This is a genomic window from Azospirillum sp. B21, from assembly GCF_008364825.1.
GTDB lineage: Bacteria > Pseudomonadota > Alphaproteobacteria > Azospirillales > Azospirillaceae > Azospirillum.
This window is the reverse complement of record NZ_VTTO01000004.1, coordinates 408,510-492,444: the sequence shown is the minus strand read 5'-3', so window position 1 is coordinate 492,444 and position 83,935 is coordinate 408,510. Positions and strand designations below refer to the sequence as shown.

At 68.0% G+C, this 83,935-nt stretch carries 85 protein-coding genes and 1 other RNA gene (1 of these 86 running past the window's edge); 37 read left to right on the top strand and 49 right to left on the bottom strand.

Features of this window, described 5'->3' with window-relative positions; translation table 11 throughout:
- The first annotated feature begins 166 nt into the window (after nucleotides 1-166).
- The 5 genes from ffs (at nucleotide 167) to FZ983_RS13480 (ending at nucleotide 5,712) form a co-directional block, all read left to right on the top strand.
- Nucleotides 167-264, top strand: an RNA gene (gene ffs / locus FZ983_RS13500) — signal recognition particle sRNA small type.
- Between the two features lie 104 nt (nucleotides 265-368).
- Nucleotides 369-2,267 carry a DNA polymerase III subunit gamma/tau gene (locus FZ983_RS13495; RefSeq protein WP_149224031.1) on the top strand — a complete coding sequence of 633 codons (1,899 nt, stop codon included), beginning with the start codon at nucleotides 369-371 and terminating at the stop codon, nucleotides 2,265-2,267.
- 3 nt (nucleotides 2,268-2,270) lie between these two features.
- A complete protein-coding gene (locus FZ983_RS13490) occupies nucleotides 2,271-2,594 on the top strand; it encodes a YbaB/EbfC family nucleoid-associated protein (protein ID WP_085090301.1) in 324 nt (107 codons plus the stop codon).
- 59 nt (nucleotides 2,595-2,653) lie between these two features.
- Complete coding sequence (recR, locus tag FZ983_RS13485) at nucleotides 2,654-3,247, top strand: recombination mediator RecR (RefSeq protein WP_149224030.1); 594 nt, start codon at nucleotides 2,654-2,656, stop codon at nucleotides 3,245-3,247.
- Nucleotides 3,248-3,552: 305 nt separating this feature from the next.
- Entirely contained in the window at nucleotides 3,553-5,712 is a 2,160-nt protein-coding gene (locus tag FZ983_RS13480; protein WP_149224029.1) for an NAD(P)/FAD-dependent oxidoreductase, read from the top strand.
- 3 nt (nucleotides 5,713-5,715) lie between these two features.
- Here the strand turns inward: FZ983_RS13480 and gluQRS are convergent, their stop codons facing one another.
- Together gluQRS and FZ983_RS34060 are read right to left on the bottom strand one after the other, a co-directional pair.
- The gene (gluQRS, locus tag FZ983_RS13475) at nucleotides 5,716-6,576 is read right to left on the bottom strand and encodes a tRNA glutamyl-Q(34) synthetase GluQRS (protein ID WP_149224028.1); all 861 of its coding nucleotides are present in this window, start codon (nucleotides 6,574-6,576) and stop codon (nucleotides 5,716-5,718) included.
- A gap of 60 nt (nucleotides 6,577-6,636) precedes the next feature.
- The gene (locus tag FZ983_RS34060) at nucleotides 6,637-6,804 is read right to left on the bottom strand and encodes a hypothetical protein (RefSeq protein ID WP_014248815.1); all 168 of its coding nucleotides are present in this window, start codon (nucleotides 6,802-6,804) and stop codon (nucleotides 6,637-6,639) included.
- Nucleotides 6,805-7,214: 410 nt separating this feature from the next.
- Between FZ983_RS34060 and FZ983_RS13470 the strand changes: the two genes are divergently transcribed.
- On the top strand, nucleotides 7,215-7,778 hold the full coding sequence (locus FZ983_RS13470) for an HNH endonuclease (RefSeq protein ID WP_044550074.1): 564 nt from the start codon (nucleotides 7,215-7,217) through the stop codon (nucleotides 7,776-7,778).
- A gap of 51 nt (nucleotides 7,779-7,829) precedes the next feature.
- Here FZ983_RS13470 and FZ983_RS13465 read toward each other — a convergent pair whose 3' ends face one another.
- Nucleotides 7,830-8,582, bottom strand: a complete 753-nt coding sequence (locus FZ983_RS13465; RefSeq protein WP_149224027.1) for a class I SAM-dependent methyltransferase — start codon at nucleotides 8,580-8,582, stop codon at nucleotides 7,830-7,832.
- A 184-nt stretch (nucleotides 8,583-8,766) separates the two neighbouring features.
- On the opposite strand from FZ983_RS13465, the gene FZ983_RS13460 reads away from it, so the two are divergent.
- Nucleotides 8,767-9,723, top strand: coding sequence for an acetyl-CoA carboxylase carboxyltransferase subunit alpha (locus FZ983_RS13460; RefSeq protein WP_149224026.1), 957 nt, complete (start codon nucleotides 8,767-8,769; stop codon nucleotides 9,721-9,723).
- Between the two features lie 151 nt (nucleotides 9,724-9,874).
- Here the strand turns inward: FZ983_RS13460 and FZ983_RS13455 are convergent, their stop codons facing one another.
- Nucleotides 9,875-11,335: a DNA polymerase Y family protein gene (locus tag FZ983_RS13455; RefSeq protein ID WP_247883740.1), complete on the bottom strand. Its 1,461-nt coding sequence runs from the start codon at nucleotides 11,333-11,335 to the stop codon at nucleotides 9,875-9,877.
- Between the two features lie 341 nt (nucleotides 11,336-11,676).
- Here FZ983_RS13455 and FZ983_RS13445 point away from each other — a divergent pair, with 341 nt between their 5' ends.
- The 7 genes from FZ983_RS13445 (at nucleotide 11,677) to htpG (ending at nucleotide 19,460) form a co-directional block, all read left to right on the top strand.
- On the top strand, nucleotides 11,677-12,240 hold the full coding sequence (locus tag FZ983_RS13445; protein ID WP_149224024.1) for a hypothetical protein: 564 nt from the start codon (nucleotides 11,677-11,679) through the stop codon (nucleotides 12,238-12,240).
- Nucleotides 12,241-12,348: 108 nt separating this feature from the next.
- A complete protein-coding gene (locus FZ983_RS13440) occupies nucleotides 12,349-12,843 on the top strand; it encodes a HupE/UreJ family protein (RefSeq protein ID WP_149224023.1) in 495 nt (164 codons plus the stop codon).
- 95 nt (nucleotides 12,844-12,938) lie between these two features.
- Nucleotides 12,939-14,183 (top strand): TAXI family TRAP transporter solute-binding subunit, encoded by a 1,245-nt coding sequence (locus tag FZ983_RS13435; RefSeq protein WP_149224022.1) that lies wholly within the window; start codon nucleotides 12,939-12,941, stop codon nucleotides 14,181-14,183.
- Between the two features lie 117 nt (nucleotides 14,184-14,300).
- Nucleotides 14,301-14,762 (top strand): GNAT family N-acetyltransferase, encoded by a 462-nt coding sequence (locus FZ983_RS13430; protein ID WP_149224021.1) that lies wholly within the window; start codon nucleotides 14,301-14,303, stop codon nucleotides 14,760-14,762.
- A gap of 134 nt (nucleotides 14,763-14,896) precedes the next feature.
- Complete coding sequence (locus FZ983_RS13425; protein ID WP_149224020.1) at nucleotides 14,897-15,565, top strand: glutathione S-transferase family protein; 669 nt, start codon at nucleotides 14,897-14,899, stop codon at nucleotides 15,563-15,565.
- Between the two features lie 95 nt (nucleotides 15,566-15,660).
- On the top strand, nucleotides 15,661-17,313 hold the full coding sequence (locus FZ983_RS13420) for a hypothetical protein (protein ID WP_149224019.1): 1,653 nt from the start codon (nucleotides 15,661-15,663) through the stop codon (nucleotides 17,311-17,313).
- A 266-nt stretch (nucleotides 17,314-17,579) separates the two neighbouring features.
- The gene (gene htpG, locus FZ983_RS13415) at nucleotides 17,580-19,460 is read left to right on the top strand and encodes a molecular chaperone HtpG (RefSeq protein ID WP_149224018.1); all 1,881 of its coding nucleotides are present in this window, start codon (nucleotides 17,580-17,582) and stop codon (nucleotides 19,458-19,460) included.
- Between the two features lie 68 nt (nucleotides 19,461-19,528).
- On the opposite strand, the gene FZ983_RS13410 is transcribed toward htpG, so the two are convergent.
- The gene (locus tag FZ983_RS13410; RefSeq protein WP_149224017.1) at nucleotides 19,529-20,737 is read right to left on the bottom strand and encodes an ATP-binding protein; all 1,209 of its coding nucleotides are present in this window, start codon (nucleotides 20,735-20,737) and stop codon (nucleotides 19,529-19,531) included.
- Nucleotides 20,738-21,119: 382 nt separating this feature from the next.
- Between FZ983_RS13410 and FZ983_RS13405 the strand changes: the two genes are divergently transcribed.
- The 4 genes from FZ983_RS13405 to FZ983_RS13390 all read left to right on the top strand — a co-directional run bounded on the left by FZ983_RS13405 (nucleotide 21,120) and on the right by FZ983_RS13390 (nucleotide 23,452).
- The gene (locus FZ983_RS13405; RefSeq protein ID WP_044550826.1) at nucleotides 21,120-21,551 is read left to right on the top strand and encodes a Fur family transcriptional regulator; all 432 of its coding nucleotides are present in this window, start codon (nucleotides 21,120-21,122) and stop codon (nucleotides 21,549-21,551) included.
- A 196-nt stretch (nucleotides 21,552-21,747) separates the two neighbouring features.
- The gene (locus FZ983_RS13400) at nucleotides 21,748-22,146 is read left to right on the top strand and encodes a hypothetical protein (protein ID WP_149224016.1); all 399 of its coding nucleotides are present in this window, start codon (nucleotides 21,748-21,750) and stop codon (nucleotides 22,144-22,146) included.
- A gap of 92 nt (nucleotides 22,147-22,238) precedes the next feature.
- On the top strand, nucleotides 22,239-23,000 hold the full coding sequence (locus FZ983_RS13395; RefSeq protein ID WP_149224015.1) for an HAD family hydrolase: 762 nt from the start codon (nucleotides 22,239-22,241) through the stop codon (nucleotides 22,998-23,000).
- A 77-nt stretch (nucleotides 23,001-23,077) separates the two neighbouring features.
- Nucleotides 23,078-23,452, top strand: coding sequence for a response regulator (locus FZ983_RS13390; RefSeq protein ID WP_149224014.1), 375 nt, complete (start codon nucleotides 23,078-23,080; stop codon nucleotides 23,450-23,452).
- 28 nt (nucleotides 23,453-23,480) lie between these two features.
- Here the strand turns inward: FZ983_RS13390 and sigJ are convergent, their stop codons facing one another.
- The 8 genes from sigJ to FZ983_RS13350 form a co-directional block, all read right to left on the bottom strand.
- A complete protein-coding gene (gene sigJ, locus FZ983_RS13385; RefSeq protein WP_149224013.1) occupies nucleotides 23,481-24,380 on the bottom strand; it encodes an RNA polymerase sigma factor SigJ in 900 nt (299 codons plus the stop codon).
- Nucleotides 24,377-24,829 (bottom strand): carboxymuconolactone decarboxylase family protein, encoded by a 453-nt coding sequence (locus FZ983_RS13380; RefSeq protein WP_149224012.1) that lies wholly within the window; start codon nucleotides 24,827-24,829, stop codon nucleotides 24,377-24,379. The genes sigJ and FZ983_RS13380 overlap by 4 nt, the downstream gene beginning before the upstream one ends.
- A 105-nt stretch (nucleotides 24,830-24,934) precedes the next feature.
- Nucleotides 24,935-25,192 (bottom strand): hypothetical protein, encoded by a 258-nt coding sequence (locus tag FZ983_RS13375; RefSeq protein ID WP_149224011.1) that lies wholly within the window; start codon nucleotides 25,190-25,192, stop codon nucleotides 24,935-24,937.
- A gap of 42 nt (nucleotides 25,193-25,234) precedes the next feature.
- Nucleotides 25,235-25,699: a DsrE family protein gene (locus FZ983_RS13370; protein WP_149224010.1), complete on the bottom strand. Its 465-nt coding sequence runs from the start codon at nucleotides 25,697-25,699 to the stop codon at nucleotides 25,235-25,237.
- Between the two features lie 34 nt (nucleotides 25,700-25,733).
- On the bottom strand, nucleotides 25,734-26,522 hold the full coding sequence (gene moeB, locus FZ983_RS13365; protein ID WP_188092318.1) for a molybdopterin-synthase adenylyltransferase MoeB: 789 nt from the start codon (nucleotides 26,520-26,522) through the stop codon (nucleotides 25,734-25,736).
- Nucleotides 26,523-26,614: 92 nt separating this feature from the next.
- On the bottom strand, nucleotides 26,615-27,406 hold the full coding sequence (locus FZ983_RS13360) for a hypothetical protein (protein WP_149224009.1): 792 nt from the start codon (nucleotides 27,404-27,406) through the stop codon (nucleotides 26,615-26,617).
- A 152-nt stretch (nucleotides 27,407-27,558) separates the two neighbouring features.
- Complete coding sequence (gene cysK, locus FZ983_RS13355) at nucleotides 27,559-28,518, bottom strand: cysteine synthase A (RefSeq protein WP_149224008.1); 960 nt, start codon at nucleotides 28,516-28,518, stop codon at nucleotides 27,559-27,561.
- A 165-nt stretch (nucleotides 28,519-28,683) separates the two neighbouring features.
- Entirely contained in the window at nucleotides 28,684-29,139 is a 456-nt protein-coding gene (locus tag FZ983_RS13350; protein WP_111067213.1) for an Rrf2 family transcriptional regulator, read from the bottom strand.
- Between the two features lie 358 nt (nucleotides 29,140-29,497).
- Between FZ983_RS13350 and FZ983_RS13345 the strand changes: the two genes are divergently transcribed.
- From FZ983_RS13345 to FZ983_RS13320, 6 genes are all read left to right on the top strand, one after another.
- On the top strand, nucleotides 29,498-31,426 hold the full coding sequence (locus FZ983_RS13345; RefSeq protein ID WP_149224007.1) for a hypothetical protein: 1,929 nt from the start codon (nucleotides 29,498-29,500) through the stop codon (nucleotides 31,424-31,426).
- 51 nt (nucleotides 31,427-31,477) lie between these two features.
- A complete protein-coding gene (gene trxB / locus FZ983_RS13340) occupies nucleotides 31,478-32,482 on the top strand; it encodes a thioredoxin-disulfide reductase (RefSeq protein WP_149224006.1) in 1,005 nt (334 codons plus the stop codon).
- Between the two features lie 283 nt (nucleotides 32,483-32,765).
- Complete coding sequence (locus FZ983_RS13335) at nucleotides 32,766-33,776, top strand: ABC transporter permease (protein ID WP_149224005.1); 1,011 nt, start codon at nucleotides 32,766-32,768, stop codon at nucleotides 33,774-33,776.
- Entirely contained in the window at nucleotides 33,773-34,693 is a 921-nt protein-coding gene (gene nikC, locus FZ983_RS13330; protein WP_149224004.1) for a nickel transporter permease, read from the top strand. Before FZ983_RS13335 ends, nikC begins: the two co-directional genes overlap by 4 nt.
- 2 nt (nucleotides 34,694-34,695) lie before the next feature.
- Nucleotides 34,696-35,556 (top strand): ABC transporter ATP-binding protein, encoded by an 861-nt coding sequence (locus FZ983_RS13325; protein WP_149224003.1) that lies wholly within the window; start codon nucleotides 34,696-34,698, stop codon nucleotides 35,554-35,556.
- Between the two features lies 1 nt (nucleotide 35,557).
- The gene (locus FZ983_RS13320; protein ID WP_149224002.1) at nucleotides 35,558-36,337 is read left to right on the top strand and encodes an ABC transporter ATP-binding protein; all 780 of its coding nucleotides are present in this window, start codon (nucleotides 35,558-35,560) and stop codon (nucleotides 36,335-36,337) included.
- A gap of 29 nt (nucleotides 36,338-36,366) precedes the next feature.
- Here the strand turns inward: FZ983_RS13320 and FZ983_RS13315 are convergent, their stop codons facing one another.
- The gene (locus FZ983_RS13315) at nucleotides 36,367-38,235 is read right to left on the bottom strand and encodes a GGDEF domain-containing protein (RefSeq protein WP_149224001.1); all 1,869 of its coding nucleotides are present in this window, start codon (nucleotides 38,233-38,235) and stop codon (nucleotides 36,367-36,369) included.
- Nucleotides 38,236-38,845: 610 nt separating this feature from the next.
- On the opposite strand from FZ983_RS13315, the gene FZ983_RS13310 reads away from it, so the two are divergent.
- Nucleotides 38,846-40,399: an ATP-binding protein gene (locus FZ983_RS13310; RefSeq protein WP_149224000.1), complete on the top strand. Its 1,554-nt coding sequence runs from the start codon at nucleotides 38,846-38,848 to the stop codon at nucleotides 40,397-40,399.
- A gap of 21 nt (nucleotides 40,400-40,420) precedes the next feature.
- Here the strand turns inward: FZ983_RS13310 and FZ983_RS13305 are convergent, their stop codons facing one another.
- Nucleotides 40,421-40,939 carry a substrate-binding domain-containing protein gene (locus FZ983_RS13305; RefSeq protein WP_149223999.1) on the bottom strand — a complete coding sequence of 173 codons (519 nt, stop codon included), beginning with the start codon at nucleotides 40,937-40,939 and terminating at the stop codon, nucleotides 40,421-40,423.
- 181 nt (nucleotides 40,940-41,120) lie between these two features.
- On the opposite strand from FZ983_RS13305, the gene FZ983_RS13300 reads away from it, so the two are divergent.
- Nucleotides 41,121-42,014 (top strand): LysR substrate-binding domain-containing protein, encoded by an 894-nt coding sequence (locus FZ983_RS13300; RefSeq protein WP_149223998.1) that lies wholly within the window; start codon nucleotides 41,121-41,123, stop codon nucleotides 42,012-42,014.
- A 22-nt stretch (nucleotides 42,015-42,036) separates the two neighbouring features.
- Here the strand turns inward: FZ983_RS13300 and FZ983_RS13295 are convergent, their stop codons facing one another.
- Nucleotides 42,037-43,047 (bottom strand): zinc-binding alcohol dehydrogenase family protein, encoded by a 1,011-nt coding sequence (locus FZ983_RS13295; protein WP_149224053.1) that lies wholly within the window; start codon nucleotides 43,045-43,047, stop codon nucleotides 42,037-42,039.
- A 249-nt stretch (nucleotides 43,048-43,296) separates the two neighbouring features.
- On the opposite strand from FZ983_RS13295, the gene FZ983_RS13290 reads away from it, so the two are divergent.
- Complete coding sequence (locus tag FZ983_RS13290; protein ID WP_149223997.1) at nucleotides 43,297-43,680, top strand: hypothetical protein; 384 nt, start codon at nucleotides 43,297-43,299, stop codon at nucleotides 43,678-43,680.
- Nucleotides 43,681-43,687: 7 nt separating this feature from the next.
- Here FZ983_RS13290 and FZ983_RS13285 read toward each other — a convergent pair whose 3' ends face one another.
- The 6 genes from FZ983_RS13285 to groES form a co-directional block, all read right to left on the bottom strand.
- The gene (locus FZ983_RS13285) at nucleotides 43,688-44,839 is read right to left on the bottom strand and encodes a hypothetical protein (protein ID WP_149223996.1); all 1,152 of its coding nucleotides are present in this window, start codon (nucleotides 44,837-44,839) and stop codon (nucleotides 43,688-43,690) included.
- Nucleotides 44,840-44,994: 155 nt separating this feature from the next.
- Entirely contained in the window at nucleotides 44,995-45,699 is a 705-nt protein-coding gene (locus FZ983_RS13280) for a LuxR C-terminal-related transcriptional regulator (RefSeq protein WP_149223995.1), read from the bottom strand.
- A 397-nt stretch (nucleotides 45,700-46,096) separates the two neighbouring features.
- Nucleotides 46,097-47,014, bottom strand: a complete 918-nt coding sequence (locus FZ983_RS13275; protein ID WP_149223994.1) for a DMT family transporter — start codon at nucleotides 47,012-47,014, stop codon at nucleotides 46,097-46,099.
- Nucleotides 47,015-47,028: 14 nt separating this feature from the next.
- Nucleotides 47,029-47,361: a hypothetical protein gene (locus FZ983_RS13270; protein WP_149223993.1), complete on the bottom strand. Its 333-nt coding sequence runs from the start codon at nucleotides 47,359-47,361 to the stop codon at nucleotides 47,029-47,031.
- Between the two features lie 264 nt (nucleotides 47,362-47,625).
- A complete protein-coding gene (gene groL, locus FZ983_RS13265) occupies nucleotides 47,626-49,269 on the bottom strand; it encodes a chaperonin GroEL (protein ID WP_149223992.1) in 1,644 nt (547 codons plus the stop codon).
- Between the two features lie 48 nt (nucleotides 49,270-49,317).
- Nucleotides 49,318-49,608: a co-chaperone GroES gene (groES, locus tag FZ983_RS13260; protein ID WP_014248860.1), complete on the bottom strand. Its 291-nt coding sequence runs from the start codon at nucleotides 49,606-49,608 to the stop codon at nucleotides 49,318-49,320.
- A gap of 358 nt (nucleotides 49,609-49,966) precedes the next feature.
- Here groES and FZ983_RS13255 point away from each other — a divergent pair, with 358 nt between their 5' ends.
- The 4 genes from FZ983_RS13255 (at nucleotide 49,967) to FZ983_RS13240 (ending at nucleotide 52,455) form a co-directional block, all read left to right on the top strand.
- Nucleotides 49,967-50,230: an usg protein gene (locus FZ983_RS13255; protein WP_149223991.1), complete on the top strand. Its 264-nt coding sequence runs from the start codon at nucleotides 49,967-49,969 to the stop codon at nucleotides 50,228-50,230.
- 131 nt (nucleotides 50,231-50,361) lie between these two features.
- On the top strand, nucleotides 50,362-50,649 hold the full coding sequence (locus FZ983_RS13250; protein ID WP_149223990.1) for a hypothetical protein: 288 nt from the start codon (nucleotides 50,362-50,364) through the stop codon (nucleotides 50,647-50,649).
- Nucleotides 50,650-50,785: 136 nt separating this feature from the next.
- Nucleotides 50,786-51,280 carry a lysozyme gene (locus tag FZ983_RS13245; protein WP_149223989.1) on the top strand — a complete coding sequence of 165 codons (495 nt, stop codon included), beginning with the start codon at nucleotides 50,786-50,788 and terminating at the stop codon, nucleotides 51,278-51,280.
- 101 nt (nucleotides 51,281-51,381) lie between these two features.
- A complete protein-coding gene (locus FZ983_RS13240) occupies nucleotides 51,382-52,455 on the top strand; it encodes a COX15/CtaA family protein (RefSeq protein ID WP_149223988.1) in 1,074 nt (357 codons plus the stop codon).
- 228 nt (nucleotides 52,456-52,683) lie between these two features.
- Here the strand turns inward: FZ983_RS13240 and FZ983_RS13235 are convergent, their stop codons facing one another.
- The 8 genes from FZ983_RS13235 to ccoN all read right to left on the bottom strand — a co-directional run bounded on the left by FZ983_RS13235 (nucleotide 52,684) and on the right by ccoN (nucleotide 60,313).
- Nucleotides 52,684-53,346 (bottom strand): cyclic nucleotide-binding domain-containing protein, encoded by a 663-nt coding sequence (locus FZ983_RS13235; protein WP_247883739.1) that lies wholly within the window; start codon nucleotides 53,344-53,346, stop codon nucleotides 52,684-52,686.
- A gap of 182 nt (nucleotides 53,347-53,528) precedes the next feature.
- Nucleotides 53,529-53,729 (bottom strand): cbb3-type cytochrome oxidase assembly protein CcoS, encoded by a 201-nt coding sequence (ccoS, locus tag FZ983_RS34690; RefSeq protein ID WP_149223986.1) that lies wholly within the window; start codon nucleotides 53,727-53,729, stop codon nucleotides 53,529-53,531.
- Nucleotides 53,635-56,163: a heavy metal translocating P-type ATPase metal-binding domain-containing protein gene (locus FZ983_RS13225; RefSeq protein WP_149223985.1), complete on the bottom strand. Its 2,529-nt coding sequence runs from the start codon at nucleotides 56,161-56,163 to the stop codon at nucleotides 53,635-53,637. The genes ccoS and FZ983_RS13225 overlap by 95 nt, the downstream gene beginning before the upstream one ends.
- Before the next feature lie 58 nt (nucleotides 56,164-56,221).
- Nucleotides 56,222-56,752, bottom strand: a complete 531-nt coding sequence (locus tag FZ983_RS13220; protein WP_149223984.1) for a FixH family protein — start codon at nucleotides 56,750-56,752, stop codon at nucleotides 56,222-56,224.
- Nucleotides 56,753-56,983: 231 nt separating this feature from the next.
- Nucleotides 56,984-57,874 carry a cytochrome-c oxidase, cbb3-type subunit III gene (gene ccoP / locus FZ983_RS13215; RefSeq protein WP_149223983.1) on the bottom strand — a complete coding sequence of 297 codons (891 nt, stop codon included), beginning with the start codon at nucleotides 57,872-57,874 and terminating at the stop codon, nucleotides 56,984-56,986.
- A gap of 3 nt (nucleotides 57,875-57,877) precedes the next feature.
- The gene (locus tag FZ983_RS13210) at nucleotides 57,878-58,039 is read right to left on the bottom strand and encodes a cbb3-type cytochrome c oxidase subunit 3 (RefSeq protein ID WP_012972963.1); all 162 of its coding nucleotides are present in this window, start codon (nucleotides 58,037-58,039) and stop codon (nucleotides 57,878-57,880) included.
- Between the two features lie 15 nt (nucleotides 58,040-58,054).
- Nucleotides 58,055-58,795 (bottom strand): cytochrome-c oxidase, cbb3-type subunit II, encoded by a 741-nt coding sequence (gene ccoO / locus FZ983_RS13205; RefSeq protein WP_149223982.1) that lies wholly within the window; start codon nucleotides 58,793-58,795, stop codon nucleotides 58,055-58,057.
- A gap of 21 nt (nucleotides 58,796-58,816) precedes the next feature.
- Nucleotides 58,817-60,313, bottom strand: coding sequence for a cytochrome-c oxidase, cbb3-type subunit I (ccoN, locus tag FZ983_RS13200; protein ID WP_149223981.1), 1,497 nt, complete (start codon nucleotides 60,311-60,313; stop codon nucleotides 58,817-58,819).
- Nucleotides 60,314-60,559: 246 nt separating this feature from the next.
- On the opposite strand from ccoN, the gene FZ983_RS13195 reads away from it, so the two are divergent.
- Nucleotides 60,560-61,108, top strand: a complete 549-nt coding sequence (locus FZ983_RS13195) for a hypothetical protein (protein ID WP_149223980.1) — start codon at nucleotides 60,560-60,562, stop codon at nucleotides 61,106-61,108.
- Nucleotides 61,109-61,189: 81 nt separating this feature from the next.
- On the top strand, nucleotides 61,190-62,401 hold the full coding sequence (locus FZ983_RS13190; RefSeq protein WP_149223979.1) for a class I SAM-dependent rRNA methyltransferase: 1,212 nt from the start codon (nucleotides 61,190-61,192) through the stop codon (nucleotides 62,399-62,401).
- 79 nt (nucleotides 62,402-62,480) lie between these two features.
- Here the strand turns inward: FZ983_RS13190 and FZ983_RS13185 are convergent, their stop codons facing one another.
- Both FZ983_RS13185 and FZ983_RS13180 read right to left on the bottom strand, forming a co-directional pair.
- Complete coding sequence (locus tag FZ983_RS13185; RefSeq protein WP_149223978.1) at nucleotides 62,481-63,827, bottom strand: methyltransferase; 1,347 nt, start codon at nucleotides 63,825-63,827, stop codon at nucleotides 62,481-62,483.
- 36 nt (nucleotides 63,828-63,863) lie between these two features.
- Complete coding sequence (locus FZ983_RS13180) at nucleotides 63,864-64,286, bottom strand: thioesterase family protein (protein WP_149223977.1); 423 nt, start codon at nucleotides 64,284-64,286, stop codon at nucleotides 63,864-63,866.
- Nucleotides 64,287-64,465: 179 nt separating this feature from the next.
- Here FZ983_RS13180 and FZ983_RS13175 point away from each other — a divergent pair, with 179 nt between their 5' ends.
- Nucleotides 64,466-64,711, top strand: coding sequence for a hypothetical protein (locus tag FZ983_RS13175; protein ID WP_014248877.1), 246 nt, complete (start codon nucleotides 64,466-64,468; stop codon nucleotides 64,709-64,711).
- A 3-nt stretch (nucleotides 64,712-64,714) separates the two neighbouring features.
- On the opposite strand, the gene FZ983_RS13170 is transcribed toward FZ983_RS13175, so the two are convergent.
- The 11 genes from FZ983_RS13170 to FZ983_RS13120 all read right to left on the bottom strand — a co-directional run bounded on the left by FZ983_RS13170 (nucleotide 64,715) and on the right by FZ983_RS13120 (nucleotide 75,569).
- Nucleotides 64,715-65,542 (bottom strand): ABC transporter permease, encoded by an 828-nt coding sequence (locus tag FZ983_RS13170; RefSeq protein WP_149223976.1) that lies wholly within the window; start codon nucleotides 65,540-65,542, stop codon nucleotides 64,715-64,717.
- A gap of 10 nt (nucleotides 65,543-65,552) precedes the next feature.
- Nucleotides 65,553-66,437 (bottom strand): ABC transporter permease, encoded by an 885-nt coding sequence (locus FZ983_RS13165; protein WP_149223975.1) that lies wholly within the window; start codon nucleotides 66,435-66,437, stop codon nucleotides 65,553-65,555.
- 120 nt (nucleotides 66,438-66,557) lie between these two features.
- Nucleotides 66,558-67,334, bottom strand: a complete 777-nt coding sequence (locus tag FZ983_RS13160; protein ID WP_149223974.1) for an Hpt domain-containing protein — start codon at nucleotides 67,332-67,334, stop codon at nucleotides 66,558-66,560.
- A 130-nt stretch (nucleotides 67,335-67,464) separates the two neighbouring features.
- Nucleotides 67,465-68,022 carry a hypothetical protein gene (locus FZ983_RS13155; protein WP_149223973.1) on the bottom strand — a complete coding sequence of 186 codons (558 nt, stop codon included), beginning with the start codon at nucleotides 68,020-68,022 and terminating at the stop codon, nucleotides 67,465-67,467.
- A 180-nt stretch (nucleotides 68,023-68,202) separates the two neighbouring features.
- Entirely contained in the window at nucleotides 68,203-69,417 is a 1,215-nt protein-coding gene (gene hemA / locus FZ983_RS13150; protein ID WP_149223972.1) for a 5-aminolevulinate synthase, read from the bottom strand.
- Nucleotides 69,418-69,904: 487 nt separating this feature from the next.
- Nucleotides 69,905-70,555 (bottom strand): uracil phosphoribosyltransferase, encoded by a 651-nt coding sequence (gene upp, locus FZ983_RS13145; protein ID WP_149223971.1) that lies wholly within the window; start codon nucleotides 70,553-70,555, stop codon nucleotides 69,905-69,907.
- Between the two features lie 96 nt (nucleotides 70,556-70,651).
- Nucleotides 70,652-71,560 carry a diguanylate cyclase gene (locus FZ983_RS13140; protein WP_149223970.1) on the bottom strand — a complete coding sequence of 303 codons (909 nt, stop codon included), beginning with the start codon at nucleotides 71,558-71,560 and terminating at the stop codon, nucleotides 70,652-70,654.
- A 95-nt stretch (nucleotides 71,561-71,655) separates the two neighbouring features.
- Nucleotides 71,656-72,300: a phosphoribosylanthranilate isomerase gene (locus tag FZ983_RS13135; protein WP_149223969.1), complete on the bottom strand. Its 645-nt coding sequence runs from the start codon at nucleotides 72,298-72,300 to the stop codon at nucleotides 71,656-71,658.
- Nucleotides 72,297-73,022: an orotidine-5'-phosphate decarboxylase gene (gene pyrF / locus FZ983_RS13130; RefSeq protein WP_149223968.1), complete on the bottom strand. Its 726-nt coding sequence runs from the start codon at nucleotides 73,020-73,022 to the stop codon at nucleotides 72,297-72,299. The genes FZ983_RS13135 and pyrF overlap by 4 nt, the downstream gene beginning before the upstream one ends.
- A 73-nt stretch (nucleotides 73,023-73,095) precedes the next feature.
- On the bottom strand, nucleotides 73,096-73,665 hold the full coding sequence (locus tag FZ983_RS13125; protein ID WP_149223967.1) for a biliverdin-producing heme oxygenase: 570 nt from the start codon (nucleotides 73,663-73,665) through the stop codon (nucleotides 73,096-73,098).
- A gap of 23 nt (nucleotides 73,666-73,688) precedes the next feature.
- Nucleotides 73,689-75,569 carry an ABC transporter ATP-binding protein/permease gene (locus tag FZ983_RS13120; protein WP_149223966.1) on the bottom strand — a complete coding sequence of 627 codons (1,881 nt, stop codon included), beginning with the start codon at nucleotides 75,567-75,569 and terminating at the stop codon, nucleotides 73,689-73,691.
- A 275-nt stretch (nucleotides 75,570-75,844) separates the two neighbouring features.
- Between FZ983_RS13120 and FZ983_RS13115 the strand changes: the two genes are divergently transcribed.
- A complete protein-coding gene (locus FZ983_RS13115; RefSeq protein ID WP_149223965.1) occupies nucleotides 75,845-78,367 on the top strand; it encodes a methyl-accepting chemotaxis protein in 2,523 nt (840 codons plus the stop codon).
- Between the two features lie 114 nt (nucleotides 78,368-78,481).
- A complete protein-coding gene (locus FZ983_RS13110; RefSeq protein ID WP_149223964.1) occupies nucleotides 78,482-78,673 on the top strand; it encodes a hypothetical protein in 192 nt (63 codons plus the stop codon).
- Nucleotides 78,674-78,722: 49 nt separating this feature from the next.
- Here FZ983_RS13110 and FZ983_RS13105 read toward each other — a convergent pair whose 3' ends face one another.
- The 3 genes from FZ983_RS13105 to FZ983_RS13095 form a co-directional block, all read right to left on the bottom strand.
- Nucleotides 78,723-79,301: a protein-tyrosine-phosphatase gene (locus FZ983_RS13105; RefSeq protein ID WP_149223963.1), complete on the bottom strand. Its 579-nt coding sequence runs from the start codon at nucleotides 79,299-79,301 to the stop codon at nucleotides 78,723-78,725.
- Nucleotides 79,302-79,429: 128 nt separating this feature from the next.
- Nucleotides 79,430-79,675 carry a hypothetical protein gene (locus tag FZ983_RS13100; protein WP_149223962.1) on the bottom strand — a complete coding sequence of 82 codons (246 nt, stop codon included), beginning with the start codon at nucleotides 79,673-79,675 and terminating at the stop codon, nucleotides 79,430-79,432.
- Complete coding sequence (locus FZ983_RS13095; protein WP_247883738.1) at nucleotides 79,638-80,294, bottom strand: tRNA-uridine aminocarboxypropyltransferase; 657 nt, start codon at nucleotides 80,292-80,294, stop codon at nucleotides 79,638-79,640. The genes FZ983_RS13100 and FZ983_RS13095 overlap by 38 nt, the downstream gene beginning before the upstream one ends.
- A 433-nt stretch (nucleotides 80,295-80,727) precedes the next feature.
- On the opposite strand from FZ983_RS13095, the gene FZ983_RS13090 reads away from it, so the two are divergent.
- Nucleotides 80,728-80,910, top strand: coding sequence for a hypothetical protein (locus tag FZ983_RS13090; protein WP_014248898.1), 183 nt, complete (start codon nucleotides 80,728-80,730; stop codon nucleotides 80,908-80,910).
- A gap of 20 nt (nucleotides 80,911-80,930) precedes the next feature.
- Here FZ983_RS13090 and FZ983_RS13085 read toward each other — a convergent pair whose 3' ends face one another.
- The 3 genes from FZ983_RS13085 to hemN form a co-directional block, all read right to left on the bottom strand.
- Nucleotides 80,931-81,794, bottom strand: coding sequence for a hypothetical protein (locus FZ983_RS13085; protein WP_149223961.1), 864 nt, complete (start codon nucleotides 81,792-81,794; stop codon nucleotides 80,931-80,933).
- Nucleotides 81,795-81,930: 136 nt separating this feature from the next.
- Nucleotides 81,931-82,371, bottom strand: a complete 441-nt coding sequence (locus tag FZ983_RS13080) for an SH3 domain-containing protein (protein ID WP_247883737.1) — start codon at nucleotides 82,369-82,371, stop codon at nucleotides 81,931-81,933.
- Between the two features lie 379 nt (nucleotides 82,372-82,750).
- Nucleotides 82,751-83,935, bottom strand: partial view of an oxygen-independent coproporphyrinogen III oxidase gene (gene hemN / locus FZ983_RS13075; protein WP_149223959.1) — the 3' portion only. It continues 231 nt past the right edge of the window; the window shows 1,185 of its 1,416 coding nt (coding positions 232-1,416); its start codon lies beyond the right edge, outside the window — the gene reads right to left on this strand; the stop codon is at nucleotides 82,751-82,753.

Sequence of the window (83,935 nt, the reverse complement as noted above, 5' to 3'; positions counted from 1 at the left end):
CCTAACCTATTGCCCTGTAAGAGCTTTTTCCCCACTGCATGTCTGAATGAAGGACTTGACAGCGGACATTTTTCATGTCCGGACTGAGCGCAACCGTTGCAGCCAGGAAAACGCCGACGCTCGAATAGGCTTGCATCCGCCGGCGCAAATGCCCATAACAGCGACGGGAGACTGGCGTCGGACGAGTCCCTCGCCAACCCGGTCAGGTCCGGAAGGAAGCAGCCGCAACGAGTTACGGCTCGGGTCGTTCGTCCAGTCTCCCACCCTCTTCAAAAATTGCCAGCACGAAACAGACGGCGACAGCGCGGCGCCGGGACGCTATCCTGCGGCCCGAAATTCCCCTCCCGTCGTTTCGACAGGCCAGCCGCGTGACCGATACCACAGTCGACACTCCCGCTTCCGCACCCGCCACGGCTCCTGCCACCGGGCAGGCCTATCGGGTGCTCGCGCGCAAATACCGGCCGAAGACCTTCGACGAGCTGATCGGGCAGGACGCGCTGGTCCGCACCCTGACCAACGCCATCCAGTCCGGCCGCATCGCCCAGGCCTTCATGCTGACCGGCGTACGCGGCGTCGGCAAGACCACCACCGCCCGCATCATCGCCCGCGCGCTGAACTGCACCGGCCCCGACGGCAAGGGCGGGCCGACGGTCAGCCCCTGCGGCGTCTGCGACAATTGCCGCGCCATCGCGGAAGACCGCCACGTCGACGTGATGGAGATGGACGCCGCCAGCCACACCGGCGTCGACGACATCCGCGAGATCATCGACGGCGTGCGCTACTCGCCCGTCTCGGCCCGCTACAAGCTCTACATCATCGACGAGGTCCACATGCTGTCGAAGAGCGCGTTCAACGCGCTCCTGAAGACGCTTGAGGAACCGCCGAGCCATGTGAAGTTCGTCTTCGCCACCACCGAGATCCGCAAGGTGCCGGTCACGGTGCTGTCGCGCTGCCAGCGCTTCGACCTGCGCCGCGTTGACGCCCAGGTGCTGAAGGAGCATTTCACCCGCGTCACCGCCATGGAAGGCGCCGACATCGAGGGGGATGCCGCGGCCCTGATCGCGCGCGCGGCCGACGGGTCGGTGCGCGACGGGCTGTCGCTGCTCGATCAGGCCATCGCGCTCGCCGCCGGCACCGTCACGGCGCAGCAGGTGCGCGACATGCTGGGTCTGGCCGACCGCACCCGCGTGATCGACCTGTTCGAGGCCGCGGTTTCCGCCCGTCCCGCCGAGGCGATGGACATCCTGGCCGACCTGCACCGCGTCGGCGCCGATCCGGTGGTGATCCTGCAGGACCTGCTGGACCTCGTCCACAATCTGACCCGGCTGAAGGTGGTGCCCGACAGCGCCAACGACCCCTCCCTGCCGGAGGCGGAGCGCACGCGCGGCGCCACTCTGTCGGGCAAGCTCGGCATGCCGGCGCTGACCCGCGCCTGGCAGCTTCTGTTGAAGGGGCTGAACGAGGTACAGGCCGCCCCGGTGCCGCAGCAGGCGCTGGAGATGGTGATCGTCCGCCTGTCCTACGCCGCCGATTTGCCGACGCCGGGCGAGCTGATCCGCCAGTTCCAGGCCCAGCAGGCCAACGGCGGAGCCAACGGTGGAGGGGGCGCGCCGATGGGCCGCGGTCCCGGCGGTGGCGGCATGGGCGCTGGCGGGCCGGTCGCGGTCGCAAGCCAACCCTCTTCCGTGGCCACCCACGCCGTCGCCCGCTCCATTGGCTCGGCCCAGCCGCAGAGTGCCCCGGTAGCCCAAGCTGCCCCCGCCGCCGCTCCCGCCGGCGAGGAGCTGTCGCCGATGCCGCACGACTTCCGTGCGCTGGTGCAACTGTTCTCCGACCGGCGCGAGGGCGCGCTTTACGGCTATCTGATGGAGACGGTGCAACTGGTCCGCATGGAGCCAGGCCGGCTGGAGCTGAAGCTCCGCCCCGCCGCTCCGCCGACCCTCCCGGCCAAGGTCGGGCAGTTCCTGACCGAATGGACCGGCCACCGCTGGATCGTCGCCCTGTCCGAAGGCCACGCCCAGCCGACGTTGGCCGAGCAGGGCCAGGCCGAAAAGCGCCGCGCGCTGTCGGAGGCGGAAACCAACCCGGTGGTGCGCGCCGTGCTCGACGCCTTTACCGGTGCCAAGATCATCGACATCCGCGACCTCGCCGAAGTTGCCGCGGCGGAGAGTGCGGCGGTTGCGGATGACGGCGAGACACCCGATTTCATGGTTCAGCAGCAGGACGACGGGGTCTACTACCCCCTCGACGACGAAGGAGAGTACTGACCGATGAAGAATATCGGCAACATGATGAAGCAGGCCCAGCAGATGCAGGCCAAGATGCAGGAAATGCAGGCGAGCCTGGAGCAGGTCGAAGTGACCGGCCAGAGCGCCGCCGGCATGGTCGTCGTGACCGTCAACGGCAAGAGCGAGATGAAGAAGGTCAAGCTCGACAAGTCGGTGGTCGATCCCGAGGACGTCGAGGTGCTGGAGGACCTGATCGTCGCCGCCTTCAACGACGCCAAGAAGAAGGTCGAACAGCACGTCGCTGAGGAGACCTCGAAGATGATGGGCGGCCTGAAGCTGCCGCCGGGCATGAAGCTGCCGTTCTGATCCTACAGTACCTGTGAAAATCCCCTCTCCCTGGAGGGGAGAGGCGGATTTGCACATCCATGATCGGACCTGAAATCGAACGCCTGATCCAGTTGCTGTCCAAGCTGCCGGGGCTCGGTCCCCGGTCGGCGCGTCGGGCGGCGCTGCATCTGATGAAGCGGCGTGACAGCCTGCTGGTGCCCCTGTCGGAAGCGATGGCGGCGGCCGGCGAATCGATCCGCGCCTGCTCCATCTGCGGCAACCTGGACAGCCGCGATCCCTGCACCGTCTGCTCCGACCCCACCCGCGACCGCTCGGTCATCTGCGTGGTGGAGGATGCCGGCGATTTGTGGGCACTGGAACGCACCCGCGCCTTCCGCGGCACCTACCATGTGCTGGGCGGCCTGCTGTCGGCCCTGCAGGGTGTCGGACCCGACGACCTGAACATCGCCGGCCTCGCCGAACGCGCCAAGGACCCGGCGGTGCGCGAAGTCATCCTGGCGCTGAACGCCACCGTCGACGGCCAGACCACCGCCCATGTGGTGACCGACCGCCTGACCGACTCCGACGTGTCGGTCTCGCGTCTGGCGCACGGCGTCCCGGTCGGCGGCGAGTTGGACTATCTCGACGACGGCACGCTGACCGCGGCGTTGAAGGCACGGCGGCCGTTGTAAGTGGCTGCTGCGCTGCCCCCACCCCAACCCTCCCCCGCTGGGCGGGGGAGGGGGTTAAGTACTGTTGCGGGAGAGTGGCGGCAATCCCTCCCCCGCCCAGCGGGGGAGGTTAGGTGGGGGTCTAACGTCGCCACACACGTACACCCTGCCTGAAACGTACGCCCCCGCACTTCACGCATCGTGAACCGCCGCACACCGCAGTTCACGAAGCCGCCCCTGCGTCCGGCGTACCCTCGCTGGCACGTACACCCGCCTCCCGCCGATGGTCCTTCGCAACACCCACCACCCGCGAAGGCACCATCCCGATGCGCAAGCTCCCCATCGCGTTCCGCATTCTGCTGGGCTTCTCTCCCTGGCTGCTGTTCGGCGCCGTCCTGCCGCTGGCCGGGCTGCTGCCGGCCTCCCTTGCGGCGCTGGCGGCCAGCCTTGCCCTCTGCGTCCTCGACAGGCTGCGCGGCTCCCTCAAGGCGCCCGAGTTGGTGGCGGCCGCCTTCTTCGCCATCCTGCCCGTCTGCGGTCCGCTGGGCTGGGACTGGCCGGTCCACAATCTCGGCCTCTCCATCCATCTGGCGCTGGCGGCCATGGCCTTCGGCAGCATCGCCGCCGGCAACCCCTTTACCCTGCAATATGCCCGCGACGACTGGCCGCGCGAGTATTGGCACCTGCCGCAGTTCGTCGCCGTCAACCGGCTGATGACGACGGTCTGGGGCGTGCTGTTCCTGATCGGCGGTCTCGGCTTCGCCGCCCTGCCCGGCTGGGAGGCCGCTTTCTCCATCGGCAGCAGCGCACTGGGCATTGTCGCCAACCGGCTGCTGCCGGATTGGATCGTCGGGCGGGCAATGCGCCGCCGACTGGCGGAGGCCGATCCGCACCCCTGGCCGGCTCCCGCGATCCTGAACCGCACGCGTACCGTCCCGAATGAGCGTGACGTGGTGGTGGTCGGTTCCGGCATCGGCGGCCTGACGGCGGCGGCGCTGCTGGCGCGGGCCGGCGCGCGGGTGACGGTGCTGGAGGCGCATGACCGCCCCGGCGGCTTCTGCACCAGTTGGACGGTCAAGGCGCGCAACCGCAGAGAACCGGGCGCCGAGCCCTTCCGCTACGTCTTCGATGCCGGCGTCCACGACATCAGCGGCGCCCATCCCGGCGGTCCGGTCGACCATCTGCTGCGCTCGCTGGGGGTCGCGGACCGGGTGGACTGGCAACCGGTGAACCGCGGCGTCGCGCTGGACGGCAAGTTGCGTCTACTGGCCGACGATGCCGATGGGCTGGCAACCCAGATCGCCGCCGACCACCCGCCCAGCGCCGCCGGAGCCGCCGCCTTCCTGGCGGAGATGCGGGCGGTCTATGACGACATGTATCGCGGCTGCGCCGAACGCGGCCTGCCCAACATCCCGCAATCGGTGGCGGCGATGCGGCGCTATGTGACGGAGAGCCCGCACGCCATGCGCTGGATGGCCCGGCCGTTCCATGAGATGCTGGACCATTACATCCCCGACCGCGCCGGCCAACGCCTGCTGACCGTGCTGACCGGCTATCTCAGCGACCGGGCGGAGTTGCTGACCGTCGGCCAGATGGCGCCGATCTTCGGCTATTGGTTCTCCGGCGGCTTCTATCCGGCCGGCGGGTCGCAGGCGCTGGCCGACGCACTGGCCCAGTCGATCCGCGCCGACGGCGGTGAGGTCCGGCTGCGCACCCCCGTCACCCGCATCCTGATCGAGAACGGCCGCGCCACCGGGGTGGAGACCGCAGATGGCCGCGTCTTCCGCGCTCCCGCCGTGATCTCCAACGCCGACGTGCGGCGGACCATGCTGGAACTGGTGGGGAGGGAACATCTGCCGGCTGCCTATGCCGCCCGCTGCGCGGCGATGCGTCCGTCCGCCTCGGCCTTCATGGTCACGCTTGGGCTGGACATCGTCCCCGACCTGCCGGCGATGACCTTCCTGCCGCGGGATGAGGCCGGCTTCGGCATGGCCATCGCCGTCCCGTCCACCCACGACCGCAGCCTCGCACCCGAAGGGCATGCAGCGGTGGCGCTGCTGCGGCTGGCCCCGGCCGATGCCGGCTGGAACCGCGCCGATCCGTCCTACAAGGCGCGCAAGCGCGCGGAGGGCGACGCGATGGTCGCCGCGGCTTCCCGCCTGATCCCCGATCTGGAACGGCACATCACCACCCGGCAGGAGGCCAGCGCCGCCACATTCGCCCGCTATGCCCACACCAGCGCCGGTAGCATCTACGGCATCGCTCCCGACCAACGACGCCTGACCCGCCGCAGTCCGATCCCCGGCCTGTGCCTGACCGGCGCCGGCGTGTTCCCCGGTCCCGGCGTGGAGGCCTGCGTCATCTCCGGTCGCCTGGCCGCCGAAGCCCTGCTGGGCAAGGAGAGCCTGACGCCCGAGGCACTACGCAACGCCGCCGGGCGGAGCGCCGCCTGCGCGTCTACCCTGCCGGTGGCGCAGATGGGGTGAGCCCTATCCCGCAAACCCGGCCCCGGCAAACCCTGCCAGCGCCCGAACCTCGACCGGGCTGCGGCCTTCGTCGCGGAGCGAGCGCAGGGTCTGGGCGCGGTCGCGCTTGGCCAGCCGCTCGCCCGCCGCGTTCCGCAGCAGGCCGTGATGATGGTAGTCGGGCGGATCGTAGCCCAGCAAGGCCTGCAGCAGGCGGTGCAGATGGGTGGCGAAGAACAGATCCTCGCCGCGGGTGACCAGCGTCACGCCCTGCAGATGGTCGTCCACGGTGACGCTGAGATGGTAGCTGGTCGGCGTGTCCTTACGGGCCAGCACCACATCGCCCAACAGTTCCGGAGTCGCCTCCTGCCAGCCCTTGGCGCGGTCGTGCCAGCGCAGCGGTCCGGTCAGCCGGCAGGCGGCGGCCACGTCCAGCCGCAGCGCCCAGGCATCGCCACGGGCGATCCGCTCCGTCCGCTCCTCGGGCGAGCGGTGGCGGCAGGTGCCGGGATAAAGGGGACCGTCGGGGCCGTGCGGCGCTGCACCGGCCCGCGCGATCTCGGCGGCGATGTCCTTGCGGGTGCAGAAACAGGGATAAAGCACGCCCAGCGACTCGAGCCGGGCGAGTGCCGCGCGGAAATCGTCGAAATGATCGGACTGGCGCCGGACCGGGCCGTCCCAGTCGAGGCCGAGCCAAGCCAGATCCTCGATCAGGTCGCGCTCGTATTCGGGGCGGCAGCGGTTGGGATCGATGTCCTCGATCCGCAACAGGAAGCGGCCGGCGGCGCTGCGGGCGGTGGTCCAGCCGAACAGCGCGGAATGGGCATGCCCCAGATGCAGGTGCCCGGTGGGGCTCGGGGCGAAGCGGGTGACGAGATCGCTCATTCCCGCTTTATAGCGGATCGCGCGCCGGACAGGGCGCGGGATGTAACGATCCGGTTGGTCTCAGATGTAGGGATTGTCGCGGATCGGTTCGACCGGGATCTCTTCGCCTTCCAGATACAGCGCCAGACGGCGGCGCAGCTCGCGGTCGAAAGCGTCGATGCGGATCTGGCGCTCACGCTCCTCGCGTTCACGGCGCTTCTGGGCGAGGTCGATGATGACGGCGGTCATGGCGGACTTTCCTCGGAGTCGCTTCCGGCCGGCTCGGGCCGGCAGGATTGGCTTGGATCAACGAGCCCCACCATGGCTCCGGTATGGTTAACGAGGGGTAAGCGTGCAAGGGAAGCGCGAGTCTTTTTTCCCGATGTCACAGCCGCCGCGCGTGGTGCCGGATGAGCGGTTCCCGCCCCTGCCGGTAATGCCCTCAGCGCGAAAAAGGTTACACAACGGTGAAGAAATTCGGCTCTACCGGGTCAAGATGTTGAGTCCGGGCCGCCGATCCACTATGTATCTGGTTGTCCCGGAAGACGATCCCGCAGTTGGGCCGGCCGCCGGGGCGGAGTAGACACGCCCCCGCGCACGAAGCCGCAGCTGTGACGCGTGCCGGGATCCAGACACGGTTCCAGACAAGGGAGTGGCCATTGGCTCCACCACCCGATCACTGTCCGGCTCTGGTGCTGAACGCGGATTTCCGCCCGCTCAGTTACTTCCCCTTGTCGCTATGGTCCTGGCAGGAAGCGGTCAAGGCGGTCTTTCTGGAACGGGTCAACATCGTATCGCACTATGACCGGGTCGTCAGATCCCCAAGTTTCGAAGTCCGGTTGCCCAGCGTCATCTCTCTGAAAGAGTTCATTCCGGCAACGCGCCGCCCGGCCTTCACCCGCTTCAACGTCTTCCTGCGCGACCGCTTCACCTGCCAGTATTGCGGCCGCCCCTTCCCCACCCACGATCTGACCTTCGACCATGTGATTCCGCGATCCCGCGGCGGTCGGACGACGTGGGAAAACGTCATCACCTCCTGTTCCGCCTGCAACCTGGCGAAGGGCGACCGCCTTCCCCATGTCTGCGGCATGATCCCGCTCAGTCCGCCTTTCCAGCCCACCGCCTACGAGCTGCAAGAGAACGGACGCGCCTTCCCGCCAAACTTCCTTCACGAGAGTTGGCGGGATTTTCTTTATTGGGATTCGGAACTGGACCCGATGTAGGACCGCGATACACGATACGGGCGGGGGTGGGGGCAGTGCCTTGCCTCCACTCTACTTCACCCGCCCCAGCCTGACCGTCAGCGGCCAGCGGATCCGCCGCTCGCGTTCCGGCTCGCCCCACAGCGGCGCGATCTCCTCCGCGAACGCCTCCAGCGGGTTGCGGCCGAACGCCCGGGTCGCCGCCTTCACACCCGACCAGGTGTTCATGTAGCCGAGCAGCCGGGGCAGCGACCACGCCGCCTCCATCGCCAGCGGCGGCGCCGGCACTGTCGCGAACGGAAAATCCAGGTCGCGGTAGCCGTTCACCACCTTCCAGCGGTCGGCCGGCCAGTGGGGTCCCAGCATGCCGTTGTGAAAACGCTCCACCACCGCATCCAGAACCGGATCATCCAACTTCTGCAGCGCGTAGCAGACCAGCGCCACCGCCGCCCCCGGCTTCGCCACCCGCCGCACTTCGGCATAGAAGCGGTCGAGATCGAACCAATGCGCCGCCTGCGCCGCGACGATCAGGTCGCAGCAGCCGTCTGGCAGGCCGCTGTCTTCCGCCGGGGCGACGGCATAGCGGAGATTGGGATGCGGTTCGGCCTGGGCGATCTGCTCCGCGCTGGCGTCGGTGGCGTGGACCGTTTGGAAGCGGGCGGCGAGCGCGACTGAGAACTGCCCGTTGCCGCAACCGACGTCCCAGGCCAGGGCACGCGACGGGGCCGCATCAGCCAGCGCGGCCGCCAGTCCATCCGGGTATGTCGGCCGGAAGGCGCGGTAATCGCCGGCATGGCCGGAGAAATGGTCCTTGAAGGAGGTCATCGGTCTGGAGTCGCCCCGGAATGATTAGGGTTGGAATTCCGCGGCGGATGAGGATAAACCCTGTGGGTTCGTCGCGGAACCCTTCCCAGGCCGTCCCGCATCTTTCCGCTGTGGCGCAGGCGCGCCGGGCGTGCTAACCAAGCGCGCGTTTTTTCGTGCGCCCCGCCAACCACCCGTGTCCGGCATGCAGACCTTCCTGGAATTCGAAAAGCCGATCGCCGAGCTTGAAGGCAAGATCGAGGAGTTGCGGCACCTGACCAACGCCGGCGACATCAACATCGCCGACGAGGTCGCAAAGCTGCAGGCCAAGGTCGACAAGCTCCTGCGGCAGACCTACGCCAAGCTCACGCCCGCGCAGAAGGTTCAGGTGGCCCGCCACCCCAATCGTCCGCATTGCCTGGACTATGTGCACGGCCTGATCGAGGACTTCACGCCGCTGGCCGGCGACCGCCATTTCGCCGAGGACCGCGCGGTCATCGGCGGGCTGGGTCGCTTCCGCGGCCGCTCGGTGGTGGTGATCGGCCAGGAAAAGGGCAACGACACCGAATCGCGCGTCCGCCACAATTTCGGCATGGCGAAGCCGGAAGGCTACCGCAAGGCCCAGCGCCTGATGGATCTGGCCGACCGCTTCAAGCTGCCGGTCGTCTCGCTGGTCGACACCGCCGGCGCCTTCCCCGGCGTCCAGGCGGAGGAGCGCGGCCAGGCCGAGGCCATCGCCAAGAGCATCGAGCGCTGCCTGCGGCTGAACGTGCCGATGGTGTCCTCGGTCATCGGCGAGGGCGGGTCGGGCGGCGCCATCGCGATTGCCACCGCCGACCGCGTGCTGATGCTGGAACACGCCATCTATTCGGTGATCTCGCCGGAAGGCTGCGCGTCGATCCTGTGGCGCAGCTCCGACATGGCGGGCGAGGCGGCCATCGCGCTGCGCCTGATCAGCCAGGACCTGAAGGAACTGGGCGTCATTGACCGCGTGGTGAGCGAGCCGATCGGCGGCGCCCACCGCGACCCGGCCGAGACCATCAAGAAGCTCGGCGACTGCATCGAGGAGTCGCTGGGCGAACTTGACGGCCTCGACGGCGTCACCCTGCGCGCCAAGCGCCGCGAGAAGTTCCTGGAGATGGGGCAGAAGGGGCTGGGGTAAGTCCTGGCCCATATGCCCCCTCATGCCCGATGCCCCCTCCCCATCCCTCCCCCGCCTTCGGCGGTGGAGGGGGCAGGAGCTTTGCAAAAGTACAGCGGCAGTCCCCTCTCCCGCGACAGCGGGGTAGGGTTAGGGAGGGGGCAAAAGCACCTCACCCCAGAAACCCGTGCAGGAACCAGCGCGGCCACTCCCCCGGCCGGTACAGTCCGGCGCGGAACAGCCAGAAGCGGCGGCCGGCGCCATCCTCCACGCGGTAGTAATCGCGCACGGCCAACCCCAGCGATCCCTCCGGACGCCACCATTCGTACTCGATCCGCTCCGGCCCTTCGGCCCGGCTCACGCGGTGGCGCAGGCCGCGCCAGACGAACTGCAGCGGCGGGTCGTCGGGCAGCGGGGCGGTGGCCTCGATCGGTTCGGGCGGGGTCAGCAGGCGCAGGGGCCGCGGCCGGCCGGCCGGCCAGGGCTTCGGCAGCGGCAAGGCCTCCACCGGCGGCAACGGCGCCACGCAGCGCTCCGGCAGCCAGCTTTCCCGCGGCACCAGCCGCAGCACCGCCCGCTCCCCCAGCCGCAGAGCCAGCCGGTCGACCAGTTCCGCCAATCCGCCGTCAATCCCCTCGCCGTCGATGCCGGTCTGGATGGCGGTGAGCGGCCCCGTCTCCGTCGCGGACAGCACCAGCGTCTCCAGCCCCGGACCGGGTTCGATCCGCTCCAGCAGCGGGGCGGCAAGCCGGGCCAGTGCCGCCGGATCGCGGGTCGGGCGGCTGGTGCCGAGCGTCAGGCTCTGCGGTTCGTCATCCACCCGCTGGTCGGTGCGGTGGGCGTCCAGCCGCAGCCGGCGCACCCCCTGCCCCGTCGCCTCCAGCCCCTTGCACAGCCGGCCTAACAGATGGCGGAGCGCCCCGGCGATCGATTCGGGCGTGGCGATCGGTTCGGCGAAGGTCAGGCGCTCGCGATGCTCCGGCACCGGCCGGCCCGGGGAGATCGGCTCGTCCAGTCGGCCGAAGGCCTGATCGTATCGTTGCAGCAACCTGGCCCCGAACCGCGCCGCCAATCCGGCCCGCGGCATGGCATGCAGGTCGCCGATCCGGCGCAATCCCAGCGCATGCAGCCCCTCCACCGTCTCCGCGGGCAGGCGCAGGGCGGCCAGCGGCAGCCCGTCCAGCCGCTCCTGCCGCCGATCCTCCGGGCTGCCGAACCGCACCAGCCCCCAGGCGGCGGCCGGGGTGTCGGCGATGGCGGCACGGGCACTGAAGCCGGCGGCGCGCAGCCGTCCGGTCAGGTCGGCGGCCAGCGCCGTCTCGCCCTCGCATAGATGGTTGGCGAACAGATGGGCGCAGCCGGTGATGTCGATCACCACCCCGTCCGGCTCGTCCGCCGCGGTCCAGGGGCTGTAGCGCCGCGCCCAGTCGGCGATGCGGCCGAGCAGGGCCGAATCGGCCTCCGGTGTCGCCTCCGCCACCTCCAGCGCAGGCTCCAGGGCACGGGCGTCGCTGAGGGTATGGCCGGGGCCGATGCCGGCCGATGCCGCCGCCCGGTTGACCCCGACCACCATCCGGCGCTGGCGCTCCGTCCGCAGCAGGGCGAAGGGGCGGGCCCGCGACTCGGGCGGCATGGTCCGCTCCCGCGCGTCCGTCGGAAGGCGTGGCAGCCACAGGGCGAGGATGCGGCGCCTTCCTCCCCAATGACCCAATCCCCTCTCCCCCCCGGGGAGAGGGTTAGGGTGAGGGGGAGGCGCGGCGGGACCTTTGGGATAGCCACGCCGCGCATCCCCCTCACCCCGACCCTCTCCCCGGGGGGGAGAGGGGGATAGGTCTGGGTGGTGAGGGAAGCGCGTCATACGGGAACCAACAATCAGAACAAAGAAAGAACACTTTAGCGACAGCTTGGCTGCGAGGGGAGTCCCTCCTTTAGGGTCATCTTGCCGAAACGTTCGGCAATGCCGACATTCCGTTCATGACCCCACATCTCCCGCCTCTCGTCGTCCGCCGTCTGGCACCGCTGGCTTTTCTGCTGGCCGCAGGCGCCTGTGCACCGTCGGAGTTGCGCGACGATACCCCCGGCCGCGCCCAGGCCTTCCCGCCGGTCTACAACCAGACATTCGTCCCGGGAGGCGGGGAACGGCGGACCTGGAGCCAGATCCAGGCGGAGCAGTCGCGTGACGACCCGCGGCCCGGCACCACCGCCCGGCCGCGGCAGGCAGAGGAGCCGCAGCCCCGCGCCAACTCCAGAGACACCGACTCGAGAGACACCGACCGGCCGCCTCCCAAACGTCCCCGCGGCAGTTCGTCGCCCCCACCCGACCCGGCCGCCCTGCCGCAGCCGCCGCGCCCGATCCCGGTGCCGCCCCCGCCCTCGTCGCAGAGCGCCACCGACGCCTTCAAGCGCGACCTGATCCGGCCGGAGGTGGACCGCATGCGCACCGACGACGCCATGGGGCGGCTCGACCCGCTGGGCCAGCGCGATCTGATGAAGCGCGAGAACGACCTGCGCCAATGGGGCGACCCGCTGGCACGCTAATCTTCCGGCAGCACCTTCCCTGCAACCTCCGCCTTGGCGGCTTGACCCCGCACCCGCTCTGCCGCCATACCGGCCCCGTGATTCGGAACGGATGGAGGATGCGGGCGCATGACGACGGTGACGGGGGCCTTCGGCAACGGGCTGACCACGCCGGTGTGGGTGCTGCAGCATCTGCTGGGCATCCTCGGCATCGGCATGTGGGCGGGACAGGCCGGCGGCACTGCGGTCTGGCAGGTGCCGGCCGCCGCCGTGACTGCGGCGCTGGCGGCGGGCTTCGCCGCGCAGATGGGGCTGCGGCTGCCCTATGCCGGGCCGGGGCTGGCGGCGTCGCTGGTCGTGATCGGATCGCTGGTGGCGCTGGGGGTACGGGCGCCGGCCGTGCTGGCGGTTCTGGTCGCCGCGGTCGCCGCGGTGTTCCACGGCCACGCCCACCAGGGGCCGCCGCTCTACTGGGCCGGCTTCGCCGCCGGACTGATGCTGGTGGCCTGCGGCGGGCTCGGCCTGTCGATCGCGGTGACGCAGGCCGAGTCGGACCGGGCGGTGCGCGTGTGTGGCGGTGCGGTAGCAGTCGCGGGCGTTCTCGACCTCGTCGGCGTGATTTGACCGGTTGGCCTTGAAATGAGGGGGTTGCGCGGAAATCTTTGAAGGCACCCCTCTTCCCAGCCCGGATGACCGGGCCAGACGAACGGAACGCCCCGGTGCCCCGCGCAGCCGCCAAAGCCTGCCTTACCCCGCCGGGGCTCTCCTCTCCGGGGCTTCAGACTCATTCCGATGCGGTCCCCCCGATCAGCCAACTGACCCGCCGGCGACTGCTGGGCCGCCTGTTGGGCGCGTTGGCGCTGCCGCCGCTGCTGGCTTCCGCCGGCGGTCTGGCGTTGGGAGGAGGACGGCCGGCGGCGGCGCAGGACCTGCGCTATTTCCGCATCGGCACCGGCACCACCGCCGGCACCTATTTCCCGATCGGTGGGCTGATCGCCAACGCCATCTCCAACCCGCCGGGATCCCGCCCCTGCGACAAGGGCGGAAGCTGCGGCATCCCCGGCCTGATCGTGGTGGCGCAGGCCAGCAACGGCTCCGTCGACAACATCGAGTTGCTGCGCGCCGGCACGGTGGAGGCCGGCTTCGCCCAGGCCGACGTCGCCTTCTGGGCCTACAGCGGCACCGGCAGTTTCACCGGCAAGCGCCCCTTCGCGGAGCTGCGCTCGCTCGGCATGCTCTATGCGGAGGCGATCCAGATCGTCGTCCGGTCCGACGGATTCATCGACCGCATGGCCGACCTGAAGGGCCGCAGCATCTCATTGGGCGAGGAAGGGTCGGGCACGCTGGTGGAGGCGCGGCTGATCCTGGACGCCTACGGCCTGTCGGAAACGACGATCACGCCGCACTATCTCAAGCCCGGCATGGCGGCCGACCGGTTGGCCAAGGGCGAACTGGACGGCTTCTTCATGGTCGGCGGCTATCCGGTATCGGCGGTCGCGGACGTGGCGGCGCGCGTGCCGATCCGGCTGGTGCCGCTGGATGGCGAGCCGGCCGCCCGGCTGCTGCGGACCCAGCGCTTCTATATCGATGACGAGATCCCTGCCAACGCCTATCCCGGCAGCGCCCCCACCCCGACGCTGAGCCTGGGGGCGGAGCTGCTGACCCGCGCCGACCGCAACGCGGACCTGATCTACGGCATCGTCCGGGCGCTGTGGCACGAGAACACCCGCCGCATCCTGGCCGACGGGCATCCGCAGGGCCGCAATTTCGACCCCGCCCGCGCAGTCGCCAACGTCTCCGTCCCCCTGCATCCGGGAGCGGAGCGCTATTACCGGGAGGCCGGCCTGCTGGGCAACGCCGCCAACGAGGAGAACCGCGCGCCCGCATCCGCGCCGGAGAACGGCGCCGGCACCGGGGATAAAGCCGTCGGAGACAAGCCGGCCGGGGAGAAGACGGCACGCTGAGGCTCCGTTCTCGGGACGAGACGAAAGGAGCGTTCCCCGCCGCCCCACCGAGGGAATATCCTGCTTCCCATCCGGTTGATCCAGACGATCGACCGCAACGGGCAGAGGGGAGGAGGCATGCCGGCCGGCGAAGGGAGGGGCATCGCAATCCGTTCCGTCCGCAGCGCCGACGCGCCGCGCTGCGCCGAGATCTTCCTGCATGGCCGCCGCCAAGCCTTTTCCTGGCAGCCCGCCGACCGCTTCAGGCTGGATGATTATTACGACTGCGTGCGCGAGGATGCGGTGCTGGTCGCCGAGGCGGAGGGGACGGTGGTCGGCTTCGTCTCCCTCGATCCGCAGGCCCGCATCATCCACAACCTGTTCATCGACCCCGGATGGCACAAGCGCGGCATCGGTTCCGCCCTGCTGCGCGAAGCTCTGGGCCTGCTGCACGGCGGCCAGCGCCCGGCCGAACTGGCCTGCGCCGCCCGCAACGCCGCCGCCCGCGCCTTCTACGAACGCAACGGCTGGACGCCGGTTGACGCGCCGTCCGACGAAGGGGACGCGCTGGTGCTCTATCGCCTGTCGCGGGCGGGGTGAGAAGCCCGCTCCTCCGCCACCTTCCATTGCCGCCTCTCTTGCCGGAAGCCGCGTCAACCCTCCCCCAACGAGACGCGCAAGCGCCGATGCGCGGGCTGTTTTCACGTGCCGCATTGCGGTAAAGTCCCGCCGCCATGCGAACCCTGTACCACCACCCGATCCACCCCCTGTCGCGCGTCGCGCGCGTCATGCTCGCCGAGAAGGGCCTTCCCTTCGAACCCGTGGTCGAAAAACCATGGGAGAGGCGCACCGACTTCCTGAAGATGAACCCCGCCGGCGAGGTGCCGGTGCTGGTGGAGGAGGATGGGACCGTCGTCGCCGGCGGCCTCGCCGTGATCGAATATCTGGAGGAGGCCTATCCCGACACTCCCCTGCTGCCGCGGGAGGTTGCGGCGCGGGCGGAGGTGCGGCGGATCGCCGACTGGTTCCTGCACAAGTTCGAACGAGAGGTGGGCGAGAATCTGGTGGGCGAGAAGCTGATCAAGCGGCTGTCCGGCCAGGGCCATCCCTTCGCGCCGGCGATTCGCGCCGGTCTGGCCAACATCACCTACCACCTCGACTACATCGCCTTCCTGTCGGAACGGCGGCCCTGGCTGGCGGGAACCGCCTTCACGCTGGCCGACATTGCCGCCGCGGCCCAACTGTCCTGCCTGGACTATATCGACAACGTGCCGTGGGACCGCAGCCCGGAAGCCAAGGACTGGTATGCCCGCATCAAGTCGCGCCCCAGCTTCCGCGCCCTGCTGGCCGACAACATCACCGGTTGCCCGCCGCCCCGGCACTACGCCGATCTGGATTTTTAATGCTCTCTTAGGAACTGACGCATCAGAGGCATGGACCGGCCTCGCGTATCAGGCTTAACGTGCTCCCAAAATCGTAAGTTGGGAGTTGTTCCTCGATGCGTCTGCGCCGTCTTTCGTCCGTCCCGGCCCTGCCGGTCCGTTCCCTGCGGCCCGCCCTGATCGCCGGCGGCATGCTGGCGCTGGTCGCCGGCTGGCCACTCTCCCAGGCCGCCCACGCCGCCCCCGCGGTCGACGAGGCCGGCGCCAAGGCGCTCGCCGCGTCGCTGAAGAAGGATCTGCCCCGCTGGTTCCCGCCACCCACCGAGGAAGGCGAGGGCATCGGTTTCGAATGGCAGGGTGACCCGACCGTCAAGCCGGCCGGCGACCATTACGACGTCGCCCTGCCGCGCCTGTCGGCCGAGGATGCCGAAGGCACCCTGTTCGACATCGGCACCGTCCTCTTGTCGGTGACGCCGAAGGACGACGGCCAGTATGGCGTCTCTATCACGCTGCCCAGCGCGATCAAGGTGCAGAACCTGGACGACAACGACGAGTATGTCGACGCGGCCACCATCTCCATCGGCAAGCAGTCCTTCACCAGCACCTGGTCTGGCACGCTGGAGACCCTGCTGGCCGTGGACGGCGCCTTCAACGATATCGCCGTCAGCGCCGCAGACGGCAAGGGCAAGATCTCCATCGCCTCCATGACCATGGTCCAGGACCTGAAGCCGGAGGCCGGCGCCGGCGGCGCCACGCTGTGGAGCGGCCCGGCAGCCTTCGCCTTCGGCGGCCTGTCGGTGCTGGACGAGAAGAACAAGGAACTGATGAGGATCGGCGGGGTCACCGCCGAGGCCGCCTACAGCCGGGTCGACCTGACCAAGGTCAGCGCGCTGCAGAAGCTGTCGGAGCAGGCCGCCGCCCGCGGCGTGCCGCCGACGCCTTCGGAGCTGCTGCCGAAGATGCAGGGCATGTTCGGCGGCATCACCGGCGCGATGCGCATGTCGAACCTGTCGGTCGTCAATCCCGAAGACGGCATGACGATCACGCTGGGCCAGCTCGCCTTCCGCAGCGGCCTGACCGATCTGGACCAGGCACAGTCGACCGTCAGCATGGGCATCGAGGCCCGCGACTTCGTCATGACGCCGTCGCCGGCCCCCGCCGCCTTCACCCCGCGCGCATTCGAAATGAAGCTGTCGGTCGCCAAGCTGCCGAACACCGCCTTGTGGAAGGCCTTCACCGAACTGGCCAAGACCGCCGAGGCGGAGGAGGCCCCGCCGCCGAAGAAGGGCGCCAAGCCGGCCAAGGCCCCGCCGCCCCCGCCGTCGTCCGAGGTCATCATGCAGCAGGCGATGGCCGCGATGGGCGAGGCCGGGACCGAGCTGCGCATCGACGCGCTGAACCTCGACACCCCCGCCACCGCCGGCACCGCCACCGGCGCCCTGAAGGTCGCGACCCCGGCCGCCTTCGGCGTCACCGGCGGCGCCACCGTCCTGCTGCGCGGCATCGACGCCGCCGTGAAGGCGATGCAGCCGGCGCCGGGCGCCAAGCCCGACAAGGAGACGCAGGACCTGCTGGGCGGGCTGGCGATGATCCAGGCCCTGGGTCAGGCCGGCAAGGACGACAGCGGCGCCGAGATACGCACCTACAAGATCGACGTGACGGAGGCCGGCCAGCTCCTGCTGAACGGCGCCGACATGACCCCGCTGCTGGCGGGCGGCGGCGAGCCCGAGCCGGCTCCGGCGCCGGCTCCGGCGCCGAAGAAGAAATAAGGGAAAGTTAGACCCCCACCTAACCTCCCCCGCTGAGCGGGGGAGGGACTGCCGCCGCTTTGCCAATCAAGCGCCTATCCCCTCCCCCGCCCAGCGGGGGAGGGTCAGGGTAGGGGCATCGTCAGCCGACACCTCCCCCAACCGCGACACCCCGCCGCACACCTCCCGCGGTTGCACGGCACAAGCCTCTTGAACGGCCGGGACGCTTTCACATATCTCCGCCGTCTTGACGCCACCACCCGTGCAAAACCAACGAAGGTGCCCCCATGACCGAGGAACGGCTCAGTTTTCAAGCCGAGGTCAGCCGTCTGCTCGACATCGTCGCCCACTCGCTCTACAGCGAGAAGGAAGTGTTCCTGCGCGAACTGGTCTCCAACGCGTCGGACGCCTGCGACCGCCTGCGCTACGCGGCGCTGACCCAGCCGGAACTCTCGGCCGACGATCCGAACCTCAAGGTCCGCCTGCTGGTCGACAAGGACGCGCGGACCCTGACCGTCGCCGACAACGGCATCGGCATGAACCGCGAGGATCTGGTCGAGAATCTCGGCACCATCGCCCGCTCCGGCACCGCCGCCTTCATGAAGTCGCTGGAAGGTGCGGAGAAGGGTGACGGCAAGAAGGACGTCAACCTGATCGGCCAGTTCGGCGTCGGCTTCTATTCCGCCTTCATGGCCGCCGACAAGGTCACGGTGCTGACCCGCAAGGCCGGCGAGGCCCATGGCTGGCGTTGGGAATCCGACGGCAAGGGCGAGTTCACCATCGCCGAGGCCGACGGCCTGTCGCGCGGCACGAAGATCGTCCTGCATCTGCGCGACGGCGACGACGAGTATCTTGACGAGGCCCGACTGGGCGGCATCGTCCGCAAATATTCCGACCACATCGCCATCCCGATCCTGTTCGGCGAGGGTGACGACGCCAAGGCGCTCAACAGCGCGTCGGCCCTGTGGACCCGGTCGAAGTCGGAGATCACCGCCGACCAATACAAGGAATTCTACCACCATGTCGGCCACGCCTTCGACGATCCGTGGCTGACCCTGCACTGGCGGGCCGAAGGGGCGCTGGAATACACCAACCTGCTCTACGTCCCCTCGACCAAGCCCTTCGACCTGTTCGACCCCAAGCGCGCCCACCGGGTGAAGCTGTACGTCAAGCGCGTCTTCATCACCGACGCGGCGGAAGGGCTGATCCCGCCCTACCTGCGCTTCCTGCGCGGCGTGGTCGACAGCGAGGATCTGCCGCTGAACATCAGCCGCGAGATGCTGCAGCACAACCCGATGCTGGCCAAGATCAAGGCCGGCATCACCCGGCGCGTCCTGTCGGAACTGTCGAAGAAGGCCAAGGACACCGAGAACGCGGCCGAATACGACAGCTTCTGGGAGAATTTCGGCGCGGTGCTGAAGGAAGGCCTCTATGAGGATTACGAGCACCGGGACGAATTGCTGAAGCTGCTGCGCTTCCGCACCACCGCCGGCGAGGATCTCGTCTCGCTGGAGCAGTATGTCGCCCGCATGAAGGAAGGCCAGGACGCCATCTACACCATCAGCGGCGACGACATCGACACCCTGCTGCGCAGCCCGCAGCTGGAGGGCTTCAAGGCCAAGGGCGTCGAGGTGCTGCTGCTGACCGACCCGGTGGACGAGTTCTGGATGCCGTCGGTCGGCGTCTATGACGGCAAGCCGTTCAAGTCGGTGACCCGCGGCGGCGCCGATCTCGGCAAGATCAAGGGCGAGGAGCCCGAGAAGCCGGAGGAGAAGGCGCCGGAGAGCGAACTGACCGACCTGCTGGCCCTGCTGAAGCTGACCCTGTCCGACGTGGTGAAGGATGTCCGCAAGTCCGAACGCCTGACCGACAGTGCCGTCTGTCTGGTCGCCGACGACAATGACATGGACATGCATCTGGAACGCCTGCTGAAGCAGCACAAGCAGCTGAACGGCGAGGTCGGCAAGCGCATTCTGGAGATCAACCCGTCCCACGCCCTGATCAAGCGGCTGGCCGAACGGGCCAAGGGTAGCGGCGCCACCGACGCGCTGGAGGATGCGGCATGGCTGCTGCTCGACCAGGCCCGCATCGTCGAGGGCGAGCCCCTGCCCGACCCCGCCGCCTTCGCCCGCCGCCTGGCGAGCGCGATGGAGAAGGGGCTGGCGTAAGGATCGCCATCCACAGGAAAGCCTGAAGGAAAGGCCCTCTCCTCCCCGGAGGAGGGGGCTTTTCCATTCTACCCCCGCCCCACACGCTCCGGCGGGAACACCAGCGACATGACGGTGCCCTCGTCGCGGCGGCTGACGACGTCCAGGCGGCCGCCATGCAGTTCGATCAGGCGCTTGGTCAGCGGCAGGCCCAGCCCGGTACCGACCTGGGTGCGAGCCAGCGCGCTGTCGATCTGGCCCCAGGGTTCCAGCGCCTTCGCCAACTCCTCCCCGGTCATGCCGATGCCGGTGTCGTGCACCGACAGCCACAGCGTGCCGTCGGCCGCCACGCGGGCGCCCAGCGTCACCACCCCGTCGACCGGCGTGAACTTCACCGCGTTCGACAGCAGGTTCAGCAGCATCTGGCGCAGCTTGCGTTCATCCGCGCGCAACGGCGGCAAGTCCGTGGGCACGGCGGTGACGATGCGGACGCCATGGCGCCCCGCCCGTTCGGCCAGCAGCCGCCCCGTGCCGATCGCCACCCGCACCACGTCCACCGTCCCGTCCACCAGCTCCAGCCGGTCGGCATCGGCCTTGGACAGGTCGAGCAGGTCGTTGATCAGCTCCATCAGGTGCCGGCCGCTCTCGGCGATGTCGCGGGCATAGTCGCGGTAGAGCGGGATGGCGTGCGGTCCTGCCACCTCCTGCTCCAGCAGCTCGGCGAATCCCATCATCGCGGTCAGCGGCGTGCGGATCTCGTGGCTCATGTTGGCGAGGAAGGCGGTCTTGGCCCGGATCGCCCGTTCAGCCTGCCGGCGCGCCTCCTCCAGCTGGCGGGCACGCAGATCCGTCTGTTCGGCGGAGCGCGCCATCAGCCCGGTCACCGTGCCGACGCCCAGATAGCGGCCCTGGTCCACCACCAGGAAGCCGGTCACCAGCGCCGCCGGCTTCAGCCGGGCCAGCCGCCGTCCGATCTCCGCCAGCGGGGTCGTCCCCTCCACCAGCAGGGGATGCCGGTCCATGAGAGCGGACACCTCTACAATCGTGGCATCCATTCCCCCGTCCGGCGGAAGACGGCTGCGCTCCAGCAGGCCGACAACGCAGCCCTCGCCGTCGACCACCGGCAGGGCGGGCAAATCGGGCTGGCGGTTGAAACGGGCGGCGGCGGCGGCACAATCCTGTCCGTGCACCAGCGGCGGCACCGGAACCGCCAGCCCGGCGGCGGTGAAGGCGGGTTCGTCCATGTGCGCCTCCGGCATGGCGGCCGCGGCGGGAAGCGGCGGATCGAATGGCGTCACGGCGTCTCACCCCCTCCCTTCTCCGGCGCGATCATGCCCGGTCGGCACCGGTCGCAGGATGCGCGGCGCTCCAACGGCAAAACCTAGCAGCGGATTATGAGCAATTGGTTTCCGCTCCGACCATCCACCCCGCCACAGACCCATACAAAAGTCCTATAACCATGGAAGGAGAGGCTTTTGCACGTTCGTCCGTCCGGCCGTGACCTGGGCATTTGAGAATGGTTCCGAAACACAGTATGATGGTCGGGTATTCGGGGTGCCGCGTTCGGCCGACCGGGCTTGTCCGTCCGGCCGGCCTTCGCTGTCGGCATCCCGGGCATCAGGGAGACCCGGAGGGGCGATCCGCCGCCCGTCACACAGAACAGGATTACAGGGGATGTCCATGCCCTCGCGCCTCGAAGAATTGTGCGTGAAGAAGGGATTGAAGATGACCGACCAGCGCCGCGTGATCTCGCGCGTGCTGTCGGAGGCGACGGACCATCCCGACGTGGAGGAGGTGCATCGCCGCGCATCCGCCATCGACCCGCGCATTTCCATCGCAACCGTCTACCGGACGATGCGGCTGTTCGAGGAAGCGCATGTGATCGACCGCCTCGATTTCGGCGATGGACGCGCGCGCTATGAGGAAGCAAGAACCGATCACCACCATCATCTGATCGATGTCGATTCCGGTGAAGTCATAGAGTTCACCAATGATGAAATGGAACGGCTGAAGGAAAGCATTGCCCGCGAACTGGGCTATGACCTGATCGGCCATCGGCTGGAACTGTACGGCGTCCCGCGCAAGCGGCGTGCCGATAAATCTGAGTCTTAACTATACACCGGGCTCTGCGGCGTTGCGCACAAGGGGTGGCGGCTGATTTCGCCCCCACCCGGAATCGCCACACGCGCAACGGGCGGGTCAGGCGGCCATCGCTTGCGGGGTGCATCGGGTGCCGGACTGGACCTTGCGGGCCGACGGCCCAAGGTTAGGCGAGGAGCAAACCTCACTGACCGGAACCGGCCGCACCATGGATGACCGCCACGACGACCGCCCCGACACCCGGCCCGAAAGCCCGCCGATCCAGTCCGGGGCTGAACCGATCAACGCCCAAATCACCGCCGCGGCTCCTGTTGGCCCGACTCCTGTCGGCCCGGATCCCGTTCTCGAACGGCTGGACCGACTGTCGGACCTGCTGCTGCGCCGCATCGACCGGCTGGAGGAGCGGGTCCGCAGCCTGGAGCAGGACAATGGCGAGATCATCAACCTGCTGATCGCCGTCAAGGCCGGTCTGGAGGAGGCTTCCGGCGACCTGATCGCACAGCTTGAGGAGGCCGAGGATGCCGCAGAGGGCGATGAGGGGAACGAGGACGGGGCTGAGGACGGCCCGCTGTTCGAAACGCCCTGCGGCCCGACGATGCTGCATTGACGGCTCTGCGGCTCGCGGCAGACCGGGATCCGTCCCCAGGGTTGCCGTAAAAGACCTTGCCCGCCGTGCCACGGCGGCCGGATAAACGGCGCATGCAGACCACCCACCTTCCCGATCCCGCGCCCCGGACCAGCCTCGCGCAGCCGGCGCTCCTGCCGGCGCAGCATCTCGAATTGCCGGCCTCCGATTTGCAGGCATCCGATTCGCCGGCCTCCGATTCGCCGGTATGCGGTCCGTCCGGCGTCGCCTTCTTCGACTTCGACGGCACGCTGATCCACGGCGACAGCCTGCCGATGTTCGTCGGCGAGGTGATCGGCCGGCGCCGCGCCGCGCTGGCTCTGGCCGACGCCATCCGCTCTGCGATGCACCGTCATGTCCGCGGCCGCGGGCCGGGCTGCGATTTTCCCGGATCGGTGAAGGCCATCTATCTGAAGCGTACCCTGCGCGGCCTGCCGGTGGCCGACGCGCTGGCCGCGGCGGAGCGGATGGTCCCCCGCGTCCGCTGGCACCAGCCCATGCTGGAGGTGCTGAAGGAGCATCGCCGGCAGGGGCGCCGGGTGGTGGTCGCCACCGGCGCGCTCGACCTCTACATGCCCGCACTTCTGCGCGGGCTGGAGGTGGACGACCTGCTGGCCACGGGGATGGAGGTGGCGGACGGCAAGCTGACCGGCAGCCTCAGCACCGCCAACTGCGTGCGACTGGACAAGGCGGAACGGGTGACCGCCTGGATCGCCGGCAACGGCCCGGTCGCCGCCACCTGGGGCTACGGCAACCACCCCAGCGATCTGCCGATGCTGGCGCTGATGCACAAGGGCGAAGTGATCCGCATTCGACGAAGGTCGAACCGCAGGTAGCAGCCGTTTACAACCTGTCTGCAGCCCCGCATACTCCCAGACGTCCATAAAGAAAACATGATGGACGGAGGGGAAACGTGAGCTTCAGCATCGATGCCGACATCCGGATACCGGGCTATGGCGGACGCCGGGCCGTGGTGGCCGATGCCGACCGCATCCAACGCGAGGCGCTGGCCGGCCATCTGTCCGGCCGCGGTTTTCAGGTTTCGCAGACCGACGATGCGCTGGAGGCGCTGACCATCATCGGTGCGGAGGCGCCGGTCGTCGCATTGCTGCCGCTGGAGCATGAAGGCGACGAGGGCGATCGTGCCGCGGCGCTGGCGGCGATGCTTTATCCGCAGACGCGCATCCTGATGACCGGCCGGCGCGTGCAGAATGCTCCCTTCCCCATCCTGCCCCGCCCGGTCGACCTGACCGCACTCGACCGCTGGCTGGACGAGGCGACGGCATAGGCCCAGCCATGAGCCCTGCCGCTTTTCCCTATTGGACGCCGGTGTCTCCGAATCCCGCAACATGCTCCAGCTTTTGCGGGTTGGCGATCTGGTAGATCCGCCGGATGCGGCCGCCGGCTATGTCGAAGGCCAGGACGCTGCGGAAGGAGCCCCCCAGTTCGGTGAGAAGCCCCGGTCCGCCATTCACCCGCACCGGCACGAAGCCGAATCCGACGCCCCGCTTGCGCTGGACGCCCATCAGGAAGCGGGCGATGCGGTCGGCGCCGAAGAGCGGATTGACCGCCGTCCGCACCATGCCGCCGCCGTCGCTCAGCCATTGGGCATCGTCCGACAGCAGGGCCACGATGGCGGCGTAGTCACGCCGGACGCTGGCCTCGGCGAAGGCATCGGCCAGACGGCGCCCCGCATCCGGATCGCTGATCGTCGCGGCCGGTTCTGCCAGCCGGGCCCGGGCGCGCCGCAGGATCTGGCGGCAGGCCTCCGCCGACTTGCCGAGAGTCTGGGCGATCTCCGCGTAATCCAGGTCCATCGCCTCGCGCAGGACGAAGACCGCGCGCTGGTCCGGCGCCAGCCGTTCCAGCAGCAGGAGCATCGCGATCGGCACCGACTCGGCGTCGGCCACCTCGTCCGTCCCATCGGCCCAGCCGGCGACCTCCGGTTCGGGCAGCCAAAGCCCGTAATAGCGTTCCCGCGCCACCCGGGCGGAGCGCAGCCGGTCGAGCGCCAGCCGAGTCACCAGGGTGGTCAGAAAGGCGGGGGCCGACCCGACGCTGCCGGGCGCCACCGCGGACCAGCGCAGCCAGGCGTCCTGCAGCGTGTCCTCCGCCTCCGCCACCGACCCGAGCAGCCGGTAGGCCAAGGCGCGCAGCCGCGCCCGCTCGCCCGCGAAGGCGGCGAGCGCGGTCTCCGGGTCGGCCAGCGCCGTCACGCCGCCATCCCGACGGCGGTGCCTTCGATGTGCTGGGCGATGCCGATGCGGTTCCAGGCGTTGATCTGCGCAGCCGTCACCGTCAGTTGAGCGATCTGCTCGGCGCTGAAATGGCTTTGCAGCGCCCGGTACGCTTCGTCGATGCGGTCATGCTGGGCGCGGGTCAGCACCTCGGCCCAGGCGAAAGCGGCGCGTTCGTCGGGCAGGAACAGATCCGACCGCTCCCACTCGGCAAGGGCGGCGATGCGCTGTTCCGACTGGCCGTCGTGGCGGGCTTCCTTGGTATGCATGTCGATGCAATAGGCGCAGCCGTTGATCTGCGACACGCGCAGGTCGATCAGGTGGATCAAGCCGGTCGGCAGGCCGCTGCCGCGGATGGTCTTGGCGGTGGCGTACAGCGTGGCGAACAGGGACGGCGCATCGGTGGCGACGGTGAAACGGAAAGCCATGGTTCGCATCCTCGTATGGAGTGTCATCGCCCCCATGACGGGGCGAGCCGCTCCGGCGTGACGCATGGCAGCCTCGCGCCCCGATCAAGGCTGCCACGGCGGTCCTTAATCCTCCGTCAGCAACTCCACGGCTTCCTGCAGGATGGTGGTCTTGGCGGCGAAGCGGCCTTCGGGATCGCTTTCGCCGATCAGCCGGATCATCACGCCCAGGGCATGGGCGACCTGCGGCGCCAGCCCGGCATGGCCCCGCACATGGCGGGCGAGACCGGCCAGCGCCGTCCGGTAGGGGCGCCCTTCGAACCCGTCGGTGGCAATCGACTCGAAACGGTTGGCGAGGTCGAGGATCTCGCGGTTGTCGTTCATGCTCTTTCCGCCAGATCAGATGAACAGATTCGGAGAATGGTGTCAGATGAACAGCATGGCGCCGCCCTTGGGCGCGTCGTTCAAAAAGGTGACGACGCCGCCGGTGGCGACCGGCACGTCGGCGCGCAGCTGCACGCCCGGCGGCAGGCCGAGGGCCCGCAGCCCCATCTCGCAGGCCATCACCGTCACGCCCATGGCGACGCAGGCCTCCAGCAGTTCCTCGAAGGTGGCGAGGCCGTGGGTGGCGAAATAGCGGTCGCGCGCCACCGGCGAGCTGCCGTCGTCAGCCGGGTCCAGATCGTGCCAGCCCAGCACCCCCGGCTCGCTCTCATGCACCAGGGCACGCAGCGCGCGGCCGGTGAAGAACAGCGTGACCTTGCGGTTGGTGGCCGCCGCGGCGCTGGCCATCACCAGGGCGTAATGGACGCGGTCGAAGCCGCCGGCGAACAGGACGATCGACAGGGCCGAGGTGCTCTCGGCCGAGGATTGCGACATGGTGGTGGACATGATGGGCCGCCTCCCGTCTTTCCCGTGGCGCCCGTCAGTGGGCGGAAAGGTCATGGATGGTCGGATGATCGCCGCAAAGCGCGCAGTCGGGATCCCGCCTGATGGTGATGCGCTGATAGGACGCATAGAGCGTGTCCATCATCAGCAGGCTGCCCGACAGGCTTTCACCCAATCCCAGCAGCTCCTTCAGCACCTCCGTCGCCTGCAGCGAACCGACGAAACCGGCCAGCGCTCCCAGCACCCCGCCTTCGGAACAGGACGGCACGGTGCCGCGCGGCGGCGGTTCCGGGAACAGGCAGCGATAGCAGGGGTGCGGCGCGCCCAGATGGGCCTTGAAGGTGCTCAGCTGTCCGTCGAAGCGCAGGATCGCCGCCGACACCAGCGTCTTGCCGGCCAGGAAGCAGGCGTCGTTCAGCAGGAAGCGCGTGGCGAAATTGTCCGACCCGTCGGCGACCAGATCGTAGCGGCCGATCAGGTCCATCGCGTTGTCGCGGTTCAGCCGCATCCGGTGGGCTTCCACCCGGACATCGGGGTTCAGCGCGTGGATGCGGGCGGCGGCGCTCTCCACCTTCGGGCGGCCGAGCGTCGATTCGTCATGGATCACCTGCCGCTGCAGGTTCGACAGGTCGACCGTGTCGTCATCGACGATGCCGATGGTGCCGACGCCGGCCGCCGCCAGATACAGGAGAAGGGGCGCGCCAAGGCCGCCGGCGCCGACGACCAGCACCTTGGATCGCAGAAGCCGCTCCTGCCCGATGCCGCCGACTTCCGGCAGCACGATGTGGCGGGAATAGCGGTGAAGCTGGGTGTCCGTGAAGTCCATGGCCGGCAGCATAGCGCAAGGCCGCACCGTTTCAGCAACATTCGATGCAGCATTTTCCGACACGCGGATGCCGCCCGGCATCTCGATGGCCGTCAGACCCTGGTCGAGGTGGGCTTCGCTTCCGACGCCCATTGCCGCAGCCGGGTCTGCCGTTCGCGCAGAGTCTTGGAAATGGCGCTTTCCTGGTTCAGTCCCGTCTCGGACAGCTCCGCATTGCGCGGCACGAGGCTCAGCATGAAATCGGTCGGCGACTTCATACTCGACGGCGGGACCACCACCATCGTGTATTGGCCGGGCTCCAGCTTGTAGGTCGGCTTCTGCAGGAATGTCTGCTGGGAATCGGGCTTGCCCGAGTCGCTGGCGGCGACGACCTTGCCGTCCTTGTCCATCATCGCCCAGCGCGTGTTGGGAAGCGATATGTTGGCGGTGAAGCTGCCGCCCTGCAGGACATTGAAGGTGTGCTTCTGCACGCCGGTGTCGCCGTTGCCCGGCGGCTGGGCGGTGCCCTTCAACGTCGCGCCGGCACCGGTCACCAGGATGTTCTGCCGTTCGGTGACGTCCAGCGAATAATCGCGCACGCCCGCCGCCCGGTTGGCCTGCGAAATGGTCGCCGTGTAGGTGCCCGGCCCCAGCCGCGCGGTGGCGTCCGACGCCGATTCCTTCGACCGGATGGTCGTAACCACCTCGTTCCGGTCGTTGCGGATCTCGACGTTGGTGAAGGTATCGTTGACCTTGAAATTGAACTCGCCGGCCTTGCTGACCGTGAAGGTCTGGGTGTCGGCATTGGCCCCGTCGACGCCGATCTTGGTCGTCTGCCCCTTCAACTGCGAGAAGGAACTGCTCGACAGGTTCGGGACATAGGTGGCGGCGGTCACATCCGACATGGCGGTCACTCCCCGGCGGCGCGGACGGAAATTGCTCTGCTGACGCCGGAGAGAATAGCGCAAGCCGCGAATTCCGTCAAATTTCGGGCCGGAATTTCGCGGATAGGCTGCGGAGCGGGAGGCGGCACCGCCCCGCTCCGCAGCGTCGGCGGTTACTCCAACCCTTCGAACAGGGCGGTCGACAGGTAGCGCTCGGCGAAGGACGGCAGGATCACGACGATCTGCTTGCCCTCGTTCTCAGGACGGGCGCCGACCTCCAGCGCCGCGGCGAGCGCCGCACCCGACGAGATGCCGACCGGAACACCTTCCAGGCGGGCGACCTTGCGGGCGGTTTCGAAGGCGCGCTGGTTGGAGATGCGCACCACCTCGTCGATCAGCTCCTTCTTCAGGATGTCGGGAACGAAGCCGGCGCCGATGCCCTGGATCTTGTGCGGGCCCGGCATGCCGCCGGACAGGACCGGGCTGTCCTCCGGCTCCACCGCCACGGCCTTGAAAGAGGGCTTGCGCGACTTGATGACCTCGGCGGTGCCGGTCAGGGTGCCGCCGGTGCCCACGCCGGAGATCAGGAAATCGACCTGACCGTCGGTGTCCTTCCAGATTTCCTCCGCCGTGGTGGCGCGGTGGACGGCCGGGTTGGCGGCGTTCTTGAACTGCTGCAGCAGGTAGGCGTTCGGGTCGGCGGCCAGGATCTCCTCCGCCTTGCGGATGGCGCCCTTCATCCCTTCCGACGCCGGGGTCAGCACCAGCTCGGCGCCCAGCAGCTTCAGCATCTTGCGCCGCTCGACCGACATGCTTTCCGGCATGGTCAGGATCAGCTTGTAGCCCTTGGCGGCGGCGACGAAGGCCAGCGCGATGCCGGTGTTGCCGGAGGTGGGCTCGACCAGCGTCGTGCGGCCGGGGGCGATGGTGCCGGCGGCCTCCGCGGCCTCGATCATGGCGCTGCCGATGCGGTCCTTGACGCTGGCCAGCGGGTTGAAGAACTCCAGCTTGCCAAGGATCTGGGCCTTGACCCCGGCATCCTCGGCGAGGCGGTTCAGCCGCACCAGCGGCGTGGCGCCGATCGTATCGAGGATGCTGTCATAGATCTTGCCACGGAATTCGGGTGCAGCCATGATTCCACCTCTGAGATTTGTGTTATAAGTGAGTTCAACACCCCAGGCCGAGCATTATCCAGCGCGGGTGGCCTGTCAAACGGGAAGTAGGGTTCAAACGGGAAGTGGGGGCGCCGGGCCGTTCATACGACCCCGCTGATTTCCGTTGAAGCCTCGGCCGAAGCTTCAGATCGTGAAGTCGATCCGGTCCTCGGTTTCGCTTTCCACGCCGGCGCGCCGGGCGCGCATGCACAGATCCTCGACCGTGATGGTGTCGAGCTTCGCCATGCATTCCTCCTGCAATTCGCCCCACAGCGGACGCACGACCTGATGGCCGAGGATGGAGCCCGCCGGCTCTTCGATCGGATCGGTGGCGGTCTCCATCGAACGGACGACCCGCACGATCTCGCCCAGCGTGATCCGCCGCCGCTCGCGCGCCAGCCGGTAACCGCCGCGCGGTCCCCGCACCCCGGCCAGCACGCCTTCGCGCACCAGCTGCTGAAGCACCTGCTCCAGGTAACGCTTCGGGATGCCCTGGCGCCGGGTGATCTCCCCGGACTGCACCGGCTCGGTGCCCGCGTTGTAGGCGATGTCGAGGACCGCCTCGATGGCGAACATCAGCTTCTTGGAGATGCGGAGCATCACGAGCGACTCCCGGTATTCTGACTGTGCGTATCGCGGCAGCAAGGGAACCGACGGATCCTGCCGGCACCGGCCTCGTACCGGTCCGCAGGTGGAAACGTCGTCATCTCCCCCATTCCCGCCTGTTGGTTAAAGGCGTTTTACACCTCCGGCACGGGAATTCACAACAGGATTTGTCGCAGACAGACTCGGGAAAAAGCCCTCCTGCACACACGGCACGTCCGGCAGTGCCGCCGTCACGGCACGGCGATCCAGATGCGCTCCGACAAAATCCGGTCGCCTGCAAATCACTGTCGCCTACCCGGCCGAAGGGGCTATAACCGACGCCCTGGCTTTGCTATCGCGCGTGTGTGCCCTGATGTCCCTTCGGATCGAGACCTTTTCCAACGTCACCGGCGGCTCCAGCTTCTTCAAGGCGGTGGGCCATCCCCTGGCGGCGCCCAAGGCCGCGATCCTGATATCGCGGCTGGCCTCCTACGGGCCGGTGGCCGTCTATGACCCGATGGGCCTGCTGTCCGGTCTGGCCGAATTCTACGACCTGTCGGCGGTGCCGGTCTGCGGCATCTATGTCCAGGATGTTGAGCAGGTCGGGAAAGAGGTGTTCGGCCACGCCGCCCGCCCGGTGACGGACCTGCCGACCAGCGGCGCCCGCACCGTCTTCATCGTCGCCTTCGATTCGCAGCGCCTGGAAGGCCACATCGCCCACCTGATCCCGAAGCAGGCAGGTGTCGTCTCTCTGGACGCCATGCGCGTGCCGGAAGACATGCTGAACGACCCCGGCCATTACCTGTCGAAGTTCAACTGGGCGACCAATTTCGCCTGGTTCCGCGACGGCGACGGCCACCATACCCGCGTGGTGTCGGCCAACTACTGGCCGCGCTACGGTGCCAAGGGCACCCGGCTGTGGGCCTGCCTGTTCGACGGCGAGGGACGCCCGATCGCCGACTGGACGGAGCCGATGCCGCCGACCGACGGCACGGTGGTGATCGACAGCCGGCAGGTGCGCGAGCGCTTCAACCTGTCCCCCTTCTGCGGCTCGCTGTTCCTCCACATCATCGGCGCCGCCGGGCATGACGTGGTCAAATACGCGCTCGACACCTATGGCGACGACGAGACGGTGCTGTCCTGCACCCACGACGCCAACGCCTGGCCGGCCGATCTCTATGCCGGCCTGCCCGCCCCGCGCGAGGGAGAGCGGGTGTCGTTGTGGATCCAGAACAGCCACCCCACCCCGATCCCGGCCGGCGCTGTCGGGCTGAACCTGATGGGCTCGCCGGAGATCCGCCTGCTCGACCGCGCCGTCCCGGCCTTCGCCACCGTCGAGTTGGACACCGCCAGCCTGTTCCCCGAAGCACGCTGGCCTCAGCAGTTCGAGGTGCAGGCCGGTAAGCATTTCGTCCGCCCCCGCTACGAGATCGTCGCCGCCGACGGCCGCCGCCGCATGGCCCACGCCAATGTGGAACGCACCGATCTGAAGCCGGACCCCAAGCTGCCGCTGCTGACCGGCGGCGCGGTGGACAAGGGCGTGGTCGGCAAGGGCCACATCCTGCCGGCGCCGCTGCTGCCGATGGGCCGTTGGCGCACCACCCTGCTGCCGACGCCGATGAGCACGGCGCAGACCGAACTTCCGGTGAAGGCCGTGGTCTACGACCGCAACGGCGCCGCGGTGGCGGAACACCGCTTCGGCAACCTCAAGCGCTCCGACAGCAGGGCGCTGGACGTCACCGGGCTGGTCGCCGACAGGACGGTCGTCGATGGCTGGGGCCACGTCGAACTGGTCTATGATTTCGAAGCCGGAACGGTTGCCGACGGCTGGCTGCACGCGCTGGTCCGTTACGAGGACGTAAACACCGGCCATGTGGCGGAGACCAGCTTCGGCAGCCATATGTTCAACATGGCGATGGTCTACCGCGACGAACCGCAGAGCTACCATGGCCGTGCGCCCGGCCTGTCGACCCGCCTGTTCCTGCGGCTGGGCACCGACCCGTGGGACACGCTCTGTCACCTCGTCTACCCTGCCTCGACGCCATGGCATGCCCTGTCGGACACCAAGCTGATCCTGCGGCGCCGCGACGGCGTGGAGGTGGCGCGGAAGCGGCTGGAAATCCCCTGTGGTGGCTCACGTTTCTGGCGCTATCACGAGATGTTTTCGGAAGCGGAACGGATTGCGGCGGGCGATCATGCCTATGTGCTGATCCGCGACACCACCTGCCGCCTGTTCGGCTACCATGGCTGCCTTGCTGCTGGTGAAAGCGCCTTCAGCCTCGACCATATGTTCGGTTTCTAGAACCGTTCCAATCGCAAACTCCCTTCTGCCGATCACTGCGGGATCAGACCCATGGCCACCACGCACCACACCAAGGTCCTCATCATCGGCGCCGGCCCGGCCGGCTACACCGCCGCCATCTATGCCGCGCGCGCCAATCTGGAACCGCTGATGGTCCAGGGCATGCAGCCGGGCGGCCAGCTGATGATCACCACCGATGTGGAGAATTTCCCCGGCTTCGCCGATCCGATCCAGGGCCCCTGGCTGATGGAGCAGATGCAGAAGCAGGCGGAGCATGTCGGCACGAAGATGGTGTTCGACCTGATCACCGACGTCGACTTCACCCGGCGTCCCTTCGTCTGCAAGGGCGACAGCGGCGACACCTACACCGCCGACAGCGTCATCATCGCCACCGGCGCCCAGGCGCGCTGGCTCGGCATCTCGACGGAAGAGATCTATCGCGGCTTCGGCGTGTCGGCCTGCGCCACCTGCGACGGCTTCTTCTTCCGCGGCAAGGAGGTGGCGGTGATCGGCGGTGGCAACTCCGCGGTGGAGGAGGCGCTGTACCTGACCAACCACGCCACCAAGGTGACGGTCATCCACCGCCGCGACAGCTTCCGCGCCGAACGCATCATGCAGGACCGCCTGTTCCGCCACCCGAAGATCGAGGTGGTTTGGGACAGCACGGTCGAGGAGATCGTCGGCGAGGGCGACGGGACGATGGGCAATCCGCGCGCCGTCACCGGCGTGCGCGTGAAGAACGTCAAGTCGGGCGAGGAGCGCGTCATTCCGGTGGCCGGCGTCTTCGTCGCCATCGGCCATGTGCCGGCGACCGGCATCTTCCAGGGCAAGGTGGAGATGGACGAGTCGGGCTACATCGTCACCGTGCCCGATTCGACCGCCACCAACATCCCCGGCGTCTTCGCCGCCGGCGACGTGAAGGACAAGGTTTACCGTCAGGCGGTCACCGCCGCCGGCATGGGCTGCATGGCCGCGCTGGAGGCCGAGCGCTGGCTCGCCCACCACGAGCCGGCCGCCGGTGCCCATGGCGATCCCAGCCCGGCGGGGACCTGGTGAGCTGAGGGTTGAGTTCAAGCGACGGATGCCCCCTCCCTAACCCTCCCCCGCTCAAGCGGGAGAGGGAACTCCGCCGCTCTTTTGCAAATCGTCACGCTACCTAGCAGCCAATCCCCTCTCCCGCGGAACGCGGGGGAGGGATAGGGAGGGGGCAAGCGGCGCATCCACAGCACCCACGCCACCCCCCATCCCCCCTATGCCCTTGACGGGCTTTGCACAAAGCCCCGACTGTGATTCCCTTGAGCGCGTTCGACTGGGCGCGTCCAACCGCGAGGGAGTCCTCTTGCCTACGCTGAAACGCGGCCTGACCCTGCTGGTCACGGTGGCCGCCACCCTGCTGGGCCTACTGCTGGTCACATTCCTGATCGGGCGCGTGGTGCCGATCGATCCGGTCCTGTCGGCGCTCGGCGACCGGGCGAATGCCGAAAGCTATGCGCAGATGCGCACGCAGCTGGGCCTCGACCTGCCGCTGTGGCAGCAGTTCCTCCGCTATGTCGGCGACGTGGCTCAGGGCGACCTCGGCACCTCGGTGCTGACCTCCCGCCCGGTGCTGGAGGATGTGCTGCGTGTCTTCCCGGCAACGCTGGAACTGGCGACGGTCGCGGTCGTCATCGGCGCGGTGCTGGGCGTACCGGCCGGGGTGTTCGCCGCCGTCAATCGCGGGCGCTGGCCCGACCATGCCATCCGCCTCCTCGGCCTGATCGGTCATTCGCTGCCGATCTTCTGGCTGGGTCTGATGGCGCTGCTGCTGTTCTACGCCAAGCTGGACTGGGTGCCTGGACCGGGCCGGGTCGACGTCTTCTATGAGGGAATGGTCGATGCGGTGACCGGCATCGTCACCGTCGATGCCCTGCTGGCCGGCGAAACCGACATCTTCTGGAATGCCGTCCAGCATCTGGTGCTGCCGTCCGCCATCCTCGGCCTCTACAGCGTCGCCTACATCGCGCGGATGACGCGCGGCTTCATGCTGGACCAACTGCGCCAGGAATACATCACCACCGCCCGGGTGAAAGGAATGTCGGAGACCCGCGTGGTCTGGGGCCATGCGCTGCGCAACATCGCGGTGCCGCTGATCACCGTCATTGCCCTGTCCTATGCCGGGCTGCTGGAGGGGTCGGTGCTGACCGAGACGGTGTTCGCCTGGCCCGGCCTGGGGCTCTACATCACCAATTCGCTGCTCAGCGCCGACATGAACGCGGTGCTGGGCGGGACGCTGGTGGTCGGCGCGGTCTTCATCGCGCTGAACCTGCTGTCCGACCTGCTCTATCGCCTTCTGGATCCCCGAGCCCGATGACCGCGCGCACCGACCCCCGATCCGCCGGCTGGCGCGACTGGCTGACCACCGACACGCCACAGTCCCGTGCGCAGGCCCGGCTGGGCCGCGCCTGGGCCGGCTGGACCGCCTTCCGCCGCAACCGGCTGGCCGTCGCCGGGCTGCTGATCGTGCTGGCCCTGGTCATCGTCGCGGCACTGGCCCCGGTGCTGGCGCCCTACCACCCCTATGCCCAGGATTTGAACAACCGGTTGCTGCCGCCGAGCGCCGCCCATTGGCTGGGCACCGATGCCTTCGGGCGCGACATCCTCTCCCGCCTGATCCACGGCGCACGGCTGACGCTGATGATCGTGGCGCTGGTGGCGGCGACGGCGCCGCTGGCCGGGCTGGTGATCGGCACGGTCGCCGGCTATTTCGGCGGCTGGGTCGATACCGTGCTGATGCGGATCACCGACATCGCGCTGGCCTTCCCCAAGCTGATCCTGGCGCTGGCCTTCGTCGCCGCGCTCGGCCCCGGCATCGAGAATGCGGTGATCGCCATCGCCATCACCTCCTGGCCGCCCTATGCCCGCATCGCGCGGGCGGAGACGCTGACCGTCCGCCGCGCCGACTTCATCAGCGCCGCCCGGCTGCAGGGAGCGTCCAGCCTGCGCATCATCCTCGGCCACATCATGCCGCTGTGCGTCGCCTCGCTGATCGTGCGGACGACGCTGGACATGGCCGGCGTGATTCTGACTGCCGCCGGCCTTGGCTTCCTCGGGCTGGGCGCCCAGCCGCCGCTGCCAGAATGGGGGGCAATGATCGCCAGCGGCCGGCAATATGTGCTGGAGCAATGGTGGGTCGCCGCCATGCCGGGATTCGCCATCTTCATCGTCAGCCTGGGCTTCAACCTGCTGGGCGACGGGCTGCGCGACGTGCTGGACCCGAAGGGGGACTGACGATGACCGATAGAAAGACGACGGACAACGCCCCCCTGCTGGAAGTCTCCAACCTCCGCGTCGCTTTCCCGACCCGCACCGGTATGGCCGAGGCGGTGCGCGGCGTCTCCTTCACGCTGGGTCGGGAAAAGCTGGGCATCGTCGGCGAGTCGGGCTCCGGCAAGTCGATGACCGGCCGCTCCATCCTGCGCCTCGTGCCGCCGCCGGGCCGGGTCACCGCCGACCGGCTGGCCTTCAACGGCGAGGATCTGCTGACGGCCTCGGCCAAGCGCATGCGCGACATCCGCGGCCGGCGCATCGCCATGGTGATGCAGGATCCGAAATACTCGCTCAACCCGGTGATGACCGTCGGCCGCCAGATCGCCGAGGCCTACCGCGTCCACAGCAAGGCCGGCGCCGCCGAGGCGAAGCGCCGCGCGCTGGAGATGCTGGCCGCCGTGCGCATCCGCGATCCGGAGCGCGTCTATGACCGCTACCCGCACGAGGTGTCGGGCGGCATGGGCCAGCGCATCATGATCGCGATGATGCTGATCCCCGACCCCGACCTGCTGATCGCCGACGAGCCGACTTCGGCGCTGGACGTCACTGTACAGATGCAGGTGCTGGCGATCCTGGACGACCTCTGTTCCCAGCGCGGCATGGGCATGATCTTCGTCAGCCACGATTTGAACCTCGTCGCCTCCTTCTGCGACCGCATCCTGATCATGTATGCCGGCCGGGTGGTGGAGAGCTGCCGCGCGTCGGACCTGCACGCCGCCCAACACCCCTACACCCGCGGCCTGCTGGCCAGCCTGCCGAAGATCGACGAGCCGCCGGGCGACCTGCCGGTGCTGAGCCGCGACCCCGCGTGGCTGGAGGCGTAGGATGATGATCGACATCCAAGATTTGCGGGTCAGTTTCGGCGATGGCGCCGACGCCGTCACCGCGGTGGACGGCGTCACCCTGTCGGTGCGGGAGGGGGAAAGCTTCGGACTGGTCGGCGAGTCAGGCTCCGGCAAGTCCACCGTCCTGCGCGCGGTCAGCGGCCTGAACGACGACTGGACCGGCCGCATCGCCGTCGCCGGCACGGAGCAGGGACCGAAGAGGCAAAAGGGCTTCTACAAGCTCTGCCAGATGGTGTTCCAGGACCCCTACGGCTCGCTGCACCCCCGCCACACCGTGGACCGCATCCTGGCCGAGCCGATCGCCATCCATGGGCTGGGCGATGCCGACGCCCGCATCGACCGGGTGCTGCGCGATGTCGGGCTCGGCCCCGCCTTCCGCTTCCGCTATCCGCACCAGCTCTCCGGCGGCCAGCGCCAGCGCGTCGCCATCGCCCGCGCCCTGGTTCTGGAGCCCCGCGTCCTGCTGCTGGACGAGCCGACCTCCGCCCTCGACGTCTCGGTCCAGGCGGAGATCCTGAACCTGCTGCGCCGCCTGCGGGCCGAGCATGGCCTGACCATGGTGCTGGTCACCCACAACCTCGCCGTCGTCGCCAATCTGTGCGACCGGCTGGCGGTGATGAACCGCGGGCGGCTGGTGGAGGAGATGACGGTGGAGGAGTTGCGCCGCGGTGCGGCGCGCGAGCCCTACACGTTGCAGCTCCTGCGTGCCAGCCTGGGTTACGACCGCGCGACGGCGGAGAGCTTCCGGGATTACGCGTGAGGGAGGGGGCAACCGCACCCTGACTCCCCTCACGCCAGCCGCGCCACGCACAGCTTGTCCTCCGCCCCCTTGGCGGTGGCCTTGTGGTCGGCGATGGCGGCGTTGATGGTGTCCGGGGTCAGGCCGTGGCAGCCGGGCGGGATCACCACGGCGACGCCGCTGGCCGCCAGCAGCGGAAAACGCCGCACCGCCCCATAGCGGTCCTTCGCCAGGAAGCCGCCGCTGACCCGCGTTTCGGCGTCGTACAGGCTTTCGGCGTCGGAGCGAAACAGGGCCAGCAGTTCCGCCAGCCGGGCCAGCACCTCGCCCTCCTCCCCGCCGCTGACGCCCAGGAAGAAGTCGTCGCCGCCGATGTGGCCGGCGAAAGCGTCGGCGTCGATGGCCGCCCCGGCGCTGCCGGCCCAGGCCTTCAGCCGCTCGCTGAACATCAGGATGGCGCGGTCGCCCTGGCGGAAACCGAAATTGTCGTTGAAGGGCTTGAAGTTGTCGAAATCCAGATAGGCCAGCACATGGCTGCGCGCACCATCGGCCAGCGCCCCTTCGATGTGACGCAGGATGGCGGCGTTGCCGGGCAGGCGCGTCAGCGGGTTCTGGTCCGTCGCCATCGCCAGATTGCGCTCATGCACCAGCCGCAGCAGCGCGCCGCCCGACAGCACGCCGGCATACGCGCCGCCTTCGACGATCATGATGCCGTCGGCGGCGGATTCGGTGGAGAAGGCTTCGATCACCCGGTCCAGCGGCATGGAGATGTCGCAGACCGGCGAGCGGATGACCAGATCGTCCAGCCGGTCGCCCAATCCACGGTTGCGCAGCAACTCCCCACCGAAGCGTGAATAGACGAAGCGCTTCAGGTCGCGTTCCCGGATCAGCCCCAGTGGCCGGTCTTGTTCGTCCACGATCGGGGCGATGGATGCGCTGCCGTCACGGCGGAAATAGTCCAGCAACTCGGTCTTGCGCGAATCGACCCGCAGCGGCGGCAGCCGCTCGATCACCTCCGACAGGCGGCGGTGCGACTCGCTGGGCTGGCGCCGGTCCTGGCGGTTGAGATCCTCGACGATGGCATAGCGGTTGGGCAGCCCGGTCAAATCCACCCGCGGCCGGGCGATCAGGAAGCCCTGGGCGAAGTCGCAGCCGAGATCCCGGCAGGTGTAGAACTCGGCGACGGTCTCCACCCCCTCCGCCACGATCTGGATGCCCAGCGCATGGGCGTGGCCGGCCAAGGCCGCCACCAGCGCCCGCTTGCGCGAATCCGCGTCGATGCCGGCGATGAAGAAGCGGTCGATCTTCACATAGTCCGGCCGCGCCTCGTAAAGCGTCCGCAGACCGGAATGGCCGACGCCGAAATCGTCGATGGCGATGGCGACCCCGCCATGGCGGTAGCGGTCCACCGCCGCGTCCACCGCGACGCCGCGGGGCACCGGACGGCTCTCCGACAGTTCCAGCACGATGCCGCTGTTGCGGGACGCCGCGGGGTCACGGGCCAGCCAGGGTGAGTCCGGCTGCCCGATCAGCCGGGCGTCCAGGTTCAGGAACAGCTTCGCCTCGCTCCAGCCCGCCAGCGCGCGGTAGGCGGCGACCGCCTTGGCGTGCAGCGCGGTCTCCACCATCGCCAGCAATCCTGCGGCCTCGGCGGCGTCCAGCAATTCGCCGGCATTGGAAAAGCCGGTGCGCTCGAACCCGCGCAGCAGCGCCTCATAGCCATGGCAGCGGCCGGACCGCAGCTGGACGATGGGTTGGAAGGCATAGCGCAAGAGCCCGACGGCCGATGCCCAATCGAACGCCGCGACATCGCCATCGGCGGAACGAACGGCGTTCCAGTTCGCGCCGTAGGACCCGGCGTGGTCGCTTTCCGTCAGTCCGGCTTTGGTCCCGGCTATGGTGGTGGTCAGCACAGTCATCGCTCGGTCCGCCAGCGCCGATCCCGCAGTAAATCGGCATCTGCTTGTAACAGAGCTTGTTTGCGTTTTCATGACCACAGCCCGGCGTTGTCGCACGACGCCGCCACCCGTCGGGAACGCGGAGGATTCAGTCGCGCCAAAACGCGGGTTGATCATAGATGAGGTCTGAACACGGTGCGGTGGAATGCGCGTTGCCCATACCACCCTGCATCGCTATGCATGCAATGGTGGGAACCGGGCGGCGGACAGGCCACCGCCCGCGTCCCACCTACCTGGGAGCACAGAGTGGAAAAAGCACTCGTACTCCTGGTCCTGGTGCTTCAGTTGATCAAGGTGATCCTTGACCTGCTGAAGTAACCGGACCGGACGGGGGGTGCGGCTGGCACCGCACCCTCCTGTCCGCAAGACTATAGTCAAACCGCCCTCCGCCGCAAGACCCGCCCCACCACCGGAGCGCTCATCCGCGCCATAACCGCTCAATCGGCCGGAGAGTGGCTCCCCGTCTGCAGCCCAGCCGCGCCGAATCGAATCCTCGTATCGCCGCGCCCGCCTGCGCTATAGGAAGGCCCTCCCCAACGGGGACGGTTCGGGTGAGCGGGAGGCGAGCGGGATGAAGGTCGGCATCGACATGGGAGCGACGAACGCGGGCGGCGCCGCGACGCTCGACCTGGAGGAGCTGCTGGCGACCCGTCTGCTGGTTCAGGGAAATTCCGGCTCCGGCAAGTCGCACCTGCTGCGCCGGCTGATCGAACAGAGCGCCCAATGGGTGCAGCAGGCGGTGATCGACCCGGAAGGCGACTTCGTCACGCTGGCCGAACGCTTCGGCCATGTGGTGGTGGAGGCTGACGAGCACAGCGAGGCCGCCCTGCAATCGGTCGCCGCCCGCGTGCGCCAGCACCGCGTCTCCGTCGTCCTGAACCTGGAAGGGCTGGACGCGGAAATGCAGATGCGCCACGCCGCCGCCTTCCTGGGCGGGCTGTTCGATGCCGACCGCGACTTCTGGTATCCGATGCTGGTGGTGGTGGACGAGGCGCAGCTGTTCGCCCCCTCCGCCGCCGGCGAGGTGTCCGACGAGGCGCGCAAGGTCTCGCTCGGGGCCATGACCAACCTGATGTGCCGCGGGCGCAAGCGCGGGCTGGCCGGGGTGATCGCCACCCAGCGTCTGGCGAAGCTGGCGAAGAACGTCGCGGCCGAGGCGTCCAACTTCCTGATGGGCCGCACCTTCCTCGACATCGACATGGCGCGCGCCGCCGACCTGCTGGGCATGGAGCGCCGGCAGGCGGAGATGTTCCGCGATCTGGAGCGCGGCCATTTCATCGCGCTCGGCCCGGCCCTGTCGCGCCGGCCGCTGCCCCTGCGCATCGGCGCGGTGGAGACCCAGGGCCGCACCGGCAGCCCGACGCTGATGCCGCCACCCGCCACCCCGGTGGAGGACGCCCGCGACCTGATCTTCACCACCACCGAACCTGAGCCGCCGCGCTATGTCCGCCGCCCCTCGACCTCGGCCAGCGCCGACCTGATGGCGCAGCTGGCGCGTGGCCGTCCCGCCGCCCCGCCGCCATCCCCGGATGACAGCGCCGCCGAACAGCCCGCCCTGCTGCCTTTGGAGCCGGAGGAAACGCCTGAGCAGGCTGCCGAGCGCGAGGCGCAATATGATCAGGTTCTGGCCGAGGTGCTGGCCGATCCGGAGGCGCCCTACCGCTCGCTGGCCGTGCTGTACCAGGATTTCCTGGTGCGCTGCCGGGGCCGCGGGGTGGATGGCGACCGGCTGGCGCTGCCCGCCTTCCGCCGTCGTCTGGCGACCGCCCGCGTCGGGGCGGGCCGCGGCGACGATCCCGCCTGGCAACGCGCGACGGAGGTCGCCGCCACCCTGGCGGAGGACATCCAGCCGGTCTTCCTGCTGCTGGCCCGCGCGGCACTGGACCACGCCCCCTGCCCATCGGACGCCGACGTGGCCCGCGCCTGCGGCAGCCGGTCGAAGGGACGCGGCCGCCGCCTGCTGACCTACATGGAACAGCGTGGCTTCATCACCAGCCGCAGCGGCCTCGGCAACACCCGCGCCATCAGCCTGCCGGCACTGGGGTGGGAAACCGCGCTCGGCGATCCGAACGCCGACGACGCGGCCGACGCCCCCGACGAGGGCGGATTGTTCGCGGCGGGGTAATTCTCCCTCGATCTCCGCCTCTCAGCTCCCCGCGGTCGGCGCGCTCACCGGCTTGCCGCTCTGGCCCCAGCTGGCGACGAAATCGTTCACGCCGGGCACCGCCATCATGTGCGAGTCCTTGACGTAGACGAAGCGCTTCGGCCCGAAGGCGTATTCGGTCAGCGTGATGCCGGCGGTGCGGCAGCGCTGGTATTCGGCCGCGCCGATCGGGCGGTCGGAGGCCACCATGTCGGGATGATCCAGCCCGACCCCGCCGCAGAAGGCGCGGAAGCCGGCGGCGGTGCCGCGGGCATCAAGACGCGGCTTGGTGTCGGGTCCGCCGTCATACTTGGCTGCCGCCTGATCAACGGTGCCGCGCAGGGCCGGGCTGCCGACGATCCAGATACCGCGGGCCTCGGGCGGCGGCTTCGGCACTGCCGGCGGCGGGAGGGCGGCGGTCTGTTGCGGCGGCATGGTGCCCGGCATCTGGCAGCCGGCAAGCAGGACCGCGGCGGCGAATGCGAGGGCCAAACTACCGGCCGGCGCGGGAAAACGGGTCATCGGACGTCTCTCTCCTCGGGATCATCGGGCATCCGGGCGGCAAGGCCCGGAGGGCTGACAATGAGAATGCCCACGTCCCGGTTCAACGGCTTGGCCGCCGCTTGTCCCAATGCGCCGCTCGCCATCCATGAACGATTCCGATAGGATGCGCGCTAACGATCATTGTTCGGAATGTATCCTCATGTCCCTGCCCGACCTGGAGATCGACGCGCTGCGCGCCTTCGTCACTGTGGCGGAGGCCGGCGGCTTCACCGCGGCGGCCGAACGGCTGGGCCGGACCCAGTCGGCGATCAGCGTCAAGATCAAGAAGCTGGAGGACACGCTCGGCCGCCGGGTGTTCGAGCGGACCAGCCGGTCGCTGGCGCTGACCCATGACGGCGAGCTGCTGATGGGCTATGCCCGCCGCCTGCTGGACCTGAACGACGAGACGGTGCGCCGCTTCGCCGAACCGGCGGCGGAGGGCGAACTGCGCCTGGGCGTGGCGGAGTATTTCCTGTCCGACCATCTTCCCCATGTCCTGCGCCGCTTCGCCAAGCTGCACCCGCGCCTGCACATCGACGTACGGGTGGGCCTGTGCGGCGAACTGGTCTCGGCGCTGGATGGGGGTGACCTGGACCTCGTCATCTCCCGCCGCGACGCGGGTGACAGCCGGGGACGCGGCATCTGGACCGAACCGATGCGCTGGGTCGCGGCCCCCGGGCTGGAGATCCCTGCCGACGGCCCCCTTCCCTTCTGCGCCCTGCCCGCACCTTGCGTCTTCCGCAACCGCGGGCTGGCGGCGCTGGGCGAGGCCGGGCGCCCCTGGCGGGTGGTCTACACCAGCGGCAGCGTCATGGGGGTTCAGGCCGCCGTCCGCGCCGGGCTGGGCGTGGCGGTGCTGAGCGAGTCCTCCATACCGGAGGGCGTGCGCCGGCTGGGCGTGGAGGACGGCCTGCCCGAACTCGGCAACGTCGAAATGGCGATCTTCGGCGAGACGGCGCGCAACCGCCGCCTCGCCGAACCTCTGGTCGGCTTCATTCTGGACAGTCTGTCGGCCATGTACCCGGCCCGCCCGCCGCTTGCCCTGGCGGGTTGAACGGGGGGGGCGAGCCGACCGGTCAGAAGCCTTCCAGCACCAGTTTGCCGCGGGCCTTGCCCGATTCGATCAGGGCATGGGCCTTGCGCAGGGTGGCGGCGTCGATACGGCCCAGCGTTTCCGTCAGCGTGGTGCGCAGGATGCCGGCATCGACCAGACGCGACACCTCGTTCAGCAGTTCATGCTGGGCAATCATGTCGTTGGTCTGGAACAGTGGGCGGGTGAACATCAGCTCCCAATGGAGCGAGACGCTCTTGCGCTTCAGCAGGCGTACGTCGATGGGCTCGGGGTCGTCGATCAGGCCGATGCAGCCCTGCGGCGCCACCAGTTCGACCAGATCCTGGAAATGGCGGTCGGTCGCGGTGGTGGAGAAGATGTATTCGACGCCGGACAGCCCCAGCGCCTTCACCTGCTCCGCCATCGGCCTGCTGTGGTCGATCACGTCATGGGCACCCAGCTCGCGCACCCAATCGGCGGTCTCCGGCCGCGAGGCGGTGGCCAGCACGCGAACCTTGGTCAGCCGGCGGGCCAGTTGGATGGCGATGGAGCCGACGCCGCCGGCCCCGCCGACGATCAGCAGCGATTTGCCCTCACCCCCGTCGCGCGGCAGGCCCAGGCGGTGGAACAGCATCTCCCACGCCGTAATGGCGGTCAGCGGCAGGGCGGCAGCCTCCGCGACACTCAGGCTGGCTGGGCGGGCGCCGACGATGCGCTCGTCGACCAGATGGAACTCGGCGTTGGTGCCGGGGCGGTCGATGGAGCCGGCATAGAACACGGCGTCGCCTGGGCGGAACAGGGTGACATCCGGTCCGACCGCCTCGACGATACCGGCGGCGTCGAAGCCCAGGATGCGCAAATCGCCATCGGCGGGAGCGGCGTTGCGGCGCAGCTTGGTGTCGACGGGATTGACGGAAACCGCCTCCACCCGGACCAGTAGGTCGCGGCCGGTGGGGGTCGGGCGGTCGATCTCGACATCGATCAGCGCGTCGATGTCGGCGACGGGCAGGCTTTTGCGGTAACCGGTGGCTTTCATGATGGCCTCGCCTTCAAGGATGGAGAAGAAGTCGAGGCGCAGGATGGCGGCGTCCACAGGATATGTTAAATTCATAGTTCTTGTTTCATCCATCCCTTTCCATGATCGATCGCCCTATGCATCGCCCCATGAATCGGTGGGCGAACGGATTGACGCCAAGGGGGTATGGAATAGCCGGGCGAGCTGAGGTGTTTGTACCGATGACCAGCCTCACCGCCGAGTCCGGTCTCTGCAACGGAAAGCAAGGCCATGAGCATCGTCCGCCCCAAGATCCTGACCGCCCTGCTCCTGGCCGCGAGCGCCGCCGCACTTTCGGGCTGCGTCGCCACGGGTGGGTACGATCCCTACTACCCCGCTTATGGCGAGACCGTGGTGGTGCCGCCCCCGACCGTATACGCGGTTCCGCCGCCGGTCGTCGTGCAGCCCGGCTATCGCTATCGCACATGGGATGACGACCGCGGCTGGCGCCGACGGGGGTGGGACAATCGCAGGGATTGGGGAAACCGCGGGGATCGGGGCAATCGAGGGGATTGGGGCAACCGGGGGAACTGGGGCAACCGGGGCGGAGGGGACCATAACGGCGACCCGCATGCGTGGGAACGCCCCGGCGGCCCGCACGGCTGGGGCCGCTGACGGACACTCAGCCGGCGGAAGCGGGAACGCGGTCGACGCGGTTTCGCAGGACCAGGATGGTGTGGTCGTCGTCGCGCACGACGCCGTCGCGAAGCAGGACGAGTGCGGCCAGAGTGGGTTCGACCTTGTGCAGGTCCCGGTGGATGAACAGGGCAGGCAACCGGGCGCAGCCGCTGGTGTAGAGGACCACATGATCGCCCGGTCCCCACAGCAGATGGACCGACGCCGGAGCCCGCGGATTGAATCCCACCATCGCCCAGCGGGCACCGAGCGCCAGCATCTCCTGCGGGCGCACCACCGCGCCGGCCAGGGTGCCGAGCGCCGTGTAATCGACCGCCTTGCCGTCGAATCGCAGAATCGCCAGGGCGGACCGGCCGATCCGTTTCAGGACCGGATCGTGGGACAGCCCCAACTCGGGCCGAATCCTCAGGTCGCGCCGGATGGCGTTGACCACCACGGGGGCGGGCAGATCGGGCACAGTCGCGGCGACCACCGTCCCGACCTGCGCGATCACGTCCGGCGTCATCCTGGTGAACGGCCCGGACGGTGCCTTCTCACCGGCTCCGCCTGCCTCCTGATCGGCCGCCTGATCATCCGGCTCGGTCTCGCCGTCGATCATCAGCGCGATTCCACAGGGACCGTCCGGCCCGCGGGCGGAGGAGCAGCGGACGAACCAATGGTCGATGAAGGGCCCGCGCCGGACGGTTTCGCCACCCTGTCGCTCGACCATCACCGCTCCGACCTCCGCCATGGCGTCGGCGGGCGGCGAATCGTTGGCACCGGGGCGCAGCACGCGGACCAGCAGCGCCGACCCGATGCCCGGCGTGGCGTGGATGTGGAAACGGTCGGCCAGCCGCCGCGCCTCCTCCAGATCGGCGCCAAGCCCCTGGATCAGGTCCGGCGGCAGTTCGGTCGTCGTGGGATCGCGGTCGTACGCCAGGCACTCGACCCCGGCTCCGGACCGCATGCGGGCGATCAGCAGCGTCCCATCGGGACGGTTCAGCGCATATCCGCACAACGACGCCACGAGGCGGTCCAAACGGGCGGCCTCTTCGGCGGCCAGCACGCCGTCAGCCCGCTCCGCCGCGATCCGCCGCGCCGTGGCGATATCGTCGGGCGACGCCACGGAAATGCGACGGTGACCATGGTCGGGGAACATCGGACCGCTCCTGTCGGCGTTCTGGTTGCTCTTCTCCAGAACTTTACAATCCTCTGGCCGCCGATCCCAACGAGAAGGACCGGACCGGCACCGATTTTCGAAGCCTTGGTCCCGGCAACGTCATTCCGCCTGGAATGCCGCACCCGGATGGATCGTCAGGATGCGATCGCTTCCATCATCGCCGTCTGACGGATGGGCAGCGCACGCGGCAGGTCGCGACCGCGCAGCATCTCCGCCGCTTCCCACAGGCGGCCCAGCCCGACGATGGACCGGCTGCCGGTCTTCTCCATGATGCGGGCACGGTGGACCTCCACCGTCTTGATGCTGATGCCCAGTTCCCAGGCGATGGTCTTGCTCTGCTTGCCTTCGACGATCAGTTCCAGCACCTCCGACTCGCGGCGGCTCAGCAGAGCGAGTCGGCGGACGGCGTCGCGGCCGCGGTCGCGCTGCTCGGCATGGGGGGTGCCCGATGCCAGACAGGCGCGCAGCCGGTCCAGGAAGGCGGGGACGGCGAAGGGATGGGCGATGCAATCGGACGCCCCGGCCTTCATCGCGGCCACGGCGGCGTCGACGTCGCCCTGTTCGGTAACCACCAGAACCGGCAGGTCATGCCCATGCAGCGAGGCTTCGGCCATGAATTCGATGGCGGTCATGTCCGGCAGGTCGTTGCGCACGACGATGCAGGAGGAGGCGGTGCCCAGCACGGCCAGCGCGTCGGCGCCGGTGCTGTGGACGCGGCAGGCGATGCCGACGGCACCCAATGCCCGCGAGAGCGTGCTGCGCGACAGCAGGTCGCCGTCGACGATGTGAACGAGGCAGGCAGTATTCACGGAAACCGGCACAGGCATTTGCAGGGGCATCTTGGGACCTCCACCACAGCGGACCGGCGGACAGCGCCGGCTCCTCATGGCGACCGATCGGTGTGCGAACCGCCGCCATGACCTGCATTTTAGCGGTCATCCCTTATTGACCGCCGCTGGCGCGAAGGATAGCGGATGTGTCTAAAGGGATATCGGGGATAGTATACGCGCGAACATCCTCCCGATATGCCCAATCGGAACGCTATCCCACCACACACCGCAAAACCAATCGGCGATCTTCAAGAATAGATTCGCTAAAATTCAAACAGCCTGAAGAGCTTGTTGAAGAATACCGCGGGACACATGTTGCCCCGCGAGCAAGAACAGCTCTCGGACAACATCGCTTCAGCACGGAATGAGGAAAGTTACCCGCCACTGGAAATAATCTGGAAATCCGTCAGACGCGGCGGCGGGTCGCCAGGACGATGCCGGCGGCGATCAGGGCGATGCCGATCCCGTGATAGAGATGCGGCTGCTCGCCCAGGAACAGAATGGCAAGCAGGCTGCCGAAGACGGGCACCAGATGGATGGCGAGGCCCGCCGTGTTGGGGCCGAGCAGTTCCACCGCCCGGTTGAAGCAGAGATAGGCGGCGATGGACGGGAACAGCACGGTATAGCCGACCGCCAGCAGCGTGATGCCGCTCGCCTGCACAGGATGCCCGCTCAGGCTTTCCCAGATATAGAAGGGCAGCAGCTCCACTGCACCGATGGCGAAGGTGACGACGACGAAGCTCAGGCCATGGATCGCCGGCCGACGGCGCAGCAGCGTGGTGTAGGCGGCATAGATCACCACCGCCGCCAGCATCCAGACATCGCCTGCGTTCAGCTCCAGACCCAGCAGCGTCGCCGGATCGCCATGGGAGATCAGCGTCATCGCACCGACCAGCGAGACGGCGATGCCCAGCCCCTGCATCGCCCCGATCCGGTCGCGGAACAGGACGAGGCTCATCAGGACGATCATCACGGGCATCGACGACTGCAGCATCACGCAGTTCAGCGCGGTCGTCGTGTTCAGCGCGATGTATTGGAAGGTGTTGTAGATGCCGATGCCCAGCGTGCCCAGCAGCAGCACGCTCTTCCAACGCGCCAGGACCGGCGTGATGTCATGGCGCAGGTGCGGCCAGGCGAAGGGCAGCACGATCAGCACGCCCAGGCACCAGCGCCAGAAGGCCAACCCGATGGGCGGCACGGCCCCGGCGACCGCACGCCCCAGGACCGCGTTGCCCGCCCAGAACAGGGGCGGCAGCATCATCAGCAGCCAGGCCTGATCGGCGAGACGGGATCCTTTGACGGGAGCGGTGCGATCGGCAGGCATGGCGCTGTCCGTCCTCAGCTGCGGCGGCGGGGTGAGGCGAAAACGCTGGATGCGGACACCGCGGCGCTGCGGTCGCCGCCGTCTTCGGCGCGGAAGACGCTGGGGCGCGATTCGCGGCGGGGGGGACGCGGAGCGTCCTCGCGACCCTCACGGGGAGGCTTGGCAGGCTGGCGCAGTTCGGCGTCGAGTTCGGCGATGCGCTTGACCAGCGCTTCACGGATGGCGGGGGCCGCGTGGGCTTTCAGCGTCGCCAGCTGCTCCTTGAGCTGAACCAGCTGGCGCTGCTTCTGCTCGCGGGTGCGCTTGATGGCGACGTTGTCGGAATGCTGGCCCTCGAAGGAGCGCATGGAACAAGCCCTCGTTGAAAAAGACGGAAGTCAGAGGCCGGCGCCCCGCATTGGGGTGCCCGGCGAGAGGGGCGGATTATTGGGAGGCGCCCGCGCCAAAGCAAGGCGGACTTCGCCTTGACTTTTCAGGATGGCGAAGAGTGGCTGCAACCTGCCCAGGCATCTCCGGGATAACTCCGGGATATCTCCGGCCCCAAAAGGAAAAGGACGCCCCCTTGCGGAGGCGCCCCTTTCCAAACCGAAGAACGGCTGAACGGCGGGCTATTAGAAGCCCATGTCGTCCATGCCGCCCATGCCACCCGGCATGCCGCCCGGAGCAGCCTTCTTCTCCGGCTTCTCGGCGATCATCGCCTCGGTGGTGATCAGCAGGCCGGCGATCGAGGCCGCGTCCTGCAGGGCGGTGCGGACCACCTTCACCGGGTCGATGATGCCGGCGGCGACCAGATCGGTGAACTCACCCTTCTGGGCGTCGTAGCCGAAGTTGGCGTCGTTCTGGTCCAGCAGCTTGCCGACCACGATCGAACCGTCGGTGCCCGCGTTGTAGGCGATCTGACGGACCGGGGCCTGCAGGGCGCGGCGGATGATGTCGATGCCGACGCGCTGCTCGTCGTTGGCCGGGGTCAGCTTGTCCAGCGCCTTGCCGGCGTACAGCAGGGCCGAACCGCCACCGGCGACCACACCCTCTTCCACCGCGGCGCGGGTGGCGTGCATGGCGTCGTCAACGCGATCCTTGCGCTCCTTCACCTCGACCTCGGTCGCACCGCCGACGCGGATGACCGCGACGCCGCCGGCCAGCTTGGCCAGACGCTCCTGCAGCTTCTCGCGGTCGTAGTCCGAGGTGGTCTCCTCGGCCTGGGCGCGGATCTGGCCGCAACGGGCTTCGATGTCGGCCTTCTCGCCGGCGCCGTCGACGATCGTGGTGGTCTCCTTGGAGATCACGACCTTCTTGGCGGTGCCCAGCATGTCGAGGGTGACGTTCTCGAGCTTGATGCCGAGATCTTCGCTGATGACCTGGCCGCCGGTCAGGATGGCCATGTCCTCCAGCATCGCCTTGCGGCGATCACCGAAGCCCGGGGCCTTCACGGCGGCGATCTTCAGGCCGCCGCGCAGCTTGTTGACGACCAGGGTGGCCAGGGCCTCGCCCTCGATGTCCTCGGCGATGATCAGCAGCGGACGCGACGACTGAACGACGGCCTCGAGGACCGGCAGCAGCGGCTGGAGGCCCGACAGCTTCTTCTCGTGCAGCAGGATGAACGGGTTTTCGAGGTCCGCGATCATCTTGTCGGCGTTGGTGATGAAGTACGGCGACAGGTAGCCGCGGTCGAACTGCATGCCCTCGACGACGTCCAGCTCGGTGTCCAGGCTCTTGGCCTCTTCCACCGTGATGACGCCTTCGTTGCCGACGCGCTCCATCGCCTGGGCGATCATCTTGCCGATTTCGGCTTCGCCGTTGGCGGAGATGGTGCCGACCTGGGCGATCTCGTCGTTGGTCGTGACCTTCTTGGCGCGGGCCTGGATGTCGGCGACGACGGCGGCGACGGCGATGTCGATGCCGCGCTTCAGGTCCATCGGGTTCAGGCCGGCGGCGACCTTCGTCACGCCTTCGCGGACGATGGCCTGGGCCAGGACGGTGGCGGTGGTGGTGCCGTCACCGGCCAGGTCGTTGGTCTTCGAGGCGACCTCGCGGACCATCTGGGCGCCCATGTTCTCGAACTTGTCCGACAGTTCGATTTCCTTGGCGACCGACACGCCGTCCTTGGTGATGCGCGGAGCGCCGAAGGACTTCTCGATCACGACGTTGCGGCCCTTCGGGCCCAGCGTGACCTTCACGGCGTCGGCGAGGATGTCAACGCCACGCAGCAGCTTTTCGCGCGCGGTGGGGCCGAACTTGACGTCTTTGGCAGCCATGTCTCGATTCCTTTAACTTGTAAATTTCGAAGGATACGGGCGGAGGACTTAGGCCTCGATGACGCCCATGATGTCCGATTCCTTCATGATCAGGTAATCGACGCCTTCGATCTTCACTTCCGTGCCCGACCACTTGCCGAACAGGATGCGGTCGCCGGCCTTGACGTCCAGCGCCACGACCTTGCCGGCCTCGTCACGAGCGCCGGGGCCGACGGCGATGATCTCGCCTTCCTGCGGCTTTTCCTTGGCCGTGTCGGGGATGATGATCCCACCCTTGGTCTTGGTGTCGGACTCCAGACGCTTGACGACGACGCGGTCGTGCAGCGGGCGGAACTTCATGGAATGCCTCCTTGGATCAAGGCTTGGTTCTGACTGACGTGAATTGGCGCGGGCGGCGGCTGTTAGCACTCCCACCCGGCGAGTGCCAGACAGCTAATCGAAGCAGTTTGGGGATTCAAGAGGCTCGTTTCGGAATTTGGCGCAAATGCCGGCAGCACTCGTTCTCCCATGCTGCTAACATATTGGCAAAGAACGATTTTTTGTCTTGCGAGAGGAAGCTGCACCGGGCAAGATTTCTTCAAAGGGTCACATGAAGACCCGACCGTCCCGGTACCGGCGCACCGCTGCCGGGAACGCATGAGAGGAACCGGACACCGCACAGCCCCGACCGAACAGCCGACCGCATGGGAGACCGCGCATGGCCAATCTCATCCTTCAGCTCCGCGATTTCCGCCTGACCACGGCCGAGATCCTCTATCATATGCCGGACCATCCCGGCCTTCTGCAGAGCTATCTGTGGCAGGATTTGGATCAGGCGCCGGATTATCCCGTCCTGCGCCGCTTCCTCGATTTCTGGCAGCGCAATCTTGACGGTAAGCTGCATTCGGTCCGGCTGGCGAGCCAGATCCTGATCTCTCCCGGCGAGTTGCGCCATGCCGCTGCGGATTTCCATATTCACTGACGCCCTTCCGGCTTCCCGCATCAACCCCGACTTTATGCCTTCCGCGCCCCTGTGATTGCCGTCACAGCGCCCGCACTCTCAGACCGCTAAAATTTTAGCGAATTCCGGCGGCGAAGATTGCGGAGGGCGCGATGATGGCGGAGCGCAGGACAAAGTCCTGGAACGAAGGCTGGAGCGATCGTAATGCAGCCGGCAGCCTGTCCGGCGAGGTGGCGGACGAGGCGGCAAACGGCACCGGCGCCAGTCCCGCCATCGGGCAGCGGACTTGCAAGCCTCCGAGTTTCAGGCTTCCGACCTGGCAGGATCGCGAGGGCAGGCTGGTGGAGGCGCTGCTGGAATGCACGACAATCGCCGGACTGTTCGCGCTCCTGTTCGCCCTGTTCGTGCTGTTCGGGGCGGCCCACACCCTCGCGCCCTGAGCCTCACGCCTCGCCGCGGTAACTGTTTGCGACAATTTGAAATCTATACTTCCCGTTTCACGGGTATTATGCCTAGATTCGCCTCCTTTGAGGGCGCATATCGCCCTCCTGGCGCGCGAAGCGGGAGTTTTCAATCATGACCACCAAGCCGGTCTGCCAAGCCGCGGTCGACCTCGTGAAGCATTTCGAAGGTCTGTATCTCAAAGCCTATCTCTGCCCGGCGGGCGTCCCCACCATCGGCTACGGTCACACGGCGGGCGTGAAGATGGGCCAGACCATCACCGCCGATCAGGCCGACAGCTTCCTCGCCTCCGACCTGACGGATGCCGCCGGCCGCGTCGACATGTTGGTGAAGGTGTCCCTCAACGACGACCAGCGCGGCGCCCTGTCCTCCTTCGTCTTCAATTTGGGGGCCGGCAGCCTGCAAAGCTCGACCCTGCTGAAGCTGCTGAACGCCGGCGACTATGCCGGGGCCGCAGGCCAGTTCGGCCGCTGGGTCTACGCCACGGTGAACGGCAAGCCGACCCAGCTGCCGGGCCTCGTCGCCCGCCGCGCGGCCGAGGCGGCACTGTTCCAGAGCCAGACCGCCCAGGCCCAGGGCGGCATCGCCACGGCCGACGGAACCGCCTGAGCGAACACCGCCCGCCCCATACGGGACAAGAGGCGTTTGACGGAGCGGGATGTTCGCACCACATTGGCGAACATCCCACCGCCGTGCTCCGGATTACCGCCGTGACCGCCTTTGCCTCCGACCGCCTCGCCTCCTCCGCCCGCCCCAATCCGGATCGGCCGATCGCCGTCTGGCTTCTGGTCTGCGCCGCCATGGTGCTGGCCATGGCCGTGATCGGCGCCATCACCCGGCTGACCGAATCGGGTCTGTCGATGGTGGAATGGAAACCGCTGATCGGCATCCTGCCGCCCTTGTCGGAGGCGGAGTGGAACCGGGTCTTCGACCTCTACAAGCAGACGCCCGAATTTCGCATCTACAACAGCCACATGGATCTGGCGGGGTTCCAGTCGATCTTCTGGTGGGAGTGGTTCCACCGGCTGTGGGGCCAGCTGATCGGGTTCGTCTTCCTCATCCCCTTCCTGCGCTTCTGGATGCAAGGCCGCATCTCGGCCGAACTGTGGCCGAAATTGATGGGCCTGTTCCTGCTGGGCGGGCTGCAGGGCGGCATCGGCTGGTTCATGGTGAAGAGCGGGCTGGTCGATGCGCCGAACGTCAGCCATTACCGGCTGGCCCTGCATCTCGGCACCGCGATCCTGATCTACGCCCTGCTGCTGCGCACCGCGCTGGGGCTGCTCGACCCCCTGCCGCTGGCGGGGTGGCGTCCGGAGGCTGCCGGCCTGCGCCGCCTTACCGGCTGGGCGCTTGGGCTGGTCGCCGTCACCATCGTCTGGGGCGCCTTCGTCGCCGGATCGGACGCCGGCCTCGCCTACAACACCTTCCCGCTGATGGCCGGCCACTGGATTCCGCCGGAGGTGAACACGCTGACCCCCTGGTGGCTCAATCCGTTCGAGAACACCGCGGCGATCCAGCTCATCCACCGCACGCTGGCCATCCTGACCGGCGTCCTGGTCCTGGTGCTGTCCGCCCGCGTCTTGAACGCCCGCCTGCCCGGCCGCGCCGGCCGCGCAGCATTGGCGTCGGCCGTCATGATCCTGCTGCAGATCGCGCTGGGCATCGTCACGCTGCTGACCGTGGTGTGGCTCCCGGTCGCCGCCGCCCATCAGGCCGGCGCGATCCTGGTGGTGTCAATGTTGGTGTGGCTGCAGTTCGAACTGCGGCCGGTGCGGGGGGAGTAACGCGCGCTGTAGTCTTGCCGGACTGCGGATATGTCCGGCAAGATTTACACGGATTTCACGGATTCAGACACGGATTACACGGATTTTTTTATAGCTTGCCGGAGCGGATATTCTCCGTCAAGCCATAGCTTTGCGGAAGAACATCCGTGAAATCCGTGTCCTAATCCGTGAAATCCGTGGAAGAATTGCCGAGCACGCCCGCACCCTGCAAAGGCGCTACACCCCGCGTCACGCCCCTTCGGCCAGATCGTACATCGCGTCGATGTCCGCGATCAGGACCTTGTTGCCTTCCTGCAGCGAGATGACCCCCGCGGTCTTCAACTGTGTGAAGGTGCGGCTGACCGTCTCGGTGGTCAGGCCCAGATAATCGGCGATGTCGGCGCGGCTCATCGGCACGAAGACCGGGTTTTCCTTATGACCGCGGCGGGCAGCCCGCTGGGACAGCATCAGCAGGAAGGAGCAGATCTTCTCCTTCGCCGTCTTGCGGCCGAGCAGGAGCATCTGGTCCTGAGCGGCGGCCAATTCGTTCGACGCCATGGAGAACAGGCGCCGCTGCATCTTGGGGAATTCCTCCAGCAGCGCGTCGATCTTCTTGCGCGGGAAGCGGCAGAGCGAGGCGCTGGTGACGGTCTCCGCGGTGTAGGCATAACTGTCGTTGACGGCCAGCCCCAGGAAGTCGCCGGTCACCAGGAAGCCGGTGATCTGGCGGCGCCCGTCCGGCAGCAGCTTGTACAGCTTCACCGTACCGGAGGTGACGTTGTAGAGCGCGTCGGCCGCGTCGCCTTCGGCGAACAGGGTGTGGCCGGCATCGATGCGCACATTCTGCAGAATGTCGGCAAGGCGCCGCAGTTCCTCCGGTTCCAGCGCGGCGCAAACCGTCAGGCTGCGCACGGGACAGGCCCCGCAGGGATTCATTTCCGTCGCAGCGCTCTTTTCCCGAGCGCGAACCGTATCAAAAGGTGGCATGGACGAACCCAGCCTTTCATTCCGCATGGGCTCATATTGGTGGCAATCGCTGAGAATCGCAACCTCGCACGCATACAACCTTTTCTTTGCCCATACGGGCTTTGGCACTATTGCCTCCGGACAGCCTCCGGAGCGGCCGGCTCGGTTCCCGACCGGGGGGCCGCCGGCAGGTCGTCGTCGAACAGGACGCGGTGCGCCGCGCCGTCGAGATCATCAAACTGGCCGGACTTCAGCGCCCACAGAAAGGCCGTCAGCCCCAGACCGCCCAGGCTGAGCGCGATCGCGATCAGATAGAGAAGCTCGTCCATCACTCGAATCCTTACCCGGCAGATCCCGCACAGCCATTTCCTGGACGGGAACATCCTTGACGATGGCACCACGGGCCAGCCGCAGCGCGTTGAGAATGACGATCAGCGACGACGACGACATGGCGAGCGCCGCCAGCAGCGGCGTCAGCATTCCGCCCATCGCGAGCGGCACGGCGCAGAGGTTATACACCAGCGCGATGCCGAAATTCTGCCGGACCAGACGGCCGGACCGGCGGGCGACCTCCACCGTCTCGACGATCGGGCGCAGCAGCCGGCCCTGGAACACCACGTCCGCCGCGGTCTGGCTGACGTCCACCGCGGTGGAGGGCGACATCGACACCGCCGCCGCGGCCAGCGCCGGGGCATCGTTCAGCCCGTCGCCCACCATCAGAACCGTGCGTCCCTCGGCGGCCAGTTCGGCCAGCACGGCGGTCTTGTCGGTAGGGGTCTGCTCGGCACGCCAGTCGGCGATGCCCAGCCGCTCCGCCACTGCCGCCACCGCCCCATTGCGGTCGCCCGACAGCAGTCGCACCTCCAGCCCGCGCGCCTTCAGCGCCGCCACCACGGCGGCGGCGTCCGGCCGCGGAGCGTCGAGGAACACGATTCGCCGCGGCTCCTCGCCCGGACGGGCGAGCCACAGCTCCGGACCGGCGGCGTCCTCCGCCTCCAGCGGCGCGCCGGTGAAACGGCGGCTGCCGAGCCGGACCTCCCCATCAGGGGTCTGCAGCAACAGGCCGGCACCGGCGATCTCGCGCACGCCTGCGGCCACCGGCACCTGTGGCGCGGCTGCAGCGAGCGCGCGGGCGAGCGGATGGCGGCTGGCCGCGGCCAGCGAGGCCGCCAGCGCCAGATCCTCCGCCGCCAGCCCGTCCAGCTGCGGCACCGGGCGCCCTTCGGTCAGGGTGCCGGTCTTGTCGAACACCACCGTGTCGATGGCGGCGAGTCGTTCCAGCGCGGTCGGGCTCTTCAACAGGGTGCCCTGGCGCATCAGCCGGCCGCTGGCAATCACCTGCACCACCGGCACCGCCAGCGCCAGCGCGCAGGGGCAGGTGATGATCAGCACGGCGATGGCGTTCATCAGCGCGTCCTGCCACATCGCCCCGCCCAGCAGCATCCAGGCACCGAAGGTGCTCAGGGCCGCCAGATGCACCACCGGGGCATAGAGCCGCGACACCCGGTCGGCGATGGCGACATATTTGGCGCGGCCCTGTTCGGCCACCTCCATCAGCCGGACGATCTCGGCCAGCAGCGTGCCCTCCCCCACCGCGGTGACGGTCAGGCGCAGCGGTGCGGTCAGGTTCAGCGTTCCGGCGAAGACCTGATCGCCCGGCCTTGCGGTGCCCGGCACCGTCTCGCCGGTGATCAGGCCGGTGTCGAGGTCTGAAATGCCGTCGGACACCCGGCCGTCCACCGGGATGCGCTCGCCGGCCGCGACCAGGATGGTGGTTCCGCTGGTGACCTGTTCCGGCGGAACGACGGCGCTGGTGCCGTCCTCGCGCAGGATGGTGACGGCGTTGGCGCGCAGTCCCAGCAACTGTTCCGCCGCCGAACGCGCCCGGCCACGCGCCCGCTGGTCGAGATAGCGGCCGACCAGCAGGAAGAACAGCAGCATCACGCCGCCGTCGAAGTAGGCATGGTCGCCGCTGTGGATCGTCTCGAACAGGCTCATGCCGGTGGCGAGCAGGACGCCGATGGTGATCGGCACGTCCATGTTGGTGCGGCCGTGGCGCAGGGCCGACAGCGCCGAGCGCGCGAAGGGACGCAGCGCATAGGCGATGGCCGGCATGCAGATCAGCGCCGAGATCCAGTGCATCAGGTCGCGGGTGGCGCTGCCCATGCCCTGGCTGTGGCCGGCCCAGACCGACACCGACAGCAGCATGACGTTGCCCATGGCGAAGCCGGCGACGGCCATGGCGCGCAGAAGCTCCTTCTCGCTCCTCGCCTGGGCGCCGCCCAGCCGGTCCGGATCGAAGGGCACGGCGCGATAGCCCAGCTGGGCGACGGTGCCGACCACCGTGTTGGCATCGGTGACCTTGGGGTCCCAGCGCACCGTCAGCCGGCGCGTGGTCATGTTCATGCGGGCGTGGCCGACGCCCGGCTGGCGGCTGAGCGCCGATTCGATCAGCCAGACGCAGGCGGCGCACTGCATGCCGTCGACCATCAGGTGCAGGCTGCGGGTGCCATCGGACTCCTCGCGCGCATGCGGTTCGTAATCCACCGTCGGGGCGTCGTCGGGGCGCAGCGGGCGCGCGGTGGGATCGACGCTGCGGCGCTCGTAATAGCGCTCCAGCCCCAGGCCGCGGACGAGATCGTAGGCGGCGGCGCAGCCGGTGCAGCAGAAAGGGCCGGCCCCATCGGTGGCGGTCGTGGCGGCGTTGGAGTTGGCTTGCACGCCCTCGCCCAACTCTTGTCCGCAATGGAGGCAGACGCTCATCTCACAGCACCCCGATGATCCCGGCCCGGCAATCGCTGCCGATTGGCCCCTTCAAAGCTCACTGCACCCAGACACGCTTCTGGTCCTGATAATCGCCGGTGGAGTGGGTGATGACGAAGCGCATGTCCCACTGGCCTTCCAGGTCCAGTTCCACCGGAGCGCCGTAACGGCCTTCGCCCAGATACGGCAGGGTCAGCGTCTTGTCGTGGCCGACGGTGGTCGGACGGATCATCGACACGGTGACGCCGGCATCCTTCAGGACGCGGCCTTCCTTGTCGCGGGCGGTGATGGCGACCAGGGCCTTGCGAGGCTCGGTGCTGGTGAATTCCGCCTGCACCTGCCAGCCGCGTTCGGCCTGGGCGCGGGCGCCGGCGAGATCCTTGTTGTAGCTGATGCCCTTGATGAAGTGGTTCTCGGTCTGCACCCCGGTCCAGCTCGACATGGCGAAATGGACCATGATCGCGTTCACCGTCAGGACGATCATGAAGAGGCCGACGAAGATCCAGGGGATGTACCATCCCTTCTGGCGCGGCGGCTTGACACGCTTCGGAGCGGTGGGGCGGTTTCCGGTGGTCGTGCTGATGGTCATGGTCGCTGGCTGCCCTTCGACTGGTCGGCGGCTTCTGGTCGGCAAATTCCGGTGGCCGGTCCGGGCACTATGGCGACCGATTGCCGCAGGTACATTGCGCTGGATCAAATGACAGGAAGTTCACGGAACCGCCAGCCGGCAGGCCGTTTCCCATAGGAAAAGGGCGCCGGGGAGCGAACTCCCCGACGCCCTTCAGGTCGGTTCCGAACTTATCCCCGGATCGGGATCGGCTTACTTGCCGCCGCCCAGGTTGTGGACGTAGACCGCCAGCGACTTGATCGTCGCGTCGTCCAGACGCTTCGACCAGGCCGGCATCATGCCGGCACGGCCGTTGGTCACCGTGTCCATCAGCGTGGCCTTGTCGCCGCCGTAGAGCCAGTTGGCCTGCTTCAGCGGGGGAGCGCCGATGCCGTCGAGACCGGCGGCGACCGAACCCTGACCAGCGTCGCCGTGGCAGGCGGCGCAGTTCTCGTCATAGACGGTCTTGCCCTTGGCGACCTTGCCCGCATCGGCGGTCTTGCCGTTCAGCGACAGCACATAGTCCGTGACCTGATCGATCTGGTCGCGGTTCAGGATGCCGTCCTTGCCGAAGGCGGTCATGCCGACATTCGGCACGCCACGGGTGTCGCCGTCATCCGAACGGATGCCGTGCTGGATGGTCTTGTAGATGTCGGCCGAGGAGCCGCCCCACAGCCACACGTCGTCGGCCAGCGTCGGGAAGCCCTTGGCACCCTGGCCGCCGGCACCGTGGCAGGCGGCGCAGTTCTCGTTGAAGTAGGACCGGCCGCCGGCCATGGCGAAGCCCAGCAGGTCCTTGTCCTTCTGGATTTCGTCGACCGACTTGGCGGCGATGGCGGTCAGGAACTTGGCCTGGCCGGCCTTCGCCTCCGCCATCCGGGTATCGAGTTCTTCACGCTGCGAATAGCCGAGGATGCCCTTCGTGTAGGTCTTGCCCAGCGGCCAGGCCGGGTAGAACACGTAGTACACCAGCGACCAGGCGATGCAGACGTAGAAGAGGTACAGCCACCACTTGGGCAGCGGGTTGTTCAGTTCGCGCAGTCCATCCCACTCGTGGCCGGTGGTCTCGACGCCGGACAGCTCGTCCTTGTAATTCTGTGCCATGGTCTAAAGCTCCTGACCATCATCCTTGAGCGGGATCTGGGCGGCGTCGTCGAAGGTGCGGCGGTTGCCGGGCCACATGGCGTAAACCAGGATACCCGTCAGCAGCAGCATCAACCACACCGTCCAGAAGGACCGAAGCATCACCGTGATCGAATCCAAGTCCATGGATTCCTCCCCCGATTACTGCTGCAGCTGCTTCGGCGACTGGTACTTGGTGAAGTCCACCATGGTGCCCAGCACCTGCAGGTAGGCGACGAGAGCGTCCATTTCGGTGACGGTCTTGTTGCCGGTGAAGTTCGCGACCACGGCCTTCGGATAGCGCTTGGCCAGGCCGGCGGTGTCGCCGTCCGGGTTCTTCTGCGCTTCCAGGTCGGCCTTGGCGTTGGCGATCTGCTCGTCGGAGTAGGGAACGCCGACGATCTTCAGCGCCTTCAGGTGATCGGCGATGTCGCCATAGCTCAGCGGACGGTCCTTCATCCAGGCATAGCCCGGCATGATGGACTCCGGCACGACCGCGCGCGGGTTCACCAGATGGGCGACCTGCCAGTCGTTGGAGTACTTGCCGCCGACGCGGGCCAGGTCCGGACCCGTGCGCTTGGAGCCCCACTGGAACGGATGGTCGTACATCGACTCCGCAGCCAGCGAGTAGTGGCCGTAACGCTCGACCTCGTCACGGAACGGACGGATCTGCTGGCTGTGGCAGTTGTAGCAGCCTTCACGGTAGTAGATGTTCTGCCCGGCCAGTTCGAGCGGGGAGTAGGGACGGACCCCCTCCACCTTCTCGATGGTCGATTCGATGGTGAAGAGCGGGACGATCTGGACCAGACCGCCGATCGACACGGTGATCAGCACGAGCACGATCAGAAGAAGCGTGTTCCGCTCGATCAGATCGTGGCTGAAGCCCTTTTTTTCCTGAGCCATTTCTCGCATCCTTCCCTAGCGTCAGGCCGCGCCGACCGCCGCCTTGTGCGGGGTGGTGACATAGGGCTTCTCGATGCGGACATCGCCCTTCGCCGTGCGCCACAGGTTGTAGACCATGATGAGAGCGCCGATGACGAACAGGACGCCGCCCATCGCGCGGATCACGTAGAACGGGTGCATCGCCGCGACGGTCTCCACGAAGGAGTACTGCAGGAAGCCCAGGTTGTCGTAGGCACGCCACATCAGGCCCTGCATGATGCCCGACACCCACATGGCGGTGATGTAGAGCACGATGCCGATGGTGGCGGTCCAGAAGTGGTAGCTGACCAGACGCATGCTGTAGAGCTGCGAGCGCTTCCACAGCACCGGCACGAGATAATAGATCGCGCCGAAGGAGACGAAGGCGACCCAGCCGAGAGCGCCGGAGTGCACGTGGCCGACGGTCCAGTCGGTGTAGTGCGACAGGGCGTTGACCGGCTTGACCGACATCAGCGGGCCTTCGAAGGTCGACATGCCGTAGAAGGCGACCGAGGTGACCAGGAAACGCAGGACCGGGTCGGTGCGCAGCTTATCCCAGGCGCCCGACAGGGTCATGATGCCGTTGATCATGCCGCCCCAGGACGGCATCCACAGCATGACCGAGAAGGTCATGCCCAGCGTCTGCGCCCAGTCCGGCAGGGAGGTGTAGTGCAGGTGGTGCGGGCCGGCCCAGATGTAGAGGAAGATCAGGGTCCAGAAGTGGACGATCGACAGGCGGTAGGAATAGACCGGCCGCTCGGCGCGCTTGGGCACGAAGTAGTACATGATGCCCAGGAAGCCGGCGGTCAGGAAGAAGCCGACCGCGTTGTGGCCGTACCACCACTGCACCATCGCGCTCTGCACGCCCGACACGAAGCTGTAGGACTTCATGCCGAACAGCGACACCGGGATGTTGACGTTGTTGCCGATGTGCAGGATGGCGACGGTCAGGATGAACGCCATGAAGAACCAGTTCGCCACATAGATGTGCGACTCGCGCCGCGTCATCACGGTGCCGATGAACTGGACCGCATAGAGCACCCAGACGACCGTCAGGTACAGATCGAGGATCCACTCGGGCTCGGCGTATTCCTTGCCCTGGGTGTAGCCCAGGACATAGCTCAGCGCCGCAAGCACGATGAAGACGTTGTAGTTCCAGAAAACGAACTTCGCCAGCCCTTCGCCCCCGAAGAGATGCTGACGGCAAGTCCGTTGAACCGAATAGAGCGAGGTGGCGAACAGCACATTGCCGCCGAACGCGAAAATCACGGCCGAGGTGTGGACGGGGCGCAGGCGCCCGAAGCTCGTCCACTCCAACCCGAGATTCAGCGCCGGGAAGGCCAGCTGCAGAGCGATGAAGGTGCCGGCCAGGAAACCGACCACGCCCCAGAACACTGCAGCGATCACGAAGAGTCGGATGGCGTCCTCATGGTAACGCACGTCTTCCGACACCCGCTGGCTGCCCAGGGTGGCCCCTGAAGTCAGAGTCGCTGATGTCATACAATCTCTCCCGTTTGCCCCGGGCGGCCGCGAGGCCGCACCGTCTGGGTTGCACCACCACTGGGTACGTACTGTTAAGGAGCGGGACAGGTTGCACTCGGGAATGCCAAGAGGGACGCCGGGCGCGCCTGTCTCCAATGGGCCCCACTATGTGTAGGGGGGGCTTGTACAACATTGATCTACGTCAACGACCCTGGCGGGCCCGCCCTGCCATCGTTCAGTGTCCTTGCAATCGGCCGGACTGAAATGGACGACAGTTTCATCGCGAAACCCCTTGGTCGGCGCCAAGTCGACCAGGCCTACCCGCTGGTCTGCGCAATCTCGCCGGGACTGGGGGTCGACCAATGGCGCGCATTTGCCGCAGCGGTGTTGGGAACCGCAAGCAAGGGTGGTGGCGCCGGGCGCTCCGGCCTGCCCGCTGATGCCGGCATCATCACCGTGCAGAACGCCCAGGGCTACATGCACGGCCTGTTTTCCTACGCGGTGGAGCCGCACCTGCGCCACGGCCGGGTGCTGAGCGTTGACAACTTCGTGGTGTTGGACCTGTTCGACGTGGCCGGCATCGCCGAGACCCTGCTGCGGGCGATGGAGGCGCTGGCCCGGCAGCTCGGCTGCGCCGCCATCCACACCACCCTGCCGGAGCGCCATCTCCCGCTGGACGCCCGGCGCAGTCCGATCCCCGACTGTTTCCGCACCGAAGGCCACCGGCAGGAGACGATCCGCTTCTGCAAGGATCTGGCCGTGGTCAACGACAATGCCCCCGCCGTGGCGGACAGCCTGCGCGGGGTGGAGTAGCCGCCCGGCATCCGGGACTTTCAGGGATCCGTTGCCAGGGATCCGTTGCACGCCGGCGATTTGCCGTTAGGATGCGGCCCCATGAGCGACACCGGCACCAAACCCGTCAAGAAGTACCCGCCGATCCACCTGCAGGCCGGCCGCCAGCGGCGCGTCATGCAGGGGCATCCCTGGGTCTATTCCAACGAAGTCCAGATGGACACCATCGCCAAGGCGGTCCCGCCCGGCACCCCGGTTCGGCTTCTGGACCCCGGCGGGACGCCGTTGGGCATCTACACCTTCAATCCGCACACGCTGATCGCCGCGCGGCTGCTGTCGAGCGATCCGGCGACCGTGGTGGATCATGCCTTCATCACAGACCGGCTGCGCCGCGCGGTCGAACTGCGCGAGCGGCTGTTCTCCCGTCCCTTCTACCGCGTGGTCCATGCCGAGGCCGACGGTCTTCCCGGCCTGATCGTCGACCGTTTCGACGACGTAGTGACGGTGCAGGCCAACTCCGTCTTCATGGACAACCGTATCGACGACATCCTGGCCGCCATCGACGAGGTGATGGCGCCGCGCACGGTCATCCTGCGCAACGACGGCAGCCAGCGCGCACTGGAGGGTCTGACCGAGGAGACCCGGCTGGCGAAGGGCGAGCTCGACGGCCCGATCCGGCTGGAAGAGAACGGCGTGACCTTCTTCGCCAATCCGCTGGACGGCCAGAAGACCGGCTGGTTCTACGACCAGCGCGACAACCGCGCCTTCATCGCCTCGCTGGCAAAGGGCGGGCGCGCCATCGACTTCTACAGCTACAACGGTGGCTTCGGCATCCAATGCGCAGTGGCCGGCGCCACCCATGTGGTTGCGGTCGACCGCTCCGCCCTGGCGCTGGAGAACGCCACCCGCGCCGCCGAGGCGAACGGCGTCGCCGACCGCTTCGAGGCGCGCAAGGCCGACGCCTTCCAGGAGATGGAGCGTCTTAGCGCCGCTGGCGAGACCTTCCAGGTGGTGGTGGCCGACCCGCCGGCCTTCGTAAAATCGAAGAAGGATCTGGGAGCCGGTTGCCGCGCCTATCGCAAGATGGCTCGCTTGGCCGCAAAGATCACGGCGCCCGGTGGCTTTCTGCTGTGCGGGTCGTGCAGCCACAATGTCGATCCGCCGACTTTTGCCGAACAGGTCGCCCGCGGCCTGCACGATGCCGGCCGCACCGGCCGCATCCTGCGCAGCGCCGGCGCCGGTCCGGACCACCCGGTCCACCCGCATCTGCCGGAGTCGGCCTATCTCAAGGCCATCGTGCTGCAGCTGGATTGAAGGCGTTCAGTCTTCGAATGCCCCCACCCTGACCCTCCCCCGCCCAGCGGGGGAGGGTCAGGGTGGGGGTCCAACCTCCTCACCGCTCGAACAGGCCAACCACCTCGACATGGGCCGACCATAGGAACTGGTCGACCGGCCAGACCTTCACCAGACGATAGCCGCCATCCACCAGCACCCGCGCGTCGCGGGCGAAGCTCGACGGATTGCAGGACACCCCCACCACCCGTGGCACCTTGCTGCCGGCAAGCGCCGCCGCCTGGGCTGCAGCACCGGCGCGCGGCGGATCGAACACCACGGCATCGTAACGATTGAGTTCCTTGGCGCTTAGCGGATTGTCGAACAGGTCGCGGCGCTCCGCCGTCAGCCGCAGTCCCTGGACCGAGCGGCCGAGCGCCGCCACAGCCGGCTCGTCGCCCTCCACCGCATGGACCGCTGCTTGTTGCGCAAGCGGAATGGAAAAGGTGCCGATGCCGGCGAACAGATCGGCAATGCGGGCCGCCGGCCCCACCCCCTCGCGCACCGCGGCAACCAGGGCAGCCTCGCCCTCGGCACTGGCCTGGAGGAAGGCGCCGGGCGGCGGCTGGATCGGAACGTCTGCGAAACGAATAAAGGCCGGGCGTCGGTTCGCCACCGGTTCCGGCGCGGCGCGGTCGGTGGGTTGCCAAGCGATGCGGGCGATGCGTTCCGGCTCGAAGGCGACCAGCGCCTCACGCGCGGCACGGTCGAGGCTGCGCGGCCCGACCAGCAGCAGGTCGGCCCCGCCCTCCAGGTCGGTCAGCACCACGTCGGCGTCGCCGCCGTCCGGCAGGATCTCCGCCAGTACACCGCGCAAGGGCTCCACCAAGGCGAACAGGCGGGAGGCCAGAACGGGGCACTCCTCCAGGTCGACCAGCCTGTGGCTCTGGCGTTCATTGAAACCGAACCAGACACGCTTGCCGCGCTTCAGAGCCGCAAAGCGGGCGCGGCGGCGGGCACCGGCCGGCGTGCGCGCCAGCGGTTCCAGCGGCACCTCACCCAACCCGACCCGTTCCAGCGCGCCGCGCACCATTCCGACGGTCCAGGCCGCGTACGTCGCATCGTCCATGTGTTGGAGCGTACAGCCGCCGCAGCGGCCGAAATGACGGCAGGGTGGCGTCTGGCGTCCGGGGCCGGGTTCAAGAATTTCAACAAGTTCGGCCCGTACGCCTTCCCCCTTTCCATCGCCGTCACCGATGCGTACGCGCACATGGTCGCCGGTCACCGTGTAGGGCACAAACAGACGCAAGCCTTCGGCGAAGGCCAGCCCGTCGCCGCGAGCGCCGACATCGGTGATGGCGACCTCCAGCTCCCGCGTTTCGGCAGAAGCATGGTTGGTCTTGCGGGCGGGCGGGCGTCCCTTGGCGAAGGGGCGCTTGCCGGAAGGGCGCTGGGGTGAGCGCGTCATGACGGGAGGTCCGGTGAGGGAGAAGTGCGCCCCCCTTTACGCCTCCAGCAGCTTGGCGCGCAACGGTTCCGGAATGGGAGTCGGGCGATGGGCAGCCTTGTCGACGATCACCGCCACGGCTTCCTGGGTGGCGATGCAGCGGTCGCCCAGGAAGATGGCGCAGCCCAGCGTGATCGAGCTGGTTCCCAGCCGAAGCGTCCGCGCCCCGACGCGGACCGTGTTGGGATAGAGCAGTTCCGCCTTGTATTCGATCAGGCTGCGGGCCAGCACGACCGTCCAGGGAACCTCGTCGGTGAAGCCGCCGACCTGATGGATCAGGGCGACTCGCGCCTGCTCGAAATAAACCCCGATGGCGTTGTTGTTGACATGCCCCACCGCATCGAGGTCGTTGAAGCGCACGCGCTCCTCCCACCAGAAGCGGTAGAGGTCGGGGCTGGTCAGGTCGGGCGTGCCGGTCATGCTGTTCCCTTGCCGTATAGGTCAATCCACTTCCGGACTGTGGCGTATGGTCGGGGGGCGGCGCAAGCCCGGCCTCCCGTTTGATGCCGCTATTTGCGGCGGACCCCGCGAATTCCCGCGCCAATCGCCGATTGGGCGTGTTATTGGAGTCGGACCAACCCTCCGCAACGGACCGGACGATGAGCAAGGACACCACCAACCAGACGGCCGAGGCGCTGTTCGAAAAGGCGCTGTCGATCGCCGAAAAGCATCTGGATGAGGCGATCAAGGAAGGTGGCCCGCTCGGCCCCTACATCGCCGTCGCCATGATCGAGGCCGCGGTGAACGCCGCCGTGGACGAGACCAGCCACGAAGACGTGATCGACATGCTGCGCGACCTCGCCGCCCAGATCGAGGCGGACGCCGACGAGGCGGAAGAGGACTGAGCCTCAGGCCGACTCCAAGGCTACTGCGGACCCTGCCAGCCGGCGCGCCTCGCGCCGGCGCAGGATCTCGTAGGCGACGGCGCCCAGGATGGTCAGCGCGATCAGCACCAGCGACAGCGCGTTGACCGCCGGGGTCAGGCCGGTGCGCACCTTGGTCGCGATGTAGACGGTCAGTGTGGTGTCCAGCCCGCGCACGAACAGCGTGGTGTTGTAGTTCTCGAAGCTCTGCAGGAAGGCCAGCAGGGACGCCGACAGGATCGCCGGCATCAGGTACGGCAGCGTGATGCGCCGGAACACCTGCCCATGCGTGGCGCCGAGGTCGAGCGCAGCCTCCTCCAGCACCAGATCGAACCGCTCCAGCCTTGCCGAGAACAGCAGCATGGCATAGGCGGCGATGAAGCTGGACTGCGCGACGACGGTCAGGAACAGCCCGCCGCTGACCCCGAACCACTCCCGCCAGAACACCAGTGTGGAGATGCCGACGATCACCCCCGGCGTCAGCAGCGGCGACACCATCAACGCATAGAGGAAGGTCTTGGCCCGGCTGTGCAGCCGGTCGAGCAGCAGCGCCGCCGCCAGCCCCAGCGGTACGGCCAACGCGATCACCCCCGCCCCCACCATCAGGCTGGTGCCCAGCGCCGCCCACATGCGCTGGTCGTCCCACAGCGCCTGGAACCAGCTCAGCGTGAAGCCCATCCACGGCGTCACGGTGGGAAAGCGGCTGCTGTTGAAGGTCGCCGCCGCCATGATGCCCAGCGGCAGGAACAGATAGCCGAAGAACAGCACCAGATAGGCGCCGGTCAGCAGGCGGCGGAGTCGGGCGGCGGTCATGGTTGCGGGCTCACTTCGCGATATCCGCCAGCCCGACGCGGAACAGCCGCATCGCGCCCAGGATGAAGCCGATGCACAGCACCAGCAGGATGAAGGCGTAGGCCGCCCCCTGGTTCCAGTTCCCGCCCTCGAAGAACCAGTTGTAGATGATCTCGGTGAACCAGCGGCTGTTCGGCCCGCCCAGCAGGGCCGGCACGGCGTAGCTGCCGGCCGCCAGCATGAAGGTCATGATGCAGCCGACGGCGATGCCGGGCTTGGCATGGGGAAGCACGATGCGGCGATGGATGCGCAGCCAGCCGGCGCCCAGGTCCCGCGCCGCCTCGATCTGGTTGCGGTCCAGCGATTCGATGGCGTTGTAGAGCGGGAAGACCATGAACAGGATGTAGACATAGACCATGCCGACGATCACCCCGCCGTCGCCGCCCAGGAAGCGCCGCGGCTCGTCGATGATGCCGAGATTCAGCAGGATCGCGTTCAGCGGCCCGTTGAAGGCCAGGATGATGTACCAGGAGAAGGTGCGCAGCAGCTCGTTGATCCAGAAGGGAACGACCAGCATCAGGATCAGCAGCGGCAGCCGCCGCTTCGGCGCCACCTGCGCCAGATAGAAGGCGACCGGATAGCAGACGGCCAGCGTGGTCGCCGTGACCAGGGCGCTGGCCCAGATCGTCTTCAGGAAGATCGACAGATGGATGCTGTTGGTCCACAGCGTCAGATAGTTTTTGACCGTGAACACGTCCTCCGGCCCGCCGAGCTTGGACGGCGGCAGCGACGGCCGGAAGGAGAAGCCGATCATCATCAGCTGCGGCAGCACCACCAGCAGCGCCAGCCACAGCGCCACCGCCAGCAGGATCGCCCCGGTCAGGACCGGGCCGTACCGGCGAAGAACCTCCGTCATTCGGGCGCTGCTCCAGCCTATTGGACCGGTCCGACGCCTAACATGGGGATTCCCGCCGGCGCAAGCGCGGCTATATGACGATGACGTTCAGACGAGGGGCAGCTTGACCGATTTGGTCGATCAGCCGAGATTGTGCTTGGCCACCACCGCGGCGAAGTCGTCGCCGAAATGCTCGCCGACGCGGATGACGGAGACGCCGTGCGGGATCTCCTTCAGCGACGGGTGGTCGAGGTTCAGCGAGGTCAGCAGCGCCATCGGCACATGGTGGGTCACGCTCATGGCGCGCAGGCCGCGGATCAGGTCGAGGCCGGACAGGCCGTCCATCACCATCGACGCGATGACCATGTCCGGGGGAACGCGGACGGCGAGGCTGATCGACTCGATCGGGTCGGTCACCGTCATGGTGCGGAAGCCGCAGGCCGCCAGTTCCGTCCCCAGCTTCTTGGCGACGACCTTGGACGGGGTGACCAGCATGATCTCGACGTTGCGGACTTCGACGTCGGTGACCTGGAACTCGTAGCGCACCGGCAGCGCGCGGATGATCCGGTTGGTCTCGGCCAGCAGCGGCTGTTCGGCGCGGTCGACCAGTTCGGAGATGCGGTCGATGAAGATCTGGGCGTCGATCAGCTGCTTCTCGTCCAGCCGCTTCAGGCCGCTGAGGTAATCCTCCAGACGGTGGGCGACGAGGCTGACGGTGGGATAGCCGAAGCTGGTGCCCATGCCCTTGAAGTTGTGGGCCTCCAGCCGTAGGACGCCGATGGTCTCGGCATCGCTGCGCTGGCCCTTCACGCGGTCCGCCAGCGTCGTGTTCATCAGCTCCAGCCGATCGCGCGCGTCGTCCACGAACTCCATGCGCAAGCGGTCTTCGAGGTCGTCGGTCGACAGGTACGAGGCCATGGAGCGGATTCCGGCGCGAGGAAAGAGGTACCCCGAACGTACACCAAAACCGTGCGCCGAAACAGACGCGGCGCGTCCCTATGTGCAAGGGCGCGCCGCGCGTAACGAAATCACCGGGTCGTGTAAGATGTCAGAGCCGCGCCAGCAGCCCCTGGAACCAGGTCAGGCGGTCTTCGGCCTGGGCGATATCAAGATCGAGCCAGGAGGCGAAGTGGGTGTCGCTGCCGACGTCGCTGCCGACATCCGCCCGCTTCAGGTCACCCAGCCGGGCCAGTTCGGTCTCGCAGAGTGCCACGAGATTGTCGATCTGGTCGCGCTGCGACTCGACGTCCAGCAGGTGCAGGAAGCGCAGCTTCAGCGCGATGACCAGCTTGTTCAGCCCATCGGCCGACGGCGCGCGCACATTGGCGCGCATCAGCGTCTCGAACTCCGCCCGGCCTGTCTCGGTCGGCCCCAGCAGGGCGTTGTCTTCCATGCCGCTGCCATCCAGCGCCTCGATCAGCCCCTCGTAGCGCAGCATCTCCAGCGAGGTGCCCATCAGATCCAGCGACGGACCCATGATGCGGTCGAGGAAATGACGCACGGAACCGGCCAGATCGGCGTAGCGCAGCGGCCCGCCCTGGATCAGCGTGCCCAGGACGACGAGGCGCACGGCCTCCTTCGGCATCAGCGAGTTGTCACGGTACATGGCGAACCCCCTGGGCGATGCCCCGGAAAGACAAAAGGACGGCACGGTCACGACCGGCGCGCAGCGAAGAAACTGCGAACCGGTCGCAACCATATCCCCAAATTAGGGATGGCCGACCCATATGTCCAGAGGACAAAACGTCCTTACCGCCAAAGGGGTCTTTGACAGGGGGCTTTCAACTCAGGCGGCGAGCCGCAGATCCAGCCGGCTCCACACGTCCAGCAGCGCGTCCACCAGCATGCCCATCTGCGCATCGGTGTGCAGCGGGGTCGGGGTGAAGCGCAGCCGCTCCGTCCCGCGCGGGACGGTGGGATAATTGATCGGCTGGACGTAGATGCCATGCCGCTCCAGCAGTTCGTCCGAGGCACGCTTGCAGCGGTGCGCATCGCCGACCATCAGCGGAACGATGTGGCTGACCGACGGCATCACCGGCAGGCCGGCATCGGCGAACATCCGCTTCAGGGTGGCCGCACGCTCCTGATGCTTCGTCCGCTCGATGTCGCTGTTCTTCAGGTGACGGATGGAGGCCAGCGCCCCCGCCGCCAGGACCGGCGACAGCGAGGTGGAGAAGATGAAGCCGGCGGCGAAGCTGCGGACGCAGTCGATCAGCGCGGCGGAGCCGGTGATGTAGCCGCCCTGCACGCCGAAGGCCTTGCCCAGCGTGCCTTCGACGATGGTCAGCCGGTCCATGGCACCGTCGCGCTCGGCCACGCCGGCGCCGCGGGCGCCATACATGCCGACGGCGTGCACCTCGTCCAGATAGGTCATGGCACCGTGCTTGTCGGCGACGTCGCACAGGTCGTGGATGGGGGCGATGTCGCCGTCCATCGAATAGACGCTTTCGAACGCCACCACCTTCGGCCGGCCGGGAGCGATGCCGGACAGCAGTTCGTCCAGGTGCTTGGGGTCGTTGTGGCGGAAGATGTGCTTCTCGGCGCCCGAGTTGCGGATGCCGGTGATCATCGAGTTGTGGTTCAGCGCGTCCGACAGGATCACGCAATTGGGCAGGATCTTGCCCAGCGTGGTCAGCGTCGCATCGTTCGACACATAGCCCGAGGTGAAGAGCAGCGCCGCTTCCTTGTGGTGCAAGTCGGCCAACTCGCGTTCCAGCAGCACATGGTAGATGTTGGTGCCGGAGATGTTGCGGGTGCCGCCGGCGCCGGCGCCGACCTGGTCCAGCGCGTCGTGCATCGCCTTCAGCACGTTCGGGTGCTGGCCCATGCCGAGATAGTCGTTGGAGCACCAGACCGTGACCGGACGCTCGCGCCCGTTGGAATCGCGGAAGGTCGCCGTCGGGAAGTTGCCCGCATGGCGTTCCAGGTTGGCGAACACCCGATAGCGGCCGTCCTGCTTCAGGGTCGCAATCTGGTTGCGGAAGAAAGTTTCGTAATCCATCGCGCGTTTCCGTTCGCGTTCGTCCACACGGTCGGCTGCACCGCTCAGAACATAAGGGCTAGGCCATTCGTCCGGCGCATCGAGAGAATGGCATGATCCTTACCGATACGCCACCCGGCATTGATCGAAATCAAGCCGCCGTCGCATGGGACCTTCGCACAAGTGGGATGGTCCCATGCCCTGTGGATGGCGCATGGCCGCTTCCCGCCATCAGGCCGGCAATCCGCCATGACTTGGGACGGACAACGCAAATATGGACTGTACTTCCACAATGACCATGTGCTCAGTCCGGGAATACGTGAGCATGCCTGCGTTGACGCGCCGGTCACTGGAAAGCGTCGCAGGATCGTCCATACCGGCGGGAAGCCATGGCCCCCGCCGCACCACTGCGCGAGACGCGAGAAACCGGCGCGAGAAGCCCCCATCGCGCGCATCCGCCGGACCTGCCCCAGGGCGGCCGGCCCGGCGGATGCGGACGGGGGTTATCTTACTTGGTACCGAACATGCGGTCACCGGCATCGCCGAGTCCGGGGACGATGTAGGCGTTCTCGTCCAGATGGCTGTCGAGAGCGGCGGTAAAGACCTTCACGTCCGGGTGCGACTCGTGGAAGCGGCGCACGCCTTCGGGTGCCGCGACCAGTGCCATGAAGCGGATGTTGTGGTCGTCCACGCCATGGCGGTTCAGCACGTCGCAGGCGTGGGCGGCGGAGTTGCCGGTCGCCAGCATCGGATCGACGACGATGAACAGCCGCCCTTCGGCCGGCGGCAGTTTCACCAGATATTCGTGCGGCTGCTTGGTCTCATGGTCGCGGTAGAGGCCGATATGCCCCTCGCGCGCCGATGGCACCAGTTCCAGCAGGCCGGCCGACATGCCGAGCCCGGCACGCAGCACCGGCACGACGGCCAGCTTCTTGCCCAGGATCACCGGCGCGTCCATTGGCTGCAGCGGCGTCTCGATTCGCTCGTTGGTCAGCGGGATGTCGCGCGTCAGTTCATAGCCCATCAGCAGCGAGATCTCGCGCAGCAGGGTGCGGAACCCGCCGGTCGACCGTTCCTTGTTCCGCATATGGGTCAGCTTGTGCTGGATCAGCGGATGGTCGAGGATGAACAGGTTGGGGAATTCGGGCTGAGTGCGCATGGAATCCGGATCGCGGCTGACGGTAAGGTTATCGCGATCCTAGCGCGTCAGAGGGTCCGGGGCCAAGGGCGCTGACCGGACAGGTTCTGCTTGTCCCTACCCCCGCCCCGCCTTCACCGGAACGGGTTTCGGTTCCGGACGGTCGATGCCGTAGCGGATCACGCGGTTGCGGCCGGAATTCTTCGCCTGATAGAGCGCGCGGTCGGCGCAGACCACCAGATCGTCCACGGTCAGGTCGGACACCGCCTCCACCAGCCCAAAGGACGCGGTGACGGGGATCAGCCGGCCGTCGGGCAGCATCACCGGCGAGCGCATCAGATCGACGCGCAGCCGCTCGATCACCGCATAGCCCTCGTCCAGCCCGGTTTCCTTCAAACAGACCAGGAACTCCTCGCCGCCCATGCGGAAGGCCTCGTCGAAGCTGCGGACGCCGCGGCTGATGACGGCAGCCGTCGCCGCCAGCACCCGGTCGCCGATGTCATGGCCGTAGCTGTCGTTGATGCCCTTGAATTTGTCGATGTCGCACAGCGCGACGCAGAAAGGCTGTCCGGTGCGGCGGTAGCGGTTGTGCTCGCGCTCCAGCGCCTCGCCCATGCCGCGCCGCGTGCGCAGGCCGGTCAGCGGGTCCAGGCCGGACGCTGCGGCGGCGAAGGCGCGCTCCATCCGGCGCAGATGCAGCATGAACTCCTCGAAGCGGCCGATCACCCCTTCATACTCGGCCTCGGTCGGCGGCTCGCCGCCGGACGCCTTCAGCAGGATCAGCCGGGCTTGGCGATGCATCTGCTCGTGCAGGTTGGCCAGCTTCTGCACCGCCGGCTGCTGCAGCAGGTCGTCATGGCTGGCCGCCTGACACCAGGCCTGGAAGGAGGCCGGGGCCGACGACCGTTCCCCGCCGCGGCCCTCACGGTAGAAAACGGCGCGCTGCCACTGGCCGATCCAGCGCAGATGCTCGTCGAGCACGGCGCCGAGCGCCTCGGTTGTGGACGGAGTGGTCGAATCGCTCATGGGCGCATCCTACCCGACGGCGCAGGGTCCCGCCATGCGATCAAGATAAGCCGAAGCATTCGTCTAAAACAGGTCGCTTTCGGGCAAAATCGCCCTTAAAGCCCGGCGACCGTCGACAGGAAGGCGCGGACCAGCGCCGGATCCTTGCGGCCGGGACGATCCTCCACGCCCGAGGACACGTCGACCTCGGTGGCGCCGGTGACGCGCACCGCCTCCGCCACGTTCTCCGCCGTCAGGCCGCCCGACAGCATCCAGGGGCGCGGCCAGCTGCGGCCGGCCAGGATCGTCCAGTCGAAGGCGATGCCGTTGCCGCCGGGCAGCGCCGACACCTTGGCCGGCGGCTTGGCGTCGAACAGCAGCCGGTCGGCCACTTCCGCCGCCTCCAGCGCCGCGGTCAGGTCTTCCGGCCCGCCGACCCGGATCGCCTTCATCACCGGCAGGGCATAGCGGGCCTTGATCTCGGCAATGCGGCGCGGCGTCTCGGCGCCATGCAGCTGGATCAGGTCGAGCGGCACCTGCCCGGTGACATGCTCCAGGAACTCGTCGTCGGGATCGACGAACAGCCCGACCGAGCGCACGCCGGTCGGCAGCAGCCGGGCCAGTTCCGCCGCCATCGCCGGCGCGATGGCGCGCGGGCTGCGCGGATAGAAGACGAAGCCGACATAGCGCGCCCCGCCGGCGACGGCGGCGCGCAGGCTCTCGGGCTCGGTCAGGCCACAGATCTTGGCGGCGACGGTCATGCGGTCCCCCCAAAATTGTCATAGATTTCGGCAACGATGCGGCGGGCGGCCGCGGCCGGGTCGGGATCGGCGGTGATCGGGCGGCCGATGACCAGATGGTCGGCGCCAGCGGCCAGCGCCTCCGCCGGCGTCATGATGCGCTTCTGGTCGTTGGTGGCGGCCCAGGCCGGGCGGATGCCGGGCACCATCAGGATGAAATCGGGTCCGCAGGCCGCGCGGACCAGCGCCACCTCGGCCGGGGAGCAGACGACGCCGTCGACCCCGGACGCCTTGGCGAGCTTCGCCAGCCGCACCACTTGGTCTGCCACCGGCACCGACTGCCCGACAGCGCCGAGGTCGCCCTCGTCCAGGCTGGTCAGGACGGTAACGGCCAGGATCTTGGGACGATCCGCACCGGCAGTCGCCGCCGTCTCCGCTGCCGCGCGCATCATCGCCGGCCCGCCGGCGCTGTGGATGGTCATGAAGGCCGGCTTCAGCGGCAGCGCCGCGCGCACGCCGCCCGCCACCGTGTTGGGGATGTCATGCAGCTTCAGGTCGAGGAACAGCGGCGGCCCGTCCTCCCCCACCACGGCGCGGACGCCGGCCGGCCCCTGGGCGATGAAGAACTCCAGCCCCAGCTTGATGCCGCCGACGGCCCCGGCCACCTGCCCGGCGATGCGGCGGGCGGCGTCGATTTCGGTGGTGTCGACGGAGCAATAGATGCGCGAGGCTGGCGCGGTCATGGGCAGGCGGTCTCCAGAAACCCGAATGCGGATGGTCCGGCACCCTAGCAAGGGATGGGGCCATGCGCCAGTTTCAACCCTTCTGCTCCCCCATCCGCTGCTCTGCCGTCCACCGCTCCAGCGCCGCGAACAGGGCGGCGGCGGTGGCGCAGGCGACCGCAAGTGCCGCCGGATCGGCAAGCTCCTGCTCCAGCCTCACCATCAGGGCTTTCCAGGCGCCCGCCATGTCCAACCCATCCGACGCCAGGAAACGGGCTCCGCGCCGGGCGTCATACCCCAGCGCGCGGGTGATCCCCGGCAGCATCGCCCGCCCGCCATGGGCCGAACCGTCCAGCACGTAGCGCGCCGCCAGCCGGGCCGGCGCACTGTCCAGCGGCGGCAGCCCGACCATCTCCGGCAGCGTATCCGGATCGGTGCCGAGCACCCGCAGATCCTCGCGCAGCAGCGCCATCCGCGCCGCGCCCGCCGGCTCTCCCATTTCCCGCTCCACCGGCGCGTTGAAGCCGTAGAGCACGGCCAGTGCGCGGGCATACTGGTCGGCCGTGATGTCCGGCCGGACCAGCGGCTGCAGCACTGCCGCCTTGTCCAGCCGGTCGTGGCTTTCGCGCGTCGCGGCGCGCAGCGCCTGCCTTGCCGGTCCCATGTTTCCTCGTTTCCCAGTTCCGGTCAGGTCGGCGCCAGCACGCCGGGCAGCGGCGTCGGACCCTGGCTGGATTCCTGCTGCCGCGCCCACAGGGCGGCATAGGCGCCGCGGGCGGCCAGCAGGTCGGCGTGGCGGCCGCGTTCGATCACCCGGCCGGCCTCCAGCACCAGGATCTCGTCGGCGTCGATCACGGTGGACAGCCGGTGGGCGATCACCAGCGTTGTGCGGCCGCGGCTGACTTCGCGCAGGTTGGCCTGGATTTCCCGCTCCGTGTGGGTGTCCAGTGCGCTCGTCGCCTCGTCGAACAGCAGGATCGCCGGGTCCTTCAGGATGGTGCGGGCGATGGCGACGCGCTGCTTCTCGCCGCCGGACAGCTTCAGCCCGCGCTCGCCCACCGTGGTCTGGTAGCCGTCGGGCAGGGCCATGATGAAGTCGTGGATGTGGGCCAGCCTTGCCGCCCGCTCCACCTCCGCCGGGCTGGCGCCGGGGCGGCCATAGGCGATGTTGTAGAAGACGGTGTCGTTGAACAGCACGGTGTCCTGCGGGACGATGCCGATGGACGCCCGCAGCGAGGCCTGGGTGACGTCGCGGATGTCCTGCCCGTCGATCATCACCCGGCCGCCGTTGACGTCATAGAAGCGGAACAGCAGCCGGCTGATGGTGGACTTGCCGGCGCCCGACGGGCCGACGATGGCGACCGTCTTGCCGGCCGGCACGGTGAAGCTGACATCCTTCAGGATCGCCCGGCGCGGATCGTAGCCGAACTCCACCCCCTCGAAGCGCAGTTCCGCCCCGTCGACCTCCAACGGCTTCGCGTCGGGACCGTCGGCCACCTCGCGGTCGACCGCCAGCAGGGTCACCATAGCTTCAATGTCGATCAGCGACTGCTTGATCTCGCGATAGACGACCCCGAAGAAATTCAGGGGCTGGTAGAGCTGCAGCAGATAGGTGTTCACCAGCACGAAATCGCCCAGTGACATGCTGCCGTCGACGATGCCCTTGGCGGCCATGCCCATCACCACCGCCAGACCCAGCGAGATGATCGCCGACTGGCCGACATTCAGAAGCGACAGGCTCTGCTGGCTGCGCACCGCCGCCGCCTCGTAGCTCTGCAGGGCGCCGTCGTAGCGGCGGGCCTCATGCTCCTCGTTGCCGAAATACTTGACCGTCTCGTAGTTCAGCAGGCTGTCGATGGCCTTGGTGTTGGCCTTGTTATCGGTATCGTTCATCATACGGCGGAACTTGATGCGCCATTCCGACACGAAGAACGTGTAGAGGATGTAACTCATCACCGTGACGAAGGTGGCCAGCGCGAACCAGATGCTGAACAGCTTCCACAGGATGGCGCAGACCAGCGCGATCTCCACCAGCGTCGGCACGATGGAGAACAGGGTGTAGCGCAGCAGCGATTCGATCGCCCGGGTTCCGCGCTCCAGCGAGCGGGTCAGGCCGCCGGTCTGGCGTTCCAGATGGAAGCGCAATGACAGCGCATGCAGGTGCCGGAACACCGACAGCGCCACCTTGCGGATGGTACGTTGCGCCACCGTTGCGAAGACGGCGTCGCGCAGTTCGGCGAAGACCAGCGAGGTGACGCGGGCAAGGCCGTATGCGACGATCAGTCCCAGGGGGATGGCGACGACCGCGTTCACCCCAGGCCCCGCCCCGCCGGCCGGCGTCAGGGCGTCCACCGCATGCTTGTAGAAGATCGGCACATAGACATTGGCGACCTTCGCTCCCACCAGCAGGAGCATCGCCAGCACCACCCGCACCCGCGTTTCCATCGACTCTTGCGGCCAGATGTAGGGGGCCAGCGAGCGGATCGCCGCACGCAGATCGCCGGAAGGACGGGAAAAGGCGCTGGAATCGGAGCTGGCCGGGGGGCTTGGCGGAAGACTGCGGCGCATCGGTCTGTTCGGGTCTCGGGGACTGTTCGGGAAATCGTGGCGGGGATGGCGCCGTTCCGAAGAGCCGTCGCAAAGGATTGGGGTCAGGCGACCTAACCTAGGGACCCGTGCAGCGTCGTCAAAGGGGCATGTCACCTCTTTGGCACGTTTTTGGCGCGGCCCTGGTCAGCAGGTGGTGCATTTCCTGTCGCCATGGCAACGGACTGGAAACCATCTTCCTCTACCCTGCCGGGCGTATCGCGTTCGATCCGCACCGCAGACCAAGGCATTTGACCATGCAGAACGCCAGTTTCGCCGGCCGATTCAAGGTGGGTACCCGCATCCAGGTGGGTTTCCTTCTGATCCTCGCCCTTCTCACCCTGGTGGCCGCACTGGGCGTCCGGTCGCTGTCGACGGTGGAGGACGGCTTCACCCGTTATGCGTCGATCTCCGACAATTCGATCAGGATCTCGGACATCGACAGCCTGGTCGCGAACATGCGGCGCAACGTGGTCAACTACTCCTTCTCCGGGAACAACGCCCTGGTCCCGCCGATCCAGGCGCAGCAGAGGGCCCTGTCCGAAATGCTGCGAACCTCGCGGGACGCCACGCTGGATGAAGGGCGCCGCGCCCTCATCGCCCGCATGTCGCAGAAGGTCGACAGCTACAGCGCCAACTTCGCCCAGCTGGTGAAGCTGCGCGAGCAGCGCGACCGTCTGGTGTCGGACGAGCTGGTGCCGCTGGGCGTCAAGGCGCGCGAGGGGCTGAGCCAGGTGATGGCCGGCGGGATCGCCGCCGGCGACTTCGAGTCCTCCGCCTATGCCGGCCAGGCACAGGAATCGCTGATCCTCGCCCGCCTCAGCGCCCAGCGCTTCCTGACCGAGCCGACCGCGAAGGCCGACGAGGAGGTGCGCACCCGTGTAGAGGCGTTCATCAAGACCGCGACCGCACTGTCCGCCCGTCTGACAGACCCGGCACAGAAGCGCGCCGCGGAGGATGCGGTGCAGACCGCAAGCCGTTACCTGGACAGCTTCAAGCGCGTCGTCACCGCCGTCGGCGACGCCCAGACGCTGGCCTTCGTCACCATGGTGAAGGAGGCGGAGGAGTTCGGCGAACTGGTGGAGAAGACCGTCGCCTCGCAGACCGATGCGCGCAAGGCGGTGCTGACCGGCGCGCAGACCGACATGGAGCGCACCTCCACCCTGCTGATCGGCATGGCGGTCGGCGCGTTCGCCATCGGCATCCTGATCGCCCTGGTCACCGCCCGCTCCATCGTCCGCCCGGTGGTGCAGATGACCGGCACGATGACGGAGCTGGCCGCCGGCAACCTCGCCGTCGACGTTCCCGCACTGGAGAACCGCGACGAGATCGGCCGCATGGCCAAGGCGGTCCTGGTGTTCAAGGAGAACGCCGTCGAGAAGAAGCGGATGGACGAGGCCGAGCGTGAACGGCTGGAGGCCGAGCGGCGCGCCGCGGAGGCCCAGCGCGCCCGCGAGCAGGCCATCGGCGAGGAGATCGCCACCCTGATCGACGCCGTGTCGAAGGGCGACCTGGAACGCCGCATCGATCTGGCCGGCAAGGACGGCTTCTACAAGACCATGTCGGAGGGCATCAACCGCCTGACCGACACGGTGGAGGCGGTCATCGCCGACCTGGGCGAGGTGCTGAGCGCGCTGGCCCAGGGCGACCTGAACCGCCGCGTCACCCGCGACTACCAGGGCGCCTTCGAGCGGGTGAAGACCGACGTCAACGCCACCTCCACCCGGCTGGCCGAGATCGTCGGGCAGATCACCCAGGCGGCCGAGACCATCGCCGCCGCCGCCGCAGAGGTGTCGCTCGGCTCCTCCGACCTCGCCGACCGGACCGAGCAGCAGGCCTCCTCGCTGGAGGAGACCGCGGCCAGCATGGAAGAGCTGGGGGCGACCGTGCGCTCCAACGCCGACAATGCCCAGCGCGCCAACGTGATGGCGACCCAGGCCCGCGGCTCCGCCGAGTCGGGCGGCGGCGTCGCCGGCTCCGCCATTGAGGCCATGCGCCGGATTGAGGAATCCAGCCGCAAGATCACCGACATCATCGGCGTGATCGACGAGATCGCCTTCCAGACCAATCTGCTGGCGCTGAACGCGGCGGTCGAGGCTGCGCGCGCCGGCGATGCCGGCCGCGGCTTCGCCGTGGTGGCGCAGGAGGTGCGGCAGCTCGCCCAGCGTTCCGCCCAGGCATCGAAGGAGATCAAGGGCCTGATCCTGGACAGCGACGCCCAGGTGAAGGACGGCGTCGATCTGGTCAGCAAGGCCGGCGACGCGCTGCAGGGCATCGTGTCGGGCGTGCAGCAGGTGGCGACCCTGATCGCCGAGATGGCCTCGGCCTCGGCCGAGCAGGCGACGGCGCTGGACGAGATCAACTCGACCGTCGCCAACATGGACGAGATGACGCAGAAGAACGCCGCCCTGGTGGAGGAGACCACCGCCGCCGCCCAGGCGATGAGCGGTCAGGCCAGCGACCTGAAGGCGCTGGTCGGCTTCTTCAAGTTCGATCAGGCCGTTGGTTCCGGCTATGTCGCGGCACCCCACGCCATGACCGGCGCCTACTCCGCCCCGGCCACCCGCCGCACCCCGGCCCAGACCTCCACCCAGGCCTCGGCCCGCGGTACGGCCGCCAAACCGGCGGCGAAGCCTGCCGCCCGCGGCGCCGGCACCGCCCACGGCAATGTTTCGGCCAAGCCCGCCGCCCGCACCGACGCCCCGGCGCGTGGCACGGCGACGGCGGTCCCGGTGCTGAAGCACAGCGTCAGCGACGACGACGACTGGAAGGAATTCTGAGCGGAGAGGATCAGCCGGCCTTTGCGCTAAAAGCCTGAATTAACGAATCGGTGGGGATTGCGTGCTGCAATTCCCGCCGATTTCTTTTTTGCGCTTTCGTCCCTGGAGGACTCCATGTCCCGCCGCCCCCTCAGGCACCGCCTTCTCCCCCTCGCCGCCCTGCTGCTGCTGGGCGGTCCGCTGGCCGGCTGCGGTGCCGTCACCGGCGTGGCCAGCGGCGCCGCCAGCCTCGCCGGCACCGCCGTGGACATCGCCGGCACGGTGGCCGAAACCTCGGTCGACGTGGTGACCTACCCGCTGCGGTGAGGCGGGGTGGAGAGGTCGGCGACCGACCTCCCCTTCAGCCTCCGGTTCCTCAGTCGATCAAATCCTCGACCTCGCGAACGCGGCCGTTGTCGATCATGAACTGGACCAGTTCGGGGCGCTGCTTGCCCAGCGTGAAATGGCGCTGGCGCACGGCAGCGACCAGTTCGCCCCGGCGGCCGAGGATGTCGTCGGCGAATTCGGTCATGCGCAGGTTGGGCCAGGTCTGGGCGCGGATAGCGACCACGGCGGCGACCGCGTCGGCGGCCGGGCGGTCGGGCTGGGCCTGGGCCAGGATCATGGTCAGGGCGGCGGTGGAACGCGACACGCCGGCATGGCAGTGGACCAGCAGATGGCGACAGTCCACCGGTTCGGCCAGCAGGTCGCGGCCGAAGGCCAGGATGCGTTCGACGTCCGCGCGTTCCGGCGCGATCTGGCCGCGGGTCGGCTCGATGATGTCGTGGAAGCGCAGCTCCAGCCGCTCATGCTCGCCGTAATCGCCGAAGTCGCTCGGCTCGGTCATCTCGGGATCGAGGATGGACAGCACATGGCTGACCTTGCCGCCGCCGAAATTGCAAAGCTCGCTGAGACCGCAGACGGTCAGACCGAAGGGAACGAAATCGCTGGCCATCATTCTCTCGTTCGATTGCGGATAAGGGGGAAGGCGCGGGGCTGGGGGCCGCATTTGGCACCCCGCGCCGCGCCCCCGTCAACCCGGCAACCGTTCGTATACGGGCCACTTCGCCCGGATAAGCCCGATCAGAACACGTTGAACAGGTACAGCAGGATGATGATCGGGATCGGAATGCCGACCAGCCATAGCAGGATGCCTTTCATGGCGCGTCTCCTTCCTTCGGTCTGATGGATGTCGCGGCCGGCGGTACCGGCCCTCTCATCCATCATCAACAGCCCAGGTGCCGGTTCGTTGCAGCGGCGCGACCGATCGAAGGAGATGCGCCGAAGGAGATCAGTCCTCCCCGCCTCCATCGCTGCCGGCACTGCCATCACCAGCATCCGCATCGCCGCCGGCATGGTCGCGCGGGGGCTGCGCAGCAGGGCGCGGACGGGGCTGGCGCAGCTTCTTCAGCAGCAGGGAGAAGGGCTTCAGCGCGGTGTCGAGGATCGCCTGATCGCCCTCCAGCCGCGACAGCAGGAAGGCGCCGGCCTCCAGGGTGGAGACGCTGTCGCGCCGCGGCTCCTTGCGCGCCTGCCCATAGAGCGAGCGGAACTGCGGGTTCAGCACGATGCGGCGGCACTTCAGCAGCCAGGCATTGCGCCACCACAGGGTCTTGGCCTGGCTCCAGGTGCCGTCCAGGACGATGACGCCCTCCAGATCCTCCAGGATCTCGGCACTGTCGCGCAGCGGCTGGCCGTTCTTGTCGACCACCGCGACCTCGGCCCGCGGGGCGCCGCCCTCCTTCACCGGGCCGAGATACAGCACGCCCCAGCGCTTGGGATCGACCTCGCGCCCCAGGATGCGCTTCAGCCCCGGCCAGCTCAGCCCGACCTTCACCATCGAATTGGCGAACTGCAGATGGGCGATCTGGGCGGTGCCGAGATTCTCGCGCTTCTCCTGCGGGTGCTGCAGGATCAGCAGGAACACGCCGTTGTCGATCGGCTGCACTGCCTCGCAAATGCACAGGTGATTAGGCTTTAGGCAGTTGGGGCAGGACTCGGGTACGGGGGCGCTGTGCATGGGAGGTACGCATTCCTTGAAGAGGATTGGCCGCGAATATGGGTTGGAATGGCGCGGAAGGGAACACATCTCACTCGCAGAGCGGCGGATGCCGACCGAACGGTGACCGCCGCCACGGCATGTACGACAGATCCCCCCACCAACACCCCCGTGTCATACCGGTTCATCTGGGTTCAAAGTGGCTTCGTATAAACCGTTTGTAGAGACTTATTCGTGTGTCATGGACCTCGTGTGACGCGCTTAACAGCTGGCCTGGAACTTGCGTAGTTAGTATCCAGGCAAACAGGACGACGGGTGGGCCAGGACCGGCCTTTGTCAGGCCGATCCGCGGTGCCATCCGGCGCTCAGAAGGAGACCTGCCATGCTGCCCGCCCACCTTGCCGACCGCCTGCTGAAGCAGCGCCGCGATGCCGAAAGCGCGGAATTCGCCCGCCAGCTGCCGCTCTACGCGCCGCTGGACGCTGACGATCCCCGCTGGATGACCGAGCCGGACGACTCGGAGCAGGCCGCCCGCCGCGAGCCCGACTGGGCGACCGACTACTGAGCGGCACCTCCTGACGGCACTCACCGGCCGGCGGCAGCCGGGCGGTGATCCGACAGGCCGCTTTGCCGGCTCGACTGTCGGGTGTCGGACATCTGCCACCGGTTTCCGGCCCTGGGTTCTCCGGCATCGCGCCAGCCCTCCTCCTCGCGGATGAGGGTCCAGCGGCCCGGACGGCCGCCACGGCAGCGTTCCAGCGCGACGGACCAGCGCGGCGCTCCCAATCCCGGCAGGCCTCCGGCCGGGCGCGGAGCCCTATCCTCCTCCTCATCCCGGCTGGGTGCCGCATCCAGCCGCCAGCGCGTCACCGCGGCGCTGAGCCCTTCCGGCCTTCCGCCCCTGCGGCCCGGCATGCCTGCGCCAAGATCCAGCAGGAAGCCGGTTACCCCCGACGACTCGGCGGCCAGCTGCAGCCGCCGGCTGGCGGTGAGGTCCAGCCCCTCCAATTCGCCCAGCACCGCCGACAGGGCGGAACAGCGCAGCGCCTCCTCCATCGCCCACAGCGCGTCGACCGCCCGCACCGCTCGCACCGCCACCAGCCGGTCCGGTGTCAGCCCATAGGCCGCCAACCCCGGCGCATGGAGGTCGCGTCCCCGCAGGATCCATAATGCCGGAGCCTTCGGCGTCGCCAGCCGGCCCAGCAGAGTGGCGGCGAAGCCGGTGCCCGCACCCGGATCCTCCGCCGTCACCGCATGCAGGCAGCCCAGCGGCAGGCCGCCGTCGGGCAGATGCGCGTCGATGGCCTCCACCCCGAACGGCAGGATCCGCCCGCCGTCACCGCCCACCCCCTCGATCCGCCGGATGCGCGCGCGCAGGTCGGCCAGCACGCCGGCACGGTCGCGCGGCGCAGACTCCGCAGGCACGGAAGGGGACGGCAGGGTGGACATGACTCGGCTCCGCTCGACAGGCATATGTTCCTGATATGTTCTATCACGGAGCCTTGTCGAGGGGGAGTCTGCGACTCCTGTCTTGTGATGGGATAGGATCCTGGGACCGGATGTGCCGGGTTTCAGATCGCCCGGTTCAGTTGGCGATGGGGGTGGCGCCGATCTTGCCGCGCGGTGCCGCCTTGATGGTCGGGCCGGCATTGTCGACGGGCTTTTCCAGGGTGGTTGAGGTGCCGCGGCTGCCGCGCGGCGTGTTGCCCTTCAGGCTGAGCAGGTGCAGCCGGACATAGGCGGTGGAGCCGCCGGCCTTCACCGCGACCCAATCGCTGTTGCGCACCCGGCCCAGCGTGCTGACCGCCTGCCCGGCGCCCAGCGTGGCGACGACGCCCGACCCGGCGGCGGGCTTTGCATAGACCGGTGTCGGTCTGTCCACCTGCCATTCCCCATACATGGGCTCCAGCCCCGCCCCGGTATCGGGCGCGGTGCGCACGGTCGGCGGGTTGGGGATGCGCTGGTACGGCATGCAGCCGGGAACCGTCAGCGTGACCAGGGCCACCATCAGCGGAAGGGTACGCACGCGCCGGATCATCGCTCACCTTGAACGGGGCAGAGTGAAGGCAGGAAGGCCATCGGCCTTCGGCGCGACCATACAGGAGGCGGGGCTTCCTTCGCTACCGCAGCGCAACCGGGATCGCTATGCGCTTTTTGGGGCGGCCGGAGCCGGAGCGCAGGAGTTCACCCCCGGCCCGCGTATCTCGACAATCGGCACCTCCACGACACCGGCCGGAGGGGCATGTCGCGGAGTGGACTTCGACGCCGGGTATCGACGAGGTTGCCGCGCAAACGTGTGGGTTCGGCTGCGCGGCACGGGAAAAGGCGGTCGGCGGGTGGCGCCGGCCGCCTTTTCTTTCTGAAGCGCGCTTGTCAGACCGCCCGGCCCTCAAACCGCCCGGCCCTCAAACCGCCCGGCTGTGCCGCCCGGCGCCCTTGGACAGGTGGGTGTCGAAGCGGGCGGCGACGATGCGCATCAGGGGGCGGGCGCTTTCCGGCACATGGACGCGCCGTCCCTCAACCACCGCGACGCCGTCGGCGACCAGATCGGCCATGCCCTCCAGTTCGACGTCGAAGGCGGACTCGTCCAGGCCGTGGCTGCTGGCGATGGCCGCGGTGTCGACCGACAGGTCGCACATCAGCCGCATGATCAGGTCGCGCCGCACCTTGTCGTCCGTGGTCAGCGCGATGCCCTTGCCGGTGGGCAGGCGGCCTTCCTCGATGGCGGCGGCGTAGTGGTCGAACGGCACGGCGTTCTGCACATAGCCCTGCGGCAGCGCGCCGATGGAGGAGGAGCCGAAGCCCAGCAGGACCTCGGCATCGTCGGTGGTGTAGCCCTGGAAGTTGCGGCCCAGCCGCCCTTCCTCCTGCTGCACCGCCAGTTCGTCGCCGGGACGGGCGAAATGGTCGAGACCGATGGCGCTGTAGCCGGCGGCGGCCAGCGTGTCGCCAATGGCGGCGAACTGCTCCCACCGGCCGAGCGAGCCGGCCAGCACGGATTCGTCGATCTTCTTCTGGTGGGTCTTCATCCACGGCACATGGGCGTAGCCGAAGACCGACAGCCGGTCGGGCGCCATTTCCAGCGCGATCTCGGCGGAGCGGGTGACGCTTTCCACCGACTGGTGCGGCAGGCCGTACATCAGGTCGAGGTTGACGCTGGCGATGCCGGCCTCCTTCAGCCAGGCCAGCGCCTGTTCGGTCACGGCGCGCGGCTGGACGCGGTTGATCGCCTGCTGCACCGTCTCGTCGAAATCCTGCACGCCCAGCGAGGCGCGGTTGACCCCGGCGCGGCCCAGCGCCGCCGCCATCTCCGCCGTCAGGGTGCGGGGGTCGATCTCCACCGCCAGCTCGGCATCGGCGGCGACGTCGAAGTGGGTGCGCAGCAGCGCGATCATCGCCTCGAAATCGCCGGGCGCCATCATGGTCGGGGTGCCGCCGCCGAAATGGATGTGGCGCACCGCCAGCCGGCCGGGAATGCGGTCGGCCACCATGGCGATCTCGCGCCGCATATGGCCGAGATACTCGGCGATCGGCTCATAGCGCGCGACGATCTTGGTGTGGCAGCCGCAGTACCAGCACATCTTCTGACA

Coding starts and splice junctions, on each gene's coding strand:
- nikC (WP_149224004.1), top strand. CDS start 33,773: ATGACCGCGCGCACCGACCCCCGATCCGCCGGCTGGCGCGACTGGCTG.
- FZ983_RS13250 (WP_149223990.1), top strand. CDS start 50,362: ATGATGGCGGAGCGCAGGACAAAGTCCTGGAACGAAGGCTGGAGCGAT.
- FZ983_RS13320 (WP_149224002.1), top strand. CDS start 35,558: ATGATGATCGACATCCAAGATTTGCGGGTCAGTTTCGGCGATGGCGCC.
- FZ983_RS13370 (WP_149224010.1), bottom strand. CDS start 25,699: ATGTCCACCACCATGTCGCAATCCTCGGCCGAGAGCACCTCGGCCCTG.
- FZ983_RS13210 (WP_012972963.1), bottom strand. CDS start 58,039: ATGGACTTGGATTCGATCACGGTGATGCTTCGGTCCTTCTGGACGGTG.
- FZ983_RS13425 (WP_149224020.1), top strand. CDS start 14,897: ATGCGAACCCTGTACCACCACCCGATCCACCCCCTGTCGCGCGTCGCG.
- FZ983_RS13455 (WP_247883740.1), bottom strand. CDS start 11,335: ATGCCGCCCGAGTCGCGGGCCCGCCCCTTCGCCCTGCTGCGGACGGAG.
- FZ983_RS13310 (WP_149224000.1), top strand. CDS start 38,846: ATGAAGGTCGGCATCGACATGGGAGCGACGAACGCGGGCGGCGCCGCG.
- FZ983_RS13280 (WP_149223995.1), bottom strand. CDS start 45,699: ATGCCCCTGCAAATGCCTGTGCCGGTTTCCGTGAATACTGCCTGCCTC.
- ccoP (WP_149223983.1), bottom strand. CDS start 57,874: ATGGCACAGAATTACAAGGACGAGCTGTCCGGCGTCGAGACCACCGGC.
- FZ983_RS13100 (WP_149223962.1), bottom strand. CDS start 79,675: ATGGCAGTGCCGGCAGCGATGGAGGCGGGGAGGACTGATCTCCTTCGG.
- FZ983_RS13315 (WP_149224001.1), bottom strand. CDS start 38,235: ATGACTGTGCTGACCACCACCATAGCCGGGACCAAAGCCGGACTGACG.
- recR (WP_149224030.1), top strand. CDS start 2,654: ATGATCGGACCTGAAATCGAACGCCTGATCCAGTTGCTGTCCAAGCTG.
- FZ983_RS13375 (WP_149224011.1), bottom strand. CDS start 25,192: ATGAACGACAACCGCGAGATCCTCGACCTCGCCAACCGTTTCGAGTCG.
- FZ983_RS13430 (WP_149224021.1), top strand. CDS start 14,301: ATGCCGGCCGGCGAAGGGAGGGGCATCGCAATCCGTTCCGTCCGCAGC.
- moeB (WP_188092318.1), bottom strand. CDS start 26,522: ATGGACTTCACGGACACCCAGCTTCACCGCTATTCCCGCCACATCGTG.
- FZ983_RS13160 (WP_149223974.1), bottom strand. CDS start 67,334: ATGGCCTCGTACCTGTCGACCGACGACCTCGAAGACCGCTTGCGCATG.
- FZ983_RS13305 (WP_149223999.1), bottom strand. CDS start 40,939: ATGACCCGTTTTCCCGCGCCGGCCGGTAGTTTGGCCCTCGCATTCGCC.
- FZ983_RS13295 (WP_149224053.1), bottom strand. CDS start 43,047: ATGAAAGCCACCGGTTACCGCAAAAGCCTGCCCGTCGCCGACATCGAC.
- FZ983_RS13440 (WP_149224023.1), top strand. CDS start 12,349: ATGACGACGGTGACGGGGGCCTTCGGCAACGGGCTGACCACGCCGGTG.
- FZ983_RS13180 (WP_149223977.1), bottom strand. CDS start 64,286: ATGACCGGCACGCCCGACCTGACCAGCCCCGACCTCTACCGCTTCTGG.
- FZ983_RS13135 (WP_149223969.1), bottom strand. CDS start 72,300: ATGACCGTCGCCGCCAAGATCTGTGGCCTGACCGAGCCCGAGAGCCTG.
- FZ983_RS13480 (WP_149224029.1), top strand. CDS start 3,553: ATGCGCAAGCTCCCCATCGCGTTCCGCATTCTGCTGGGCTTCTCTCCC.
- FZ983_RS13195 (WP_149223980.1), top strand. CDS start 60,560: ATGGACGACAGTTTCATCGCGAAACCCCTTGGTCGGCGCCAAGTCGAC.
- FZ983_RS13125 (WP_149223967.1), bottom strand. CDS start 73,665: ATGGGACCGGCAAGGCAGGCGCTGCGCGCCGCGACGCGCGAAAGCCAC.
- FZ983_RS13445 (WP_149224024.1), top strand. CDS start 11,677: ATGACCCCACATCTCCCGCCTCTCGTCGTCCGCCGTCTGGCACCGCTG.
- FZ983_RS13290 (WP_149223997.1), top strand. CDS start 43,297: ATGAGCATCGTCCGCCCCAAGATCCTGACCGCCCTGCTCCTGGCCGCG.
- FZ983_RS13490 (WP_085090301.1), top strand. CDS start 2,271: ATGAAGAATATCGGCAACATGATGAAGCAGGCCCAGCAGATGCAGGCC.
- upp (WP_149223971.1), bottom strand. CDS start 70,555: ATGCGCACTCAGCCCGAATTCCCCAACCTGTTCATCCTCGACCATCCG.
- FZ983_RS13120 (WP_149223966.1), bottom strand. CDS start 75,569: ATGCGCCGCAGTCTTCCGCCAAGCCCCCCGGCCAGCTCCGATTCCAGC.
- FZ983_RS13225 (WP_149223985.1), bottom strand. CDS start 56,163: ATGAGCGTCTGCCTCCATTGCGGACAAGAGTTGGGCGAGGGCGTGCAA.
- FZ983_RS13255 (WP_149223991.1), top strand. CDS start 49,967: ATGGCCAATCTCATCCTTCAGCTCCGCGATTTCCGCCTGACCACGGCC.
- FZ983_RS13275 (WP_149223994.1), bottom strand. CDS start 47,014: ATGCCTGCCGATCGCACCGCTCCCGTCAAAGGATCCCGTCTCGCCGAT.
- FZ983_RS13165 (WP_149223975.1), bottom strand. CDS start 66,437: ATGACGGAGGTTCTTCGCCGGTACGGCCCGGTCCTGACCGGGGCGATC.
- FZ983_RS13190 (WP_149223979.1), top strand. CDS start 61,190: ATGAGCGACACCGGCACCAAACCCGTCAAGAAGTACCCGCCGATCCAC.
- FZ983_RS13345 (WP_149224007.1), top strand. CDS start 29,498: ATGTCCCTTCGGATCGAGACCTTTTCCAACGTCACCGGCGGCTCCAGC.
- FZ983_RS13285 (WP_149223996.1), bottom strand. CDS start 44,839: ATGTTCCCCGACCATGGTCACCGTCGCATTTCCGTGGCGTCGCCCGAC.
- FZ983_RS13360 (WP_149224009.1), bottom strand. CDS start 27,406: ATGTCGGATGTGACCGCCGCCACCTATGTCCCGAACCTGTCGAGCAGT.
- FZ983_RS13185 (WP_149223978.1), bottom strand. CDS start 63,827: ATGACGCGCTCACCCCAGCGCCCTTCCGGCAAGCGCCCCTTCGCCAAG.
- hemA (WP_149223972.1), bottom strand. CDS start 69,417: ATGGATTACGAAACTTTCTTCCGCAACCAGATTGCGACCCTGAAGCAG.
- trxB (WP_149224006.1), top strand. CDS start 31,478: ATGGCCACCACGCACCACACCAAGGTCCTCATCATCGGCGCCGGCCCG.
- FZ983_RS13350 (WP_111067213.1), bottom strand. CDS start 29,139: ATGCTCCGCATCTCCAAGAAGCTGATGTTCGCCATCGAGGCGGTCCTC.
- htpG (WP_149224018.1), top strand. CDS start 17,580: ATGACCGAGGAACGGCTCAGTTTTCAAGCCGAGGTCAGCCGTCTGCTC.
- FZ983_RS13170 (WP_149223976.1), bottom strand. CDS start 65,542: ATGACCGCCGCCCGACTCCGCCGCCTGCTGACCGGCGCCTATCTGGTG.
- FZ983_RS13175 (WP_014248877.1), top strand. CDS start 64,466: ATGAGCAAGGACACCACCAACCAGACGGCCGAGGCGCTGTTCGAAAAG.
- FZ983_RS13110 (WP_149223964.1), top strand. CDS start 78,482: ATGTCCCGCCGCCCCCTCAGGCACCGCCTTCTCCCCCTCGCCGCCCTG.
- groES (WP_014248860.1), bottom strand. CDS start 49,608: ATGAAGTTCCGCCCGCTGCACGACCGCGTCGTCGTCAAGCGTCTGGAG.
- cysK (WP_149224008.1), bottom strand. CDS start 28,518: ATGGCTGCACCCGAATTCCGTGGCAAGATCTATGACAGCATCCTCGAT.
- ccoN (WP_149223981.1), bottom strand. CDS start 60,313: ATGACATCAGCGACTCTGACTTCAGGGGCCACCCTGGGCAGCCAGCGG.
- FZ983_RS13090 (WP_014248898.1), top strand. CDS start 80,728: ATGCTGCCCGCCCACCTTGCCGACCGCCTGCTGAAGCAGCGCCGCGAT.
- FZ983_RS13245 (WP_149223989.1), top strand. CDS start 50,786: ATGACCACCAAGCCGGTCTGCCAAGCCGCGGTCGACCTCGTGAAGCAT.
- FZ983_RS13115 (WP_149223965.1), top strand. CDS start 75,845: ATGCAGAACGCCAGTTTCGCCGGCCGATTCAAGGTGGGTACCCGCATC.
- FZ983_RS13395 (WP_149224015.1), top strand. CDS start 22,239: ATGCAGACCACCCACCTTCCCGATCCCGCGCCCCGGACCAGCCTCGCG.
- FZ983_RS13420 (WP_149224019.1), top strand. CDS start 15,661: ATGCGTCTGCGCCGTCTTTCGTCCGTCCCGGCCCTGCCGGTCCGTTCC.
- FZ983_RS13325 (WP_149224003.1), top strand. CDS start 34,696: ATGACCGATAGAAAGACGACGGACAACGCCCCCCTGCTGGAAGTCTCC.
- FZ983_RS13405 (WP_044550826.1), top strand. CDS start 21,120: ATGCCCTCGCGCCTCGAAGAATTGTGCGTGAAGAAGGGATTGAAGATG.
- FZ983_RS13270 (WP_149223993.1), bottom strand. CDS start 47,361: ATGCGCTCCTTCGAGGGCCAGCATTCCGACAACGTCGCCATCAAGCGC.
- gluQRS (WP_149224028.1), bottom strand. CDS start 6,576: ATGAGCGATCTCGTCACCCGCTTCGCCCCGAGCCCCACCGGGCACCTG.
- FZ983_RS13085 (WP_149223961.1), bottom strand. CDS start 81,794: ATGTCCACCCTGCCGTCCCCTTCCGTGCCTGCGGAGTCTGCGCCGCGC.
- FZ983_RS13465 (WP_149224027.1), bottom strand. CDS start 8,582: ATGACCTCCTTCAAGGACCATTTCTCCGGCCATGCCGGCGATTACCGC.
- FZ983_RS13220 (WP_149223984.1), bottom strand. CDS start 56,752: ATGACCATCAGCACGACCACCGGAAACCGCCCCACCGCTCCGAAGCGT.
- ccoO (WP_149223982.1), bottom strand. CDS start 58,795: ATGGCTCAGGAAAAAAAGGGCTTCAGCCACGATCTGATCGAGCGGAAC.
- FZ983_RS13105 (WP_149223963.1), bottom strand. CDS start 79,301: ATGGCCAGCGATTTCGTTCCCTTCGGTCTGACCGTCTGCGGTCTCAGC.
- groL (WP_149223992.1), bottom strand. CDS start 49,269: ATGGCTGCCAAAGACGTCAAGTTCGGCCCCACCGCGCGCGAAAAGCTG.
- FZ983_RS13380 (WP_149224012.1), bottom strand. CDS start 24,829: ATGGCTTTCCGTTTCACCGTCGCCACCGATGCGCCGTCCCTGTTCGCC.
- FZ983_RS13155 (WP_149223973.1), bottom strand. CDS start 68,022: ATGTACCGTGACAACTCGCTGATGCCGAAGGAGGCCGTGCGCCTCGTC.
- ccoS (WP_149223986.1), bottom strand. CDS start 53,729: ATGGACGAGCTTCTCTATCTGATCGCGATCGCGCTCAGCCTGGGCGGT.
- FZ983_RS13300 (WP_149223998.1), top strand. CDS start 41,121: ATGTCCCTGCCCGACCTGGAGATCGACGCGCTGCGCGCCTTCGTCACT.
- FZ983_RS13460 (WP_149224026.1), top strand. CDS start 8,767: ATGCAGACCTTCCTGGAATTCGAAAAGCCGATCGCCGAGCTTGAAGGC.
- FZ983_RS13400 (WP_149224016.1), top strand. CDS start 21,748: ATGGATGACCGCCACGACGACCGCCCCGACACCCGGCCCGAAAGCCCG.
- FZ983_RS34060 (WP_014248815.1), bottom strand. CDS start 6,804: ATGACCGCCGTCATCATCGACCTCGCCCAGAAGCGCCGTGAACGCGAG.
- pyrF (WP_149223968.1), bottom strand. CDS start 73,022: ATGACCGCGCCAGCCTCGCGCATCTATTGCTCCGTCGACACCACCGAA.
- FZ983_RS13140 (WP_149223970.1), bottom strand. CDS start 71,560: ATGAGCGATTCGACCACTCCGTCCACAACCGAGGCGCTCGGCGCCGTG.